Here is a 111,934-nt window from a genome sequence, read left to right as displayed (position 1 = left end):
AAGGCAAACACCAGGGTGTAAATCCAAATCGCCACCGGCACCAGGATCACAAAGGCGGCGGCAAACAGCGCACCCGAGGCCCAGATGACGCTGGGGGCCGCGCCCAGGTAGCCGGTCAACACGCCGATGCCCAGCAGGGCCCCGCGGTGGCGGCGCATCAGTTCGCGCCGCTCGTCGGCACTGGCGTGTTCGGCCAGCGCGTCAAAGGCCATTACCCGGTAGGTCAGCCAGCCCCAGATCAGTGGCGGCAGGATCAGAATCAGTGGCGGCACCAGCCACAGCGGCATGGACACCACCAGGGCCACCACCGCCAGCAGCGTGGAGCCCAGTGACCAGACCAGACTGACCAGCACCGAGCCGCCGCGCTTGCGCGCCAGCAGGGGGAAGCGGCGCTCGGCCACCATGCTGACCAGCGTGGGCGTCATCAGCACCGCCACCACCAGCAGCGACAGCACGACGATGGCCGGCGTCACCGAGAAGATCACCACCAGCGGGGCCAGCACGGTTTTCAAATTGGTCAGGCCCATGTTCTGCAGCCAGCTGAGCAGTGTGCCCAGCAGCGCGGAATCGTCCAGGCCTTCGCGCACCCAGGCGGTCGACGGTTCCCAGAAAAAGTAGCCCAGGCCCAGCGCCAGACCGGCGGTCAGCAGCAGTGGCAGGAAAGACAGCGCGATCACCCGGGGGTGCAGGCAGTACGCCGTCGCCCGCCAGAAGGAATCAAAGATCAAAGCCATGGGCCAAAGCATAACCGGCCCGGGTAAAGCCCTTGGTGCGCCGATGGCGCCCGCCGCAGCAGCGGAAAATCAGGCCCAGCCACCCAGCCGCTTCAGGCCCAGCCACTGCTGGGACCAGAAGCCCTGGCCGTAGTCGCGGCCCTGCTCCACCTGGTCGCGCACGCCGGTGGCGTCGAAGCGCTGCTCGAAGTTGGCGGTGCCGAACAGCATGTCCCACCAGGGCAGCAAGACCCCAAAATTGCACCCGCCCAGGGTGTTCTTGCCGGCCGACTCGTGGCCGATGCCGATGGCGTGGTGCAGCCGGTGGAAGCGCGGACTGATCCACAGCCGCTCGCCCAGCCAGCCAAACGACAGCCGCAGGTTGGCGTGCTGGAAGCTTTCGCTGAGCTGGGTAAAGGCCACCAACGCCACAAACTGGCCCGGACCCACACCCACCATCTGGGCCACGACGACCACGATGACACTGCGGATCAGGTCGTCCAGCAGGTGGTTGCGGTTGTCGCTCCACATCGTCATCTGGCGCTGGGAATGGTGCAGCGCGTGCAGCGACCACCACCAGTTGAACTGGTGCTGGGCCCGGTGCACCCAGTAGTCGAAGAAATCAAACACCACCAGGTAAATCACAAAAGCCACCAGCGCGATGTCGGTCACACCGGGCCACAGCTGCTCCAGGTGGAAAGTGCCCAGGCCCAGGGTGCGCAAATGGCCCAGCGCCTCGTCGGCCACCGGGTCCAGCGTGAAAAACAGGGCCAGCCGGAACAGGCCCAGCCGGTGCACGATGGTGTAGACCATGTCGGTGCGGATGGCCACGCGGTCCACCACCGCGTCCACCGGCCGCCAGCGCTGCAGCGGCCCCACCACCGCCAGCAGCACCGCGATCTGCAGCAGGCCCACCAGCAGCCAGCCGGTGCCGTCGTAGGCCTCTTCCAGGCGGCCGCCCTCCCCCATCGCAAACACCAGCGGCTGCACCACCGCCTCAAACAGGTGCTGCTGGGCGTTTGCAAACAGATCGATCAGAAAGTCCATGGCGAAAAATCAGTGGGAAGGGGTGGCGCTGGCATGGGTCAACAGCCAGGGCCGCAACTGTGGGTGCTCGCGCAGCGTGGCAAAACAAAAACCCTTGGCCTTCAGGCCCTGGATCAGCGGCTCCAGCACCGCCGGCGCCCAGGGGTCCTGGCGCGACCAGATGCCCAGGTGGGCCACCAGGATGTCGCCCGCCCGGATGTCTCGCAAGGCCCGCGCCAGCAGCGCCGCATTGGGGAATTTGTCGCTAGGCAGCTCGTCGCCCAGGAAACCGGCCGGCGCCCAGGCCACATGCTTGAAGCCACAGGTTTCCACCGCCTGCAGCAGCGCGGGCGAGGCCTTGCCGCCGGGCGCGCGGAACAGGGGCAGCATGTCGGTGCCGGTCATGGCTTTCAGACGCTCGGCCGGGCGCCGCAGTTCCGCACAGTACTGGGCGGTGGTCCAGGTTTGGGGCTTGCCCGCGTCGGGGCCAAAGGTCGGCCGGACGCGGAAACGGGGCTCACCGGCCACCGCCGGCAGATCGGCCAGCCAGTAACCGTGGTCCCAGGTGTGGGAGCCGAAGGCATGGCCCTCGACGGCGCGGGCTTTCCACCAGGGTGCCCATTGGTCGTCCAGCGAGCGGCCGCCGCTCTGGGTGGGCTCGTTGGCGATGAAGAAGGTGACCTTGACGTCCTGCCGTTGCAGCACCTCGGCGACCAGCGGGGCCACGCCCATGTGGCCGGTGTCCAGCGTCAGGTAGACCGGCTGCGGGCAGGAGGCGGCCCAGCCCAGCGGGGTGACCAGGGCCAGCAGGCCCACCAGCCCGCGCCGCAGGTTGGACGGCGCCTCACTGGCGCGGTGCGTGGTCAAGGGTCCAGACCCCGTGTGGCGACCGGCCCACCACCACCTGGCGGCTGATCTTGCGGCTGTCCAGGTCGACCAGCGTGAGCTTGCGGGCCCAACGCGAGGTGACCAGCAGGGTCTTGCCGTCGGCCGACACGTCCATGCAGTCGGGGCCGCCGGGCACCTTGTAGCTCTCGACCACGCTGAGCGTCTGGTGGTCGATCTTGCTCACCGTGTTGGCCACCCGGTTGCTGACGAACACATGGCGGCGGTCGCCGGCACTGCGGAAGGCATGGGCACCTTCGCCGGTCTTGATCTTGCGCAGCAGCGCCGGGGCCTTGCCCGACACGTCATAGACCTCCACGCCGTCGCCACCGGTCAGGCCGACCAGCAGCAGCTTGTCATCGGGCGTGCCGAAGATGTCGGCCGGCATCGGGCCGGTGGGGACGCGCCATTTGATGGACTGGGTGGCCAGGTCGATCGCCACCAACTCGTCGCTGTCCTGCATGGTCGAGTAAATGGTGCGGCTGGTGCTGTCTATCCACAAGTGGCTGGGGGTCTTGGCGGTGGACACCCGCTTGGCCAGGCTCAGCGACTGGCCGTCCCAGCGGTAGATGTCGATGTGGTTGAGCCGGTTGGCGGCGGTGACAAACCACTTCATGTCGGGTGAAAAACGCAGCTGGTAGGGGTCCAGCACGCCGCGCACCACCCGCTGCACCTCGGCCGTGCGGGGGTCGACAAAGGTCAGCGAGTCGCCCAGCGCATTCGCCACCACCAGCGACTTCTCGTCCGGCGTCAGGTAGATGTGGTGCGGCTCTTTGCCGGTGGGGATGCGGTGGGTTTCCTGCCAGGTGACGGGGTCGATCACGCTGACCGACGCGTCCAGCGAGTTCAACACAAACACCGGGTGGGCCTGGGCCAAGGGCGCAACCAGCAGGCTGGCCAGCACGGTGGCCGCGGCCAGGGCCGCGCGGGGGAGAGAAAGGTTCACAGCAAACGCCTGTTGGTCTAGCCTGGAAGTGTAGCCTTGGCCACCCTGCACCGGCCTGACGCAGCCCGGGCCGGACCGGGTATTTCGCACGCCCTGAACCCGCCCGGCAGCCTCAGCCAGCGATCGCGGCCAGATCGGCTGGCCGCAGCCAACGCCAGCCGCCCGGCGGCAGGTCGGCCGGCAGCGCCAAACCGCCGATGCGGGAGCGGTGCAGGCCCTCGACCCGGTTGCCCACCGCGGCCAGCATGCGCTTGACCTGGTGGTACTTGCCCTCGGTCAATGTGAGCTGCAGGTGGTGCTCGGCCAGCGCCACGGCGGCAGCGGCACGCACCGGCTTGGGGTCGTCGTCCAGCACCACACCGTCCAGCAGGCGCTGCACCTGGCGCTCGTCCAGCGGGTGTTTGGTGGTGACCTCGTAGACCTTGGGCACATGGTGTTTGGGTGAGCTCATCCGGTGGATGAACTTGCCGTCGTCGGTCAACAGCAGCAGGCCGGTGGTGTCCTGGTCGAGCCGACCCACCGCCTGCACGCCCTGCACCGGGCCCTTTTGCGGCCGCATGCGCAGCGGCGACGGCAGCAAGGTGTAGATGCTGGGGTAGGTGGACGGCTTTTGCGAGCACTCGGTGCCGGCCGGCTTGTGCAGCAATACGTAGGCCGGTTGGTGGTACTCCCAGGCCACACCCTGGACGCTGAAGGCCAGCCCAGTCGCTTCAAACTCCATGGCCGCGTCGTCCACCACGGCACCAGCCACCGTCACCAAGCCCTGCTGCACCAGGCCGGCACAGACGCGCCGGGTGCCGAAGCCCTGGCTGTAAAGAATCTCTTGCAGTTGCATCGCGTCAGTGTATCGGGGGCCTGCTGCCGTCAGCCGGGCGGGCAACCCAATAAAACCTAAAGCAAAAGATTCAATTTAATTGAAAGTTCATTGATTTTTATAAGTTTTCAATGTTTTCTCGCAACGCCTCTGCGCGCGCGGCAAAGGCCGCCTTGGCCGCAGGGTCCATCTTCTTTAACTGGCGATACACCATGGCCAGCCGGAAGTTGCCGCCCAAGTGGGGGGTGTTGCGCTCGAAGAAGTCCCAGTACAGCGCGTTGAACGGGCAGGCCGTCTCCCCCACCCGCTGCTTCTTGTCGTAATGGCAGCCCTTGCACAGGTCGCCCATGCGGTCGATGTAGGCGGCGCTGGACACATAGGGCTTGGTGGCCAGCAGGCCGCCATCGGCGAACTGGCTCATGCCCAGGGTGTTGGGCATTTCCACCCACTCGAAAGCGTCGATGTACACACCCAAATACCAGCGGTGCACCGCATCGGGGTCCAGCCCGGCCAACAAGGCAAAGTTGCCGATCACCATCAGCCGCTGGATGTGGTGGGCATGGGCGTGGTCCAGCGAATGGCCAATGGCCTGGGCCAGGCAGCGCATCCGGGTCTGGCCGGTCCAGAACCACTCGGGCAGCGGCCGCTGGTGGCCAAAGTGGTTGTGCTGGCCGTAGTGCGGCATGTGGGCCCAGTAGACCCCGCGCACATACTCCCGCCAGCCCAGGATCTGCCGGATGAAGCCCTCGGCCGCCGCCAGCGGCACCTGGCCAGCGCGCCAGGCCGCCTCCACCCGGTCGACCACTTCGCGCGGGTCCAGCATCTTGACGTTGAGGGCGAACGACAGCAGCGAGTGGAACAAGCGCGTGGCCTTGCTGCTCAGCGCGTCCTGGAAATCGCCGAAATGCGGCAGCGCGTGGGCCACAAAGGCGTCGAGCTGGGCCAGCGCCTCGCCGCGGTGCAGCGGCCAGGCCAGGCGGTCGGCCTGCGGGTCGCCAAAACTCTGCACACCGGCCTGCTGGATGGCGGCCCACAGCACACGGTGGTCATGCCTCGGCCGCCGATCGGCCGGCTCGGCTGGCAGGCCCGGCCAGGGCTTGCGGTTCTCGGCGTCGAAATTCCACTGTCCGCCCTCGGGCTGGCCATCGGCCGCCAGCAGCACCCGGTGGCGGGTCCGCATCTGGCGGTAGAAATGCTCCATCAGCCACTGTTTGCGGCCGGCGAACAGCTGCAAAGCCTCCTTGCGGCCAGTGTAGAAATGCTCGGTGTCCACCATCTGCACCGGCACGGCCAGCCGGCGGCCATGGTCTTGCAGCTGGCTGTCGAGCCGCCACTCGTCCGGCGCCTGGTACTCGAAGGCCACCGCGTCGTGGGCGGCCAGCACCGCGTCGAGGTTGGCGGTCAACGAGGGCTGGTTGGCCGGGTCGTCGATGGCCAGGTAGTGCACGCGGTGGCCAGCCTGGGCCAGCCGGACAGCGAAATCGCGCATCGCGGCAAAAATGGCCAGGATTTTCTGTGCGTGGTGCAGCACGTAGTCGGTCTCCTGCCGCACCTCCATCATCAGGTAAAGCACATCGCTGCGCACCTCGCGGAACCAGCTGTGTTGTGGGTTCAACTGGTCGCCCAGCACCAGCCGGACGGTGGTGCCGGCCGTCATGCGGCCGTCCGTTCGCGCTTGCAACGCTCGGAGCAGTACTTCACCTCGTCCCAGACCTTTTCCCACTTTTTGCGCCAGGCAAAGGGGCGGCCGCAGGTGAGGCAGGGCTTGCTGGGCAGGTCAGCTTTTTTTCGCATGCGCATGGGGCGACCAAGGGGGAAGCTGAAGAAGGCGGCGATTTTTCCACAGCGGCCGCTGACGCGCCCATGGCGGGTGCCAAGCCCCTGGACGCGGGCTGGCCGGGGGCCGGGCCACCCCTGAACCGCCACAATCTGTCCCACCAGCCTGGCCTCCCCATGACCGCCATCCCACCGACACCAACCGAACCCCAGGCGCAGCTGCACCTGGGGCCAGACAGCGGCTGGGTGCGGCTGGACACCGCCCAGGGCCAACAAACCCTGCCGCTGGCCCTGGGCACCGATGGCCTGGCCCGGCGTTTCTTTCCGGGCCACCGCCTCGGCCCGCTGGCGGTGGAACAGGCCATCGCCGCGGTGGAAGACGTGGTGATGCCGATGCGGACCCAGCTGCCCAGCCCGCTGCACTGGGTGACCACCGACCCCGCACTGCACGCGCTGGCGCTGCTGGCCGGTGCCGACCCTGGGCCGGGCACCCGGCTCGGCCTGGAGGCAATGGAGGGGTTGTTCAACCGCTGGGTGGCGCTCGTGGAGGGCCGGCCCGCCATCCAGGACGCGCTGCCCACCAGCGCCGAATTCGCCGCCACCCTGCTGGTGCTGCGCGAATGCATGCACCACCTGCCCATCACCTCCATCGCCCTGCAACGCGACAGCGCACTGGGCTCCGCTCGCACTGTTACCTCGCAGACACACTTTGGCCCTTGAGATCGGCCCGCACGGCATCACCTCGCGGGAACAGGGCATCGGGCCCTGCTGACAACCACGACGGAACCGCAAACAACATGATTCAGCGACTTTTTCAATGGATTTTGGTAGCCAGCCTGATGGGCACCGGCTTGGCCATGGCCCAGGCCGAACCCAGCCTGCACGAGGTCTATGCCACCGCCAAGGCCGGCCAGCTGGACCAGGCCCAGGTGATGATGCAGCAGGTGCTGGTGTCCCACCCCAACAGTGGCAAGGCCCACTTTGTGCAAAGCGAGTTGTTCGCCCGCCAGGGCAAGCTGCCACAGGCGCGCGAGGCACTGGCCCGGGCTGAAAAGCTGGCCCCTGGCCTGCCCTTTGCGAAGCCAGAGGCGGTGCAGGCGCTGCGGGCCCAGCTGGCCGCCCGCAGCAACCCACCGGCCGTCAGCCTGTCGCCCACCGGCCAGGCCACGCACCAAACCAGCCCGGCCGCACCCCTGTCCTGGGGCCTGCCGCTGCTGCTGGCCGGGGGCGTCATCGGCCTGGGGTATTGGCTGTTCCGCCGCCGCCCCCCGGCGGCCGTGCCGGCCTATGACAACGGTCAAGGCGGTTCGGGCGGGCTGTCAGGGCCGCAGAGCTTCGGTCAGCCCGGTTATGCCAACCCGGCCTACGGCGCCAGCCCGGCGGCAGGTGCTGGCCTGGGGGGCAAGGTCATGGGGGGGCTGGCCACCGGCCTGGCGGTGGGAGCGGGCGTGGTGGCCGCCGAGGCCATCGGTCGCCGGCTGATGGGCGACCACAACACCACCCCACAGGCCACCGACCATGCAGCGCGGGACGGCTTCCAGCCGGTGGCCACCAACACCGACATGGGCGGTGAGGACTTCGGCCTGCGCGACGCCGGCTCCTGGGACGACGGTGGCGGCTCGGCCGACGCTGGCGGCGGTGACTGGGACAGCTGAGCGCCTCAGCCCGCCGGTGACAGGGGCATCCGCAGGTCGTCCAGGTAGTCGCGGGCGATGTTGATGCTGCAGCTGTGGCCCACCGCGCCCAGCTTGTGCGCCAGCCAGTGTTTGGCCGAGGCTCGGCCCAGATCGCGCAGCCGATGCAGCAGCGCGGCGCCGGTGTCGGCCTTGGTTGAGGCCGCAAACGCCTCCAGCGCCTCGCCGCCATCGATGCGGTGCATCAGCACATCCTTGTAGCGTGCCGGGTCCAGCCGGCCCTCGGCCAGCAGGCGTTTGACAAAGTCAATGGCCCGCATCTCGGCAATCAGCGCCGAATTGAAGGTGATTTCATTCAGCCGGTCCAGGATGTCGGCCGCCGAGGTGGGCAGGCGGTCGCGCCGCAGCGGGTTGATCTGCACCAGCACCACGTCGCGGCTGTGGCACTGGTAAATCAAGGGATGGATGGCCGGGTTGCCGGCATAGCCGCCGTCCCAGTAACGCTCGCCCTCCACCTCCACCGCCTGGAACACCGTGGGCAGACAGGCCGAGGCCATCACCGCGTTGGCCGTCAAACGCTTGCCGGTGAAGATTTCCGCCTTGCCGGTGCTGACCTTGGTGGCCACCACAAACACCTTCAGCGGGCTGTGCGCGCCCAGCCGCTCGAAATCGATCTGCTGTTCGAGAAAGCGCTTCAGCGGGTTGATGTCGAACGGGTTGCTCTGGTAGGGCGACACCGCACTGGCCCAGAAGCTGGTCAAGGCGTCGGTGATCATCTGGCCCGGTGAGCCCTGGCCAGCCAACGCCGACAGCCCGCCGAACAGCAGGTCGAACGGGGCCCGCTGGGCCGTGGCCAGGCTGGAGGTCAGCGCCCCCATGGCGATCACGCCCTCCCAGAAATCCGCCAGCGAGGCCCTCGCCCGCTCGCGCGCCGCCGCGGCCGGTTGCCCCTCGGCCTGGGCAAAACCATGGGCCAGCGCCACCGCGTTCATGGCCCCGGCACTGGTGCCGCTGATGCCCTCGAAGTCCAGCCGCCCGTCTTCCAGCAAGGCGTCCAGCACCCCCCAGGTGAAGGCCCCGTGCGAGCCGCCGCCCTGCAGGGCGAGGTTGACCGGTCGTGGCGCGTCCGGGTGGACCGGGGGTGAATGCGGTGGGGTCGGCAGGTTCATGGTCACAGCCTAACGCGGTCGGCGCGTCCGCAAGCTGACACCCAGCGATGCCCCGGGGTATATGGGTGCCTTGACAATGATTGCATAGGCAACTATTATCCCAACCATGCGCAAAACCCAGCCCGCATCCGGCCCCGACACCACCGCCCCCGGCCAGGCCCGCTACCAGCCCGAGCATTACTGCGCCGACGAGTCGGTGGGCTACCTGGTGCGGGTGCTGCACCAGTCGCTGCAGCGCCACATCGACGTCTGCATGCAACCCCAGGACCTGACCGCCATGCAATGGGGGCCGCTGTTCCTGATGGCCCAGGGCAAGGGCGACACCGCCGCCCTGCTGGCCCGCGAGGCCGGCACCGACGCCGGCGCCATGACCCGCATGCTGGACCGGCTGGAGGCCAAGGGCCTGGTGCGCCGCATCCGCAGCGAACAAGACCGCCGGGTGGTGCACCTGGCACTCACCGCCGACGGCCAGCGCGCCGCCCAACAGATTCCCCAGGGCCTGTGCAGCGTGCTCAACCACCACCTGCAAGGCATCAGCCCCCGCGAGCTGGACCAGCTCAAAGACCTGCTGCGCCGCATGATCCGCAACGGCCAGCAAAGCCCCTGCGCCCCGAGCGCTTCCGAAGGCAACCCGCCATGAACTTTTTCCCCATTCCCGTCCGGCGCCTGGCGCCGCTGGTGGCGGCGCTGGCCCTGGCCGGTTGCGCCAATTTTTCAGGCATCACGCCACAGGCACGCGAACTGCCCGCCACCGCCCTGGGCGCCAGCGCCGCCTTCGCCGACTGGCCACAGACCGACTGGTGGACACGGTACAACGATGCGGTGCTGAACGGCCTGATCGAGCAGGCCTTGGGCCAGAACCTGAGCCTGCAGCTGGCCCAGACCCGTTTGCAGAAGGCCCAGGCCGCTGCCGGCCTGGCCGACGCCGCGCGCCAGCCTCAGCTGGGCCTGGCGGTGGACAGCACCCGCCAGCGCTTCACCGCCAACGGCCTGTACCCGCCACCGCTGGCCGGCGCCATGCAGACCAGCAGCCAGGCCCTTCTGAGCGCCAGTTACGAGGTCGATTTCTGGGACAAAAACCGCTCGGCGCTGCAAGCCGCGCTGAGCCAGGTGCGGGCCGCCGAGGCCGAGCAGCAGGCGGCCCGGGTGCTGGTGTCGGCCGCGGTGGCCCGCGGCTATTTCCAACTGGCGCGGCTGGTCGAGCTGCGTGAACTGGCCCAGGCCAGCCTGCAGCAGCGCAGTCAGACCCTGGCCCTGGTGCAGCAGCGTTTGCAGGCCGGGCTGGACACCCAGGTGGAATTGCGCCAGGCCGAGGGCAACCTGCCGCTGGCCCGGGGCGAGGCGGCACAAATCGACGAGCAGATAGCGCTCAGCCGCCATGCCCTGGCCGCGCTGCTGGGCCAGGGCCCCGACGCCACCGCCAATCTGTCGCCCCGGCTGAGTCCGGTGGCCACGCCCGTGTGGCCCGACGCCCTGCCCGCCGACCTGTTGGCCCACCGCGCCGACATCAGCGCCGCCAAGGCCCGCGTGCAGGCCGCACTGGGCCAGGTGGCGGTGGCCAAGGCGCAGTTCTACCCCAACATCAACCTGAACGCCTTCGCCGGTTTTGCCAGCCTGGGCCTGTCGCGCTGGCTGGACGCCGGCAGCCAGACCTATGGCGTGGGCCCGGCCTTGCACCTGCCCATCTTCGAGGGCGGCCGCCTGCGGGCCGCCCTGAGCGCCAGCACCGCCGATGCCGACGAGGCGGTGCAAAGCTACAACCAGGCTTTGCTGGACGCCGCCCGCGACGTGGCCGACCAGGTGGCCTCGCTGCGTTCGCTGCAAGACCAGGCCCGCGAACAGCAGGCCGCCCATGCCGCCGCCGACGCGGCCTATGCGCTGGCACTGCAGCGCTACCAGGCCGGCCTGTCCACCTATTTGACGGTGCTGACCGCTGAAAACGCGGTGCTGGCCCAGCGCCGCGCCGCCACCGACCTGAAGGCCCGCGCCCTCGACCTGAGCGTGGCACTGAACCGAGCCCTGGGCGGCGGCTTTGCCGAGCCCCCCAGCGCGCTGGCGCAGACCCGCTGACCGCCCTCCCCTTGCCAGGAACACCGCCATGACCGCTTCCGCCGCTTCCATTTCCAACGCCCCCAACGCCCGCCGCAAGCCCCTGCTGCTAGCCCTGAGCGCGGTGTTCGCGCTCGGCGCCATCGGCTATGGCGCCTACTGGGCAACCCACGGCCACATCGAGAGCACCGACAACGCCTACGTGCAAGGCAATGTGGTGCAGATCACGCCGCAGATTGCCGGCACCGTGCTGGCCGTGCTGGCGCAGGACACCGACTTCGTCAAGGCCGGTCAGGCGCTGGTGCAGCTCGACCCGGCCGACGCCCAGGTGGCGCTCGACCAGGCCGAGGCCCAGCTGGCCCAGACGGTGCGTGAGGTGCGCACGCTGTACGCCAACAACGCCACGCTGGCCTCGACCGTGGCGCTGCGCCAGGCCGAGCTGGCCCGCAGCAGTGCCGAGGTGGCCCGGGCCCAGGACGACCTGGCCCGCCGCGAGCCGCTGGTGGCCAACGGCGCGGTGTCGGGCGAGGAGTTGAACCACAGCCGCACCGCGCTGGCGGCCGCCCGCAGCGCCCAGGGCTCGGCCCAGGCGGCGGTGGCGGCCGCGCAGGAGTCGCTGGCCTCCAACAAGGCCCTGACCGAAGGCGTGGCGGTGCCAGACCACCCCAGCGTGCAACGGGCCGCCGCCCGGGTGCGCGAGGCCATGCTGGCCACCCAGCGGGCCGCGCTGGTGGCACCGGTGGGGGGCCTGGTGGCCCGCCGCAGCGTGCAGGTGGGCCAGCGCATCGCGCCCGGCGCGCCGCTGATGGCCATCGTGCCGCTCGACCAGGTCTGGGTCGACGCCAATTTCAAGGAAGTGCAGTTGCGTGGCATGCGCATCGGCCAGCCGGTCACGCTGAGCGCCGATGTCTACGGCAACAAGGTCAGCTACCACGGCACGGTGGCCGGCCTGGGTGCTGGCACCGGCGCGGCCTTTGCGCTGCTGCCGGCACAAAACGCCACCGGCAACTGGATCAAGGTGGTGCAACGGGTGCCGGTACGCATCGCGCTGGACGCCAAAGAGCTGGCCGAACACCCGCTGCGCATCGGCCTGTCGATGGAGGCCGAGGTCGACGTGCAAGACCAGTCGGGCAAGCTGCTGGCCGATGCCGGCAGCCCCGCCACGGCCAGCACCACCGAAGCCCATGCCGCCGGTGATGCCGGCGCCGAGGCCAGGGTGCAGCACATCATCGCGGCCAACCTGGGGCACGCGCCCGCCCACGAGGCCGCGCATGCCGCGCACAAGGCCACGGCCAAGCGCGTGGCCATGGTGGCCCAGCCCGGCGCCTGAGCATGGCCACCGACACCCTGCCGGCCGCGCCAGGCCAGAGCCCGGCCGACCGCCCCGCCGGCGCGCCGGTGGAACACGCGCCACTGCAAGGCGCCACGCTGGTGCTGGGCACGGTGGCGTTGTCGCTGGCCACCTTCATGAACGTGCTGGACTCGTCGATCGCCAACGTGTCCATCCCTGCCATCTCGGGCGACCTGGGGGTCAGCCCGGGCCAAGGCACCTGGGTCATCACCTCGTTCGCGGTGGCCAACGCCATCTCGGTGCCGTTGACCGGCTGGCTGACCCAGCGCTTCGGCCAGGTGCGGCTGTTCACCGCCAGCGTGCTGCTGTTCATCGTGGCCTCCTGGCTGTGTGGCCTGGCGCCCAGCATCGAGGCGCTGATTTTTTTCCGCATCGTGCAGGGCGCGGTGGCCGGGCCCATGATCCCGCTGTCGCAAACCCTGCTGCTGGCCAGCTACCCCAAGGCCAAGGCCGGCATGGCGCTGGCGCTGTGGGGCATGACCACGCTGGTGGCGCCGGTGATGGGCCCGCTGCTGGGGGGCTGGATCACCGACCACATCAGCTGGCCCTGGATCTTCTACATCAACATCCCGGTCGGCCTGGTGGCCGCGCTGTGCACCTGGCGCATCTACGCCCAGCGTGAATCCACCATCCGCATCCTGCCCATCGACAAGGTGGGCCTGGCGCTGCTGGTGCTGTGGGTGGGCGCGCTGCAGGTCATGCTGGACAAGGGCAAGGAGCTGGACTGGTTTGCCTCGGGGCAGATCGTGCTGCTGGCGGTGGTGGCGGTGGTGGGTTTCGCCTTCTTCCTGGTGTGGGAGCTGACCGACGCCCACCCGGTGGTGGACCTGCGGCTGTTCGTCCGCCGCAACTTCTGGACCGGCGTGCTCGCCACCTCGCTGGGCTATGGCGTGTTTTTTGGCAACGTGGTGCTGCTGCCGCTGTGGCTGCAGCAGTACATGGGCTACACCGCCACCCAGGCCGGCATGGTGCTGGCGCCGGTGGGCATTCTGGCCATCGTGCTGTCGCCGGTGGTGGGCAAGCTGGTGGGAAGCACCGACCCGCGGCGGCTGGCCACGGTGGCTTTTCTGACCTTTGCGCTGGTGCTGTGGCTGCGTTCACAGTTCAACACCCAGGCCGACTTCAACACCATCTTGCTGCCCACCATCGTGCAAGGCGTTGCGATGGCGTTTTTCTTCATCCCGCTGGTCAGCCTGACGCTGTCGGGCTTGACGCCAGACCGCATTCCGGCCGCCTCGGGCCTGTCGAACTTCGTGCGCATCACCGCCGGCGGCTTTGGCACCTCGATCGCCACCACGCTGTGGGACGACCGCGCCGCCATGCACCACGCCCACCTGGCCGAGAACATGACATTGGCCAACCCCAACGCCACCCAGGCCCTGAATGGCCTGCAGGCCCAGGGCCTGAGCCTGGACCAGGCCCATGCCTTGGTCAACCGGCTGATCGACCAGCAGGCCTTCATGCTCAGCGCCAACGACATCTTTTACGCCTCGGCCTTCATTTTTCTGTTGCTGATCGGCGTGGTCTGGCTGGCCCGGCCGGTGAAATCGGCCGGGGCCGCCAGCGCCGACGCCATGGCCGCCCACTGAGCGGCCAGCGCGCCCGGCGGCCAGGCCGGATAATCGGTCCATGAGTTTCACCAACGCCGACCCGGCCGAACTGGCCAAATTTTCCGACCTGGCCCACCGCTGGTGGGACCCGCAAAGCGAGTTCAAGCCGCTGCACCAGATCAACCCGCTGCGCTTGGACTGGATCGCGTCCATGGCACCGCTGCAAGGCCAGAAGGTGGTCGACATCGGCTGCGGCGGCGGCATCCTGTCAGATTCCATGGCCCGGCGCGGCGCCGAGGTGCTGGGCATCGACCTCGCCACCAAGGCCCTGAAAGTGGCCCAGCTGCATGCGCTGGAGGCGCAAACACCCAATGTGCGCTACCGCGAAGCCAGCGCCGAGGCGCTGGCCGCCGAAATGCCTGGCCAGTTTGACGTAGTGACCTGCATGGAAATGCTGGAGCATGTGCCCGACCCGGCCTCGGTGGTGCAGGCCTGCGCCACGCTGGTCAAGCCTGGCGGCTGGGTGTTTTTCTCCACCATCAACCGCAACCCCAAGTCGTTTCTGTTCGCCATCGTCGGCGCCGAGTACGTGCTCAACATGCTGCCGCGTGGCACCCACGAGTACGCCAAATTCATCCGCCCCAGCGAACTGGCCCGCGATGTGCGCAACGCCGGCCTGACGCTCACCGACACCCGCGGCCTGCAATACAACCCCTTCACCCAGCGCTACTGGCTGGACGGCGACGCCAGCGTGAACTATTTGTTCGCCACCCGCAAGCCATGAGCGGCCCGTTTGAAGGCGTGCAGGCGGTGCTGTTCGACCTGGACGGCACGCTGGTCGACAGCGCGCCCGACCTGGCCGCTGCCGCCGACAAGCTGCGCACCGACCGCGGCCTGCCCTCGCTGCCCTACGAGGCCTACCGGCCCATGGCCGGCGCCGGCGCCCGTGGCATGGTGGGTGTGGCCTTTGGCCTGACGCCGGAAGACGCCGAGTTTCTGCCGCTGCGCGACGAGTTCCTGGCCAACTACGAACGCTGCCTGACCGAGCGCACCTTTGCCTTTGACGGCGTGGCCGAGATGCTGGCCCGCCTGCAGGCCATGGCCCTGCCCTGGGGCGTGGTGACCAACAAGGCGATGCGCTTCACCGCGCCGCTGACCCGCGCCATGCCGCTGTTTGCCCATGCCGCGGCCATCGTCGGTGGCGACACCACGCCCCACGCCAAACCCCACCCGGAGCCGCTGTTCGAGGCGGCACGGCGCATGCAGGTCGCCCCGGAGCACTGCGTCTACGTGGGTGACGACGAACGCGACATCGTGGCCGGCCTGGCCGCCGGCATGCGCACCGTGGCTGCCACCTACGGCTACCTGGGCGCCCGGTCCGATGTGGACCAGTGGGGCGCCCATGCGCAGATTAATTCTCCCCACGCGCTCTTGCAATTGCTGCCCAGCGCCTAAAATGGGGGTTGAGGGGCTGCATTGGTTTCGACGTGGGTACGGAATCGCTGTGGTGCATGTCGAGCTGAATGCGCTCGTAAAACAGATTCAAACAAACTAACTGCAAACGACGAACGTTTCGCACTCGCTGCTTAAACACCAGTGAGCCTCACAACAGCAGGCCGATGGGCTGGGCAAGGGGTGTCAGCGCAAGTTGATGCTCCCGGCTGTGAGGTTATTCACATCGGCTGGCTTTGGACCGGGTGCCTTGGTTCGAAGCGAGACAATAGGGCACTGGCGTTCTGTGTAGCGTGCGACTGCGCGACCCAGAAGGCGAGACTCAAATCAGACCGCTAAACATGTAGATCTGCTCGAGGATGGCTTGCGGACGGGGGTTCAAATCCCCCCAGCTCCACCACCACACTGTTTAAAGGCCGCCAGGAATAACCATCTGGCGGCCTTTTTCTTTGTCCTCTCGCCTGCGCTCCATCAGCGCTCGCGGTACTGGCCCGGCGTCAGGCCGGTCCAGCGCTTGAAGGCCCGGTTGAAGCTGCTGGCATCGGCAAAGCCCAGCAAATAGGCCACCTCGCCCAGGCTGTAGCGCCGGTCGGCCAGGTGGGACAGGGCCAGCTCGCGCCGGGTGGCGGTCAGCAGGTCCTCGTAGCTCGTGCCTTCCTCGGCCAGCCGGCGCTGCAGGCTGCGCAGCGACAGGTGCAGCAGCGCCGCCAGCTTGGCGGCCGAGGGCTCTCCCAGCGGCAATTGCTCGATGAGTGCGGCGCGCAGCCGGACGTTGAGGTTGTCGCGGTCAAAACGGGCCAGGTGGCGCAGCGCCACCTCGTCGTTGAGCCGGGCCAGCTCGGGGTTGGCGCTTTCCAGCCGGCGTTCGAAGGCCTCGGCAGGAAACCACAGCTCACTCTGGGCGCAGCCAAACACCAGCGGCGCACGAAACACCGCCGCAAAGCCTTCCAGACCTGGGGCCTCGGGTGCGGGGCGGGCCAGCCGCACCTGCAGCGGCGAAAAATCCCGGCCCAGCATGGCCCGGCAAAAACGCACGAACAAGGCCACAAAGGCATCGATGGCCTCGTCGGCCGGCGGCTCCGGGCCCAGGCGGGGCCGGATGACAAAACGGTAGTGGTCGGCCTCGCGGGTGAATGCCAAATCGGCGGCGTCGGTCACCAGCCGGAAATAGCGCACGATGCGCTCGAAGGCTTCCTGCAAGGTGGTGCTGGCGCTCAGCGAGTAGCCCAGCGCATGGAAGGTGGTCTGCGTGACCTCACCCGCCACCGCCAGCCCGAAGCAGGGGTTGCCGGTGGCCTGGCTGGCCAGCCGCCACAAGCGGGTGGTGGCGGCCAGCGGGTAGCGGGCATTGGGGTCGTCCAGCGCCGCCATGTCCAGCCCGGCGGCGGCAAACAGCGCGGCGCTGTCGCAGCCGCTGCGGTCAAGTGCCCGCCGCACGGCGCGGGACCAGCTGGTCAGGACGGTGGCGGAAGGCATTGGCGTGCTCGGTCTAGCGATTGGCGTGTTGGGACAGTGGGTTTGGGGCCGCCGCTTCTTACGATGCGGGCATGACAAAAACAAGCCGGAGTATGACGTGACCCCTCCCCCCCACGCGAGCACCGAGATGACAGACGCCCAGAAGGCCGCCCGCATCAAGCAGGTGATCGAGCAGGCCGGCCAGGCCCTGAAGGCCCGCCATTCGGTGCTGCAGCACCAGGATGCCATTGGCGCCACCATCATGGCGCTGTCGCTGGCCGGCATGGTGGGCACCGGCCTGGCCTATGGCCAGGGCCTGATCGCCTGGTGGCTGTGCATTCCGCTGGTGGCCATCTTCGCGTCCTTCATCCACGAGCTGGAACATGACCTGATCCACCTGATGTATTTCCGCGAGCGGCCGGCCATCAACCGGCTGCTGCTGATCCTGGGCTGGATCGCCCGCCCCAGCACCATCAACCCGCTGGTGCGCCGCAAGCTGCATTTCCACCACCACAAGCATTCGGGCTCCGAGTCCGACCTGGAGGAGCGTGGCATCACCAACGGCGAGCGCTGGGGCCTGCGCCGCCTGCTGATGACGGGCGACAACATGCTGGCGGTCTACCTGCGGCCCTTGGCCACCCACCAGATGCTGAAGCGCTACATTGCCGCGCAAAAACCGCGCGACGCAGCCGAAAAAGCGGCCCTGTTGCGCGAGCAGCGGCTGGGCTATTTCCCGCTGGCCGTGCTGCACTACACGGCCTGGCATGGCTTCATCGTGTTCCACGCGGTGGACGGCCTGGCCCGTTTGCTGGGCCAGCCGCTGGCCTGGCCGCCCGCGGTGCTGTCGGCCGCTTCGGTGCTGGACCTGCTGGCGGTGGTGTGGCTGGCGCCCAGTGCGCTGCGCACCTTTTGCCTGCACTTCATCAGCAGCAACATGCATTACTTCGGCGACATCGAAAGCCGCAACGTGATGCAGCAATGCCAGGTGCTCAACGCCTGGTGGCTGGCGCCGCTGCAGCTGTTCTGCTGCAACTTCGGCAGCACCCACGCCATCCACCATTTTGTGGTGTCGCAGCCCTTCTACATCCGCCAGCTGGTGGCTGGGCCAGCCCACGCGGTGATGCGGCAAATGGGCGTGCGCTTCAACGACCTGGGCAGTTTCCGGCGCGCCAACCGCTGGCATGGGGCCCCGGTGGCCCGGGCCTGAGCCCTGCCCCGGCATCCCTTGAAAGCCTCACGGCCCATGCCGTGGGGCTTTTTTCTTGCGCGCATGGCCTGCACTTTGTCTCGCCCATGCGACAGCGAATGAACAAAGCGTTCAAGAACCGGCATGCCCAGCCGAAAAACCGAGAGAGCCGGGGGTGCGCCCCCTACAGTTGAAAACTTTTGTACTGTTCACGGAGACCGCATGACCCATCGATCCGCCATCGCCATGATTCTGGCCTTGCCGCTGAGCTTCTCGCTTGCCTCCCTGGCCCAAGCCCAGAGCTCGCCGACCGTTCGCAGCACCAGCGTGATTCCCGACCGCTACGTGGTGGTCTTCAAGGACAGCGTGGGTGACCCCGAGCAAGCCGCCGACGCGACCATGAAGGGCAATGGCGGACAAATCCACTTCAAGTACAAGAACGCCATCAAGGGCTTTGCGGCCACCATCCCGGCCAAGGCCCTGAACGGGGTTCGTAACAACCCGAATGTGGCGTCCATCGAGTACGACCAAACCGTTTTCTCCGACCAAGCGCTGACCACCCAGAGCAATGCCACCTGGGGCCTGGACCGCATCAACCAGCGCAACATGCCGCTGGACGGCACCTACTCCTACGCTACCACCGGTGCCGGCGTCACCGCCTATGTGATCGACACCGGCATTCTGGCCAGCCACCAGGAATTCACCGGCCGTGTCGGTACCGGCTACACCGCGATTGCTGATGGCAAAGGCACCACCGACTGCAACGGCCACGGCACCCATGTGGCCGGCACCGTGGGCGGCAGCACCTATGGCGTGGCCAAGGGCGTGAGCCTGGTGCCGGTGCGGGTGCTGGACTGCGCCGGTTCGGGCAGTTCCAGCGGCGTGATTGCCGGCATCGACTGGATGGTCAGCGTGGCCACGGCGGGCTCGGTGGCCAACATGTCCCTGGGGGGCGGTTCGTCGTCCGCGCTGAACGCGGCGGTGGCCAACGCGGTCAGCAAAGGCATCACCGTGGTGGTGGCAGCCGGCAACAGCAGTGCCAATGCCTGCAACTCGTCGCCAGCGAGCGAGCCCAGCGCCATCACCGTGGGCGCCACCACCAGCAGCGACGCGATGGCCAGTTACTCCAATTACGGCACCTGTGTGGACCTGTTTGCGCCTGGCAGTTCCATCACCTCGTCCTGGTACACCAGCAGCACCGCCACCGCGGTGCTCAGCGGCACCTCCATGGCCTCGCCCCATGTCGCCGGCATGGCGGCCCTGGTGATGGCGGCCAACCCGGGTTTCACACCGGCGCAGGTGGCCAGCACCGTCACCCAGAACGCCACCCCAGGCAAGGTCACCGGCCTGGGCACCGGCTCGCCCAACCTGCTGGCCTACTCACTGCCGGCCACCACCGCCCCAGCGCCAAACGTCACGGTGGCCGTCAAGTCCATCACCGGCAGCAGCGTCAAGACCGGCAACGGCTGGAGCGCCAAGGCCACCACCACCGTCTATGACCCGGCCACCGGCAGCAGCAGCCTGCCCAATGCCACGGTCAGCGGCCGCTTCGGCAACGGGGCCACCGGCTCCTGCCTGACCGGCAGCACGGGCGCCTGTCTGATCAGCGGCCCCAAGCTCAACAACAGCACTGCGTCGACCACCTTCACCGTCACCGGTGTGGCGGGTTCGAGCTACACCTACAACGCGGCGGCAAACGCGGTGAACCAAATCACCATCGCCAAGCCCTGAGCGCCTCCGCCCTCACCCACCCAGCCCGCTGCGCCCCAGCGGGCTTTTTTGTGTGCGCATGCAAGCAAAGGGACCGCCAAAGGCAGCTTGTTACAAATGCGGCGAGGCCACGCGCGGATGGCGCCCATACTCGTCGCTCGGCCCTGCACGCTTCCTGCGCTCCCGGGGTCGATGTCTCCTTGGAGGAACCATGACACCCTTGAACACACTGAAATTGGCCGTGCCCGCGGCCGCACTGGCGACCCTGGTCGCCTGCGGCGGGGGCGGTGGCGGCGCCGCCACCGGCTCGCTGAAGGTGGCAATGACCGATGCGCCAGCCTGCGGCTATGACAAGGTGAACGTCACCGTGCAAAAAGTGCGGGTCCACCAAAGCGGCACCGCCAATGACAACGACGCCGGCTGGTCTGAAATTGTGCTGGCCACACCGAAAAAGATCGACCTGCTGGGCCTGACCAACGGCGTGCTGGAAGAACTGGGCCAAACCGCCTTGCCGGTGGGCACCTACAGCCAGATGCGATTGATTCTGGCCGACAGCACCAACAGCGCACCGTTCACCAACTCGGTGATCCCCACCGGCGGCAGCGAGGTGGCATTGAAAACCCCCAGTGGCCAGCAGTCGGGCGTGAAGGCCAACATCAACATCAGCATCGCGGCCAACCAGCTGGCCGACTTCGTGGTGGACTTTGACGCCTGCAAGTCGGTGGTGCTGGCCGGCGCCTCAGGCAACTACCTGCTCAAGCCGGTGGTGTCGGTGATTCCGCGCTACGTCTCGGGCGTGGTGGGGTATGTCGATCCCACGCTGGCTGGCCAGGCCACGGTGTCGTTGCAGCAAAGTGGTGTGGTGGTCAAAGCCTCGACGCCAGACAGCACCGGCAAGGTGACGCTGCAACCTGTCGCTCCCGGTACCTACACGCTGGTGTTCACCGCGCCGGGCCGCACCACCCAGGTGGTGACTGGCGTGACCGTGGCCGCCAACCTGGTGACCCCGCTGAACGCCAGCACCACCCCGCTGCTGCCACCGGTGTCCACTACTGGCGTGCTGTCGGGCACCGCCACCGACCTGAACACCCTGGTGCGGGCGCTGCAGCCGCTGACCAGCGGCAGCGTGGAAATCACTGGCCGCTTTGTCGACGGTGTCACCGGCGGCTACAGCTTCACGCTGCCCACCGCGGCACCGCTGGTGGCGCCGTACGCGGTGGCCCCATCGCCACTGGTGTTCAGTGCCGACACCGCCGCGGCAGGCAAGTACACACTGCAGGCCACGGTGAATGGCGTCAGCACCGCCAAGACCCCCGCCACGCTGACGACCGGTGCCAACATCGTGACCAACTTCCCCTGAGCCAGGCCGGCCAGCGGACAGCAAAAGGCCCGCAGTTGCGGGCCTTTTTTTTCGCCAGGGCCAAGGCCCAGCGTCAAAAATCGTCAGAGCTCGAGGCCAGGCTTTCGAACTTGGTCAGCGGCTTGATGAAAGCCAGCTTGACGGTGCCAGTGGGGCCATTGCGCTGCTTGCTGATGATGACCTCGGCCACCCCCGGCTCCTTGCAGGCTTCCTTGGTGTAGTACTCGTCCCGGTAGATGAACATGATGATGTCGGCGTCCTGCTCGATGGCGCCAGACTCACGCAGGTCGCTCATCATGGGCCGCTTGTCGGTGCGCGACTCCACGCCCCGGCTGAGCTGCGACAGCGCAATCACCGGGCACTGCAATTCTTTGGCCAGCATCTTCAGGCCACGCGAGATTTCGCCCACCGCGGTGGCACGGTTCTCGTCGTTCATGCTGCTGGACACGCCCATCAGCTGCAAATAGTCGACCACGATCAAGCCCAGCTTGCCGCATTGCCGCGCCAGCCGGCGGGCGTTGGCCCGCAGCTCACTCACCGTGAGACCGGCCGACTCGTCGATGTGCAGCGACACGTCGCGCAGCTTCTCAATGGTTTCCGACAGGCGCGACCATTCCTCGTCGGTCAGCTTGCCGGTGCGCAAATGCGACTGGTCGATGCGGCCGATTGAGCCCACCACCCGCACCGCCAGCTGCGAGGCGCCCATTTCCATGGAAAACACCGCCACCGGCAGGCCCTCGTGCAGCGCCACATGCTCGGCGATGTTGATGGCCAGCGCGGTTTTGCCCATGGACGGTCGGGCCGCCAGGATCACCAGGTCACCGGCCTGGAAACCCGAGGTCATGCGGTCCAGGTCATGGAAGCCGGTGGGCACGCCGGTGATGTCGTTGGGGTTCTCAGCCATCTCCTGGACCCGGTCCAGCAGGTCCACCACCAGCGTGTCCAGGCCTTGGAAGCCCTGCTTCATCCGCGAGCCTTCCTCGCCGATGTTGAAGATCTTCTGTTCGGCCTCGTCGAGGATTTTGTCGACCGCCTTGCCCTGGGGGTTGAAGGCGGTGGTGGCGATTTCGTCGCTGGCCGACACCAGCTTGCGCAGGATGGAGCGCTCGCGCACGATCTCGGCGTAGCGGCGGATGTTGCTGGCGCTGGGCACGTACTGGGCCAACGCGTTCAAATAGGCCAGCCCACCCACCTCCTCGGCCCGGCCCTGGTTCTGCAGCTGCTCAAAGACGGTGATCACATCGGCCGGCTTGCTGGCGTTGACCAGCTCGCCAATGGCAGCGTAGATCAACCGGTGCTCGTAGCGGTAGAAATTGCCGTCGGTCAGCAGGTCACCGACCCGGTCCCAGGCGCCGTTGTCCAGCAACAGGCCGCCCAGCACGCTGGATTCGGCCTCGATGGAATGGGGCGGAATGCGCAACTGGGTGACCTGTGGGTCCACCGGAAAACCGTCACTGAGACCGGAGAAAACTGCTGACATGAAGCTCCTTGTAGCCAACCATCGTAGCGAGACAACTGTGGATATCTCTGTGGAAAATCCGTGCAGTTACAAATTCAAGCTGTGGATTGCCGTGTGATTCACTGTGGAAAACAAAAAGCCGCCCGAAGGCGGCTTTTCTGAACCAGCGCGGGGGCTCAGGCGGTTTCGCCGTAGACCGTCACGTTGATCTCCACCACCACGTCGGTGTGCAGGGCCACGCTGACCGCGCTGTCGCCGACGGTCTTGATCGGACCGTTGGGCATGCGGATCTGGGCCTTGGCGACCTTGAAGCCTTGCTTGGTCACTTCTTCAGCGATGTCGGCGTTGGTCACCGAGCCGAACAGACGACCGTCCACGCCGGCCTTCTGGGTCAGCTTGATGGTCTTGCCAGCCAGCTTCTCGCCCTGAGCTTGGCACTCGGCCAGCTTGGCGGCAGCGGCCTTTTCCAGTTCGGCGCGCTTGGCTTCGAATTCGGCCTTGGCCGATTCGGTGGCACGGCGGGCACGGCCGGACGGGATCAGGAAGTTGCGGGCGTAGCCGTCCTTGACCTTGACGATTTCGCCGAGGTTGCCGAGGTTCACGACCTTGTCGAGCAGAATGATTTGCATGGTCGGCTCCTTAGATGCGGTGCTGGTCGCTGTACGGCACCATGGCCAGGAAGCGGGCACGCTTGATGGCGGTGTTCAGCTGGCGCTGGTAAATGGCGCGGGTGCCGGTCAGGCGGGCGGGGATGATCTTGCCGTTTTCAGCGATGAAATCGCGCAGCGTGTCGACGTCCTTATAGTCGATTTCTTCGACATGGGCGACGGTGAAGCGGCAGAAGCGCTTGCGCTTGAACAGCAGCGATTGGGTGTTGCGCTTGGGGCGCTTGTCTTTGTTGAAACGTTTTGGTCCGGGCATGGTGGACTCCTGAAATTAAATCGGTTGAAACTCTTGAAGCTGCAAGACCGGGTGTTTGCCGTTCATCGGGGTGGCCAGAAAGCCTTTAAACCGCCATGAACTGCCCACCGGCTGAACCGCCAGTCGCTCGGCCAGTGCACCAAAACCGGTGGCTTTGATGACCAGCTTGACCTGCCTCGTCTGGTTGTTCTGCTGGACTTCCGAAGCATGTTCCAGCATCAAGTCCAGCGCGGGCAACCCGGCGGGGGTGTATCGCAGCGCTTTTTGCTCCACGACACAGGCGGTCAGCACGACCTGGTTCATGCCTTGCGGCACGTCTTTGTCAGTTGTTGGCGAACTCGGCCTGTTGGGCCTTGCGCGCTTCTTCGCGCTCCACGGTGCGCATCATCACCGACGGGCCGGTCTCGGCCTTCTTGCGCAGCACGGTGAGTTGGCGCAGCACGGCGTCGTTGAACTTGAACGCATGCTCGAGTTCCTGCATCACGGCCTGTTCGGCTTCGATGTTGATGCACAGGTAGTGGGCCTTGCCGAGTTTGTTGATCTGGTACGCCAGTTGACGGCGGCCCCAGTCTTCCACACGGTGGATCTTGCCACCGCCAGCGGTGATCATGCCCTTGTAACGCTCCAGCATGGCGGGAACTTGTTCGCTCTGATCCGGGTGGATCAACAGCACGATTTCATAATGACGCATAGGCACTCCTTACGGGTTGAAGCTGCCCACCGCGTCGGTGGTGGTGCAGCAAGGGAACCCGGCATTATACCTATTCGATGGGGTGCAGTCTGGCCTTCGGCGACGTGGAGCTCAACCAGCTCACCACAGCGGTCACCGCCAGCCCTGCCGGCACGCCGAACACGCCGGCTGAAATCGGCTGTATGCCCCACCACAGGCCGCTGCCTGTCAGACCCAGGTGGGCGCGCAGCGCCGGCACATTGACCACCATGTAGTACAGCGCCAGCCCCAGGCCAGCCAGCATGCCGGCCATGGCGCCTGGGCCATTGGCCCGACCCCAAAAAATGCCCAGCACCAGCGCCGGCACAAAGGCCGAGGCGGCCAGCGAGAACGACGACGACACCAGGTAGAGAATGCCGGCCGGCTTCTGCGCCGCCACATAGGCGGCGGCCAACGCCACCAGCAGCAGGATGAATTTGGACAGCATCACCCGCCGCAAGGCCGCCGCCCCCGGGTTGATGGAACGGAAATAGATGTCGTGCGACAAGGCGTTGCCAATCGTCAGCAGCAGCCCGTCGGCGGTGGACAGCGCCGCCGCCAGCCCGCCGGCGGCCACCAGGCCAGACACCACATAGGGCAAGCCGCCCAGCTCGGCCACCGCCAGCATGACGATGTCGGCGCCCAGCCGCAACTCACCCAGCTGCAGCGTGCGGTCGCCATTGACATCGGCCACCGCCAGCAGCGAGGTGTCGACCTTGGCCCATTGGCTCAGCCAGGACGGCAGGCTGTCGAAACTGCTGCCCACCAGGTTGTGCAGCACCTCGTACTTGACCATCACCGCCAGCGCCGGGGCACTGACGTACAGCAGGCCGATGAAGACCAGCGACCAGGCCACCGAGTTGCGGGTTTCGGCCACGCTGGCGGTGGTGTAGAAGCGGGTCAGCAAATGCGGCAGGCCGGCCGTTCCCACCATCAGGCAAAACATCAGCGCCAGAAAGTTCAGCCGCGAGGTGTCGAACGCCGCCTGCTCGGCCGCACTGCCCTCGGGGTTGCCGGCAAAGGCCTGGGCATGGGGCGGCATGGCCGCCAGTGGCTTGGCCCGCTCCTGGTTGTCGGTCATGGCCCGGGCCCACTTGTCACGCGCCGAACGTTCGTCGCGTGGCAGATTGGCCAGGTCGCGGTTGACCGCAAAAATCTCCACCGGGTCGGCCGGCTGCGCATTCAGCGCCCGCTGGCGGGCAATCAGCGCTTTCTTGTCCTTGGTCAGCGCGGCGTCCACGTTCTCCAGCTTGTGTTCGTAGCTGCGGGCCCGGCGCTCGTACTCCGCAATCACCGCCTGCTCGGCGCGGGACTCGGTGAGTTCCTTCTCCAGCGCGGTGATCTTCGGGATCTGCTGGCCATAGACCAGCGGCGCCAGCGGGTTGCCGAGCTGCTTGTAGGCCATCCAGGACACCGGCACCAGAAAGGCCAGCATGATGATCAGGTACTGCGCCACCTGGGTCCAGGTGACGGCCCGCATGCCACCCAAAAAGGAGCAGACCAGCACCCCGCCCAGGCCCAGCAGAATGCCGATCTCGAAACGCACGCCGGTCAGCCAGGAGGTGATCAGCCCGACGCCGTAGATCTGCGCCACCAAATACATGAAAGAGCACAGCACCGCGGCACCGGCGGCAATCAGGCGTGGCCAGCGGCCGCCGAAACGGTGACCGAAATAGTCGGGCACGGTGTACAGGTCCAGCTTGCGCAGGTTCGGCGCCACCAGCAGCGCCACCAGGCAAAAACCACCGGTCCAGCCCAGGATGTAGGCCAGGCCGCCCGGCTGGTTGGGCGTGCCAGAAAAGCCCTGCAGGTAAAGCCCGCCGGCCAGGCTGATGAAGGAGGCCGCGCTCATCCAGTCGGCGGCGGTGGCCATGCCGTTGTAGATGGCCGGCACACGCCGGCCAGCCACGTAGTACTCGGCCGGGTCGGTGGTGCGGTTGTAGATGCCGATGGCGGCGTACATCACCACCGTGGCAAACAAAAAGATCGCCCCCAGCCACTGGCGCGACAGGCCCAGCCGCTCGGCCACCGCCAGCAGGGCAATGAAGCCACACAGCCCGAGCGCGTACAGCGCAAACACCCGGTGCAGGCGCCGCGACTGCCGGCCCAGGCTGGCCACGAAGGCCGGCGACGGCGGGCTGTCGCTGCGATTGCCCACCCAGGCGCTGAGCACCACGATGGCGACAAACAGCACCAGGCAGCCCTGGGCAGCGAACCAGAAATTCACCGGCCAGCCGGCCACCGTCCAGGAAAGGTCCCGCGCACCGTACATCAGCCCGAAGGTCGGCAGCGCCCACAGCAGCAGCAAGGCCAGCGTGAACTTGCCGTGGTGGCGGGCCAGGCCATCGGCCAGCCAGGACAGGGCGGTGCCGATCGCGTTCATGCGCCGACGGTGCGCCTCAGGCGCCCGCGGCCAGCCGCTGCCAGGTGGCGATCACTGAATCGGGGTTCAGCGAGATCGACGCGATGCCCAGGCCGGCCAGCCACAGCGCAAAGTCCGGGTGGTCGCTGGGGCCCTGGCCACAAATGCCCACGTACTTGCCCTGGGCCTGGCAGGCGGCAATGGCCTTGGCCAGCAGCGCCTTGACGGCCGGGTCACGTTCGTCGAAATCATGTGCCAGCAACTCCAGGCCGGAGTCGCGGTCCAGGCCCAGCGTGAGCTGGGTCAGGTCGTTGGAGCCGATGGAGAAACCGTCGAAGAACTGCAGGAAGTCGTCGGCCAGGATGGCGTTGCTGGGCACCTCGCACATCATGATGACCTTGAGCTCCTTCTCGCCGCGCTTCAGGCCATGCTGGGCCAGCAGCCGGGTGACCTGCTCGGCCTGGCCCAACGTGCGCACAAAAGGCACCATCACCTGCACGTTGGTCAGGCCCATGTCGTCGCGCACCCGGCGCAGCGCCTGGCATTCCATCGCAAAGGCTTCGCCGAAATCGGCGCTCAGGTAACGTGCCGCGCCGCGGAAACCCAGCATGGGGTTTTCTTCTTCCGGCTCGTAGCGGGAGCCGCCGATCAGCTTGCGGTACTCGTTGCTCTTGAAGTCCGACAGCCGCACAATCACCGGCTTGGGCCAGAAGGCCGCCGCGATGGTGGCCACGCCCTCGGCGATCTTGTCGACATAGAAGGCACGCGGCGAGGCATGGCCACGGGCCACCGACTCCACCGCCTTTTTCAGATCGGCGTCGACGTTGGGGTAGTCGAGGATGGCCTTGGGGTGCACGCCGATGTTGTTGTTGATGATGAACTCCAGCCGCGCCAGGCCCACGCCGTGGTTGGGCAGCTGGCAGAAGTCGAAGGCCAGCTGGGGGTTGCCGACGTTCATCATGATCTTGGTCTTGATCTCGGGCATCTCGCCGCGCTGGACCTCGGTGACCTCGGTCTCCAGCAGGCCGTCGTAGATGCGGCCGGTGTCGCCCTCGGCGCAGCTCACCGTGACCAGCGTGCCGTCTTTCAGCCGCTCGGTGGCGTCACCGCAGCCCACCACGGCCGGAATGCCCAGCTCGCGGGCAATGATGGCGGCGTGGCAGGTGCGGCCACCGCGGTTGGTGACGATGGCGCTGGCCCGCTTCATCACCGGCTCCCAGTTGGGGTCGGTCATGTCGGTCACCAGCACATCACCGGGCTGAACCTGGTCCATCTCGCTGATGTTGTGCACCAGGCGCACCGGCCCGGTGCCGATCTTCTGGCCAATGGCGCGGCCCTCGGACAACACCGAGCCCTTGCCGATCAGCTTGTAGCGCTGCTCGGGCATGCCTTTGGCTTGGCTCTTCACGGTTTCGGGACGGGCCTGCAGGATGTAAAGCTGGCCATCAATGCCGTCCTTGCCCCACTCGATGTCCATCGGACGGCCATAGTGCTGTTCAATCACCAGCGCGTAGCGGGCCAGCTGCTCCACCTCGGCGTCGGTCAGCGAGTAGCGGTTGCGCTGCTCGGTGGGCACCTCGGTGGTCTTGACCAGCTTGCCGCTGGCGGCCTTCTCGGCCGCTGTGCTGAATTGCATCTGCAGCAGCTTGCTGCCCAGGTTGCGCCGGATCACCGCGCGTTTGCCGGCCTGCAGCATGGGCTTGTGCACGTAGAACTCGTCGGGATTCACCGCGCCCTGAACCACCGTTTCGCCCAGGCCGTAGCTGGAGGTGATGAAGACCACGTCCTCGAAACCCGACTCGGTGTCGATGGTGAACATCACGCCGGCCGAGCCCAGGTCGGAGCGCACCATGCGCTGCACGCCGGCCGACAAGGCCACCTCGGCATGGGCAAAGCCCTTGTGCACCCGGTAGCTGATGGCGCGGTCGTTGTACAGCGAGGCAAACACCTCTTTCATCTTGTGCAGCACCTCGTCGATGCCCACCACGTTGAGGAAGGTTTCCTGCTGGCCGGCAAACGAGGCGTCGGGCAGGTCTTCGGCGGTGGCCGAGGAGCGCACCGCGAACGAAGCCTCGGGCACGCCCGCGCTCAGCACCGCAAAGGCCTCGGTGATGGCTTGCTGCAGGTCGGCGGGGAAAGGCTGGGCCTCGACCATGGCGCGAATTTCGGCACCGGCGGCGGCCAGCGCACGCACGTCTTCGGTGTCGAGTGCGTCCAGGCGGGCGTTGATGCGCTCACTCAGGCCATCGAACTGGAGGAACTGGCGGAAGGCGTGGGCGGTGGTGGCAAAACCGGTCGGAACCCGCACGCCGGTGGGCAGCTGCGAGATCATCTCGCCCAGGCTGGCGTTCTTGCCACCCACCACCTCCACATCGGCCATTCTCAGTTGTTCAAAGGCAACCACCAGCGCGTCGGCCGGAAAACGTTGAGACATCGTGACACTCCAAAAGTTAAACCGGTCAGTGCCCGCGATGGCGGGGCGCTGGCGCAGATCGGTGGCCCATGTTGTTGTGCTTGTGGGGACGCCGCCGCGGCTGAATCTCTGGGCAATTTAAAGGCAATTGCCGACTGCAAGCCATTTTAGGCCGCGCCCGGGACGCGGCAGGGCCCGTTCTACACTGGCGGCCTGTCTGACATCCAAGCGTTCACCATGTCCAACCGCACCGTGTTTTTCGTCTCCGATGGCACCGGCATCACCGCCGAGACCTTTGGCAACGCCATCCTGGCGCAGTTCGAGATGAAGCCGCGCCATGTGCGGCTGCCTTTCATCGACACCATCGACAAAGCCCACCAGGCGGTGCGGCAGATCAACCACACCGGTGTCGTCGAGGGCAAAAAGCCCATCGTCTTCACCACGCTGGTCAACACCGAAATCCTGCAAGTCATCCAGGAAAGCTGCCAGGGCATGCTGCTGGACATGTTCAGCACCTTTGTGCGGCCGCTGGAAAGCGAGCTGGGTCTGACCTCCAACCACCGCGTGGGCCGCTTCAGCGACGCCAGCAAGAGCAAGGAATACCACGACCGCATCGAGGCCATCAACTTCAGCCTGGCCCACGACGACGGCCAGTCCAACCGCGACCTCGAGGGCGCCGACGTCATCCTGGTCGGTGTCAGCCGCAGCGGCAAAACCCCCACCTCGCTCTACCTGGCCATGCAGTACGGGCTGAAAGCGGCCAACTACCCGCTGATTCCGGAAGACTTCGAGCGCCGCCAACTGCCGCCGGCGCTGCTGCCCCACCGCAAAAAGATTTTCGGCCTGACCATCCAGCCCGAGCGCCTGAGCGAGATCCGCAACGAGCGCCGGCCCAACTCGCGCTATGCCAGCCTGGAATGCTGCCGCGCCGAGGTCAGCGAGGCCGAGGCCATGATGCGCCGCTCCGGCATCCGCTGGCTGTCCACCACCACCAAAAGCATCGAAGAGATCGCCACCACCATCCTGCAGGAAATCCGGCCCGAGCGGCTGGTCTACTGAGGCGCCCCCGGCCCATGCCACCCGGGCGACAAGGACACCCGGCCACAGCGCAGCAATTGAGAATCATTCTCACTACAATGCCGCATGGCCGCCGCTCCCACCTCTGCCCTTCCCCCCATTCCCACCAGCCTGGCGCAGTGCGCGGCCACCAGCCCGGCCGACTGGGCGGCGCTGCTGGCGGCCGAGCCCCGTCAGGCCGTGCGGTGGATGAGGGCGGCCGCCGAGCTGGGCCACAGCGGGGCGCAGGCCACGCTGGGCCAGTGGCTGCTGGACGGCCATGGCCTGGCGCGCAACCCGGCCGAGGCGCTGGCCCGCTTCATCAAGGCCGCCCGGTTGGGCCACCCCATGGGCATGAACATGGCCGGGCGCTGCTGCGAAATGGGCTGGGGCACCGGCCAGGATTTTGAAACCGCCGGCCACTGGTACCGCCAGGCCGCACACAAAGGCCTGCCGGCCGCGATGTACAACCTGGCCAACCTGCTGGCCGCTGGCAAGGGCCTGGCCCAAGACCCTGCCGCCGCGCTGGCCTGGTACCGCCAGGCGGCCGATCGGGGGTATGCCAAGGCCATGACCAAAATCGGCCGCTATTACGAAGACGGGCTGGTGGTGGAACAAAACCCCGAGGCGGCCTTCTTCTGCTACCGAGAAGGCGCCGAGGGCGGTGATTTCCGTGGCCAGTTCTGCTACGCCGGCATGCTGGCCGCCCGTGGCGACCTGGCCCAGGCGCTGGAATGGCTGCGCAAGGTGCCCGAAACCGCCACCCCCGCCTACCTGCAACAGGCCGGCCAACAGCTGCTTGCCTCGCCGCACCCGGCTTTCCGCGCCATCGGCACGGACATGCTGGCCCGGCAGGCCAGGCCGGCGGCCGTGCGGGCTTGACCCGGCGAGGTCGACGCCGCGACCCCACCGCCCCCGAGGACGGTCGGAACCGATAGAATCCAATACAAATGATAGTGATTCCCATCCAAGGTTTGCCAGCCACACCCAGGTGCCACCGTGAGTGACAGCACGCTGCTGGGCCTGCCGGCCATGCAATCCGCCACCGTGCTGCAATTGCAGCTTCCCGGCGGCCAGACGGCCGAGCCGGGCATGCTGGCCCGCCTGGCCGAGCTGGGTTTTCTGCCGGGCGAAACCCTCACCGTGCTGCGCCGTGGCCCCGGCGGCCGGGAGCCGATTGCGGTACAGATTGGCGACACCGTGTTCGCACTGCGCGCCATCGAGGCAGGTTGTGTTCAGGTGACCGCGGGAGCCATCGCATGAGAGAAGCCAGCCTGAACCACGGCCGGCTGCCCTGCATTGCGCTGGTGGGCAACCCCAACTGCGGCAAAACCGCCCTCTTCAACCTGCTGACCGGGGCCCGCCAGAAGGTGGCCAACTACGCCGGCGTGACGGTCGAACGCAAGGAAGGCCGGACCCAGCTGCCCGATGGCCGGCAAGTGTCGGTGATGGATTTGCCAGGCGCCTACAGCCTGAACCCCACCACGGCCGACGAGCTGGTGATGCACGACATGGTGATGGGCCTGCGTGACGGTGAGCGCCGGCCCGACGGCATCATCGCGGTGGTGGACGCCACCAACCTGCGCATGAACCTGCGCCTGGTGCTGCAACTGCGCGCGCTGGGCATGCCCATGCTGGTGGCCCTGAACATGATGGACGTGGCTCGGGCCCGCGGCCTGCAGATTGACGTGGCGCAGCTGTCGGCCGAGCTGGGCCTGCCGGTGGTGGAAACCGTGGCGGTGCACAACAACCGCTTCAGCGCCTGGCTGGGCCAGGCCACCGACAACGGCCGTGCCGAGTTGCTGCAAACCGCCCAGGGCCTGCTCAACGCCCCCCATCCTGCGCCCGGCCCCTTGCCGGCCGCGGTGCAAACCCCGGCCACCGGCCCCAGCACCGAACAGATGCTGACCCTGCAGGCCGAGGTCCGCCGCATCCTGGCGGTGGCCGTGCCCAATGGCGCCCAGGTCAAACGTTTCAACCACCGCATCGACACCGTGGTCATGCACCCGGTGTGGGGCCTGGCGCTGCTGGGGGTGCTGCTGTTCCTCATTTTCCAGGCGGTGTTTTCCTGGGCCAACGTGCCCATGGACCTGATCAAGGAAGCCGTGGCCAGCGTGGCCGAGTTCGCCAAGGCGCAACTGCCCGAGGGCCTGCTGCGCAGCCTGCTGATCGACGGCATCATTGCCGGCGTGGGCAGCGTGCTGGTGTTTCTGCCGCAGATCCTGATCTTGTTCTTCTTCATCCTGCTGCTGGAAGACTCGGGCTACCTGCCCCGCGCCGCCTTTTTGCTCGACACGCTGATGGGCAAGGTGGGCCTGTCGGGCCGGGCCTTCATTCCGCTGCTGTCCAGCTTTGCCTGTGCCATTCCCGGCATCATGGCCACCCGCACCATCCCCAACTGGCGCGACCGGCTGGCCACCATCATGATCGCCCCGCTGATGACCTGCTCGGCCCGCCTGCCGCTGTACGCGCTGCTGATCGCCGCCTTTGTGCCGGAGCGCACGGTGGGCTTCGTCAGCCTGCAGGGCCTGACGCTGTTTGCGCTCTATGTGGCCGGCATCCTGTCGGCGATGGCGGTGGCCTGGGTCTTCAAACGCACCTGGATCAAAAGCAACTACCAGCCGCTGATGCTGGAGCTGCCGCCCTACCGCCTGCCCAACCTCAACAACTTGGTGCTGGGTCTGTGGCAGCGGGTGCAGATCTTTTTGTCGCGTGTGGGCACCATCATCTTTTCGCTGATGGTGGTGTTGTGGTTTTTGGCCACCTTCCCCGGCCCGCCCGATGGCGCGCTGGGCCCGGCCATCCAGTACAGCTTTGCCGGCATGCTGGGCCAATGGCTGGAAGTGGTGTTTGCGCCCATCGGCTTCAACTGGCAGATCAGCATCGCGCTGGTGCCTGGCATGGCCGCACGCGAGGTGGCGGTGGGGGCCTTGGGCACGGTGTACGCGCTGTCGGCCAGCGGCGAGGAAACCGCCGCCGCGCTGGGGCCATTGATCTCGCACGGCTGGTCACTGGCCACCGCTTACTCGCTGCTGGCCTGGTATGTGTTTGCACCGCAGTGCATCTCCACGCTGGCGGTGGTCAAGCGCGAAACCAATTCCTGGCGCTACCCGCTGCTGATGGCCGGTTACCTGTTTGCACTGGCCTACCTGGCGTCCTTCATCACCTACCGCGTGGCGCTTGCGCTCACCGCCTGACACCCATGCCCACCTGGCTGCAACCGCTGATCGTCTACACGCTGGTGAGCGCCTGTGCGCTCTACAGCGCGGCCACGCTGCTGCCCCGCGGCGCCCGGGTCGGCATCGCCACCGCGCTGGCCCGTCTGTTGCGCCAGCCCGGCCCGAGCCCCCGCCTGCTCACCGGACTGCGCGGCGCGCTGGAAGCCTATGCCCGCCGGCATGGGGCTGCCGGGGCTTGTGGCGGCTGTGGCAGCTGTGCCTCCTCCCAACCCCGCCCCCTGGCCAGCGGCCAGCCCACCGCCGTCCAGACGGTGCACTGGCAGGTTCGCAAACCCCGCTGAGCGCCCCGGCACGGCCGGCCTGAAAGGCCACCCGCCGCCCCTGCCTGTGACCCGCGGCAGAAAGCAAATATAAATGAGATGGATTCGCATTTGCGATATACTTGCTGCCTGAACAGTTCAGGCAAGCCAACTTCTGCACCCCGCCCCGGGGTCTGCCCAGCCAGCCTCTGACAACAACCAAGACCCGAACCGGGTCTTCTTTTGGAGGTTTCCACCTTGGCTCATCACCGCGCTCTTTCCAAGCGGCGTCGCTCCGGCGCACACACCGGTTCCGCCACCAAGCCGTCCCTGCTGCCGCTGGCCGCACTGATGCTGGCGGCGTCCGCCTCCGGCTGGGCACGAGAAAACACCCCGTCCATCGCCAACGACGCCGACGCGGTAACCGACAGCCAGCGCGCCCAGCCCGAGGCACCGCTGATGCTGGCCGAGGCCGGCCCCGCTGTCACCAGCGAAGGCAAAACCCTGCAGCAGGTGACGGTGACCGACAAGCGGGAGGAACTGCGGGGCAAGGACTCGGTCCGCGCCGAGACCAGCAGCATCGGCAAAGGCAAGCAGCAATTGCGCGACATCCCGCAGTCCATCACCGTGGTGACCGAGAAGCTGATTGCCGACCGCAACATTGACACATTGAAGGAAGCCCTGCACAACACCGGTGGTGTGTCCTTCCTGGCCGCCGAGGGCGGCGAAGAAGACATCCGCCTGCGCGGTTTCTCGCTGGCCACCACGGGCGACATCTTTGTCGACGGTGTGCGCGACCCGGCCTTCTACGACCGCGACACCTTCAGCCTGGACCGCATCGAGCTGCTGCGCGGCTCGGCCTCCATGCTGTTCGGCCGCGGCTCCACCGGCGGCGTGGCCAACCAGGCCACCAAGCTGCCCCAGCTGGCCGACGAAAGCGAAATCACCACCACCGTGGGCAACCACAACTACGCCCGCCTGGTGGGCGACTTCAACATCCGCACCGGTGAGGAATCGGCCCTGCGCCTCAATGCCATGAAAACCGAGGCCGAGAACAACGGCAGCGGCTCCAGCATCAACAAACAGGGCTTTTCCGCCGGCTACAGCGTGGGCATCGGTACGGCCAACGAGTTCTACGCCGGCCTGTATTACCTCGACAACAAGAACGGTATCAATTACGGCCTGCCGTGGATTCGCCGCTCCAGCACCGACACCAGGTCGACCATTCTCCCGGTCGACCCGGCCAACTACTACGGGGCAGGCAGCGACCGCAACTATGGCGGCGCCAAATTCCTGACCCTGGGCCACACCCACCGCTTTGACGGCGGCAGCGAGCTCAAGACCGTGGTGCGCAAGGGCTACTACGACCGCGACCTGCGGCCCAGCACCATCCGTTTTGCCGGCACCACCGCCACCGCAACCAACCCCTTAACCAACCCGGCCGCCGTCACCTTGGCCAACCTGAACGGTAACACGGTACTCAACCGGGGCACCAACCAAGCCAAGATCCAGGACCTCGACACGCTGTACGCGCAGAGCGATTTCAGTGGCAAGTTCAAGGGCTGGGGCGGCACCCATGCCATCCTGGCCGGTGTGGACCTGGCGCACGAGCAGTTCAACAACTACGGCGCCACCCCGCTGACCAAGCCACAAACCTGGCTGGGCACACCCAACGACGGCGGCAGCGCCAACGAGGACAGCCGCACACTGACGCTGCAGCGCAACTTCGACGCCAAAAACATCGGCCTCTACGGCCAGGACCTGCTGCAATTTGCCCCGGCCTGGAAATTCCTCGCCGGTCTGCGTTACGACAACTTCCGTGGCCAGTACCTGTCGCCCACCGGCACCGCCACCGCGGCGGCCTACAACAGCCGCAGCGACTCGCTGTGGAGCAAACGCACCGGCCTGCTGTACCAGCCCAACGACCTGCACTCCTACCACGTCTCCTACGGCACCTCGTTCAACACCTCGGGCGACACCTACCAGTACGACAACCAGACCGCCAACACCCCGCCGGAGAGCAGCGAGAACTTCGAGATCGGGGCCAAGCTGGACTCGGCCGACAAACGCTTCACCACCCGGCTGGCACTGTTCCACTCGGTCAAGAAGAACGAGCGCAACCGCGACCCGGATTCCGCGGCCGTGGCCAACCTGCTGTCGGGCAAGCGCCATGCTTCCGGTTTCGAGATCGACCTGTCCGGCCGCCTGACGCCAGCCTGGGAAATGTTCGCCTCCTATGCCTGGATTCCGGTGGCCAAAATCGATGTCGGCGCGCCCGGCTCGGTGGCCGGTGTCGGCGAAGGCGCGGGCACCCGCTCGTCGCTGACCCCCAAACACAGCGGCACGGTGTTCAGCACCTACCAGATCACGCCGCAAATCCGCGTCGGTGGCGGCCTCAACTTCCGCAGCGAGCAAACGCCCAACCGCAACCCGGCCGGCATCGTGGCCGACAGCTTCGTCACCGCCGACCTGCTGGCCGAGTACAAGTTCAGCCCGGACATGGCCTTGAAGTTCAACGTGACCAACGTCACCAACAAGCTGTACGCCGACGGCCTGTACTCCGGCCATTACACGCCGGGCACCGGCCGCCTGGTCCAGCTGTCTCTGAACACCAAGTTCTGAGTTGCTTGGGGGCCCGCCATGATCCTGCACATCCCCGGTGTCCTGAGCGGTGAGCTGCTGGGCCAGGTCCAGCAGCAGCTGAGCGACGCCAGCTGGCAGGACGGCAAGGGCACGGCCGGGCCCCAGGCGGCCCAGGTGAAGAACAACCAGCAGCTGGCGTTTGCCAGCGACACCGCCCGCCAGCTGCGCCCGGTGGTGATGCAGGCGCTGGACCGCCAGCCGTTGCTGTTTTCGGCCACCCTGCCCAAGCGGGTCTACCCGCCCGGCTTCAACCGCTACAGCGGCGACACCAACACCTATGGCAGCCATGTCGACAACGCGGTTCGCCATGTGCCCGAATCGGGCCAGCGGGTGCGCACCGACCTGTCCTGCACGCTGTTCCTGTCCGACCCGACCGATTACGACGGCGGCGAACTGGTCATCGAGGACGGGCCGCAGGCGCACAGCCTCAAGCTGGCCGCCGGCGACCTGGTCTGCTACCCCGGCAGCCATGTGCACCGCGTCAACCCGGTGACCCGGGGTGCCCGCCTGGCCAGCTTTTTTTGGATCGAAAGCCTGGTGCGCAGCGGCGAGCAGCGCCGGCTGCTGTTCGAGATGGACCAGGCCCTGCTGCGCCTGCGCGAAAAACACGGCGAAAGCGCCGAAGCCGTGGCCCTGACCGGCGTTTACCACAACCTGTTGCGCCAGTGGGCCGACACCTGATTCCAACCACCCCCAGAAAGGACCTGACATGACCCCCCGTTCCCTGCTGCTGACCCTGGGCCTGGCGCTGAGCGCCCTGGCCCATGCCGGCCCCCACGACAACATCCGGTGCAGCGTGCCCAAGGCCGAATGGCAATCCCAGATGGCGCTGAAGGACAAGCTCACCAGCGAAGGCTGGAAAGTGCGCCGCATCAAGGTCGAAAACGGCTGCTACGAGGTCTATGGCTTTGACGCCAAGGGCGCCCGCGCCGAGGTCTTCTTCAACCCCAAAACCTTCGAGAAAATCGCTGAGGTCGCGCAGTGAGCGCGGGCGGGCACCCTGCTGGCGGCGTTCCCCGCCTCGAGCAGGTGCCCGCCGGTGTGGTCACGCTGGACGATCATGCGGCCTGCGCCCGCCAGCGGCTGGACGACCGCGCCTGGGCCTACCTCAGCGGCGGCGCCGCTGACGAACTGACGCTGCAAGCCAACCGCCAGGCCTGGGGCCGGCTGCCGCTGTGGCCCCGCGTGTTGCGGCCGCTGGCGGGCGGCCACACCCGGGTGCGCTTGCTGGGCCGCACCCTGCGCCACCCGGTGATGCTGGCGCCGGTGGCCTACCAGCGCCTGGCCCACCCCGACGGCGAGCTGGCCAGCGCCCACGCGGCCGCCGCGCTGCAGGCCGGCCTGGTGCTGAGCACCTTGTCCAGCACGCCCATGGAGGCCGTGGCCCAGGCGGTGCGCAGCGAACCCAACCACGGCCCGCTGTGGTTTCAGCTTTACTGGCAGCTTGACCGCGGCGCCACATTGGCGCTGGTGCAGCGCGCCGAGGCCGCCGGCTTCGAGGCCCTGGTGCTCACAGTGGACGCACCCACACAGGGCGCCCGCGACCGCGAGCGCCGCGCCGGTTTCACGCTGCCGGCCGGGGTGTCGGCCGTGCACCTGCAAGGCCTGCCTCGGCCCGGCGCCCTGCCCGCCGGCCGCGACCAGAGCGCCCTGTTCGACGGCCTGATGTGCCAGGCCCCGACCTGGGACGACGTGGCCTGGCTGCAGACGCAGACCCGGCTGCCGGTGCTGCTCAAAGGCATTCTTCACCCGCTGGACGCCCAACAGGCGGCGTCGCTGGGGGTGGTCGGGCTGATCGTCTCCAACCACGGTGGCCGCACGCTGGACACCACGCCGGCCACCGCATCGGTGCTGCCGCGCATCGCCGACGCGGTGGGCGAGCAACTGCCTTTGCTGGTGGACGGTGGCATCCGCCGTGGCACCGACGTGCTCAAAGCCGTGGCCCTGGGCGCGCGGGCGGTGCTGGTGGGTCAGCCTGCGGTGCACGGCCTGGCCTGCGCCGGCGCGGCCGGCGTGGCCCATGTGCTGCGCCTGTTGCGTGACGAGCTGGAAATCGCCATGGCCCTGAGTGGCATCGCCACGCTGGACCAGGCCGACCGCACGCTGCTGGCCGAGCCCTAGGGCGCAGCCTCAGCCGGCCAGGCCCACGTAAACCGCCTGCACGTCGTCGTTGCCGTCGATGGCAGCCAGAAAGGCTTCCACCTCCTCCAGGTGCTCAGGCGCCAGGCTGGCCGGGTCGATCGGGTTCTTGGGCCGGTAGGCCAGCTTGGCCGACAACACGGTGAAGCCCTGCGCCGGCAACGCCCGGCTCACCAGGTCGAGGTCGGTGGCGTCGGTGATGAAGGTGGTGGCACCGTCCTCGCCGGGCTCGAAGTCCTGCGCACCGGCCTCGATGGCCGCCAGCTCCGGGTCGGCCCCGGCGGCGGCCGGCTCGGCCTCGATCAGGCCCACATGGTCAAAGTCCCAGGCCACCGAGCCCGAAGTGCCCAGCTGGCCCTTGCGGAACAGCACCCGCATCTCGGGCGCGGTGCGGTTCACGTTGTCGGTCAGGCATTCCACCATCACCGCCACCTGGTGCGGCGCAAAGCCCTCGTACATCACACGCTCGAAATGCACGGTCTCGCCGGTCAGGCCCGCGCCCTTTTTGATGGCGCGGTCCAGCGTGTCCTTGGGCATGGACACCTTACGGGCCTGCTCGACCACCAGCCGCAGGCGCGAATTCAGCGCCGGGTCGGCGCCGCTGCGCGCAGCCACCATGATGTCCTTGGCCAGGCGGCCAAACAGCTTGCCGCGGGCGTCGGCCGCCTGCGCTTTTCCTTTTGCTTTCCACTGTGCGCCCATGTCGCGTCTCCTGTGTGCTGGGCGCTGGCGCCCCGGTCGGGTTGAGGTGCGGGAGTATCACACGGGACGGCGGCGATCTGGCATTCCGGTGTAGGCTAGCGGAGCCATGGAAGACACCGCTTCTCCCCGCAGCGAACCCTCGCCCCCACTGAGCCTGCGCCGGGTGGCCATCGACACCTACCGCGAGAACGTGGCCTACCTGAACCGCAACTGCAGTGTCTACCGGGCCGAGGGCTTTCAGGCCTTGGCCAAGGTCGAGGTGCGGGCCAACGGCCGGCGCATCCTGGCCACGCTGAACGTGGTCGATGACCCGGCCATCGTGGCCTGCGGTGAGCTGGGCCTGTCGGAAGACGCGTTTGCCCAGCTCGACCTGCCCGCCCGGCACGCGGTGACGGTGGCACAGGCCGAGCCGCCAGCCTCCATTGGCGCGCTGTTCCGCAAAATGGCCGGCGAGCGGCTGAGCCAGGATGACTTTTCCGCCATCGTGGGCGACATCGCCAGCCACCGCTACTCCAAGATCGAGCTGACCGCCTTTGTCGTGGCCACCAGCCGCGGCGAGCTGGACCGCGAGGAGGTGTATTTCCTCACCGAGGCCATGGTGGCCAGCGGCCGCCGGCTCGACTGGCAGCAGCCGTTGGTGGTGGACAAGCACTGCATCGGCGGCATTCCCGGCAATCGCACCTCCATGCTGGTGATTCCCATCGTCGCCGCCCATGGCCTGTGGTGCCCCAAAACCTCGTCGCGCGCCATCACCTCACCGGCCGGCACCGCCGACACCATGGAGGTGCTGGCCCGGGTGGAATTGCCCGAAGCCCAGCTGCTGGACATCGTGCGCCAGCAACACGCCTGCCTGGCCTGGGGCGGCACGGCCGGGCTGTCGCCGGCCGACGACGTGCTGATCTCGGTCGAACGGCCGCTGTCGCTGGACTCGCCGGCCCAGATGGTGGCCTCCATCCTGTCCAAGAAAATCTCGGCCGGCGCCACCCATCTGGTGCTGGACATCCCCATCGGGCCCACCGCCAAGGTGACCTCCATGGCCCAGGCCCAGCGCCTGCGCCGGCTGTTCGAGTACGTGGCGGGGCGCCTGCATTTGTCGCTGGACGTGGTCATCACCGACGGCCGCCAGCCCATCGGTTTTGGCATCGGCCCGGTGCTGGAGGCCCGCGACGTGATGCGGGTGCTGGAACGCGACCCGCGGGCGCCCCAGGACCTGCGCGAGAAATCGCTGCGCCTGGCCGGCCGGCTGCTGGAATGCAGCCCTCAGGTGCGCGGCGGCGACGGCCACGCGCTGGCCCGCGACATCCTCGACTCGGGCCGCGCCCTGGCCCAGATGAACGCCATCGTCCAGGCCCAGGGCAGCCAGGGGTTCGACCCCAACCACCCGGCCCTGGGGCCGCTGACATTCGAGGTGCTGGCCGAGGCCGACGGGGTGGTCACCGCCATCGACAACCAACACACCGCCCGGGTGGCCCGGGTGGCGGGCGCGCCCAAGGTGCAGGGCGCCGGCATCGACCTGCTGCGCAAGCTGGGTGACGCGGTGGTTCGCGGCCAGCCGCTGTACCGGGTCCATGCGGCCTTCCCGGCCGACCTGGCGTTTGCCCGGCAGCTCTGCGCCAAGGCCAGCGGCTACCGCCTTGGCGGGCCTGGCGACCTGCCCCAGGTGCCGGTGGAGTTCTGACCGTGTCGGCCCCCCTGTCCAGCCCGGTGCTGCTGCACTTTGACGACGAGGCCGAGGCCGCCCAACGGCTGGCCCAGGCCACCGGTCTGGTACCGCAAGCCATCGCGCTGCACCGCTTCCCCGACGGCGAACACAAGCTGCGCCTGCCCGCCCAGCTGCCGCCCCAGGTGGTGCTGCTGCGCAGCCTGACCGACCCCAACCAGCGGCTGCTGCAGCTGCTGCTGGCGGCCCGCACCGCCCGCCAGCTGGGCGCGCGCCAGCTGACACTGGTGGCGCCCTACCTGGCCTACATGCGGCAAGACATCGCCTTCCACCCCGGTGAGGCGGTCAGCCAGACCATCGTCGGCGACTTTTTGGCCGGGTTATTTGATGCAGTGGCCACGGTGGACCCGCACCTGCACCGGGTGGCCACGCTGGCCGAGGTGGTGCCCGGGCGCCATGCGATGGTGGTCAGTGGCGCGCCGCTGCTGGGCCACTGGGTGGCCACACGCCGGCCGGGTGCGCTGCTGCTGGGGCCCGACAGCGAATCGGCCCAGTGGGTGGCTCAGGCCGCCGCCGCGACCGGGCTGGACTTTGGCGTCTGCAGCAAAACCCGCCATGGCGACCGTCAGGTGAGCATCGCCCTGCCGCCTCTGGCCGTGCGGGGCCGGTCGGTGGTGCTGCTGGACGACATGGCCAGCAGCGGCCACACGCTGGCCCGCGCCGCCGAGTTGCTGCGCGCCGCCGGTGCGGCCTCGGTGGACGTGGCGGTGACCCATGCGCTGTTTGGCGGCGACGCGCTGGCGGTGGTCAAGGCCGCCGGCGTGGGCGAGGTCTGGAGCACCGACTGCGTGCCCCACCCCAGCAATGCGATGGCCATCGCCCCGGTGCTGGCGCCGCCGCTGCGGGACTGGCTGTCCCGACCGTTCTGAGGCCGTCCTTTGGCCCTGGGGTCCAATGCCCCCAATCCATGGTGAAAATTTTGCGCACTTTCATATTGCAAATGAAAGCGATTCGCATTTATACTGCACCCACTGCAACGTTCCACAGCCCACGCCATGATTGTTTGTGTCTGCCGCCGTGTTTCCGACCGGGACATCCTTCGCGAAGTCCGGGCCGGTCTGGGCTTTGACGACATCCAGTTCACACTGGGTGTGGCCACGCAGTGCGGCCGCTGCGAAGGCTGCGCCCGTGACCTGGTGAGCCAGGGCAGCGTGAGCCACCCGATGGCGGCGCTGCGCCACGAGGGCGTGGAGGCCGCCGCAGCCACCCATCCGGTGGTGCTGGACCGGCGCCTGCGCGAAAGCCAGGCATGGGCCTGACCGCGATGCTGCTGGGCAGCCTCGCGGTGGTGCTGCTGTCGGCCTGGTGGGTCCTGCGCCGCTGAACCGTTTGCCTTCGATCGGGCGCGGCCTCCCGCGCTTCGCCAGGTTTTTCCCATGTCCTTGTCTTCCTACCTTTCCGCCATGCCGCTGCCACGCCGCAACCTGCTGATCGCCAGCAGCGTGGTGCTGCTGCATGTGCTGGCCATCTGGGGCCTGCAAACCGGTCTGCTGCGCCGTATGGTGGAAGTGGTGGTGCCGGTGTCGGTGCTGAGCGAGTTCATAGCCCCGCCGACCCCCAAAACCGAACCGCCCCCGCCGGTGCCCACGCCGCCCCGGCCGCAGCCCAAAACCCCCAGCCCTCCCCCACCCCCGCAGCTGGCGGCCGTGGCCGACCCGACGCCGGCGCCGGCCGCGCCCACCGGCGTGGTCAACCCCGAACCGCCAGCGCCCATCCTGGCCCCGGTGGCCGCCGCCCCCACGCCCGCCCCCCCGGCGCCGCCCTCACCACCCAGGATCGAGTTGCCTTCCAGCGACGCCGACTACCTGCAAAACCCCAAGCCCGCCTACCCGGGCCTGAGCAAGCGGCTGGGTGAACAGGGCAAGGTGCTGGTACGGGTCTACATCAGCGCCACCGGCACGGTGGACAAGGGCGAAATCAAACAGTCCAGCGGCTACGACCGGCTGGACCAGGCGGCGCTGACGGCGGTGCTGCGCTGGCGCTTTGTGCCCGGCAAACGGGCCGGTGTGCCCGAGGCCATGTGGCACACCATCCCGATCAATTTCGTTCTCGAATAACTTTTCTCTGGAGCCCCCATGGAGTCCCAACTCGGTCTGTTCAACGTCTGGAGCCAAGGCGACATCGTCACCAAAGCGGTGTTCCTGCTGCTGCTGACCATGTCACTGTCGTCGTGGATGGTCATCATCCTGAAAACCCTGGACCTGATGCGCTACAAGAAGCTGGCCGCCAGCGCCCGCAACTTCTGGCACAACGCCGACTTCGCCAGCGGCCTGAAGCAGCTGGGCCCGGACGACACCAACCCCTTCCACCAGCTGGCGGTGGAAGGCCGTGAAGCCACCAGCCACCACCGCGAAGCCCAGGCCCAGGCCCATTTGCACGACAGCCTGGACCTGAGCGACTGGGTGACCCGCTGCCTGCGCAACAGCCTGGACGAGTTCACCGCCAAGCTGCAGTCTGGCCTGGCCGTGCTGGCCTCGGTGGGTTCGACCGCGCCCTTCGTGGGCCTGTTCGGCACCGTCTGGGGCATTTACCACGCGCTGCTGGGCATTGGCGCGGCCGGCCAGGCCACCATCGACAAGGTGGCCGGGCCCATTGGCGAGTCGCTGATCATGACGGCCCTGGGTCTGGCCGTGGCCATTCCGGCGGTGCTGGGCTACAACGCGCTGGTGCGTGGCAACAAGGGCATCCTGGGCCAGCTGAACCGCTTCGCCCATGACCTGCACGCTTACTTCGTCACCGGCGCCCGGGTTGGCAATGCCGGCAGCGCCGTGCCGATGAAGAAAGGCGGCTGAGCATGGCCTTCGGCACCCAGGACGACACCGACGAGGTGATGAACGAGATCAACATGACGCCGCTGGTCGACGTCATGCTGGTGCTGTTGATCATCTTCATCATCACCGTGCCGGTGATGAAGCACGCGGTCAACATCGACCTGCCGCGCGCCACCAACCAGCCGCAGGACGCCAAGCCGCAAACCATTCTGCTCAGCGTGGACGCGCAAGGCGCCTATTTCTGGAACGAATCCGTGGTGCCCGACGAGCAACTGCCCGGCCGCCTGCAGGCCGCTGCCGCCCAGGAACCGCAGCCGGAACTGCACATCCGCGGCGACAAATCGGTGCGCTACGAGCGGGTGGCCCAGGCCATGGCCATGGCCCAGCGCGCCGGCGTGAAGAAAATCGGCTTTATCACCGAGCCGGCCCGGCCATGACGCGGCCGCCCGCAGCCGCCCTGCCCGCCACCGCCAGCCTGCTGCCCGAGGCCAACACCGGCCCGGGCCCCAAACCCCACCGTGGCCCGCCGGTGCCGGTGGTGCCCAGCGACCAGGTGCTGCGCGGCCTCAAAGAGGTCGACATCGCCCACAACGGCCGGCTCTACCGGCTGCAGGTGACCAAACAGGGCAAATTGATCCTGACCAAATGACCACGGCCCCGCACGGGGCCGTTTGCTCACCGGCCGTCAGCCCAGCGCGGCAATGCCGGCGCGCGCGATCTGCGCGTCTTCGGGCGACTTGACGCCGCTGACCCCCACCGCGCCGATGCACTGGCCGTCGCGCAGGATGGGCACCCCGCCTTCCAGCATGCCTTGCAGCGCCGGTGCGCTGAGGAAGGACATGCGGCCGCCGTTGATGACGTCCTCGTACACCTTGCTCTCGCGGCGGCCCAGTGCGGCCGTGTGGGCCTTGGCCGGCGCAATCTGCGCCGAAATGGCGGCAGCGCCGTCCAGCCGCTGCAGCCACAGCAAATGGCCACCGTCGTCGACGATGGCAATGCTCACCGCCCACTGGTTGGCCAGCGCCTCGGCCTCGGCGGCGGCGGCGATGCGTTTGACGTCGGAGAGTTCGAGCACGGCTTTGGTTTTCATGGTGTTCAAGGGCTGAGAAAAAAACAGAGCTCCATTGTGGCCTGAGCCGCCCTATGCCCTCACGGAGCGTGGGCACACCGACGCGCCCCCACCCCCCGCCCTACAATCGAGTCCACGGGCCGACCTCGGCCTTTCACAGGAGTTTTGCCATGAACGACCACGTCAACACCTTCGATGCTTCGACGGGCTACGGCGTTGCCACCTCGCCGCAAGAACGCAACCGCGTGCTGCGCAACACCTACTGGCTGCTGGCGCTGAGCCTGCTGCCCACGGTGCTGGGCGCCTGGGTCGGTGTGGCCACCGGCATCACCACCGCTTTGAGCGGCGGCCTGGGCCTGGTGGTGTTTCTGGGCGGCGCCTTCGGCTTCATGTTCGCCATCGAGAAAACCAAGAACTCGGCGGCTGGCGTGCCGGTGCTGCTGGCTTTCACCTTCTTCATGGGCCTGATGCTGTCGCGCCTGATCGCCATGGTGCTGGGCTTCAAGAACGGTTCCGAGCTGATCATGACGGCCTTTGGTGGCACGGCGGCGGTGTTCTTCGCCATGGCCAGCCTGTCCAGCGTCATCAAGCGCGACCTGTCCAGCATGGGCAAGTGGCTGTTTGTCGGTGCCATCGTGCTGATGGTGGGCAGCATCATCAACATCTTTGTCGGCTCCAGCGCCGGCATGCTGGCCATCTCGGTGGCCGCCATCGGCATCTTCAGCGCCTACATGCTGTACGACCTGAAGCGCATCATCGATGGTGGCGAGACCAACTACATCAGCGCCACGTTGGCCCTGTACCTGGACATCTACAACGTGTTCCAGAGCCTGTTGATGCTGCTGGGCATTGTGGGCGGTGAGCGGGATTAAGGACGAAAGCAGAACGCTTCGCTGATTTCAACAAGGGGGCCTCTGGCCCCCTTGTCCTTTGTGGGTTGTCAAGCCCGTTCAAACACCGCGATGCTTTCGACGTGGGCGGTGTGAGGGAACATGTTGACGATGCCGGCGGCGGTGCAGCGGTAGCCGCCCTGGTGCACCAGCAGGCCGGCGTCGCGGGCCAGCGTGGCCGGGTTGCAGCTCACGTACACAATGCGCTGCGGCGGCGTCCAGCCGGCTGGCCAGGGGGTGCCGGCAAGCTGGCTCTGGTGCAGGTCGGCCAGCGCCTTGGACAAGGCAAACGCGCCTTCACGTGGCGGGTCGATCAGCCAGCGGTGGGCATGGCCGTCGGCCACCAGCAGCTCAGGTGTCATCTCGAACAGGTTGCGCGCCACGAAAGCGGTGGGCGACAGCGGACGACCGGCCTGGTTGCGCGCCAGGTTGTCGCGCGAGCGGGCCACCAGGGCCTCGCTGCCTTCGATGCCCAGCACCTCGCCGGCCAGCGTGGCCAGCGGCAGCGTGAAGTTGCCCAGGCCACAAAACCAGTCGATCACCCGCTCATTCGGTTGCGGCTGCAGCAGGCCGAGGGCGCGCGACACCAGCACCCGGTTGATGTGGGGGTTGACCTGGGTGAAGTCGGTGGGCTTGAAGGGCATGGTGATGCCGAACTGCGGCAGCGCATAGGACAGCTCGGGGCCGCCCTGGTCAAGCAGCTTCACCGTGTCCGGCCCCTTGGACTGCAGCCACCACTGCAGGCCAGGACGCGCCGCGGCAAAGGCACGCAGCCTGGCCAGGTCGCCGGCGCTGAGCGGCTCCAGGTGGCGCAGCACCAGCGCGGTGACCTCGTCGCCGCAAGCCAGCTCGATCTGCGGGCAGGTCTCGATGGCGTCCATGGAGGCGATCAGCTCGCGCAACGGCACCAGCATGGCGTTCACATGGGGCGGCAGCACATGGCATTCGGCCATGTCGGCCACATAACGGCTCTTGCGCTCGTGGAAGCCCACCAGCACCGTCCCCTTCTTGTGCACATGGCGCACCGACAGCCGGGCCCGGTAGCGGTAGCCCCAGGCCGGGCCCTCGATGGGCCGCAGGATGTTGTCGGCCTTGACCTTGCCCAGATGCCACAGGTTGTCTTCCAGCACCCGCTGCTTCACCGCCACCTGCGCAGCAGGGTGCAGGTGCTGCATCTTGCAGCCGCCGCAGGCGCCGGCGTGCAGGCCGAAATGCGGGCACTGCGGCCGCACCCGCTGCGAGGACTCGCGGTGGATGGCGGTCAGCGTGCCCTGCTCCCAGTTGTTCTTGCTGCGGTTCAGGTTGACGCTGACCACCTCAAAGGGCAGCGCACCCTCGATGAACACCACCTTGCCGTCAGGCTTGCGGGCCACGCCCTGGGCGTCGATGTCGAGCGCGTCCACGCGCAAATGGCCCTCAGGCAAGGCAGGCAGCAGGGTTTCGGTCTGAATCTCGTCGGTCATGCACCGATTGTCTCAGGTGCGCACACCGCTTCCGGCCGCCAGCACCCTGGCACGCACCGCATCAACGCCAGGCGGCCAGGTACTCCTGCCAATGCGCCTCGTTGGGCGCGAGGTTGCCCAGCGTGCCCTTGACCAGCGCGATCTCCTGCTCGTACTCGGCCTCGGTGAAGCCGCCGCGCATTTTCTGGAAACGGCAGTACAGCAAATAGGTGTTCATCACGTCGGTTTCGCAGTAGCGGCGGATCTCGTCGAGCTGGCCGTTGAGGTAGCCAGCGTAGACCATGGAGCCGTCCATGCCCAGCTTGCCGGGAAAGCCGCAGAGCTTGGCCATGGCGTCCAGCGGCGCGTTGTTCTTGGGTTGGTACATGGCCAGCAGGTCCATCAAATCCAGGTGGCGCAGGTGGTAGCGGCTGATGTAGTTGTTCCACTTGAACTCGCGGTCGTCGTCGCCCATGTCCCAGTACTTGTCGGCCACCACGCCGTGCTGCAGGCCGCGGTAATGCAGCACCGGCAGATCGAAGCCGCCGCCGTTCCAGCTGACCAGCTGCGGCACGTGTTTTTCCAGGGTGTTGAAAAAGGTCTGGATGACCTTGCCTTCGCTGTGGCCGTCACGGTCCACAAAGGAATGGACCTTCAGCCCCTCGGCATTGCGGAACACGCAGCTGATGACCAGGATGCGCTGCAGGTGCAGCGGCGCAAAGTCGGTCTGGCCCTTCTCCTTGCGCTCGGCCACCCAGGCGGCGTAGACCTCGGCGTCGCTCTGCTCGGCCGGTGCACCGCGCAGCGCCCGCAGGCCCGCCACGTCGGGGATGGATTCAATGTCGAACACCAGAACAGGCCAGGCCATGCGGACTCCTTTTGCAGGCCGGCATTGTGACACCGGGGCCGGGGCGGCCCCGTGTCAGAGCACCGCGTCGCGGGTGATGCCGTGGCGCTGCAGGTGGCGCTTGAGTTTGACCAGGGCCTCGTTCTGGATTTGCCGCACCCGCTCGCGGGTCAGGCCCAGGCGTTCGCTGAGCACCTCCAGGGTTTCGGGCTCGTGGTTGTGCAGGCCGAAGCGGCCTTCCAGAATGGCCTGTTCGCGCGCCGACAAGCCCTCCAGCCAGCGCTCCAGCAATTGCTCGACCTCGTGGTTTTGCGTCACCTCGGTCGGGTCCAGCGTGACCTCGTCGGCCACCGAATCGCCGAGCGAGCGGTCGGCATCGACCTTGTCGGTGGCGGCGTCCAGCGAACGCGGGTTCTCGGCCAGCGCCAGCAGCTCGGCCACGTCCTGAACCTCGCGGCCCAGCAGCGCGGCGATGTCTTCCACCCGCACGCCCGATTCTTCGTGGCCGTTGCGCCGGCTGGCAAAGGCCGGGTCGCTCTCCAGCTGGCGGCGGGCCCGCAGCACCTGGCGGAGTTCGCGCACCACATGCACCGGCAGGCGAATCACCCGGCCCTGGTTCATCACCGCCCGCTCGACCGACTGGCGAATCCACCAGGTGGCGTAGGTGGAAAAACGGAAACCCCGCTCGGGCTCGAACTTGTCGATGGCGTGCATCAGGCCCAGGTTGCCCTCTTCGATCAGGTCGGCCAAGGGCACACCGCGGCCCAGAAAGCCCTTGGCGATGCTCACCACCAGCCGCAGGTTGTGCTCGATCATGGACTGGCGGGCGGCGAAGTCGCCGGCCCGGGCACGGGTGGCCATGTCGAATTCCTGTTCGGGGGTGAACAGCTCGGTGCGCCGCACATCGCGCAGGTAGAGTGTCAGCGCGTCGCTGGATTCGGCGGCCAGCTCGGGCAGCAGCCGGGTGTCTGCCGTGATCGGCAGCAAGGCATCGGGGGCATGCAGCGCGGCGGGGTCCAGACCGTTGGGGGGAGCCGTGCGCCGCGTTGTCATGCTCAGCGCCCTGGCAAGTACTTGGCCGGATCGACCGGTTTGCCCTGGCGCCGCACCTCAAAGTGCAGCTTGACCCGGTCGGCGTCGCTGTTGCCCATCTCGGCGATCTTCTGGCCGCGTCGCACCGTCTGGTCTTCCTTGACCAGCAACACCTGGTTGTGGGCGTAGGCGGTTAAATAGGTGTTGTTGTGCTTCAGGATCACCAGGTTGCCATAGCCACGCAGACCGGCACCGGCGTAAACCACCCGGCCATCGGCCGCGGCCAACACCGGGTCACCGGCGTTGCCGGCGAAGTCCAGGCCCTTGTTCTTGGCCTCGTCGAAACCGGCGATCACGTTGCCGCTGGACGGCCACAGCCAGGGCACGTCCTCGTCGTTGGTGGCCACGGGTGCCGAAGCGGCCGGCTCGGGGCTTGCAGCCACCGGCGGGGTGGCCGCGCCGCCGGCTGGCGGCGTCAACACCGGCGACGGCGGGGTGGGAATCAGCACCGCCTGGGGCGCCACCGGACGGGTTTGCGCCACCGCGCTGTCGGCGGCGGCTGCGGGCACCACCGGCGTGGCCGAGGGCGGCGTGATGCGCAGCACCTGGCCCACTTCCAGCACGTTGGGGTTGGCGAGGTTGCTCCAGCGGGCGATGTCGCGCGGGCTTTGGCCGTTGTCGAGCGCGATGCGGTTCAGGGTGTCGCCGGGCTTGACGGTGTAGTAGCCCGCCTTGCCCGCGTTTTCGGCACCGGGCGGCAGGCGCACGGTGTTGCCAGACCGGTCTTCCACCGGCGCACGGTTGGGGCTGCGGTTGAAGGAACAGGCCGACAGTGTCAGCACCAGGCTGGACACGAGCAACACATGCAAGGGACGAGATACCACGCAATGACCTCCGTTATGCCAAGCCCGATTTTAGGGGCACAAAATGCACAGCCTCCAGCGTGGTCTGCTGGAAGCCCTGGGGCGTTCTGTCCACCACCACCAGGGCCTGGGTGCCACCGGCCGTGACCACCGGCGCCACCAGCCGCCCACCCACCGCCAACTGCTCCAGCCAGGGCGGGGGCAAGGCCTCGCCACCGGCGGCCGCAATGACGGCCGCATAGGGCGCGCCCTTGGCATAGCCCAGCATGCCGTCGCCCAGCAACAAATGCAGGTTGGGCAAACGGAAAGGCCGCAGGTTCTCGCGCGCCTTGTCGTGCAGGCCGCGCAGCCGCTCAATGCTGTAGACCTCGGTGGCCAGCTGGCTCAGCACCGCCGCCTGGTAGCCGCAGCCGGTGCCGATCTCCAGCACCCGGCCCAGCCGGCCGGGTTGACCTTTCAGCGGGCCGCGCAGCAGCTCGGCCATCCGCGCCACCACATTGGGTTTGGAGATGGTCTGGCCCAGGCCGATGGGCAGGCTGGTGTCTTCATAGGCCTGGTTGGCCAGCGCGGTGTCGACAAAGCGGTGGCGCTCCACCGACCCCATGGCCGCCAGCACCTGGCGGTCGCTGATGCCCTGCTGGGCCAGTTTTTCCACCATGCGGGCCCGCACCGCGCCGGAGTCCAGCCCCAGGCCGCGCTGGGGTGGAGGCACCAGGCTCACCTTGGCCGCCGTCCTGGTGGCCGGGGCGGTGGTCTTTTTGGCGGCAGAGGGCGCCCCTGAAAGGGTGGGCAGCTGGGCCGGGAACCGCGGGCGCTGGGCGCTCATGGCGTGGCCGGGCTGGCGAGCTGGGCCACGGTCTGGGCCCAGTAACGCAGGTGGTCGTGGTCGGTCAGGTCGACCTTCAGCGGCGTCATGGCCACATGGCCCTGGAAGGTGGCGTGGAAGTCCGTGCCCTCGGCGTCGTCCTTGGCCGGGCCGGCCGCGCCGATCCAGTACATGGTGTCGCCGCGCGGGTTGGTCTGGGTGATGACCTGCTCGGCCGCATGGCGCCGGCCCAGGCGGCAGACCTTCATGGGCTTGAGTTCGGCCAGCGGCTTGTTGGGGATGTTGACGTTGAGCAGCCAGGCACCGGCGCCGATCAGCTGCTGCTGGCGCATCTGCAAGACCAGCTCGCGCGCTTTGGCCGCCGCGGCGTCCAGGTGGGCCCAGCCTTTTTCGGTCTGCGAGAAGGCGATCGCCGGCACGCCGAACAAATAGCCCTCCATGGCCGCGCCCACGGTGCCGGAGTAAATGGTGTCGTCGCCCATGTTGGCGCCGTTGTTGATGCCACTCACCACCAGGTCGGGCCGGTAGCCCAGCAGGCCGGTGAGCGCGATGTGCACACAGTCGGCCGGCGTGCCGTTCACATAGCGAAAGCCGTTGGCCGCGCGGGTCACGTAGAGCGGGGAATGCAGCGTCAGCGCATTGGACTTGGCGCTGTTGTTGTGCTCCGGCGCCACCACCTCCACATCACCCAGGTCTTTGAGCGCGTCGTGCAGGGCGACGATGCCCGGCGCCTGGAAGCCGTCGTCGTTGGAAATGAGAATTTTCATGGGGCGGGGGGAAGTGGCGCGATTGTAGGTCGCAGCGATGACAGGCCGGGGCTGCGGCGCCCTCCTATCATCGCGGCTGAACGTGAATTTGCCCTTGAACCCTGGAGACCGTATGCACGCCTGGCTTTGCGAAACCCCCACCGGTGTCGATGCCCTGAACTGGAAGGAACTGCCCACCCCCGAGCCTGGCCCCGGCGAGGTGCGCATTGCCATCCAGGCGGCCAGCCTGAACTTTCCCGACTTGCTGATCGTGCAGAACAAGTACCAGATGAAGCCCGCCCTGCCCTTTGTGCCAGGCTCGGAGTTCGCCGGTGTGGTCGACGCGGTGGGTGCCGGCGTGACCCACTTGCAGGTGGGCCAGCCGGTGGCCTGCATGCCGGGCACCGGCGGCTTTGGCAGCCACGCCATCGCGCCGGCCGCGCTGTGTTTGCCGCTGCCGGCCGGCTTCCCGATGGTGGACGCGGCAGCCTTCATCCTGGTCTATGGCACCTCGCACCATGCGCTGATCGACCGCGCCCAGCTCAAGGCCGGCGAGACGGTGCTGGTGTTGGGTGCGGCCGGTGGCGTGGGCACCTCGGCCATCCAGATCGCCAAGGCGGTGGGCGCGCGGGTGATTGCCGCGGCCTCCACCGACGAGAAATGCGCGCTGTGTGCATCCATCGGCGCCGACGTGACCATCAACTACAGCACCCACGGCCTGCCCAGCGCCTTCCGCGACGCGGTGAAGGCCGCCACCAACGGCAAGGGCCCGGACGTGATTTACGACCCGGTGGGCGGCGACTTTGCCGAGCCGGCCTTCCGCTCGATTGCCTGGCGCGGCCGCTACCTGGTGGTGGGTTTTGCCAGCGGCCCCATCCCCGCACTGCCGCTGAACCTGATGCTGCTCAAGGGCGCCTCGCTGGTGGGCGTGTTCTGGGGCGACTTCGCCAAACGCGAGGCCCAGGCCAACAACGCCGCGCTGGCCGAACTGGCCCAGTGGTATGCGCAGGGCAAGGTCAAGCCGGTGATCGACAGCACCGTGCCCATGGCCGATCTGAAAGCCGCCTACGCCCACATGGGCTCGCGCGGCGTCAAGGGCAAGCTGGTGCTGGTGAACTGAGGTCGGCCGCGGCCTACAGCCTGGCCTTGGCGGCGGCCAGCTGCGCTTCGAGCTGCGCCACTAGCGCCCTCGCCTCGTCGCCCTGCGGGATGGGCCGGCCGCTGTCGCGCCACTCCACCGCGGCCTTGAAACCCTCGGCCTCGGCATAGCGGCGGAACCACAAGCCTTCGGGGTTGTGGCGGGTGATGCCGTCGAAAATGGTGGCAAACATCTGGCTCTGCTCCAGGCCCATGGAATGCCAGACCTGGTTCACCACCAGCTTGTGCATGGCCAGGTGGGACTGCGGCACGCCGCTGATGCGCAGCGCCAGCTTCTGCGTGGCGGCGTCCAGTTCTTCGGCCGGCACCGCCAGGTTGGCCAGGCCCCAGTCGGCGGCTTTTTTGCCATCAATGGTGTCGCCGGTGAACATCAGCTGCTTGGCGCGGATGGCGCCCAGCCGATAGGTCCACATCGCGGTCGTGGGGCAGCCCCAGACCCGGGTCGGCATGTAGCCGATGCGGGCGTCGTCGGCCATCACCAGCAGGTCGCAGCACAGCGCGATGTCGCTGCCGCCGGCCACCGCATAGCCGTGCACCTTGGCGATGGTGGGCTTGCGGCAGCGCCACAGCGACATGAAGTCCTCGGTGTGGCCCTTCATCGCGGCGTAGTCCACCATCGGGTCCCAGGGCGTTTTTTCCTGCCGGCAGGGGTGGTCGCCCAGCACACCGTCGGCCACCTTGCCCTCGGCGTACTCGCTGAGGTCGTAGCCGGCGCAGAAAGCCCGGCCGGCACCTTCCACAATGATCACATGCACCTTCTCCTCGGCCTCGGCCCATTGCACCGCCTGGCGGATGTCGCCCGGCGTGCCGTTGCCAATCGGGTTCAACCGCTCGGGCCGGTTCAGCAGCAGCCGGGCGATGCGCGGCTCGGTGGGGTCATGGTCGATGCGGACGGTGCCGAAGCTGGGCATAGAGGTCTCCTGGGGTGGGGTGGGTCAGCGAGCAAGGCTCCGCGCCCCGGCCAGTCTAAGCAGGCCCCGCCCTGGCGACTGTTGCCTGCATGACAGCCGGCCCCTGTGGAAACTACGGCATCGCTTGGACGCACCCCGACTGAGAATGCGGGGGCGTTGCCCGCCATTCCGCAGGCAGCGCCACACCCCCAGGGAGACTTTCCATGTTTGCACGCCGCTGCCTCGTTGCCAGTGCCTTCGCACTGAGCGCCTTCACCGCCGCCGCCCAGGCCCGCCTGCCCACCATCGCGCCGGCCGACTACACCGCCGAGCAAAAGCAGGCCGCTGCCGATTTCGAGGCCAGCCGCAAGGTGCCGGTGTTTGGCCCCTTCGAGCCGCTGATGCACAGCCCACAGGTGATGAGCCAGGCCAGGGCCATGGGCGACTACCTGCGCTACAAATCGGCCATCGGCACCACGCTGAGCGAGCTGGCGATTCTGATCACCGCCCGCGAATGGACCCAGGACTACGAGTGGTATGTGCACCACCCCATCGCGCTGAAGGCCGGCATCAAGCCGGCCATCGCCGACGCGATTGCCGATGGCCGGCGCCCCGAGGGCATGAGCAACGACGAGGACATCGTCTACGCCTTCTGCACCGAGCTGCACCGCACCAAGCGGGTCTCTGACACCACCTTCGCCCGCGCCGAGGCCCGTTTTGGCAAACAGGGCGTGGTGGACTTGAACGGCATCAACGGCTATTACACGCTGCTGGCCATGCAGCTCAATGCCGCCGAATACCCCATCCCCAAAGACGGCAAGCCGCTGCCCCGTCTTCCCAAATGAGCGTCAGCGCGCAAGGCCAGCCGGTGTCACATCCAGCCGCCAGCGCCTGAGGCCGGTGGTGACGGTCACGCCGATCGCCCGCTGTGGCGGTCGGTGTTGGCTTGATGGGTTTTCGGGTGCCAGAAAACCAAAAAACCCCAAGCAGATCAACTGCCTGGGGTTTTGGTTTGGCGGAAACGGAGGGATTCGAACCCTCGATGAGGCTCTACACCCCATACTCCCTTAGCAGGGGAGCACCTTCGGCCACTCGGTCACGTTTCCAATGCCCACATTATGCCATCAAGCAGGTGTCGAAATTTCCTGCTGCCACCGGTTTTGCCCGGCGAGGCCGTCGCCCCAGCCGGCCAAACTGGCCTCCAAACACAAGGCTTTTTCGGCCATGGTCTTGTCTGCCAAGCCCTATCGTCGAGGCTCCATCCTCTTTTGGCAGGACCTCCGTCATGAACCGGTTCACCCGCATCCCTCTTTTCGTGCTCTGCGCACTCGCGGCCACCGCGGCCCTGGCCGCCACGGTCACGGGCAACCTGCTGGTGTCGGCCACCGTGCTGAGCACCTGCATCGTGACCACCACACCGGTGGCCTTTGGCAACTACAGCGCCACCTCGGGCTCGCCCACCACCACCACCGGCGGTGTGCTGGTGACCTGCACCCCCGGCACCGTTTACTCGATCGCGCTCGACGCCGGCGCCAACCCCTCGACCGCCGGCAACGTCACCACCCGGCGCCTGGCCGGGCCCAGCGCCAACTACCTGAGCTACGACCTGTTCACCACCAGCGGCTACGCCACCACCTGGGGCGACGGCGCCAACGGCTCCACCGTGAACCCCACCGCCGGCACCGGCACCGGCCTGCCCATCACCACCACCGCCTATGGCCGCATTCCGGCCGGTCAGTACGCCACCGCCGGTGCCTACACCGACACGGTGGTGGCCACCGTCACCTACAACTGAGGACCGACCATGACCCAACGCCTGTGGCCCACCGCCCTGCTGGCGGCCGCGCTCACCGCCTGGCTGGGCAGCCCGCTGGCGGCCAGCGCCGCCGACATCTCGGTGATGCCGGTCGGTCTGGCCCTCACCGCGCAGCAAGACCGTTCCACCATCACCGTCACCAACCAGGGCAAAGAGCGGGTCGCGCTGCAGGTCGACACCGTGGCCTGGACCCAGTCCAACGGCGCCGACCAGTACAGCCCCAGCCGTGACCTGATCGTCAACCCACCGCTGTTCACGCTGGCCCCTGGCCAGTCGCAAACCCTGAGGGTAGGCCTGCGCCAGCCCGCGGCCCGGGCCCAGGAAACCGCTTACCGCCTGTTCATGCGCCAGGTGCCGGCCCCGGCCGATGCCGCTGCGCCCAGCGCCGGTGTCAACGCGGTGCAGGTGCTGCTGGAGTTGCGCCTGCCGGTCTACCTGCCGCCCAGTCTGGAGACCCGGCAGTCCGAGTGGCGCGGCTGGCGCACCGCCGATGGGCAGGTGGCGCTGGAACTGCACAACGCCGGCAACGTGCACCAAACCGTGACCGGCCTGACGCTGCGCCAGACCCCCGGCGCCACCGACGCGCTGGGCCAGCTGCAGGCCGGCAACGCCGTGCTGGCCGGCCAGCGCAGGCGCTGGACCGTGCCGGTGGCGCAGGCCGTGGGCGCCGACCAGCGCCTGACCCTGGACGTGGCCACCGACAAAGGCCCGGAGCGCGTCGCCCTGCAACTGGGACAGCCCTGACACGCCGTGGTCGGGCCTTGCAATGCGCGCCATGGCCCGGCTTGGTGTGGTGTGCCAGCGGCCGCTGGCCCCACTGATCACCGGTCTCGCGCTGGCCACCGGCCTGCAGGCCACCGCCGCCCCCGGCCTGCGACCCACCCCGCCTGACCAGGCCTTGCTGGCGGTGCGCATCAACGGTGTGGACACCGGTGACGTCGTGCCCGTGGCCCTGCTGGGCCCCGACGCGGTGGCCGTGCCCGCCGAGCAGTTGCAGCAATGGCGGCTGCGTCCCCCCATCCCGTCGGCCACTGCCGTCGCCCCCCCCTGGGTGGCCTTGAGCGACATTCCCGGCCTGCAGCAACACATCGACAGCGCCAGCCAGACGCTGGAGTTGCAGGTGCCCGGTGCGGCGTTTGCCCATTCGGTGCTGCGCGCGCCCGGCGCCGCGGGTGAACCGGCGCTGAGCACCACCGCCACCCACGGCGGCTTTTTCAATTACGACCTGCAGGCCCAGCACAGCCAGGGCCTGAGCAGCCATGGCCGCAGCCTGGGTGGCCTGCTGGAGGGTGGCTATTTCAACGACAGCGGCACCGGTGTGGCCAGCGCGCTGTGGAACAGCGCCAACCCGGCCAGCCCGCGCTGGGTGCGGCTGGACACCCAGTGGACAGTGGACCGCCCGGCCCAGCAGCAAAGCCTGCGCTGGGGCGACAGCCTCAGCCAGCCCGGCAGTTGGGCGCGCAGCGTGCGCTTTGGTGGCTTCCAATGGGCGACCAACTTTGCCACCCAGCCCGGCGCCATTCCGTTTGTGTTGCCTTCGGTACGGGGCGAGGCGGTGTTGCCGTCCACGCTGGACCTGTATGTGAACAACGTGCGGCAGTTCCAGACCCAGGTGCCGGCCGGCCCGTTTGACCTGCCCGGCGTGCCCGCGCTGACCGGCCAGGGCCAGGTGCAGTTGGTGCTGCGTGATGCGCTGGGCCGGCAGCAGACGCTGGTCCAGCCCTATTTCGTCAGCCCGCGCCTGCTGCAGCCCGGGGTGCGCGATTTTTCCTGGGACATCGGCGCCATCCGTGAAGACTATGGCCTGGCCAGTGCCCGTTACGGTCGGGGCCTGCTGGCCTACACCGAGCGGCTGGGCGTCAGCCCCACCTTCACCCGCGAGTGGCGGCTGGCCTTGCAACGCAGCCAGCGCACCGCCGGCCTGGGCGGCGTGTGGCGCCTGCCCGAGGCAGTGGCCACCGCCAGCACGGTGAGCCTGAACGCCGCCGTCAGCCAAGCCCCCCAGGGCAGCGGACAACAACTCAGCGCCGCCTCGGAGCACTGGCTGGGCCAGGCCACCGTGACGCTGCGCTGGCAGCAGTCCAGCCGCGACTTTGCTGAGGTGGGCCGTTTGGAGGGCAACACGCCGCGGCAGTCGGCCAGCGTGGCGCTGAACCTGCCGGTGCGGGGCAACCCCCTGGGCCTGAGCCTGATTCGCCAAACCACCTGGGAAGGCGCAGACACCCGTTTGCTGAGTGCCAACTACGCCATCCGTGTCGGCCAGGGCGGGCAGCTCGGCGCCTACCTGCTGAAAGACCTGAGCGGCAAAACCGGTTTGACGGTGGGCGCGGTGCTGAGCCACGCCCTCGACGCCACCACCCACCTGAGCGCCGAGGTGGCGCGCCAGGGCGGCCGCAGCAACACCACGCTGCAGGCGCTGGGCAACCCGCCGGCTGGCGACGGCGTGGGCTACCGGCTGCTGGTGGGCCAGGGCGAGCTGAATCGCCAACTGGCCGGTGGCCAGTGGCAAACGCCACGCGGCCTGCTGACCGGCGAGGTGGCCCGCCTGGGCACCGACACCGCCTACCGGATGGGCTTCAGCGGCGGCGTGGCCATGGCCGGCGGCGAGTGGTTTGTCACCCGCCGCATCGACGACAGCTTTGCGGTGGTGCAGGTCGGCCAATTGGAGGGCGTGCGGGTCTACCGCGACAACCAGGAGGTGGCCCGCACCGGCCCGCATGGCATGGCGCTGGTGACCCGGCTGCGGGCCTACCAGGACAACCCCGTCAGCATCGAGCCGGCCGACCTGCCGCTGGACGCCGACGTGGGCAGCCTGGCCTTGCGCCTGAGTCCGCGGCTGCGCAGCGGTGTCATGGCCCGTTTTGCGGTGCGCAGCGGCCGGGCGGTGGAATTGCGGGTGGTGGACGAGGCCGGCCAGCCCCTGGCCGCCGGCAGCGTGTTGCGCCTGGCCAGCCAGGACCGGGCCTTTCTGGTCGGCCATGGCGGCCGGTCTTTCCTGAGCGGGCTGGGCGACACCGACCGCTTGACCGGCCAACGCGCCGACGGCCGGCCCTGCCAGGCCGCATTGAGTCTGCCCCCCACAGCCGAGCCCGTGCCCGACCTCGGCACCCTTGTTTGCAGGAGTTCCCCATGAAGATGCCCCACCCTCAACGGCCCACTGCGCCGGCGTCCTTGCTGTTGGGACTGCTGCTGTGGGCCATGGCACCGGCCGCTCAAGCCGCCTGCGTGCTGGCTTGCTTTTGCACCACCGCCACCACCTCGGTGGCTTTTGGCACCTACGCGCCGCTGTCAGGCTCGTCGCTGGACGGCGTGGGCAATGTCAGTGTGACTTGTGGGGGGGTGCTGAGCCTGGGGGTGTCGTACAGCATCGCGCTGGGCACTGGCGCCAACAGCGCCCAGTTCAGCCCGCGCAAGATGGCCAGCCTGGCCAACCGGCTCAATTACGGCCTGTACGCCGACGCGGCGCGCACCCTGGTCTGGGGCGACGGCAGCGCCGGCACCCAGACGGTAGCGGGCAATTTGACGATTTTGCTGCTGGCCGGCACCAGCCAGAACAACCCGGTCTATGGCCGCATTCCAGCCAGCCAGACCACCACCCCGCTGGGCGTTTACGGCGACTCGGTGGTGGTGACGGTGACCTACAACTGAGGCCCGGCCGAGAGGCCGGACTCAGCGCCGGAACATCAGGCGGCCTGGTCCAGGCCAAAGGCCTTGTGCAGCGCGCGCACGGCGAGTTCCATGTACTTCTCGTCCAGCACCACCGAGGTCTTGATTTCGCTGGTGGAAATCATCTTGATGTTGATGCCTTCTTCGCTCAGCACGCGGAACATGGTGCTGGCCACGCCCACATGGCTGCGCATGCCGATGCCGACGATGCTGACCTTGCAGATCTTGGCATCGCCGATCACCTCGGGCGCGCCCAGGGCCGGCAGCACCTGGTCTTTCAGCAGGTCCATGGTGCGGGCAAAGTCATTGCGGTGCACGGTGAAGCTGAAGTCGGTCTTGCCGTCCTTGCTGACGTTTTGGATGATCACATCCACCTCGATGTTGGCCGCCGCCACCGCACCGAGAATCTGGTAAGCGATGCCGGGCTTGTCGGGCACGCCGAGCACCGAGATCTTGGCCTCGTCGCGGTTGAAGGCAATGCCCGAGACAATCGCTTGTTCCATTTTTTCGTCTTCCTCAAAAGTGATCAGGGTGCCCGACTTGGCTTCCTCGTTCAGGTCGATGTCCCAGGGGGTGAAGCTGCTCAGCACCCGCAGTGGCACCTTGTACTTGCCGGCAAATTCCACCGAGCGGATCTGCAGCACCTTGGAGCCCATCGAGGCCATTTCCAGCATCTCTTCAAAGCTCACCGTCTGCAGGCGGCGTGCTTCGGGTACCACCCGGGGGTCGGTGGTGTAGACCCCGTCCACATCGGTGTAGATCAGGCATTCGTCGGCCTTCATGGCCGCCGCCACGGCCACGGCCGAGGTGTCGGAGCCGCCACGGCCCAGCGTGGTGATGTTGCCGGCCTCGTCCATGCCCTGGAAACCGGTGACGATGACCACCTTGCCGGCGGCCAGGTCGGCCCGCACGCGCACGTCGTCAATGCTTTCGATGCGGGCCTTGGTGTAGGAGCTGTCGGTGCGGATGGGCACCTGCCAGCCGGCGTAGCTCACCGAGCCCATGCCCTCGGCCTGCAGCGCAATCGCCAGCAGCGCAGAAGACGCCTGCTCGCCGGTCGAGGCCAGCATGTCGAGTTCGCGGTGGTATTCGCTGGAGGCCTGTGAGGGCGCCAGCTCTTTGGCCAGGCCCAGCAGGCGGTTGGTTTCACCGCTCATGGCGCTGGGCACCACCACCATCTGGTGGCCGGCACGGGCCCATTTGGCCACGCGCTTGGCCACGTTGCGGATGCGCTCGGTGGAGCCCATCGACGTGCCGCCGTATTTGTGAACGATCAAAGCCATTGGAATTGGATGTGAGTGGCGAAAGCACCAGGCCGCGCCGTGGAAAACCTAAAATTATAGCGACCGCTCACCCGGGGTCCGGCTGAACTGCAGGTGCTCGCCCTGCCGCAAGACCCAGCCGTCGGCCACCTTCAGGTGAATCTGGTGGCCGCGCGTGCGGCAGGCCGCCAGCACCCGTTGCAGCTCGGCCAGTTGCAGCGCGCTGGGGCTGGCCTGGTGGGCTGACTTGAGCCAGAAACGCAGCGCGTTGGCCTGCCGGTCGGCGGGCAGTTGCTGCAGCGCGTGGATGGCCGGCGGCTGATCCGCTGACCCGAGGTCGATCACGGCCAACGCCTCCAGCAGGCCCTGCGCCTGGGCGGCGTGGCGGGCCGAACGGGCAAAGGTCTGGCGGAACTGCGGAAACACCGCTGCCAGCGCAGGCAGCAGCTGCAGCCGCACCCGGTTGCGGGTGAAGGCGGTGTTCTGGTTGCTCGGGTCGTCCACATGGCTTGCGCCCTGCTCGGCCAGCCAGGCCCGCAACTCGGCCCCGGGCTGCTCCAGCCAGGGCCGGTGGAAACGCATGCCGCCGCGCACAAAGCGGGCAGGCATCGCGGCCAGGCCCGGCAGGCCGGCGCCGCGGCCGAGGGCGATCAGCAGCGTCTCCACCTGGTCGTCGGCATGCTGGGCCAGCAGCATGTCGTGCAGTCCCAGCGCCAGCCCCTCCTGGGCCAGCGCGGCGTAGCGGGCCTTGCGGGCGGCGTCTTCCGGGCTTTCGCCAGGCGCAGCATGCGCCTGCACATGGGCCACCCGCAGCAGCACGCCCAAGGCCTGGCACACCTGCCGGCCATGGCGCTCGAAATCGTCGGCCGCGGCCTGCAGGCCATGGTGCACATGCAAGGCCACCACCTGGCCGGGCCACAAGGCCGCGCTGGCGCGCAGCAGCGCGCTGGAATCGGCGCCACCGCTGTAGGCCACGCCCACCGGAAAGGCCAGCGCTGCGCCGGCCGCATGGGCCTGAAGGGTGTCGAGCAGGGTCATGGAACGGCCCGCACAGTGGCCGCGGCCGGCTTACTTGGCCTCGGCCTTGGTGTCGGTGAAGCGGCCGTAGCTTTGCAGCCGCTCGTAGCGCCGGTCCAGCAACTCCTTAAGCTTGAGGTCGCTGACCTGGCGGTAGGCGTCGTTCAGCGCGCGCTTCAGGAAAGCGGCCATCTGCTTGTGGTCGCGGTGGGCGCCGCCCACCGGCTCGTTGACGATCTTGTCCACCAGGCCCAGCGCCTTCAGGCGGTGGGCAGTGATGCCCAGCGCATCGGCCGCTTCCTGGGCCTTGTCGCTGGTTTTCCACAGGATGGAGGCGCAGCCTTCCGGGCTGATGACGGAATAGATGGAGTACTGCAGCATCACCAGCTGGTCACCCACCGAAATCGCCAGCGCGCCGCCGGAGCCGCCCTCGCCGATGATGGTGACGATGATGGGCACCTCGAGCTGCGCCATCTCGAAGATGTTGCGGCCGATGGCCTCCGACTGGCCACGCTCTTCGGCGTCGATGCCAGGGTAGGCGCCGGGGGTGTCGACAAAGGTGAACACCGGCAGCTTGAATTTTTCGGCCGTCTTCATCAGCCGCAAGGCCTTGCGGTAGCCCTCGGGCTTGCTCATGCCGAAGTTGCGCAGCGCCCGCTCCTTGGTGTCGCGGCCCTTCTGGTGGCCGATGACCATGCAGGGCACGCCATTGAAGCGGGCCAGGCCACCGACGATGCTGAGGTCGTCGGCGAAATGGCGGTCGCCATGCAGTTCAACGAAATCGGTGAAGATTTCGTTCACATAGTCCAGCGTGTAGGGACGCTCGGCGTGGCGAGCGATCTTGGTGATCTGCCAGGGCGACAACTCGCTGTAAATCGTCTTGGTGAGCTGCAGGCTTTTTTTGCTGAGCTGGTCGATTTCTTCGGAAATGTCGACCGCCGATTCGGTCTGCACATAGCGCAGCTCTTCAATCTTGCTTTCGAGTTCGGCAATCGGTTGCTCGAAGTCGAGGAATGTTCTTTTGGCCACGTCGTTCTCCTGAAAGTGGGCCCCCGGCTTGCCCGGGGTTAGTAGGCCACGGGCACCGGGTCCAATGACCGCCAAATATACCAAGTCGCCACGCTGCAATAAGGGGCCCAGGCGGCGGCCACCTCGCGGGCGTCGCTGCGGCTGACCGACTCGCCCGAAAAGTAGTTGCGGCTGATGCCGTTGATCAGGCCCACGTCGTCCAGCGGCAGCACATTGGGCCGCATCAGGTGGAAGATCAGAAACATCTCGGCCGTCCAGCGGCCGATGCCGCGGATGGCCACCAGCTCGGTGATGATGGCCTCGTCGTCCATGTCGGCCCAGGCATGGGTGTGGACGGCGCCGGAGTCGAAATGCAAGGCCAGATCAACCAGATACTCGACCTTGCGGGCCGACAGGCCGGCCGCCCGCATGTCGTCGACCTTGAGCTTGAGCACATTGGCCGGCGTCAGCGTGCGTGGCAGCAGCACAAAGCGGTCCCACACCGTTTGCGCCGCCTTGACCGAGATCTGCTGGCCGACGATGCTGCGCGCCAGCGTGGTGAAGGCGTCGCCGCGCGACTCCAGCCGGGCATCGCCAAACTGCGGGATCAGCCGCTTCATCACCCGGTCCTTGCGGGACAGGTGTTTGCAGGCCTCGGCCCAGTAGTCGGGCGTGGCGATCACCGGCACCATGGCCGCTTTCCTAGTGGCCATGGGCACCCCGGCGCCGGCCAGCGGCTGAACACATCGGGCGACGCATCACGAAGCGGCCTCCCAGGTGGTTCCGGTGGGGCTGTCTTTCAGCACCACACCTTGGTCTAGCAAGGCCTTGCGGATGCGGTCGGCCTCGGCGAAGTTTTTGGCCGCCTTGGCCGCCGCGCGTTCGGCAATCAGGCCGGCGATGGCCGCTGCGTCATGCCCGGCGTCGCTGCCGCCCTGCAAAAAGGCCTGGGGGTCGCCCTGCAGCAGGCCCAGGCAGCCGCCCAAGGCCTTCAACAGGCCGGCCAGCGCGCTGGAACGGGTTTTGTTGACCTCGGAGGCCAGCTCGAACAGCACCGCCAGCGCCTCGGGCGTGCCGAAGTCCTCGTCCATCGCCGCCTGAAAGCGGGCGGCGAAGGGGTCGGTCCAGTCGATGGCCGCCGGCAGGGTGGGCGCGACCGCGTCCAGTGCGGTGTACAGGCGCTTGAGGGCGCCACGGGCGTCGTCAAGGTGGGCGTCGCTGTAGTTCAGCGCGCTGCGGTAATGGGCGCGGACGATGAAGAAGCGCACCGTCTCGGCGTCGTACTGCTGAAGCACCTCGCGGATGGTGAAGAAGTTGCCCAGGCTCTTGGACATCTTCTCGTTGTCCACCCGCACAAAGCCGTTGTGCACCCAAAAGCGGGCCAGCGGCCGGCCGGTCGCGCCCTCGCTCTGGGCGATCTCGTTCTCGTGGTGGGGGAACTGCAGGTCGGCGCCGCCGCCATGGATGTCAAAGCTTTCGCCCAGCAAAGCACAGCTCATGGCCGAGCATTCGATGTGCCAGCCCGGCCGGCCCAGGCCGTAGTCATGGCCCTCGCTGGTGCCCGGCCATTTGGCGTCGTCGGGCTCGCTGGGCTTGGCCGATTTCCACAACACAAAGTCCAGCGGGTCGTCCTTGCCGTCCAGCACAGCCACCCGCTCGCCGGCCCGCAGCTCGTCGAGCGACTTGCCGGACAGCTTGCCGTAGCCTGCGAACTTGCGCACCGCGTAGTTCACGTCGCCGTTGGGCGCGCGGTAGGCCAGGCCCTTGGCCTCCAGCTGTCCAATCAGCGACAGCATGCCGGGCACATGGTCGGTGGCCCGCGGCTCGTGGGTGGGGCGGTCTATGCCCAGCGCGTCGGCGTCCTGGTGCAGCGCGGCAATCATCCGGTCGGTCAGGCCGCGGATGGACTCGCCGTTCTCCAGCGCACGGCGGATGATCTTGTCGTCGATGTCGGTGACGTTGCGCACATAGGTGACACGGTAGCCGCTGGCCCGGAGCCAGCGCTGCACCACATCAAAGGCCACCATGGACCGGGCATGGCCCAGATGGCAGAGGTCATAAACCGTCATGCCACACACATACATGCGCGCGTGGCCGGGTTCCAGCGTCGAAAACGCCTCCATCGCACGCGACAGCGTGTTGTAGATACGCAAACTCATCGGTTGTTCAGGGTCAGCAGGGCTCTGCCGTTCCGGCGGCTCGGCGGAGCCCGGAGAACAGCGTTTCTATCAGGTGATCGGGGGTGCGGCGCAGCCCTGGGGCGGCATTCCCCTCGGCTACAATCCGCGTCAGTATAGCCCTGCGTTTTGGGCTGGCACCGTGCATCACCAAGAGGCTTTATGCAATTCGCCCTGACCCGTGTTTCCCGCGCCCTCCAACTCGCCGCCCTCGCGACCACCCTGTCGTTCGCCGTGGCCCATGCCGACGAGTACAGCGATGTGAACCAGCTGCTGCGCTCCGGCAAGACGGCCGAAGCCTCGGCCAAGGCCGACCAGTACCTGGCTGGCAAGCCGCGTGACCCGCAGATGCGCTTCCTCAAGGGCGTGATCCAGAGCGAGTCGGGCAAAACCTCTGAGGCCATCAACACCTTCAGCAAGCTGACCGAAGACTTCCCCGAGCTGCCCGAGCCCTACAACAATCTGGCCGTGCTGTACGCCGGCCAGAGCCAGTTCGACAAGGCCCGCACCGCGCTGGAAATGGCCATCCGCACCAACCCCAGCTACGCCACCGCCCACGAGAACCTGGGCGATGTCTATGCCAAGCTGGCCAGCCAGGCTTACAGCAAGGCCTTGCAACTTGACGGCAGCAACACCGCAGTGCAGCCCAAGCTGGCCCTGATCCGCGACCTGTTCTCGCCCGCGGGCAAGGGCCAGAAGGCCGCCGCGGCAGTGGCGCCGGCCAAGGCCCCGGTGACCGTGGCGACCGGCCCGACCACCACCACCGCCCCCACCGCCGCCGTGGCGACACCGGTGGCTCCACCCACCGAACCCAGCGCCGCACCGGCCGCCGCCGAAGGTGACGCCGAGGTGGAAGCCGCGGTGCGCGCCTGGGCCGCCGCCTGGGCAGCCAAGGACATGAACGCCTACCTCGCCGCCTACAGCAAGGACTTCACCCCCCCCAACGGCCAGGGCCGCAAGGCCTGGGAAGAAGAGCGCCGCGCCCGCATCGTCGGCAAATCCACCATCACGGTGAAGATCGACAAGCTCAGCATCGCCGCCAAAGGCAACACCGCCACCGCACGCTTCACCCAGGACTACAAGGCCGACGCGCTGGCCATTGCCGGCCGCAAGACCCTGAGCCTGGTCAAGGCCGGTGACCGCTGGGTGATCGTCAAGGAAGTTTCGGGCGGTTGATGGGGTTTCGTGGTACCTCTGTCGCCCCCAGGGCCGCACGCCTCGCCCGCTGGTCCCGGCACCTGATCGGCGCCGGCGCATTGGCTGGCGTGGCGTTGCTGTTGGCCAGCACCCCAGCCCAGGCCACAGCCAAGAAAAAACACCCGCGCGCCGAGGCCCTGGCGGCCCAGCGCAACATGGACGCAGACGGCGTGGCCGAGGCCCGGCTGATCGGCATTTACAAACTCATCGGCCAGGGCAAGCAACGCCAGGCCCTGGCCGAAGCCCAGTCGCTGGTGGCCAGCAACCCCACGTTCCAGCTGGCCCAGCTGGTTTATGGCGACCTGCTGAGCAGCCAAGTGCGGCCGGTGCGCCACCTCGGCGACGCGCCCGACACCATGGTGGCCGCCGCCGGCCCGGTGCTCAACGAGCTGCGTGAAGAATCGGCGCTGCGCATCAAGGCGCTGCGCGAGCGCCCGCCGGTCGGCACCGTGCCATCGCAGCTGCTGGCGCTGTCGCAGCGCAACAAGCACGTGATCGCCGTCGACGCCTCGCGGGCCCGGCTTTATTTGTTCGAGAACACCCCCACCCAGGGCCTGAAGCTGGTGGCCGATTACTACATCTCGGTCGGCAAGTCGGGCATCGAAAAGGCCGCCGAGGGCGATCTGCGCACCCCGCTGGGCGTGTACTTCATCACCAGCCACCTGAACCGCAAGTCGCTGAAAGACTTCTACGGCTCAGGCGCGCTGCCCATCAACTACCCCAACCCCTACGACACCATCCGCGGCAAGACCGGCAGCGGCATCTGGTTGCATGGCACGCCGTCCAACCAGTTCTCGCGCCCGCCCAAGGCCACCGACGGCTGTGTGGTGCTGGCCAATCCCGACCTGGAGCACCTGATCCGCACAGTGGAGGTGCGCTCCACCCCGGTGGTGATTGCGCCCCAGCTGCAGTGGGTGTCGCCGCCAGCGCTGAAAACCCAGCGCAGCGCGTTCGAGCAAACCCTGGCCGCCTGGCAGGCCGCCCGCACCAGCGGCAACCTGGCCAAGGTGGCGGCCTACTACACCAGCGATTTCAGCAGCAACGGCAAGAGCTTCGATCAGTGGCTGCCGACGCTGGAGCGCGAGGTCGCGGCCACCACCGGCCGCACGCTGCAGACCAAGGATTTGTCCATGCTGCACTGGAAGGACATAGCCGAGACCATGGTGGTGACCTTTGCCGAGCTGCCCGCCAACGCCCGCACCGGCCCGACCCGGCGCCAGTACTGGATCAAGGTCAATGGCCAATGGAAAATTTTCTTTGAAGGAGTGATCGGCTGATGTGGTCTGTCTTCACCCCCGGCCGCCGCGCGGCCTTGGCCCTGCTGGCCACCGCCCTGGCCCTGCCGGCTTTGGCGGCCGACGCCCCGCCCCGCGTCAAGCTGGCCACCAGCGCCGGCGACATTGTGTTGGAGCTCTACCCCGACAAGGCGCCCAAGACGGTGGCCAACTTCCTGCAGTACGTCAAAGACAAGCACTACGACGGCCTGATCTTCCACCGCGTGATCGACAACTTCATGGCCCAGGGTGGCGGCTTCACCGCCGACATGCAGCAAAAAGCCACCCGCGGCCCCATTCCGCTGGAAGCCGGCAGCGGCCTGAAAAACGACCGCGGCACCATCGCGATGGCCCGCACCGGCAACCCGGATTCAGCCACCGCGCAGTTCTTCATCAACGTCAGAGACAACGCCAACCTGAACGCGCCCCTGCCCGACGGCCATGGCTACGCGGTGTTCGGCAAGGTGGTGACTGGCATGGACGTGGTCGACAAGATCCGCGCCACCGCCACCACCAACAAGGGCCCGCACCAGAACGTCCCCGTCACCCCCATCACCATCCTCTCGGCCACCCTGGCCAAATAACACCATGAGCAATCCCCAAGTCGAACTCCACATTGCCGGCCACGGCGTCATCACCCTCGAACTCGACGCCGACAAGGCGCCCAAGTCGGCGGCCAACTTCCTGGCCTATGTGGCCAGCGGCCACTACAACAACACCGTGTTCCACCGCGTCATCCCCGGCTTCATGGTGCAGGGCGGCGGCTTCGAGCCGGGCATGAAACAAAAGCCCACCAGCGCCCCCATCGAGAACGAGGCCAACAACGGCCTGAAGAACACCAACTACACCGTGGCCATGGCCCGCACCAGCGACCCGCATTCGGCCACCGCGCAGTTCTTCATCAACGTGGCCGACAACGGCTTCCTGAACCACACCGCCCCCTCGGCCCAGGGCTGGGGCTATGCGGTGTTCGGCAAGGTGGTGGCCGGCGCCGATGTGGTCGACAAGATCAAGGCGGTGAAGACCGGCCGCAAGGGCTACCACGACGACGTGCCCAACGACGACGTGGTGATTGAAAAAGCCGTCGCGCTGTAAAGCCTGCAGGGCGTCCGTTCACCGGCATGCCCTGTCCTCTGCTTTCCCTCTGTGTCCACACCACCACTGACGCCCGCCCCGCTGCCGCCAGTGGCCCACCTGCATGCCCCCGCCGCCTGGCAGCAGGTGGACCTGATCTCCGATTTGCACCTGCTGGCCTCCGAGCCCGCCACCTTTGATGCCTGGCAACGCCACATGGCGACCACGCCGGCCGACGCGGTCTTCATCCTCGGTGACCTGTTCGAGGTCTGGGTCGGCGACGACACGCTGGACCAACCCGGCAGTTTCGAGGCCTGCTGTGCCGAGGTGTTGCGCAACGCCGCCCGCCGCTGCGCCTTGTTCTTCATGCGCGGCAACCGCGACTTTCTGGTGGGCGCCCATTTCGCCCAGCATTGCCAAATCCAGCTGCTGGACGACCCCACGCTGTTGCTGATGCACGGCCAGCGCTGGCTGCTCAGCCATGGCGACGCCCTGTGCCTGGACGATACCGCCTACCTGGCCTTCCGCGACCAGGTGCGCCAGCCAGCCTGGCAAACCGATTTTCTGGCCAAGCCGCTGGCCGAGCGCGAGGCGCTGGCACGGCACATCCGCAGCGAAAGCGAAGCGCAGAAACAGCGCGCCACGGTCTGGGCCGATGTCGACCGCACCGAGGCCTTGCGCTGGTTGCGGGCGGCCGAGGCGTCCACGCTGATCCACGGCCACACCCACCGCCCGGCCGAGCATCACCTGGACGATGGCGGCGCCCGCCGCGTGGTGCTCAGCGACTGGGACCTGGGCGCCCAGCCGCCCCGAGCCGAGGTGCTGCGCCTGGGGCCGCAAGGCCTGAAGCGCCTGCCGGTGGCTTGAGCATGGCCATCTGGGCCTGGCTTGCCCAGCGGCTGCGCGCCCCCCGCCCGCAGACCGCGCCCGTCATTCCTGACGCCCTGTGGGCCGCCACCCTGGCCCAGTACCCTTTTCTGGCCGCCCGTCCCGCCACCGCAGTGCGGGCCCTGCGCCAGCTGAGCCAGGCCTTTTTGCAGCAAAAGGAGTTCTTCGGTGCCAACGGCCTGGTGATCACCGACGCCATGGCGGTGGCCATCGCCGCCCAGGCCTGTTTGCCGGTGCTGCACCTGCGCCATGGCGGCGCGCCGTTGGACTGGTACGCCGACTTCGTGGGCATCGTGGTGCATCCTGGTGAGGTGGTCGCACAGCGCGTGGTCACCGACGAATCCGGGGTGGTCCATCACTACAACGAGGTGCTGAGTGGCGAGGCCATGCACCGCGGACCGGTGATGCTGAGCTGGCGCGACGTGGCGCGCAGCGGCGCCACCGCCAGCGAGGGCTACAACGTGGTGGTGCACGAGTTCGCCCACAAGATCGACATGCGCGACGGGCGGGACGACGGCTGCCCGCCGTTGCCGCCCGGCTTCATGGGCCACGCCAGCGCCACAGCGGCCCGCACGGCCTGGTTGGGTGCCTGGCAGCAGGCCTTTGAGCGCTTTCGCGAACAGCACATCGTGGCCGAACGCTTCGGCGGCGCCCTGCCCTGGCTGGACGCCTACGGCGCCGAGTCTTTGACCGAGTTTTTTGCGGTGGCCTGCGAGGGCTATTTCGTCAACCGCGCCCGCTTCGCCGCCAACTTCCCCGACCTGCTGCCCTGGCTGGACGCCTTTTTCACGCCGGTGCTGGACTGATCCAGCAGCCCGGCAAGCCAAGGACTCAGCGCTTCAGCAAGACCTTCAGCGCGTTCTGCACCCGGCGCGCCTTGTCACCGTCAAAACCGCCAGCCAGCACCTGGGCCATGTCCTGGCCCCAGGTTTGGGCCGGTGGCGGGTCGTTGCGGCGGGTCAGCAATTGCAGTTGCAAGGCCCGGCGGGCGTCCAGCTGGGCGGCTGGCGTGGGCAGCTCGGCCGCCATTTCCAGCCGCAGCACAGCGGTGGATGCATCGCCTTGGGGGGCGCTGGCCAGGGCTTGGCCCCAGGCACTGCGCACCGCCGGTGCCACCCGCCCGCCCAGTTCCTGGGCTGGCGGCAGTTGGTCGGCATCACGCTGCTCCCAGGCCGCCATCAAGCGGCTCAGCGACTCGCCATGGGCCTGGGCGGCCAGCTTGCGCAAGGCCATCTCGGCATGCTCCAGCGCGTCGCGCTGGGCCCGGAAGGCCGTGTCACCCAGGCGGGGACCGCGGTCTTCAAAGGCCGGGCGGTCGCCACGGCCAGGGCGGTCACCCCAGGGCTTGTCGTCGCGGCCACGGCCGGGACCGCCGCGCGGGCCATCCTTGCGGTCGCCAAACTTGCCGCCGCGGCCGGCAGGCTCCGGCTCGGCCTTCTTCATGCCGGGGCGGTCATCGCCACGCACGGCCACCACTGGCTTGGCGGGTTTGACCAGCGCGGCCGGCTTGGCAGGCGCGTCGGCCACCGCGTCGGCGCCGTCGCCAGTGGCGGCGGTTTCTTCGCCCGTGGCGCCGTCGGTCGGTTCAGCGGCCGCCACCGGTTCTTGGGACGTGTCGGTCGGCGTGACCGCGGCGTCGGTGGCTGCGGCTTTTGCCTGCGCCTGGCCACGCAGGGCGGCGTTGAGCCCGGCCATGGCGGCACGGATCTTCTGCGCGTCACCGGTGGCGTTGGCCGCCTCCAGCGCCTTGGCGGCGTCCAGCACCAAACGGTCATGGCCGCTCAGGGCGGTGGCGGCGTTTTCGCGTTCGGCGGTCTTGCGGTTGAAGGCCTCGTCGATGGGCTTGCGGAAGGCGTCCCACAGCTTTTGTTCGTGTTTGCGGTCCAGCGGCACGGTCTGGGCCTCGGCCTGCCAGCGCTGCTGCAAGGCTTTCACCGCGTCGATGCGCAGCATGGGCGCCGCGCCCAGCGTGACGGCCTCTTCGATCATGGCCTGGCGCCGGGCCAGGCTGTCCTTCTGGGCCGCTTCCAGCGGCAGCGCGGCGGTGTGGATGGCGTCTTTCCACAGCGGCTGCAGCTCGGCAAAGGCCTTCTCACCCAGGTGGCCGGCGTTGCGCCAACGCTCGGAGAACTGGTGCACGATGCGGGCAAAGCCCTTCCAGTCGTTGTCCTTGGCGACCGGGTTGTCGGCCGCCCAGGCCTTGACCTCGTCGATCAGCGCCAGCCGCTGGCCGCGGTGCTCGGCCGCCTCGGCCTTGATTTTTTCCAGCCAGGCCTCGACCACCTTGTGGGCCTCGTTGCAGGCCTCATCGAAGCGCTTCCACAAGCCGTGGTTGGGCACACCGCCCTGGTCGGTGGCTTTCCACTGCTCGCGCAAGCTGCGCAGGGTTTCCTGCATCTTGCGGCCGCCGATGGCCTGGCCTTCGGGCCGGTTCAGCAAGGCCTCGGCCTTGCCCACCAGTTCCTCGCGCAGCTGGTCGGCACGCCAGCGTTGCCAGCCTTCGAGTTCACCGGCCGCACCCAGCGCCGCATGGACCCGGGCCTCCAGGTCGGCGGCCAGGTGCTTGCCATGCTCTTTCAGGGCGGCGCGCAGCGCAGCGGCCACGCCGGCGCTGGTTTTGCCGTGGCCTTCGGTGGTTTCCTGTTCCAGCCGGGCCAGCACCTCGCCCACCGCGCTGGCGGCCTTGGCACGCAATTCCTTCAGCACCTCGGGGTCCATCTTCGGACGGCCGGGTTTGACCGCGGCGTCCGCGGCCGCTTCCAGCGGCTGGCCGCGCAGCGCACGCAGTTCGTTGGCCCACATCGGCACCGGTGGCAGCGGCGCGGCCGCGTCGGCAGCGGCGGCTTCGGCCTGGGCCAGCGCGGCCTGGAAAGCCTCCCACACCACAAACAGCTGGGCCTTGGAGGCCTCCAGCTGCGGCGGAAACTTGGTGTCGACGCTGGACCAGTTGGCGTCGTTCAGCAGTTCGCCGGCCTGGGTCTGCCAGTGGTCCACGTCCTTGTGCAAAGCGGCCAACGCCGCCTGGGCGTCTTTCCAGCCCTTGGTGGACAAGACCTCGATGCGCTGGGCCAGCAGCACCGCGGCCTCGCGTTGCACCTGGACCCGGTGCTGCAGGTCTTCGATGATGCGCACCCGGTCGGCCAGCTGCTGCTTCAGGCCGGCCAGCGGCTCGCGGCTCAGCGGCGCGCCGGCCTTGGCGGCATCGCGCTGCCAGGCCAGGGCATCGGCGATGTTGAGTTTGGGTTGGGCCAGCAGGGCCTGGCCCTTGTCGGCCCATTCGGCGGCAATCACTTCCTGGCCTTTGGCGCGCTTGATCTCGTCGAGCTTTTCACGCAGCGGTTTGGCCGCGCCCTTGTCGCGGGCGCTGAGTTCGCGGAACACGTCCTGCAGCTGCTCCACCGAAGGGTTGCTGGCCAGCCACTCGCGCACCCGGGCGGTGCGCTCGCCCGAGGTGGGGGCGGAGAAGGCGCCGCCGGTAAGCGCGTCCAGCGCTGGCGTGTCGTGGGTCTTGGGTGCGTGCGTCATGTCAGGAGCTTCGGTTGCAGGGTTCGGGGCGGCAGCTGCCACGGCGTGGCCAAGCCACCGCCCAACCCGGTATTGTCGCCGCAGTCGCCCCTGGCCGTGCGCCGTGAGCAGCGCAAAGGCCGGGGGTCAGCGCATCTCCAGGGCCAGGTCGGCGCGCGGCTTGAAGCCGGCCTCGGCCGGCAGCACCCGGGCAGCACCCAGAAACAGACGCTCGCTGGGCAGCTGCTTGCCGATCAGGTAGTCGCGCACCACCAGGCTGCGCTGCTGCGCCAGCTCGCGCATCGCGTCGTCAGTGACCGGGGTGTTGGCCAGCAGCAGCGCCTCCATCTCGGCCGGCGGCAGGTCTTTGGCCAGCCCGACCAGGTTGCGGGGCTTGGGGAAATCCGCCCGCCCGTACACCGCCTTCAGCAGGGCCGGGGTCTCCGTCGCGTTGACGGTGTTCACCGTCTGCGGGTTGCCACCGGCCGAAATGGTGGCGCGGCGCTTCTCGGCCAGCAGCATCTGGTACAGGCGCTCGCGGCGCAGGCCGTCGCGCTCCGCCGCCAGGCTGGCCGTGCCGGTCACGGTGAGCTTGAGGGCCTGGCGCTCGGTCAGGGCCTTGGCCACCTTGTCCAAGCCGGCCCGGGCGTCACTGGACAACAAGGCACTGCCGGGCAGGAAAGCGACCACGCCCAGCTCGTCGCCGCCGCCGCCCAAGGCGCTGGCCAGCAGGCTGAAGGGCGAGGTGACCGCCTTGACGATCAGGTTGACGATGAGCTTGAAGACGATGGGGCCGATGCTGAACTGCGGGTCGTTCAGCGAGCCGCTGATGGGCAGGTTGATGTCGATCACGCCGTTGCGGTCGGCCAGAAGGGCCACAGCCAGCTTGACCGGCAGGCTGTTGGGTGCCCCCTCCACCTTGTCGCCAAAGCTGAGCTGGTTGAGCACGAACTTGTTGCTGGCGGTCAGCAGGCCGTTGGGCTGGACGGCGTAGTTCACATCCAGACTGAGCTTGCCGCGCTCGATGCCGTAGCCGGCGTACTTGACCGCGTAAGGCGACAGCGGCGGCAGCTCCAGGTCCCGCACCTTGCCGGTGATGTCCAGCGCCAGCGGTTTGACCAGCGGGTTGAGCTTGCCGGTGACGTCCAGCGAGGCCGTGCCCTCGGCCCGGCCCTTCAACTCCAGGTCGGCCAGTTGCAAGGGCTCGCCCGGGGCGGCGGCTTGCGACGAGAACGCACTGAGCTTGCCGGTCAGCTCGGTCAGGTTGGCCGAGTAGTTGGGTTTGATGAAGCGGTCGGAGAAATACACCTCGCCGTTGACCAGGCTCACCGGGCCGACCCGGATCACCGGCTCGGGGCCGGCAGCGGTGGCACCCCCCGCCGCGCTGGCCGCCTGGGCCGGCGGCGCGGTAGGGGCCGACGCCGCAGCCACCGGGGCCGCAGGCGCCTCGGCCGACCGGCTCAGGTCTTGCAGGTTGATGCGGCCGGTTTCGTTGACCACGATGCGGGCGAAGAAATCGCTCAAGGCAGTTTCTGCCACGCTCACGCTGGTGGCGGTGCCAGGGGCCAGCGCCAGGTCCAGGCCGCGCACAGCCAGCGTTTTCCAGCGCAGGATGTCCTCGTTCTGCTGCAACCCCTTGTCGCTGGCCGCGCCGGGTGGCGGGGCACCGATGGCCCGCAACTCGTCCAGCGCCACATCGCCGCTGAGCTTGACGCTGGGCCCGGCAGCCGCGTCGGCGTAGCGCACCTGGCCCTTGAAGCTGGCGTCGGCGCGCAGCAACTCGATGTTCAGCGCATCACCGAAATAAGGCTCGAAAGCCTGCAGCGGCAGGCGCTGGGCCAGCACCGTGGCCTGCACCGCCAGCGGCGCCATCACCAGACTGCCTTTGACGTCGATCAGGCCGGCCTCGCTGCGTGGGCTCGCACCGATGCGCGCGGACAGCGCGATGGGTGCGGGTTTCTTGCCGTCGGGCGAGAAGTTTTTCAGCGACAGCCGCAGCGCCGACACGTCAAACGCCACCGGCTTGCGGCCGGCGTTGTCCTGGAAGTTCACCAGGCCGCCGTCAACCGACAAGTCCCCCACCACCACCGCCCAGGGTTTGGCGGCCGGGCTGGCCGCGCGGGGCGGCCCGGCCGGGCTGGCCTTGGCCGGTTTGAGCCAACGCTCCACCATCCAGTGACCCTGGGCATCGCGGGCCACCGCCGCCCGGGGCTGGGTCAGGCTGACTTGTCCCAGGCTGAGCGACTGGCCGGCCAGGTCGATGCGGCTGTCGGCCAGCGACAGCTTTTTGGCACTGGCCAGCGGGGTTTTGCCCTCCGTCAGCGCGAGCTCGGTCAATGCCAGCTGGGGCAGCAGCACGGTCAATTGCTGGGCCGCCCATTGCAGCTGCAGATCGGCCGTCAGCGTGCCGCTGAGCTGCGGCGTCAGAAACGCCGCCAGGTAGGGCTTGGCCTGGGCCAGTGGCCAGGCCGCCAGCGACACCGTCGCGGTGGCGGCATCGGCCGTGCCGCTGCCCGAAAACTTCAGGCTGGCCTTGTCCAGCGCGGCAGAGCCGGTGACGGTGGCGGGCTGGGTCAGTGGCCAGGCGATGGCCTTGGCCTGCAGCGCCAGCTCGGTCAGCGGCAGGCGGGCAGCCGGTTGTGTGCTGTCGTCGGCCCACAGCACCGCCCCGCGCTGCACGGTGAACTCGGCCACCTGCAACTGCCAGTCGGTGGCGGCCGGCACGGGTGACTTGGCACCGGAGGCGGCACTGGCCGACGCGGAAGCGGTCTTTTGGGGCTGCTTCTGTGTCTTAACCTTTGCCAAATCAGGGGCGGTCGCTCCTTTTTTGGAAGCATCTGCGAGCGGTTTGGCCAACGCATCGAACTGGCCCTGGGCGTCGCGGTGCAGCGTCAGGCGGGGAGCATCCCAGCGAATGGCCGACAGCTTGACCACCCGGGCCAGCGGCTGCACGTCGGCCAGGTCCACCGCCAACGATTGAAAGGTCAGCAGGTCCCGCCCCCGGGCATCACCCACCTTGGCCTGGCTGGCCGAGACCTTGCCAGACAGCTTGACCGCGGTTTGCGGCAATTGCTCGAACGACAGCTTCAGATCGGCGTCGACCACGCCGGCCAACACCGTCACCGGCAGGCCGGCTGGCAAATAGCGCAGGTAAGGCGCCAGGTCCAGCCCGGTGAGCTTGAAAGAGGCGTCGGTTTTGCGGGTCTGGGCAAAGGGCGTGGCCTCGGCGGCCGAGTCAAAGGCACTGCCGTTCAGCGTGAAGGCCAGGTGAGGGGCCACCTTGACATCGCGCTTCGAGTCCAGGTTGCTGAGGAAAGGCACACTGAGGCTCAGATCGCGCACGGTGTGGGTTTTGTCCTTGGGGCCGTCGGCATAGTCCACCGCGCCGCCGCTGAGCGACAGGTTGTACAGCGCAAAGCGCAGCGGGTCGCCACTGGGCGGCGCGCCGGGCGCGGGCTGCAGTTTGGCCAGGATGTCGTCGATGTCGTACTGGCCTGCGGCCCGGTGCGCCAGCCGCAGCCGCGGCGCCTCCACCGTGACCGCGTCCACCACCGGCGCCAGCCGCAGCAGCGACTGCAATTCACCATCTATATAAAGACGCCCAACCTGCAGCTGCGGGGTTTGGACCGGGTCGTCGGTGGCCGCCGCCACCGCCAGGTCACTGACCGTGAGTTCCAGGGTCCAGGGCAGGAAGTCGATGCGGCCGATGGTGACCACACGGCCGAGCGCCTCGCTGGCCATTTTTTGGGCAAAGTGTTTGGCCAGCGGCGGCACCGCCAGCCAGGCCACCAGCCACACCAGGGCCAGCACACCCGCCCCCACCGCGGCACGCCGCACCCATGGCTTGTTTTTGCTTTGTGTCCAGAACGTCATGCGGGGATTTTGCGTGAGAAATGCCGGCCTGCAAGCACCCGCCGCGGCCGGCCATGGCTTTTTCCCAGGGGCAACCCGGAGCGAACCCGCCAAAAGAAAGCCCGGTGGGCGGCCTTCAGCCAATCCACCGGGCTTGGCGGGGAGCGCGAGCGCCTTTCCGCCTGGGGTCGCAGGGTGGAGTTGAACGTCCACCCGTGCGGTGAAAGCAAGAGATTGCTTTCATAAAGTGCCGGGCTTTGGGCCTGGCAGAGCACCTGTCACAGACAGGTGAATGAACGATAGTCGCCGCCCGGTGGCATTGCAAATCGGCGTTTTTATAAAAGCCGGCGGGCTGATTGTGAAAATTGGCTTGACAGCGGCACGCGCAACGGGGTGGGGATGCCACTCTAAGTTAGGCGGCCCAAACAGCCCTCTACCACCATGAAAGTGCATGATTAACGCATTTGATATACTTGACCCGATATTTGAATCCTTTCAAAATCAAAAAACGCTCAAGTTTTTGAGTCCGTTGAGAATTCGCCGCCTGTCCCAGGCCCTGTCGAGTCACTGCAGGCAAAGCAGTAGTTTGATGGCGTACCCACCCAGACGGCGGTCTCCGTTTGCACCTGCTGCAAGCACCGAGACCGCCGCGAGATGAGGAATTGCTATGACCGCTTTCGCACAATTCGCCGATGGCCTGCGGGCCATCACCGCCAACACCGTGAACGCCTTTTTCAAGGTCAGCCACAACGGGTTTGCCCTGATCGGCCTCGCCATGGCCTTCACCGGCATCACCTTGGCCACGCAACCCGAGCTGCGCCAGAGCCTGGAACTGCGTGTCACCGCCTGGTTGCAAGAGCGCCAGTACGACCTGCTGGGCATGGAAGCCCGGCCGGATGCGGTGGAACGCGCCACCGCGCTGGACCCCAAGGCCCTGCCCAAACCGCAGGCCTCGGTGGCCTACTGGCTGAGCCAGAAGTACCGCGTCGCCCCCGAGCCCCTGGGCGCACTGGTGGCCGAGGCCTACCAGATCGGGGTCAAGGTCAAGGTCGAGCCCACGCTGCTGCTGGCCATCATGGCCATCGAGTCGGGTTTCAACCCGTTTGCCCAGAGCCCGGTGGGCGCCCAGGGCTTGATGCAGGTCATGACCCGGGTGCACAGCGACAAATACGACAACTTCGGCGGCGTGCACGCCGCTTTTGACCCGGTCACCAACCTGCGGGTCGGTGCCAAGGTGCTGCAGGACTGCATTGCCCGGGCCGGCTCGGTCGAAGGCGGTCTGCGGCAGTACGTGGGTGCCGGCGCCAACGGCGATGGCGGCTATGTGGCCAAGGTGATGTCCGAATTCGGGCGACTGCAGCAGGTCGCGTCGGGCCGGTCGGTGCCGATTGCGGCACCGCAGCAAGTGGCCGTGGTCGCCCTGCCCGCACCGGCTGCCGCCGCGCAAAGCGTTCATGCGATCGATCCCACCCTGGCGGAGACCGAGCCCAAGGCCGTTCCGGTGGCCCCGGCCCGCCCAGTGGTGGGCGCCCCGGCCAAGCCGGTGGCGGTCAACAAGACCCTGACCCCGCCCAAAGCGCTGCCCCAGGCCGCGCCAGACACCGCCATCGCCGCCTCCTGAGCCACCGCAAAGCCCCGGCTTCTGAGCAGAGGGCAGGCGCTCGGCTACACTTCAGGGGCACGCAACTGGCGATAGGCGCAACACCCGCACGGGCCGTTGGCGCTGACGTGGGGCCACCACTGGGAAGCGTGCCGTCGGCCACCGCCATGCGGGCCGGCGATCAGCCGTTCGCCTGGGCAGCCCTTGTTTCATGCAAGGACCACGTTCTGCAGGACTGCCGTCATGTTTCAACGCAACATTCTCATTGAGCAAACCGATCCCCAGCTGTGGGCCGCCATCCAGGCCGAGCACGCCCGCCAAGAACACCACATCGAGCTGATTGCCAGCGAAAACTACGCCTCGCCGGCCGTCATGGCCGCCCAGGGCACCCAGCTCACCAACAAATACGCCGAAGGCTACCCCGGCAAGCGCTACTACGGTGGTTGCGAGCATGTGGACGTGGCCGAGCAGCTGGCGATCGACCGCGTCAAGCAGTTGTTTGGCGCCGACGCGGCCAACGTGCAGCCGCATTGCGGCGCCTCGGCCAACGAAGCCATCTTCCTCGCCTTCCTGAAGCCCGGTGACACCATCATGGGCATGAGCCTGGCCGAAGGCGGCCACCTCACGCACGGCATGCCGCTGAACATGAGCGGCAAATGGTTCAACGTGGTCAGCTACGGCCTGAACGACAAAGAAGAAATCGACTACGACGCGATGGAGCGCAAGGCCCACGAGTCCAAGCCCAAATTGATCGTGGCCGGCGCCTCGGCCTACAGCCTGCGCATCGACTTCGAGCGCTTTGCCAAGGTGGCCAAGGACGTCGGCGCCATTTTCATGGTCGACATGGCCCACTACGCCGGCCTGATCGCTGCTGGCGTCTACCCCAACCCGGTGCCGTTTGCCGACGTGGTGACCTCCACCACCCACAAAAGCCTGCGCGGCCCGCGCGGCGGCATCATCCTGATGAAGGCCCAGCACGAGAAGGCCGTCAACAGCGCCATCTTCCCCGGCCTGCAGGGCGGCCCGCTGATGCACGTGATCGCCGCCAAGGCCGTGGCCTTCAAGGAAGCGCTGGACCCGTCGTTCAAGGTGTACCAGCAGCAGGTGCTGAAGAACGCCCAAATCGTGGCCGAGACGCTGACCCAGCGTGGCCTGCGCATCGTCAGCGGCCGCACCGAGAGCCACGTGATGCTGGTGGATTTGCGCGCCAAGGGCATCACCGGCAAGGAAGCCGAGGCCGTGTTGGGCAGTGCCCACATGACCATCAACAAGAACGCCATCCCCAACGACCCCGAAAAGCCCATGGTCACCAGCGGCGTGCGCATCGGCACCCCGGCCATGACCACCCGCGGCTTCAAGGACGAGGAAGCGCGTTTGACGGCCAACCTGATCGCCGACGTGCTGGACAACCCCCGCGACGAAGCCAACATCGCCGCGGTGCGTGCCAAGGTCAATGCCTTGACCGCCCGCTTCCCGGTTTACGGCTGAGCCTCCCGATGCGCTGCCCCTTCTGTAGCCACGCGGAAACCCAGGTGGTCGAGACGCGGGTGGCGGAAGACGGTGACTTCATTCGCAGGCGGCGCCAGTGCGGCGCCTGCGACAAGCGCTTCACCACCTACGAGCGGCCGGAAGTCAACTTTCCGGCCATCGTCAAAAAAGACGGCCGGCGCATCGACTACGAGCGCGTCAAGCTGCTGGCCTCGATGAACCTGGCGCTGCGCAAGCGGCCGGTCAGCACCGAGCAGGTCGACGGCGCCATCGAGCGCATCGAAGAAAAGCTGCTCAACCTGGGGCTGCGCGAGATCGCCTCCAGCCGGCTGGGCGAGCTGGTGATGCGCGAGCTGAAAAAGCTCGACAAGGTGGCCTACGTGCGCTTTGCCTCGGTGTACCGCAGCTTCGAGGACATCGACGAGTTCCGCACGCTGGTCGACGAGGTCAGCAAGTAGCCTCTGGCCGGGCGGTCAGCCAGTGCTGCAAGGCGTGGCACCGCTGCCAGCCCCCGGGTCGCAAAGGCGGGGCCGTCCCACCCGGCTGACGATGATGGCCCGCTCCCGCGGCACCATGCCATTGCTGGCCAGGGTTGTCAGCCACAGGCTGCCGTTGGGCGTGGTCGCACCGGCCTCGCGGCCCGGGTAGACCTTGGCAAAACCCAGCGGGCTGTACGAAAAATACGGTTTGGCAATGGCGAAAGGCCCCGAGGTCTTGCCGCTGCCGCTGACCACTGCCACCAGGCCACGCAAATCCGGCTGGGCCGCACAGCCAACCAGGGTGGCGCTGCCGCTGTACTGGCCCGAGTTGTCGTTGTCGACAAACACACACCAACCGTCGAGCCAGCTGAAGCGGGTGGCGGACGGGCCCTGGATTTCCTGCCAGGGCACCACCAGCACCGGCTTGCCCAGGCGCATGGCCTCCGACCGGGCCTGCAGCAGGGTGGACAGGAAATCGCTGGCCGCGGTGCTCAGCCGCTGGTTCAGCACCCAACTGCGGTAAGACGGCACGGCCAGCCGGATCAGCACCACCAGAATGGCCACCACAACCATCAACTCCACCAACGTGACCCCACGCCGACGGCCCCGCAGGTGAGACGGCGCCCTCATTTCCAGCATTTCTCCGGGTGGCTGCCCGAGCAGCCCTTCGCGCCGTCGCTTCGCAGGTGGATCGCCCCCACCTCGGTGTCGGTGTGCTGGGGGCTGCCGGTCACCGTCACACACACCGACAAAGCCAGCGCGCCGCTGCAGGGCCCGGCCGAGAGGGTGCAGGCGCTGCCGGCGGGCGTGTCACCGGAAAAGGTTTTCAGGTTCACCGCGGCGCTGCTGGCATAGGCCAGGTAGCTGTTGTGCTGGGTGTAGTGGCGCTCCTGCTGTTGCATGGCCTGCATCACCGCGCTGCGGCATTCGATGCGCTTGGCCCGCAGCACATGGCCCACATAGCTCGGGTAGGCCAGCTGGGCCAGCAAGGCCACCACTGCCACGGTGACCATCACCTCGACCAGCGTGAATCCACAGGGCTTCATGGCGGTGGTCAAGGGGTGGGACATGGTGGGGCTGAAGGCTATTGGAATTGGCTGATCTCGCGCCAGCTCATCCGCCCGCCCAGCTTGCTGACCGGGGTCCGGGTCAGCACCACGCCGCCGGCACCGGCGCTGACGGTGGTGACGGTGTCCGTGACCACATACCGTCCGGTGGCATCGCGGCTGGACCAGGCGGCCGTGCCCTCCATCAGCCCCACCGCAGCGCCCACATGGCCCAGCCCACCGTCGCCCGCGGCGCGGGTCAGCACCGTGGTGGCCAGCGACTGGCCCGACAGCGGGTTCAGCCGGTAGGTGTTGAAACGGCCCGTGGCCGCGCAGAGGTCGCCGCCGGGAAGGCTGGAATTCAGTGCCACCACCCCACCCAGGGCACTGGGATCGACCGTCAGGCGCTCTGCGCTGCCAGGGAAATCGGCATACCACCCACGGGCCTCGGCGGTGGACCGGCCGTAGTGGAAATCCGCCCCGCTGAGCGTGGCGGCCAGCCCCGCCGATACGGCCGGTGTGATGCGGCGGGCCACCAGGCCGTTCACGCCGGCCGTGCCGCTGCCGCTGGCGGCCCGCCTCAGTGTCTGGCCGTCGGCAGCGTCCCAGACGCCGTAGAGGCTTTGCGCGCCCGTGACCCAGGCGTCGCGGGACTCCAGCCACTGGCCGGTGCCAAACACCAGCTGGTGGCCGCCCTGCGGGTGCGGGCCGACCCAGGGTGCGACGGTGATGGGCTGGCGGCCGCCACCGCTGTCGGTGGCGACAAACAGCACCGAAGCCACCGCAGAACCGGTCCAGTTGGTAGACGGGCTGGACAGGTCGAACTTCCACAGGTTGCCTTGCAAATCGCCGGCGTAGGCGGCCAGGGCATTGCCCTTGGGGCCCAGCGCAATGCCGGGCATGGCCAGGCCCTTGGCCGCGGTGGGGGAGGTGAACGTGCTGTCGTTGGCAATCAACTTGAAGTAGTTGCCGTTCAGCACCCAGGCCTCGGTGGGTGATTTTTCCAGCGACAGCAGGAACAGCACCTGCCGGCCGGTGTCGCTGGCGTGGCTGTCGCTGGCGTAGTTGTTGTAGCCCGACGAGGCCAGCACAAACCACCGGAGCGCCGGTGCCGTGGCCGCCGCGCCGGCGGTGGCCAGCTGCACGATGCGGGGCGCCGCCACCAGGTTGCCCATGTCGGGGTCGTCGGCGTCGGTGAACTCCCACAGCACATGGGCCGCGCCAAAACGGTCGGGCTCTGTCACGTCCAGCGCGTACAGCCCTTGCGCGCCGCCACCCATGCCACCGGCCAGCACCGTGGCCCAGCCCACGGCACCGGTGCTGGGGCGGTGCACCCTGGCCTCGTCCACCGTCAGGCCGCCATCGACCAACGCGGTTTTCACGTAGGCCGGGTCGGTCAGCCGGTTGAGCTTGCCGGACACGGCCCGCGGCACATAGGCAAACAGCTCGCGGCCGTTGGTGGCATCCGACGCGTCGTCGGCGGCACGAAAGGCGTGCAGCATGCCGTCGTTGGCGCCGACGTAGAGCGTGGGCACGCGGGCGCTGTGGGCGGCCATGAACGCCGCGTAGCCGGTGTCGCTCACCAAGGGACTGGGCGGCCCCTTGAGCCGCAGGGAGGCCGGGGCCATGTCGCCCAGCACGCTGGTGCGCGGCCGGAACAGGTTGGCCTCCTGGCTGCGATCCCCGCGCAGGTAGTTCAGCCGCTGCTGCCCCAGGGTGTCGGACTCCACCACGCCGGTGGCCGGGTGGGTTTTCAGCGCGGTCTGCACCGCCGCATCGAGGTGGTCCCAGGCAAAGGCCACACCGGCCGAGGCGCTGCGGCTGTGGGTGAAGATCTTGCGGTTGGCAGCGGTGGGCACCGGCGCCAGAGTGGGGGTGTGGGGCTGGAGGCCGGTCAGGATCTGGCCTGCATCCCAGGTGGGCAGGGTGCTGGCCTCGGTCTGCTGGGTGTCGGTGTTGTGGCGGAGCTCGTTGCGCACCACCGTGCCAGAGGCCTCGGCCAGGTTGGAGAAGGTCCGGTACACCGCCGCGCTGCTGTGGCTGGCGTTCAAGCGGGGGGCGCTGACGGCCACCCCCGCCGCCAGGCCATTGGCCTGGCTGGCGGCGGCAAACACCTTTTGGATGGCCATCAGCAAGCGCTCGGGCTGGCCCACCAGGGCATAGCCACTGGGGGCAGTGGACGCATCGGCGGCCAGCCACTCGCGGTCGGTGGCGCTCAGTCCCCCAACCAGGTGGGCCTGGAAGGGGTTGCCCTCGCCGCTGTGGAAACGGCCATCGGCGCCCGCATCGGCAAAGCCGCCGTACTTGCCAGTCAGGTAGAGCGCGCGTGAACGCACCAGGCTGCCGTTGCCACCCTCGTCGGCATCGAGCACCCAGGTGCGAACCCGGGCCTGTGGCCTGTCGGGCCGGATGGCCTGGGTGTTGGCCCAATAGGCCAGGCCCGCCTGCAGGTAGCTGGCACCGTCACCGAAGGTGCTGCTTTCCAGCGCGTTGTAGGGCGACCCGCTCTGCACGCCGGTGGCGCCGGCGCTGGCGTTGCCATTGGCCGCGCGCGTCACGCCCTGGGCATCGGTGTAGCTCACCGTGCCGTTGGTTTCGAAACTCGACACCACCCGGGTCCAGGTGTCGGCGTTCAGCGTGACACTCTGGCCGCCCACCGTCCAGGTGTCGGCCGCCCGGCTTTGGCCGCCGATGCGGCTGCCCGGCAAGGCAGCGTCCCTGGACGGGTTGGCACCCCCGACCAGCACCGCGTGGTTGCGCTGGCAGCCGGTCTGCATCGGGTCGGTCCAGGCGGTGTAGGCCGGGTAACCGCCCAGCAGGCTGGGTGTGAGGTCGGCCACCGCGTCGGCCGAGGGCCCGGTCTGGCCCTGGAAATAGCGGATGGCCTCGTAGAGCAACTCACCCACCGGCTGGCGCCGCTTATAGAGGTCGGGGTCGGCCGTCAGTCGCCCGAGCCGGTTGATGTAGTGGATCACCCCGCTGTGGGGCTGGCCCGCCTCGCTGGCGGTGTCCAGGGGCTTGGCGACCAGCACCCCGGTGGTGGCATCCCATTCGCTGTGCGCGTTGGCCGACACCGCGCCGCTGACCGAGGTCAGCCGGGGCCCGGTGAACTTCATCGGTGCCCGCAGCACCCCGCCGTGCCGGCTGCCCTCGCCCGCGGTCTGCCAGTCGGCCGCATCGTTGAGGTAGGCAAACACCGCCAGGCGCAGCCGGTCGGCGTGTTTCTGGACCGCGCCCACCGGCTTGTGCTGGCCATTGGCCTGCTTCTGGCACAGTTCGGGCCGGCGCGGGCCTTCGGTGGGGCTGCACACCAGCACCCTGGCTTTGAAGCGGCCGGTGACCGTGGTGGACGGCGACAGCGTGCTGGCCACCGCGAGGTTGGCATTGGCCCCGGGTGCGGCACAGCTGCCCGTGTCGGTGTCACCAAAGTAAATCTCGTCCTTGCAGGCCTTTACCACCACCGGTGTGCGGTTGTCGAAGGGCGTGACCCGTGGCGTCAGCGGGCTGCCGGCCGGCAGCACGAATTTTTCCCACAGCCTGGCGCCGGTGTCGTAGCCGCTGTCGCCGTCATAAAAATTGGTGTTGCGGGCCCCGCTGGTGTCGGACGGCAACACGGCCCGCTGCAGCACCGTGCGAGGGGTGGCCGCGTCGGCTGGTGCTTCATCGATGACGCGGTCACCACCGGTCAGGCCCAGCCGCAGGATGTCCAGCCAGGCGGTGTTGACGAAATTCAGGAAGTTGCCGCTGAAGCCCTGCCCGGTGCCCGGCAGGTTGCAGGCATGCTCGGCGTCGGTGTCGCCGCTGGGCTCGAAGTAACCGTCGCTGGACGTCCCGTGGTAGCCATAGCAGCTGTTCGCATGGTGGTAGCCCAGGTAGGTGGTGGCCGGGTCGTAGCCGGCCGAACGGTTGCGGTAGGCCGCGCCGGCGCTGGTGAAGTCCAGTGCCAGCAGCAGTGCCAGGTTGGACACCTCGGTGCCATTCGGCTGCGGCCCACCCTGCAGGTCCAGCGTGACCCGGCTCGATTGCGCCACCGAACCGGTGACCAGACACACCCAGCAGACCAGGGCCGGCCACGCCACCAGGCCCCGCATGTCAGCAGCCCGAACCCGGCCGGTGGGCCGGCTTGTAGACCAGGGTCTGCAACAGCACCTGGGTCTCCGGACGGCTGCCAAAGCCCATGGCGGTGACCAGGTAGGCGTCGTCGGTGCCCACCGGCACCCGGGCAGGCCCCAGCACGGTGGCCGTGACCCGCTCCACGGTGTAACGCGGCAGCTTGGCCGGCAGCCCGCTGCGGCCGGACGGCAGGCTTCGGCCGGTGAACTGCCCGTACTGCACGGTCTGGTTGGCCGCCGCCGTGCCGACATCGGCCAGGTAGCGGGCCTTGACATCGCGCCAGGCCTCGCCCGGCAAGCCCAGGGCGGTGCACAGGCCGACCTGTTGGCCCTGGCCACAGCCGGGCACAAAGTCCAGGGCGCTCGGGGCAATGGAGGCCACCGACCGGGGCAGGAAGCCGCAGGTGCGGCTGGCCGGATGGGTGTTGGGCCCCAGGGTGTCGAGTTCGGCATCGAGCAGGGCCGCCTCGGCGCTCTGGAAAGCGATCTGCCGGTCCTGGTCATTGCGGGCAGAACGCTCGCCGTGCAGCGACAACCGGACCGACAACAGCCCCACGGTGAACACCACCGACAACACCACCATCACGACCACCAGGCTGGCACCGCGCGCCGCCTTCCACCCCGCGGACACGCTGGGCCGAGCAGGCAAGCGGGGGCCGGCAGCGGTGGTCACAACGGGTTGCGCAGGCTGACGGTGAAGGTCACCACGCGCCGCAAGCGGCCGTCGTTGCCCACGCTGAATGTGGCGCCCGGGTCGGTCGCCGCGGCCAGCGTGAACAGCCCGCCCAGCGGCTGGTGGGTGGCGGTGGTGTCGGCCACCGCCACACGCTGGGGCGAACGCAGCACCAGACCCACCCGCACCACACGCACCGCCGACCAGGCCAGCACCGGGTTGGGGTGAAGCGCGTCGACCTGCTGGGCCGTCAGCCACTGGTCGGCCACCGTGTCGCCGTTGGTGTCGGTGCCGTACAGCAGTTGTAAGACCTCCACCCCACGCACCATCACCTCGCTGGCGAAACCACCGGCGCTGGTTTGGTACTTGCAGCGCAACTCGGGCTCGCTGGTGGCGGAAGTCCGGCGCACATCGAACACGCTGTAAGCCCGGTCGTTTGCCACCGTGGTGGCGGCCTGCGGGCGGCCCAGACAGTCCACCATGCTGCCATCGGCACCCATGGCGTTGCTGGCGCCCTGAAAGCGCACCACCAGGGTGTCGCTGTGGTTGACACGGTTGCTGGCGCGGTCATGCTGGCCATGGTCCAGGTCGCTCCCGGTGGCCGAGTTGTTGTGGCCACGCAGGTCGGGCTCGCCGTCGATGGACCCAGCGGCCAGACCCTCGCGAACCAGGCTTTGCTTCAGCGGGTCGGGCGTCCATTGGTAATTCTGGTAGCCGGCCTGCTGCAGGCTCTTGGTCAGGACCTCGGTGAGAAAACGCCCACTGTCCTGCAGCTGGACCATGGCCTCCTGGGTGTCGCGGCTGCGGCCTACTCCGAGGTACAGCGACATGGCGGCAATGACGGTGGTGCTGGCCACCACCACCGCCACCAGCAGCTCCACCAGGGTCAGCCCGGCCTGCCGCGCCGTCACTCGGCCGCCCCCATGACACCGACCAGCACCAGCTGCGGCCGCGCGGCCAACGCCGTCAGCGCCAGCCCGCCACGCTCCTCCAGGTCACGCCGGTCGGTCCAGCCGAGCTTGATGGCCAGCCCCTCGCCGCCGCCGTCGCAGGCCCAGCGGGCCTGGCCATCGGCCTCTCGCGGGCTGGCGTCATGGCAGGTCACGGCCCGGCCCGCCGGCAGCTGCGCTTTCACCCGGGCCACCCAGTCCGCCACCTGCAGCGCCGCCATCTGCGCGCCGTTGCAGGCCGTGACCCGGCAATCCACCGCCGGCAGGCCGACGTAGCTCGCCGGGTCGTCGGAGTCGAACAGATAGGGATTGCTCACCATGCCAGCGGCCCCGGGGTTGGCCCGCACCAGTTCACCAAAGTCCCGGGCCAGCGTGGTGGCGGCAGAGGCATGGGCCGACAGCTGGTTGCTGCGCTGGCTGGCCAGTTGCAGGCTGCCCATGGCCAGCAGGCCGAGGGCCAGCAGTGCGATGGCCACCATCACCTCGATCAGCGAGAATCCGCGCAGCGGTTGCCTTGTCGCCCGGAAAGATGCCTTTGTACCCATTGCCAAAGCCTAGAAAAATGCCCGCCCTTCACGCAAGCAGCGCCCGCGTCAGCGGTCCATCGGGATCGACAGGCGGTGCCGCGCCAAACCACGGCCCGCGCCAATGAGCGGCACCGACAACGCCCTGCCCTGGGCCATGGCCGAGGCCTTGGAACAGGCCTGTCAGGCGCGTCTTTTGTGCCCGCCCAACCCGGCCGTGGGCGCGCTGCTGGTGGGGGCCGATGGCCAGGTGCTGGGCCGTGGCCACACCCAGCGTCGGGGCGAGGCCCATGCCGAAATCATGGCCTTGCGCGACGCCGCGACCCAAGGTCACAGCCCACGGGGCGCGACGCTGTACGTGACGCTGGAGCCCTGCGCCCACCACGGCCGCACCCCACCCTGCTGCGACGCGGTGGTGGCCGCTGGCGTGGCCCGGGTGGTGGCGGCGATGGCCGACCCCAATCCGCTGGTGGCCGGCCAGGGCCTGGCGCGATTGCAAGCCGCTGGCATCGCGGTGGAAGTGGGCCCGGGCGCGGCCGAGGCCCGCGAACTGAACATCGGGTTTTTCTCGCGCATGGTGCGCGGCCTGCCCTGGGTGCGGATGAAGTTGGCAGCCTCGCTGGACGGCACCACCGCGCTGGCCAACGGCGTCAGCCAGTGGATCACCGCCGAGCCGGCGCGCGCCGACGGCCATGCCTGGCGGGCCCGGGCCTGCGCGGTGCTGACCGGTGTGGGCACGGTGCTGGAAGACAACCCCTTGCTCGATGTGCGGCTGCACCCCACACCGCGCCAGCCCGACCTGGTGATGGTCGACAGCCGGCTGGAAACCCCGCCCGACGCCCGGCTGTTCGGCCCGGCACGCCGGGTGCTGATTTACGCCGCCGTGCCCGACGCGGCCCGCCAGCAGGCGCTGGAGGCCCGAGGTGCCACTGTGGTCTACCGGCCGGGTGCCAACGACAAGGTCGACCTGGCCGCCCTGCTGCGCGACCTGGCGGCGCGCGAGGTCAATGAACTGCATGTGGAAGCCGGCCACAAACTCAATGGCTCGCTGCTCAAGGCCGGGCTGGTGGACGAGTTGCTGGTCTACCTGGCGCCCAAGCTGCTGGGCCCCGGCCTGGGCCTGGCCGCCCTGCCCGCCTTGAACACGTTGGACGGCGCCTTGCCGCTGGTTTTCCACTCGGTCGAAACCGTGGGCAGCGACCTGCGGGTGCTGGCCCGGGTGGCTGGGCGCCAGGCTTTTTAGGGCCTCCCCCCGGCCAGGGGCCGGATTCCCTGCGAAAATGCCGCATGTTCACCGGAATCATCACCGGCGTGGGGCGCATCGCCGCCGTCCACGACCTTGGAAGCTCTTCACAACACGGCAAACGCCTGACCATCGTCACACCGGCGGGTTACCTGGACGACGTCGGCCTGGGCGACAGCATCGCGCTCAACGGCGCCTGCATGACGGTCACCTCGCTGGACCTGCCGCAATCGCAGTTCACCGTGGACATCTCGGCCGAGTCGCTGGACAAAACCACCGGCCTGGCCCAGACCGCCCGCATCAACCTCGAAAAAGCCCTGCGCGCCCACGACCGGCTGGGTGGCCACATCGTCTCCGGCCATGTGGACGGCATCGGCCAGGTGGCCTTTTTCGCGCCGCTGGGCGAGAGCTGGGAACTCCGCATCCTGGCGCCCACCGCGCTGGGCAAGTACCTGGCCTACAAGGGCTCCATCACCGTCAACGGCGTCAGCCTCACCGTCAACCGTATCGCCGACAGTGCCCAGGGCACCGAGGTCAGCATCAACCTGATTCCCCACACGGTGGAAAACACCGCGCTGGGCGAATTGAAGGCGGGCAGCCAGGTCAACCTCGAGATTGACCTGATCGCACGCTACGTCGAACGCATGCTCAAGGATTTGAAATGAACACCCCCACCCTGACCGGCATCTCGCCGGTGGAAGAGATCGTGGCCGACATGAAGGCCGGCCGCATGGTGATCCTGGTCGATGAAGAAGACCGCGAGAACGAAGGCGACCTGGTGCTGGCCGCCGAGCATGTCACGCCCGAAGCCATCAACTTCATGGCCCGCTTCGGACGCGGCCTGATCTGTCTGACGCTGACCCGCGAGCGTTGCGAGCTGCTGAAGCTGCCGCCCATGGTGGCGCGCAACGGCACGAAGATGGGCACGGCCTTCACCGTCTCCATCGAGGCCGCCGAAGGCGTGACCACCGGCATCTCGGCCGCCGACCGGGCCCGCACCGTGCAGGCCGCGGTGGCGCCGCAGGCCCTGGCCAGCGATCTGGTGCAGCCCGGCCACATCTTCCCGCTGCAGGCGGTGGACGGCGGCGTGCTGATGCGCGCCGGCCACACCGAGGCCGGCTGCGACCTGGCCGCCATGGCTGGCTGCGCACCGTCGGCGGTGATCTGCGAGATCATGAAGGACGACGGCACCATGGCCCGGCTGCCCGACCTGCAGGTCTTTGCCGCCGAGCATGGCCTGAAAATCGGCACCATCGCCGATTTGATCCAGCACCGCAGCCGCAACGAAACCCTGGTGGAAAAAGTGGGCAGCCGGCCCGTCCACACCGCCTTTGGTGACTTCACCGCCCACGCCTTCACCGACAAGGCCAGCAACTCGGTGCACCTGGCTCTGGTCAAGGGCGAATGGGCCCCCAGCGACGCGGTGGTGGTGCGGGTGCACGAGCCGATGTCGGTGTTCGACGCGCTGGAGGTCGGCCGGCCCATGCACTCCTGGAGCCTGGACGCCAGCCTGCAACGCATCGCCCAGGAGGGCAAGGGCGTGGCCGTGCTGCTGAACTGCGGCGAGTCCACCGAGCAGCTGCTGGCCCAGTTTGCCGGCACCGCCCGCGCCAGCCAGGCGCCCGAGCGCGGCCGGGTGGATTTGCGCACCTATGGCGTGGGCGCGCAAATCCTGCGCGACTGCGGCGTGCAGCGCATGACGCTGCTGGGCAACCCGCGGCGCATGCCCAGCATGGCTGGCTACGGCCTCGAAATCACCGGCTACCTCAGCCACTGAAACCAGGAAACCCCATGTTTGGCGCAGACAAAGGCACGGCTGACCGCACCGACGGCAGCAAACTCTGGGTGGGCATCGTCCAGGCCCGCTTCAACGAAGGCATCACCAACGCGCTGGCCGAGGCCTGCAAGGCCGAGCTGCTGGCGCTGGGCGTGAGCGACAAACACATCGTCCATGTGCGGGTGCCTGGTGCGCTGGAGGTGCCGGTGGCGCTGCAGGCCATGGCCGAACAGAACCGCTTTGACGCGCTGATCGCGCTGGGCTGCATCATCCGCGGCGAAACCTACCATTTCGAGCTGGTGGCCAACGAGTCCGGCGCCGGCGTCAGCCGCGTGTCACTCGACTACCAGCTGCCGGTGGCCAATGCCATCCTCACCACCGAAGACCTGCCCCAGGCCATCGCCCGCCAGACCGACAAGGGCCGCGACGCGGCCCGGGTGGCGGTGGAGATGGCCAATTTGCTGACCGAGCTTGCATGACCGACACCCCCTCTTCCCCCACCCCGCCGCGCCCGCCGGCCCAGAAACGCACCGGGCTGACCAGCACCGGCGCGCGCAAGGCCTCGGCCAAACCGGCCCGCAGCCGGGCCCGCGAGTTTGCGCTGCAGGGCCTGTACCAGTTCCTGGTGGGCCGCAACGCCGCCAGCGACATCGACACCTTCACCCGCGACCTGGCCGGCTTCCACAAGGCCGACTCGGCCCATTACGACGCCCTGCTGCACGGCTGCATTGAGCAGGCCGAGGCGCTGGACGCCTTGATCGTGCCGCTGCTCGACCGCACGCTGGCCGAGATCTCGCCCATCGAACACGCGGTGATGTGGATGGGCGCCTACGAGCTGCAGCATTGCCTGGACGTGCCCTGGCGCGCCGTGCTCAACGAGTGCATCGAGCTGGCCAAGGAATTCGGTGGCACCGACGGCCACAAGTACGTCAACGGCGTGCTGAACAAGCTGGCCCCCCGCCTGCGCAGCGCCGAGGTGGCGGCCGAGCCCCAGCGATGAGGATTTCCGCGCGGGCCCAGCGCGTCCAGCCCTTCTATGTGATGGAAGTGGCCAAGGCGGCGGCCGCGCTGTCGGCCCAGGCCGGGGGCCAGGGCCGGCCGATGATTCACCTGAACATGGGCGAGCCCGATTTCTCGGCCCCGCCCTTGGTGCAGGAGGCTGCCATCCGGGCCGTGCGCGACGGCCGCACCCGCTACACCGACGCCACCGGCCTGGGGCCGTTGCGCGAACGCATCAGCGACTGGTACCGCAGCCGCTTCGGCGTGGCGGTGCCGGCCAGCCGCATCGTCGTCACCGCCGGCGCCTCGGCCGCGCTGCAGCTGGCCTGCCTGGCCTTGATCGAGGCTGGCGACGAGGTGCTGATGCCCGACCCCAGCTACCCCTGCAACCGCCAGTTCGTCAGTGCCGCCGAAGGTCAGGCCAAGCTGCTGCCGGTGGGCGCAGCCCAGCGCTTCCAGCTCAGCGCCGACCTGGTGGCCGAGCACTGGACGCCGGGCCGCACCCGCGGCGTGCTGCTGGCCTCGCCGTCCAACCCCACCGGCACCTCCATCGAGCCTGACGAGCTGCGCCGCATCCACCAGGCGGTGGGCCAGCGCGGCGGCGTGACCCTGATCGACGAGATCTACCTGGGCCTGAGCCACGACCCACGCTTCGGCCAGACTGCGCTGGCCATCGACGACCAGGTCATCAGCATCAACAGCTTCAGCAAGTACTTCAACATGACCGGCTGGCGGCTGGGCTGGCTGGTGGTGCCCGAGGTGTTGGTGCCGGTGATCGAGCGGCTCGCGCAAAACCTGTTCATCTGCCCCAGCACCGTGTCCCAGCACGCGGCCCTGGCCTGCTTCGAGCCCGCCAGCCTGGCCGAGTACGAGCGCCGCCGCGCCGAGTTCAAGGCCCGACGCGACTTCTTCATCCCGGCCCTGCAGTCGCTGGGCCTGGACGTGCCGGTGGTGCCCGACGGCGCCTTCTACGCCTGGGCCGACTGCCGGGCCATCTGCGCCCGCCTGGGCGTGGCCGACAGCTGGGAACTGGCCTTTGCGCTGCTGGAACGGGCCCAGGTGGCGGTGGCCCCGGGGCGTGATTTCGGCCAGGCCGACACCGGCCACTTCATCCGCTTCTCCACCGCCAGCGCGATGGACCAGCTGCAAACCGCAGTGGAGCGCCTGCGTGCCTTGCTGGACCAGGGGCCACTTACCCCGGGGACAGGCCATGGCGTTTGAGTTCCCAGTCCGGGTGTATTGGGAAGACACCGATGCCGGTGGCATCGTCTTCTACGCCAACTACCTGAAGTTTTTCGAGCGCGCCCGCACCGAGTGGCTGCGCTCGCTGGGCCTGGAGCAGCAGCGGCTGCGCGAGCAGACCGGCGGCATGTTTGTGGTCAGCGACACCACGGTGCGCTACCTGCACCCAGCCCGGCTGGACGACCGCCTGAGTGTCAGCGCCGAGCTGGTGGAGAAAGGCCGCGCCTCGCTGGTGATTGCCCAGCGCGCGCTCCTGAATCCGGAGCAGGGCGATGCGATAATGGTGAGTGAAGGCCGCATCCGCATTGGGTGGGTCGACGCGGCCACCCTGCGGCCAGCAAGAATACCGAGCATCATTTTGGAAGCGTTGCAATGAACCAAGACATGTCCATCATCACCCTGATCGTCCACGCCAGCTGGGTGGTGCAGGCCGTCATGCTGTTGCTGGCGGTGGTGTCCATCGCCAGCTGGGCGGCCATTTTCACCAAGGTGTTTTCGCTCAAGCGCATCCGCGCCCGCAACGCCGATTTCGAGCGCAATTTCTGGTCGGGCACCAGCCTCAACGATTTGTTCACCGCCGCCGCCCAGGCCGGCCGCGACGCCAGCCCGATGGAACGCATTTTTGCCAGCGGCATGCGCGAGTACCAAAAGCTGCGTGAGCGCCGCATCACCGACGCCTCGGCACTGCTCGAAGGCGCCCGCCGCGCCATGCGCGCCAGCTACCAGCGCGAGATGGATGTGGCCGAAACCAGCCTGCCCTTCCTCGCCACGGTGGGTTCGGTGTCGCCTTACGTCGGCCTGTTCGGCACGGTGTGGGGGATCATGCACGCCTTCACCGGCCTGGCCGCGCTGGAATCGGTGACGCTGTCGGCCGTGGCACCCGGCATTGCCGAAGCCCTGGTGGCCACCGCCATCGGCCTGTTCGCCGCCATCCCCGCGGTGGTGGCCTACAACCGCTTCTCGCACGATGTCGACCGCGTCTCCAACGCGCTGGAGACCTTCATGGAAGAGTTCTCCAACATCCTGCACCGCAACCTCGGCGGCCAGCAGGCACCGTTGGCGCACTGACCCTCACCCAAGGACGATAGCCATGCCCGCAGTCGCATCCCGAGGCCGTGGAAGACGCGCCGTCAGTGAAATCAACATGGTGCCCTTCATCGACGTGATGCTGGTGCTGTTGATCATCTTCATGGTCACCGCGCCGCTAATCACGCCCAGCCTGATTGACCTGCCCAGCGTGGGCAAGGCCAACAAGCAGCCCGACACCGTCATCCAGATCATCATCAACAAGGACGAGTCCCTGGAGATGCGCATCAAGGAGAAGTCGACCTCGCTGGGCGCGGCCGACATCGCAGCCTCGGTGCGCAGCGCCCAGGGCGGCAACCCGGCCACGCCGGTGGTCATCAGCGCCGACCGCGGGGTGAAGTACGAGAACGTGGTCAAGGTCATGGACACCTTGCAGCGCGCCGGCATCCAGCGCGTGGGCCTGTCGGTCAAGCTGAGCAAATAAGGCCGCTGCATGTCCGCTGCCGCTGTCGCTGACCGCTTCGATTTTTTCCCGCCGGCTGAACACCGCACCCCGCGCAGCTATTTGCTGGCGCTGATTGCCCACGCCTTGCTGCTGGCGGCGCTGACCTGGGGCGTTCACTGGAAGACCCAACCGCAGACCATCGCGGTCGAGGCCGAGCTGTGGTCCAACGTGGTTCAGGAAGCCGCGCCCAAATTGGTGGAGCCGCCACCGCCGCCCCCTCCTCCGCCACCGCAGCCCCAGCCCAAGCCGGTGCCGCAACCGGTGGCCGCCAAGCCCGAACCGGTCGCGCCCGACCCGCAGATCGCCATCGAGAAGGAGCGCAAGCGCCTGGAAAAACTCGAGCGCGAGGAGCAAAAAAAGGTCGAGCTGGCCGAGAAGAAGCGCGTCGAGCAGGAGAAGAAGGAACAGGAGCGGCTCGAGCGCGAGGAGAAAAAACGCCTGGAAGCGATTGAAAAAGAACGCCAGCGCCAGGAAGCCGAGGCCAAGGAAAAAGCCCGCCAGGAGGCCATCAAGGCCGCCGAACGGGCGGCCGAGCGCGCCGCCAACCTGCAGCGCATGGCCGGCCTGGCCGGCGCCTCCGGTGGCCCCACCGCAGTGGGCTCGGCGCTGCAGTCGTCCGGCCCCTCGGCCGGCTACGGCGCCAAGATCCGTGCGCTGCTGCGGCCCAAGATCGTGTTTCCGGACAACCTGCCCGGCAACCCGCAGGCCGAGGTCGAGGTGCGCACCGCGCCCGACGGCAGCGTCGTCAGCCGCCGCCTGACCCGCTCCAGCGGTGTGCCGGCCTGGGACGACGCGGTGCTCAAAGCCATCGACAAGACCGACCGCTTCCCGCCCGATACCGACGGCGACGGCAAGGTGCCACCGCTGCTGCAACTGACCTTCCGGCCCAAGGACTTCTGAGTCCCGGGAAGGCAGGCGCCACCCGGCCTCGCCTGCCCCTCAGCGCCTCCTCCCCAAACCCTCCATCCGGAGGGTTTTTTCATGGTGGAAAAACCATCGGCGTTCGTGACTTGCGTCACAGTGCCCGCGGCCTGGCCCCACTTCCCGCCATCAGGACACCCTCCCACCCAGCCGATAACAAGGGCAACGGGTTGACCTTTGGCGCCCCTGATCCCATGGCACCACCGACCGTTCCCCTCTCCATAGACACCCGGCGCTGGGCCCGTCTGACGCTGCAGATGTTCGCGGCCTTGCTGGCCCTCGTGGTGCTGCTGGCTTGGCCGCTGGAGCAGCAATTCAATGCCCGGCAGCGCAGCATGCTGATGGAGCACCAGCGTTCCCACCTGGCGGCAGCCTCGGCCCAGCTCGAGCGTGAGATCGCTGGCGCGCAGGCCGACCTGGGTGTGCTGCTCGACTCGACTGCGCTGCAGAATTACCTGTCCCATCCCACCGCGGCCCATCTGCAACACCTGCAGAACCGCTTTTTCACCACCGCCAGGGGCTATCAGCGCTACGGCAAGATCAGCCTGATCGACGCGCAGGGGCAGGAGCGGGTCAGGGTCGACCACAACGAGGGCGGCACGGCCGCGGTGCCCGCCACCGCGCTGCAGAACAAAGCCGCCGAGCCGTTTTTCGCCGCCGCGATGCGGCTGCACCGCGGGGACATGTACCTCTCGTCCATCGACCTCAACCGCGAGCGGGGGCGGGTCGAGGTGCCGATCAAGCCGGTGCTGCGCGTGGCCGCACCGGTCTTCAGCCCTGGAGGTGAGCAGGCCGGCGTCCTGGTGATGAACCTGCTGGCCGAGCTGCTGCGCACCAGCCTGGCCCGCCTGCCCAGCGGCGGCCAGCAAGGCCTCCCCATGGTGGTCACGCAGGAGGGGCAATGGGTCAGCCACCCCGACGCCACGCGGGAATTTGGCCAGGCGTTGGAAGGAACTGCCGGCCCGAGTTTTTCCCAGGCCTACCCGGAGGAATGGGCGCGCATGGCCGACGCACCGGCAGGGGTGGTGCACACCGCCAAAGGCCTGTTCAACTACCAGGTGGTGGACCCGCTGCCATCGCAGGCCACCGGCTTGGCGCCCGGCGCGGGCACGCAGAGCGACGCCAGGGTTTACCTGCTGTTTCAGCTGACGCCCGAGATGCTGGCCGCGCAGACCCTGCATGCGCAGCCCTGGGCCTGGGCGCTGGCCCTGCTGGTCGTTGCACTGATGCTGCTGGCAGCCATCACCTTGGGCTTTTGGGTGGTCTTCCGCGCCGCCCAGCTGACGCAGGCGAAAACGATTGCTCATCAGATGACCCAAGCCGCCTACACCGACGAACTCACCGGTGTGTGCAACCGCCGCCATTTCCGCGAACTGGCCCAGCGCGAACTGCGTCGTGTGCAACGCATGCCTCAGCCGCTGGTGCTGCTGATGCTGGACATCGACCACTTTAAACGCATCAACGACAGGCATGGTCACGACGTCGGCGACAGGGCACTGCAGCAATTCAGCCAGACCTGCCAACAACGGCTGCGCAGCACCGACATCTTTGCCCGGCTGGGCGGCGAGGAGTTTGCCGTGCTGATGCCGGACACGTCGCTGGAGGCCGCAGCAGTGGTGGCCGAACACCTGCGTGCCGCGGTGGAGGGCATGACGCTCACCACGGCGTCCGACCTGCGTGTGCCTGTCACCGTGTCGATCGGCATGGCCCCGCTGACCCAGACCACCCAGGACCTGGACGCGCTGCTGCAACAGGCTGACACTGCGCTCTATGACGCCAAGCACCAGGGGCGCAACCGGGTGGCGGCGTTCGCTGCGCTGCGGGCCGTGGCCGGCACCGGCCCGATGGCAGCCGCCGCGTCGACCGGCGCACCCGAACTCGGGCGTGTGTGGAGGGCGCCACCGTCCCTGCCCATCGCCGGACCGACCAGATCAGGCGCCACCGACACGCCGCTCAACACCGACTGGAGCCAGCTCGCATGATCACTGTCCTCAAACTCGGTCTGCGCGCGGCGCTGATGGGCGAAAGCTCGGTGCTGACCACCCGGGCGACCTCGCTGCGCGTGTGGCTGTACCTGCTGGTGCTGGTGGTGGCCGTGCCCATTGCCGGTTTTTCCGCCTATGCGCTGCTCGACCTGGAACAGGAACAGCAACGGCTGATGCGGGATGACCTGCGTCACAGAACCCGCGATGCCGCCAGCCTGGTCGATCTCAAAATCCGCAAACAACTCTCGGTGCTGCGGACCCTGACCGATGGCCCCGAATTCTCCACCAACGATTTGCAGGCCGCCTACGAGCAGGCCAAGGAGGTCACCCAGCATGAACCGGCGATCCGGTCCATCACCCTGATAGACCGCAACGACCGCATGCTGTTCCTGACGGCATTGCCCTATGGGAGCCCGACCATCCCAGTGAGTCAACTGGCCTCGGTGCACCGGGTGTTCGAGACCGGCCAGCCGGCAGTGTCGGGGGCCTTCTTCGCCGCCACGCCGACCGCGCCCACGGTGGTGGCGGTGTCGGCCCCGGTGTTCCAGGGCGGCCGCGTGACCCACGTCATCCGAGCCATCGTCAGCGTGGAAGTGTTCGAGAAACTGCTGAACGAGCTGAATCTGGGCCCAGGGCGGGTGGCGGGCATCACCGATACGGCCGGCAACATCGTGACCCGCACCGCCGCCGCCGCGCATTTCATCGGCAAACCAGCCTCACCGAAATTCCTCGCGGCTGTGCGCCGCGGGGAGCAGGACACGTTCGAGAACACCACGGTCGATGGCATCACCGGCACAGCGGCCATCGCGCCCATCTTCGACGGCCAGTGGCACCTGGGCATTGGCGTGTCCGACACGGTGTTCCTGGCACCGTTGAAGGCCAAGATGCTGCGTTTGGCACTGTGGGGCATTCTCTGTCTGGTGGTGGGCCTGCTGCTGGCAAGGCTGCTGGCCGACCACCTGATGGCGCAGACCCGAAGGCTTTTGCGTGACATTCAGGTGCCCACCGGCCCCCTACAGGCCACCACCGTCACCGAGTTTCGGCAGTTGCTGAAAGAGTTTCACACCCACCGCTCTGTCGACGCAGACCGGCCCTCCTAGTCGTACACCACCGCCGCCTGCCCCTGGTCGGCCTGGGCGGTCCAGCTGGCCAACGCGGCGTCGCTGGGAAAGAAGCGGGCCTCCTCGCCGAGCTGGATCTCGGCCGCCACCGCCTCGCGGCGCACCGCCAGCCGCACCGTCAGGCCACGCACCAGCTCGCCATGCTCGGTGGCCTCGCGGCGGGCCGGGAAATCGCGCAGCAGGCGGGGAATGTCGGGCGCCTTGCCGTTCACCGCCACCCGAAGGAACTTGCCGAAGCGGCAGCGGGCGCTGGCCAGGTCCCAGACCTGGGCCACGTTGAGGCGGAAGCCGCCAGAGAAGCGGTCGGGCTGCAGCTTGCCCTGGATGATGACCAGTTCGTCGTCTTTCAGCAGGCCACGGTGGGCGTTGAACACCGCCTCGTCGGCCGCCGCCTCGATGACACCGGATTTGTCGTCCAGCTTGAACAGCGCCAGCTTGCCACGCTGGCCGTTGATGACCCGGAAATCGCTCACGATGCCGGCCAGCAGCTGCGGCTCGCGGGTGTCGATCAGGTCGTCGATGGCGCGCTTGGCAAACTGCCGCACCTCGCGCGCCACCTCGTCGAACAAATGGCCCGACAGGTAGAAACCCACGGCGGTTTTCTCATACGTCAGTCGCTCTTTCACACCCCAGGGCATGGCGGCCACCAGCTCGGGCTCAGCGGTGCTGGCGGCGTGCGAGTCCACCAGGTCGAACAGGCCGCCCTGGTTGACGTTGGCGGCCGCGGCAATGGCGAAATCAAAGGCCCGGTCCACCGAGGCCAGCAGGGCCGCGCGGTTGAGCTGCAAGGCATCGAAAGCGCCGGCCTTGATCAAGGCCTCGACCGTGCGCTTGTTGAGCTTGCTGCGGTCGACCCGCACACAGAAATCGAACAGGCTGCTGAAGGGCCCGCCCTCGCTGCGCGCGGCCACGATGGCGTCGATGGCCTGCTGGCCCGTGCCCTTGACCGCCCCCAGGCCGTAGCGGATGACCTTGTCTGACACCGGCTCGAAGCGGTAGGCGCCGCGGTTGACGTCGGGCGGCTCGAAGGCCATGCCCATCTTGATGGCGTCCTCGAACAACACCTTGAGCTTGTCGGTGTTGTCCATTTCCACCGTCATGTTGGCGCAGAAGAACTCGGCGGTGTAGTGCACCTTGAGCCAGGCCGTGTGGTAGGCCAGCAGCGAGTAGGCGGCGGCGTGCGACTTGTTGAAGCCGTAGCCGGCGAACTTCTCCATCAAATCGAAGATTTCGTCGGCCTTGTCCTGCTCAATGCCGTTTTTGGACGCACCGGCGCGGAAGATTTCGCGGTGCTGGGCCATCTCCTCGGCCTTCTTCTTGCCCATGGCGCGACGCAGCAAATCCGCGCCACCGAGCGAATAGCCGCCCAGGATCTGCGCGGTCTGCATCACCTGCTCCTGGTAGACCATGATGCCGTAGGTCTCGCTGAGCATGTCGGCCACCAGCGGGTGCGGGTACTCCACCGGCTCGCGGCCGTGTTTGCGCGCCACAAAGCTGGGGATCAGGTCCATGGGCCCCGGGCGGTACAGCGCGTTCAGGGCGATCAGGTCTTCGAGCCGGGTGGGCTTGGCGTCGCGCAGCATGCCCTGCATGCCGCGGCTTTCAAACTGGAACACCGCCTCGGTCTTGCCGTCGGCAAACAGCTTGTAGGTGTGCGGGTCGTTCAGCGGCAGGTTCTCGAAAGCAAAATCCTGCTGGCCGCTGTGGCGGGCGCGGATGAAGTCCTTGGCGATCTCCAGAATCGTCAGCGTGGCCAGGCCCAAGAAGTCGAACTTCACCAGGCCGATGGCCTCCACGTCGTCCTTGTCGTACTGGCTCACCGCCGAGTCGCTGCCGGGCTGCTGGTACAGCGGGCAGAAATCGGTCAGCTTGCCGGGCGCGATCAGCACGCCGCCGGCGTGCATGCCCACGTTGCGGGTCAGGCCCTCGAGCTTTTGCGCCAGCGCCAGCAGGGTCTTGACGTCTTCTTCCTTCTCCAGCCGCTCGGCCAGCAGCGGCTCGACCTTGAGCGCGCCCTCGATGGTGATGTGCTGGCCCGGCTTGTTGGGGATGAGCTTGCTGATGCCGTCGCAAAAGGTGTAGCTCATGTCCAGCACCCGGCCCACGTCGCGGATGGCGGCGCGCGCGGCCATGGTGCCGAAGGTGACGATCTGGCTGACCGCCTCCTTGCCGTACTTCTGCTTCACGTAGTCGATGACGCGGTCGCGGTTGCCCTGGCAGAAGTCGATGTCGAAGTCGGGCATGGACACCCGCTCCGGGTTCAAAAAGCGCTCGAACAGCAGCTTGTATTCCAGCGGGTCGAGGTCGGTGATCTTCAGCGCATAGGCCACCAGCGAGCCGGCGCCCGAACCGCGGCCCGGGCCTACCGGGCAGCGGTTGTTCTTGGCCCAGTTGATGAAGTCACCCACGATCAAGAAGTAGCCCGGGAAACCCATCTTCAGGATGGTGGCGATCTCGAACTCCAGCCGCTCCAGGTAGCGTGGCCGCTGGGCCTCGCGCTGGGCCGCGTCGGGGTAGAGGTGCAGCAGCCGCTCCTCCAGGCCCTCATGCGAGGCGTGGCGGAAATACTCTTCCGGCGTGAGCTTGCGGCCATCGACCTCGGGGGTGGGAAAGTCGGGCAGCATGGGCTTGCCCAGCGTCAGCGTGAGGTTGCAGCGGCGGGCAATCTCCAGCGTGTTGGCCACTGCCGAGGGCACATCGGCAAACAGCGCCGCCATCTCGGCGGCCGGCTTGAAATACTGCTCGCGGGTGAAGCGCCGCACCCGGCGCTGGTTGCCCAGGATCTCGCCTTCGGCAATACACACCCGGGCCTCGTGGGCCTCGTGGTCGTCGGGGCCGGTGAACTGCACTGGGTGGGTGGCCACCACCGGCAGGCCCAGCCGGGCCGCCAGCTGCACCGCGGCCACCACATGGGCCTCGTCGTCGGGCCGGCCGGCCCGCTGCAACTCGATGTAGAAGCGGTGCGGGAACAGCGCCGCCAGCTGCAGCGCCAGCTCGCTGGCGCGGGCGTCGTCGCCCTGCACCAGGGCCTGGCCCACCGCACCGGCCTGGGCGCCGCTCAACAGCAGCAGGCCCTCGGCCAGCTCCTGCAGCCAGGCCAGCTTGACCGCGCCCTGGGCCTTGACCGGGTTCTGGGTCCAGGCCCGGGCCAGCATTTCCGACAGGTTGAGGTAGCCCTGCTGGTTTTGCACCAGCACCACCATGCGCGACAGCGCCGCGCCGTCCTTGCCCAGGCCTTCGACAAAAATCTCGGCACCGATCAGCGGCTTGACGCCGGCGCTGCGCGCCGCTTTGTAGAACTTGACCGCACCAAACAGGTTGTTCAGGTCGGTGATGGCCAGCGCCGGCTGCCGGTCGGCGGCGGCGGCGGCCACCACCTCGTCGATGCGGTTGGTGCCGTCAACGACGGAGAACTCGGTGTGCAGGCGGAGGTGAACAAACATCGAACCATTGTAGAAAGCCGGGCCGTCCGCCAGGGCCTGAAGCCAGAGCTTTCTAAAATCAGTGCTGTGAACGCCATCCTCAACATCTCCGCCTACAAATTCGTCCCGATTGCCGACACCGAGGCGCTGCGCGAGCGGCTGCAGGACCGGGCCGACGCCGCCGACCTCAAGGGCACGGTGCTGCTGGCCGAGGAAGGCATCAACCTGTTTCTGGCCGGCGCCACCGAGGCGGTGCGCGGTTTTGTGAAGGCCCTGCAGGCCGACGCCCGCTTTGCCGACCTGGCGCCCAAGGAAAGCTGGTCAGAGCGCCAGCCCTTTCGCAAGATGCGGGTCAAGGTCAAGCGCGAGATCATCCGCATGAACCACCCCGCCATCCAGCCGGCCAGTGGCCGGGCCCCGGCGGTGGACGCGCCCACGCTGAAACGCTGGCTGGACCAGGGCCATGACGACGCCGGCCAGCCGGTGGTGATGCTGGACACCCGCAACGCCTTCGAGGTGGACTGCGGCACGTTTGACGCGGCAGTGGACTGGCGGCTGGCCAAGTTCAGCGATTTCCCGGCCGCGCTCGACGCCCACCAGGCCGAGCTGCAGGGCCGCACAGTGGTGAGCTTTTGCACCGGCGGCATCCGCTGCGAAAAAGCCGCGCTGCTGATGCGCGAGGCCGGCCTTCCCGCGGTCTACCAGCTCGAAGGCGGCATCCTCAAGTACTTCGAGCAAACCGATGGCAGCCACTACAGCGGCCGCTGCTTTGTGTTCGACGAACGCGAGGCGCTGGACGAGCGGCTGGCGGCAGCCAAGGCCTGAGCTGCCGCCCTGCCCGCTCAGGTCGGCAGTTTTTGCGTCGGCAAGGGGATGAACTCGGTCTCGCCGGCGATCTGGCCCATGCGCTGGGCCTGCCAGTCGGCCGCCGCCTCGGCCACCCGCTCGGCGCGGCTGGCGACAAAGTTCCACCACAGGTGGCGTGGCCCGTCGAGCGCCTCGCCGCCCAGCACCACCACCCGTACCGCCTCCATCGCAGTGAGCGTCACCGCCTGACCGGGTGGCAGCAAGGCCAGCGCGCTGGCCGCCACCGCCTCGCCGTCCACAGCGAGCGCGCCGTCAATCGGCAGCAGCGCCATCTCGGCCACCAGCGCCGGCAGCGTCAGCGACGCGCCAGCGGCCAGCTGGATGTCCAGCGCCAGCGTGGGCGAAGCAGCCCGCACCGGCGAGGTCAGGCCAAAGGCCTGGCCCACCAGCACCCGCACCTGGACATCGCCCACGCGATGCACAGGAATGTCGGTGGCCGCCACATGCTGGAAGGCCGGCTCGCAGGCCTCCAGCGCGGCCGGCAAGGCCAGCCACAGCTGCAGGCCATGGTTGACCTGGGTGCTGTCGCGCAGCGCCTCGGGGCGGCGCTCGGAGTGCACGATGCCGCGGCCAGCGGTCATCCAGTTGATGGCACCCGGGGTGATCAGCTGCTCGGTGCCCAGGCTGTCGCGGTGCATGATGGCGCCGTCAAACAAATAGGTGAAGGTGGCCAGACCGATGTGGGGGTGTGGCCGCACATCGTGGGTCACACCGGGGTCCAGTGTGACCGGCCCGAAGTGGTCAAAGAACACAAAGGGCCCAACCGCCCGGCGCTGGGCGTCGGGCAGCAGACGGCGCACGGTGAAGCCGTCGCCCAGGTCCTTGGCATGACCGTGGAGAACCGTCAGGCCCATGGCGCTTCAGCCGCGGAACTGGGCGGTGACAGCGGCCACCCGCTGGCCGAACAGGCGCGCGGTTTCCAGGTCGCCGGCCGGCATTTCGGCCGGGCTGCTGTCGGACGGCGACTGGGCCATCGCACCGGAGAACGAGCCAACGTAGTTGATGTCGTCGCGCTTGGCCGCCTTGCTGTTGCTGGGCATCATGCCGGTGCCCACCCAGATGCCGCTGTGCTGCATGGCCAGGGTGAACAGGTAGTGCAGCGTGGACAGCTTGTCGCCATTCATCGTGGCGCTGTTGGTGAAGCCGGCAAAGACCTTGTCTTTCCAGGCCTGGGTGAACCAAGGCTTGCTGGTGGCGTCGGCGAATTTCTTGAACTGCCAGCTCACGGTGCCCATGTAGGTGGGCGAGCCCATCACGATGGCGTCGGCCGCGTTGAGCGTGTCCCAGCCACCCTCGGGCAGGTTGCCCTCGGCGTCAATGGGCACCAGCGTGGCACCGGCGCCATCGGCCACCGATTGGGCCATGCGCAGCGTGTGGCCGTAGCCGGAATGGAAAACAACAGCGATCTTGGTCATGGAAAAGCTCCTGGGTGTCGTGGTTGGGATGAGGGTAAGCGATCAGGCGTTGCGGCGGGCGTCCAGGCTGAAAGCCCCGGCACCCCAGGCGGCCACGGTCAGCAGGCCACCGACCACCGCGACGTTCTTGAAGAACAGCAGCTGCTGCATGAAGGCCTGCTCGGCCGGCGCGGCCCAGTAGGCATGGAAGAACACGCTGGCCGCGGCGGTGAAGACCGCCAGCACCAGGGCCGCGGCACGCGTGCCCAGGCCCAGCAGCAGCGCCAGGCCGCCCAGCACCTCGGCGGCAATGGCCAGCACCGCGCCCAGTTCGGGCAGCGGCAGGCCCACCGAGCCAATGTAGCCCACGGTGCCGGCAAAGCCGGTCAGCTTGCCGATGCCAGCCGGCAGGAACAGCGCGGCCAGCAGGGCACGGCCCGCCAGGGCCAGGGTGTTTTGTGAAGTGGTGGTCGTGGTCATGGCAATCTCCTGAAAAAAAGTGGAAAGAAATAAAGAGGTCAGGCGGCGAGGTCGAACACCAGCACCTCGGCGTCCTGGCCGCCGCTCAGGTGCAGCTGCGACTCACCCGCCAGCCGCAGCGCGTCGCCGGCCTGCAGCGGCTGGCCATTGACGGTCAGCGCCCCGCGCACCAGGTGCACATAGGCCTTGCGGGTCGGGTCCAGCGCCAGCGTGGCGGTCTCGCTGCCGTCGAACAGGCCGGCATACAGCCGGGCGTTGGCATGAATCGTCACCGCACCGTCGGCACCGCCCGGGGCGGCCACCAGGGCCAGCCGGCCGCGCTTGTCGGCCTCGGCGAAGGCCTTTTGCTCGTAGCCGGGGTCAATGCCCACCTGGTCGGGCTCGATCCAGATCTGCAAAAAGTGGGTGGTGTCCCGCAGCGCGTGGTTGAACTCGCTGTGCCGCACGCCACGGCCGGCGCTCATGCGCTGCACGTCACCGGGGCGGATCACGCCGTCGGCCCCCTGGCCGCCGCCGTTGCCCAGGCTGTCCTTGTGGGCCAGCTCGCCGCTCAGCACATAGCTGATGATTTCCATGTCGCGGTGGCCGTGGGCGCCAAAGCCGGTGCCGGGGGCGATGCGGTCTTCGTTGATCACCCGCAGGTTGCCCCAGCCCATGTGGGCGGGGTCGTGGTAGCCGGCGAACGAGAAGCTGTGAAAGGACTGCAGCCAGCCATGGTCGGCCTGGCCGCGGTCTTGGGATTTGCGAAGGGTGAGCATGGTGGGCCTCCTGGGATGGTGTGAACCTGCGATGACTGAACTTTAGGGTGCGATGCGGTGCTGGAAGTGCATCTGGATTGATGGCATCATTCAAATAATTTCAACGATAACCCCGGCCATGACCACTGCCCGTGATGTTTTGACCCCCGATGCGCTGGCCATGCTGCAACGGATTGCCCAGGCCGGCAGCTTTGCCGCCGCCGCCCGCGAGGCCGGCATGGTGCCCAGCGCGCTGACCTACCGGGTGCGCCAGATCGAGGACGCGCTGGACGTGCTGCTGTTTGACCGCAGCTCGCGCCAGGCCAGACTCACCGAGGCCGGTCAGGAGTTGCTGCGCGAGGGTGGCCGGCTGCTGCTGGACATCGACGCGGTGGCCAACCGGGTCAAGCGGGTGGCCACCGGCTGGGAGCCGCAGCTGACGCTGGCGCTCGACAGCATCGTCTCGCGCACCACGGTGATGGAGCTGTGCGAGGCCTTTTTTGCGCTGCAGCCGCCGACCCGGGTGCGGCTGCGCGATGAAACCCTCTCCGGCACGCTGGAGGCCCTGACCTCGGGCCAGGCCGACCTGGCCATCGGTGTGGTGCTGGAGCCCGGCACCCACACCGGCCTGCAGCACCAGGCGTTGGGCGCGGTGCGCTTTGTGTTCGCGGTGGCGCCCCACCACCCGCTGGCCCAGGCCGCCGAGCCGCTGAGCGACGCGGTGCTGCGCGCGCACCGGGCGGTGGCGGTGGCCGACTCGGTGCAGCGCGGCGGCGGCCTCACCGTGGGCCTGCTGGGCGGCCAGGACGTGTTCACCGTGGCCGACATGCAGGCCAAGCTGGAAGCCCAGCTGCGTGGCCTGGGCGCCGGCTTTCTGCCCGAGTTTCTGGCCCGGCCCTACATCGACAGCGGCCGGCTGGTGGCCAAGGCTGTGGCCCGGCCCAACCGCCAGGCCCGGGTCAGCTACGCCTGGCGCGCGACCCACGCCAGCGGCACCGGCCGCGCACTGGCCTGGTGGCTGGCGCAGCTCGAACGCCCGGCCACCCGCACCGCGTTGCTGGAACGCCAGCACGCGTTCTGAGGGCGCTCCAGGCACAGCGTGTACAGTGAACGCCTCTCACCTCGAATCCCCTCCATGACCCCCTCCACCGCAGCCCGCCGCCCCGCCCCTTCGCAACGCCACTACGCCGTCATCGGCGGTGGCATGGCCGGCGTGGCCTGCGCCCGCACCCTGGTCCAGGCCGGCCACCGCGTCACGCTGCTGGAGAAAAGTGCCGGCCTCGGCGGCCGCATGGCCACCCGCCGCAGCGACTTCGGCGGCTTCGACCATGGCAGCCAGTACTTCACCGTGCGCGACGACCGCTTCGCCCAGGCCATGGCCACCACGCCCGGCCTGTGCAAAGCCTGGAGCGCCAGCACCGTGCGGGTGCTGGACACCTTTGGCCGGGTGGCCGCCGCCGGCCTGCCCAACCGCGAACCGCATTGGGTGCCGGTGCCCGGCATGAACGCGCTGGTGCGCCGCTGGGGTGAGCCGCTGCAGGCCGAGCAAGGCGTGCGGCTGGACACCAAGGTCATCGCCATTGAGGCCGACAGCCTGAGCCCCAAACGCTGGCAGCTGCGCTGCGAAAGCAGTGGTGCCGCGCCCCAGGTGCTGGCCGGCTTTGATGCGGTGCTGCTGGCCCTGCCCAGCGTGCAGGCGCAGGACCTGCTGGCCCGCTCGCAGCTCGCACCCAAGCTGGTAGACGCCATGGCCAAGGTGGAGGTGGCGCCCTGCTGGACCTTGATGCTGGCCTTCCCCCAGGCGGTGCAGCCCAACCTGCCCCACCTGGGCCCGCAATGGAACGCCGCCCGCAGCACCCACCACCGCATCGCCTGGCTGGCCCGCGAGTCGTCCAAGCCCGGCCGCGGTGGCGTGGAACGCTGGACGGTGCAGGCCAGTGCCGCCTGGTCGCTGGAGCACCTGGAAGACGACGCACCGCGGGTGCAGGGCAAGCTGCTGAAGGCCTTTGCCGAAGTGACCGGCATCCGCGCCGAACCGCAGCACGCGGTGGTGCACCGCTGGCGCTACGCCCAAACCGTCAAGCCGCTGGGCAAAACCCATTTGTGGGACGCCAAAGCCCACCTGGGTGTGGCCGGCGACTGGTGTCTGGGCCACCGGGTCGAGGACGCGTTCGTGTCCGGCCTGGAACTGGCACTCGCAGCGCTGTGACCCCCACGGTCTCGCACTGCGTGTCGCTTCCTGCCCCCCGAGGGGGCCGCATTTTTCCTTGGGGCGGCCCGGCGGAAAAACAACGGACCCCCACCACGGTCGCCGGCGCTGCGGCGTGGTTCCACCACCCGCTCTGAGCCAAGCCATGGGTGGGCTCACCTACACCGGCCGTTTCGCCCCCTCGCCCACCGGCCCGCTGCATGCCGGCTCCTTGGTGGCGGCGCTGGCCAGCTGGCTGGACGCGCGGGCCCATGGCGGGCGCTGGCTGGTGCGGCTGGAAGACGTGGACACACCCCGCTGTGTGCCAGGCGCCGACCACACCATCCTGGCCCAACTCGCTGCGCTGGGCCTGCACCCCGACGCGCCGCCCACCTGGCAATCACAGCGCGGCGCGTTCTACCAGGCGGCGCTGGACGATCTGGTGGCCCGTGGCCTGGCCTACCCCTGCGCCTGCACCCGGCGCGAGATCGAACTGGCCTGGGTCGCGCGCGGCCTGGCCCCCGACCGCCACGCTGACACCGTCTACCCCGGCACCTGCCGCACTGGCCTGCAGGGCCGACCCGCCCGGGCCTGGCGGCTGCGCACCGACGCCACATCGGTGCACTGGACCGACCGGCGCCTGGGCGCTCTGAGCCAGAACGTCGAGGCGGCGGTGGGCGACTTCGTGCTCAAGCGCGCCGACGGCCTGTGGGCCTACCAGCTCGCGGTGGTGGTGGACGACGCGGCGCAGGGCGTGACCCATGTGGTGCGGGGCGACGACCTGACCGACAACACCGCCCGCCAGATCCTGCTGCAGCGCGCGCTCGGCCTGGCCACACCGACCTATCTGCACACCCCGCTGGTGCGCGGCGCCGATGGCGAAAAGCTCTCCAAGCAGCATGGCGCACCGGCGGTGGCCACTGGGGACGCCCCCGCCATCCACGCGGCCCTGAACACCGCCGCCGCGGTGCTGGGCTTGCCCGCGCACGCCGGGTCCACCACCGAAGCACTGGCGGCCTGGGTGGCCGCCTGGGGCGCTCTCTACAATCGCCTGGGTGAATCCCCCCATTCCTGACACCCCCCTGCCCACCGAGGCCGCGCCCGAAGGCGCCGCCGATCTGGCCCCGGCCCCGGCCTCGCCCGCACCGGCCGGCTGGCCAGCCGGTGTGACCCACCCCAAGACCATCAAGAGCTTTGTGCGCCGCGCCGGCCGCACCACCACCGGCCAGGCCAAAGCGCTCAGCGAACTGGGCCCGCAGTTCATCCGGCCCTACCGTGCCGGGCTGATCGATCTGGGCGAGTTCTTTGGCCGCAGCGCCCCCACGGTGCTGGAAATCGGTTTCGGCATGGGTGAAACCACCGCCCACATCGCCGGCCTGATGCCCGAGAAGAACTTCCTGTGCTGTGAGGTGCACGAGCCCGGCGTGGGTGCGCTGGTCAAGCGCATCGGCGAGCAAAACCTGACCAACATCCGCATCGTGTCGCATGACGCGGTGGAGGTCATTGACCACATGCTGCCGCTGGCCAGCCTGGACGGCGTGCACATATTTTTCCCCGACCCCTGGCACAAGACCAAACACAACAAGCGGCGGCTGGTGCAGCCGCCGCTGGTGGCCCGGCTGGCCGCCCGGCTCAAGCCCGGCGGCTACCTGCACTGCGCCACCGACTGGCAACACTACGCCGAGCAGATGCTGCAGGTGCTGGGTGCCGAGCCACTGCTGGCCAACACCACCGACGGCTACGCCACCAAGCCCGCCTACCGGCCCCTGACCAAGTTCGAGAACCGTGGCCTGAAGCTGGGCCACGGCGTCTGGGACCTGGTCTTCACCCGCGTCTGAGCCTGGCCATGGCCGGCACTGTGGCCCGCGTCGCGCCCCGGGTGCCGCCCAGCCGGGACGGCGTGGGGGCCAGCTGTGTGGGCCTGCCCAGCGGGCCCTGGGCCACCATGACCGACTTTCTGGTGCATCGCTTCCCCGGCGTGCCGCGCAGCACCTGGCTGGACCGCATGGCCGGCGGCAGCGTGGTCGACGAACATGGCCTGCCGGTGACGCCGGAGCGGCCCTACCAGAGCCCCTTGCGGCTCTACTATTACCGCAACCTGGCCAGCGAGCCCCGCATTCCCTTTGACGAAGCCGTGCTGCACCAGGACGCCCACCTGGTGGTGGCCGACAAGCCGCACTTTCTGCCGGTCACGCCAGGCGGCCGCTTTGTGCAGGAGACGCTGTTGGTGCGGCTCAAACGCCGGCTGGGCCTGGACGACCTGGTGCCACTGCACCGCATCGACCGCGAAACCGCCGGCCTGGTGCTGTTCTCGGTCAACCCGGCCTCGCGCAGTGCCTACGCCGCGCTGGTGCGCGCACAGGGGCTGGCCAAGACCTACGAGGCCATCGCCCCCTTGGGCGATCTGGCGCTGCCGCTGACCCGCGAAAGCCGCATCGTGGAAGACGAGCGTTTTTTCCGTCAACGCGAGGTGGCCGGCATCCCCAACGCCCAGACCCATGTGGCGCTGGCCCAGGCCGGCCGCCGCCACGGGCTGTACCGGCTGAGCCCGGTCAGCGGCCGCCAGCACCAGCTGCGGGTGCACATGGCCGCTTTGGGCCTGCCGCTGCTGGGCGACCAGTTCTACCCCGAGGTGCGCAACCTGGCCGACGACGATTTTTCGCAGCCGCTGCAGCTGCTGGCGCGCGGCCTGGCCTTCACCGACCCGCTGACTGGCGAGCAGCGGCACTTCGAAAGCCAGCGCCAGTTGCAGCTGGACTGGCTGGACCGCTGAGCCGACCCTGACCCACCGATGAGCCCTGTCAGCCTGCTCCCCCTGCCGCTGCTGTTCGGCCTGGCCTGCTTGGTGGTCTGGGCCCTGGACAAGCGTTTCCCGGTGCCACTGGGTGCCGGCCGGGTGCAGGCCATCGACGGCCTGCGCGGCTACCTGGCCTTTGCCGCGTTTTTGCACCATGCCTGCCTCTGGTACTACCTGCTGCACACCGGCGACTGGGGCCTGCCGCCGTCGCGGGTGTTTGTGCACCTGGGCCAGACCTCGGTGTCGCTGTTCTTCATGATCACCGGCCATTTGTTTTTCACCAAATTGCTGAGGGCCCGCGCCCAACCCATGGACTGGTTGCGGCTCTATGTGTCGCGCGGCCTGCGCATCCTGCCGGTGTACCTGCTGCTGATGCTGGTGGGTGGGGCGGTGATGCTGCTGATCCAGCAAGGCCAACTGGACGTTGGCAACCCGGCGCTGCTGGCCGACACCGCGCGCAAGCTGCTGGTCACCGCCGGTGTCACCTGGACGCTGCAATACGAATGGAACTTCTATTTCGCCCTGCCCTGGCTGGCGCTGCTGCTGGGTCGGCGCGTGCCCTGGTGGTGGCTGGTGCTGGGCGCGCTGTACCTGGCCCGCAGCAGCCTGCAGGAACTGACCAATGTGCACGCCGCCACCTTTCTGGGTGGCATGGCCTCGGCGGTGCTGGGCCAGCGGGCCGGGTTCGGGGCCTGGTGCCAGCGCCGCCGGGCCTCCGCGCTGGCCTTGGCGCTGTTGGGCACGGTGGTGATGCTGTTCGACGGCGCCTACCAGCCCTTGCCGCTGGCCTTGCTGGCGCTGGCGTTCAGCCTGATCGCCAACGGCGCCGACCTGTTTGGCCTGCTCAGCGCCCGCTTGTCGCGGGTCTTCGGCGAGCTGACCTACAGCCTTTATTTGCTGCACGGCCTGCTGCTGTTTGTGTGTTTCCGCTTCGTCGTGGGCCTGGACGCCGCCACCCGGCTGGACGGCGGCACCCACTGGCTGGTGGTGGCGGCGTTGACCCCGGTGCTGATGGCGGTGGCGTTTTTCTGCTTCCGCGGCATCGAGGCCCCGGCCATGCGACAGACCGAGCGGCTCACCGACTGGCTGCGCCGCACCGCCGCCCGGCGCAAGGCCGCATGAAAAACGGCGCCCGAAGGCGCCGCTGTGCACCGGCCGTGACCGCTCAGGCGCGGATTTCGCGGGCGCTGATCTGGTACTTGAAGTCGTCGGGTGCGTAGGAGTCCAGGCGCACACCGCCGGTTTCGGCCACCGGGTACATCAGAAAGCCCAGCTTGGGGCCGGCCGCACCGGGCAAGGCCAGGTCGTGGGCGGTGTTCCAGGCCATCCAGTTGCCCTCCCAGCCACCGAACAAGGCCTTGTTGACCGGCGCCACCACCGGGTGGTCCACCGACTTGATCCACTCCGGCGTTTCCTGGCGCATCACCTTGGCCACGTCGGCCGGGTCCATGGCCACCCAGCCATGGGCTTTGAGGAAGACCTCGGCGCGGCAGTGCTGGGCGCCCTTCAGGCTGGCCGGGTTGCCGCTCAGTTCCTTGTAGCCAAAGGCCGAGGGCGCCAGGCGGATGCCGTAGACGTCGCGGGCCGGCACACCGACCGAGCGGCACAGGCCCACAAACAGCGCGTTCAGGTCGGCGCATTTGCCACCCAGGTTGCCGGTTTCCAGCATGGTCTTGATGTCGCCTTCGCCACAGCCACGCACTTTGGGCTCGCGGTGGGCGTTGGTCAGCACCCAGTCGTACAACCGGCGCACCTTGTCTTCGTCGGTCTTGGCGCCCCGGGTCGCGTTCAGCGCGGTTTGGCGCACGATGCCGTCGGTGGGCAGCAGCTCGGTGGGCCGCAGGTAATAGGCCAGCGTGGCGGCGTCTTCCTTGACCCGGCCGGCCTGGGTCCAGTCGGTGGCCCGGTTCTGGGTCTGGATGCAGCTGGTGATTTCCACGAAGGGCTGGGCCACATCGGCGGCGAAGCTGACATGCAGGAACTTGGCGCCGTCGTGGTCGTTGTCGGCCATGCGGGCCTGGCCGTTGCTGCCATAACTGCTTTCCAGCGAACGCTGGTAGTCGCTGTTGACCGAGGGCACCGGCAGCCAGACCTGGGTCTGGCCCTTGGGTTGGGTGATGTCGACCCGGGTGGTCACCTCGAAGGTGCGCCATTCGCCGGGCTGGGGCGCAAAGCGGCGCTCCGGCATGGCGGTCTGGGCCCAGGCAGCGGGCAAGGCGGAGGCAGACAGCAAGGCACAGGCCTGCTGCAAAAAAGTGCGGCGTACGGTGGTCATCAAGCGATCTCCGGGTCGGTTGGAACGGATGTCGGCGCAGTGAAGATGCCCCGAGGTACCGGTGCCGCCGGCAAGCCCGGCAGCGGGGGTGATTATCGCCCGCCGGGCCCGCTCAAGCGCGTGGTGGCCCGGGGCG

The 111,934-nt window shown here is 68.1% G+C and carries 107 protein-coding genes, 1 tRNA gene, 1 other RNA gene and 1 riboswitch (2 of these 110 cut by a window edge); of the genes, 63 read left to right on the top strand and 46 right to left on the bottom strand.

Annotated elements, in window-relative coordinates; translation table 11 throughout:
* From AC4BAR_RS05480 to AC4BAR_RS05450, 7 genes are all read right to left on the bottom strand, one after another.
* Window positions 1-734 carry the 5' portion of an EI24 domain-containing protein gene (locus AC4BAR_RS05480; RefSeq protein WP_490626792.1) on the bottom strand. Its footprint begins 172 nt before the window's first position, so the window shows 734 of its 906 coding nt (coding positions 1-734); it begins with the start codon at window positions 732-734; its stop codon lies off the left edge, out of view.
* A gap of 69 nt (window positions 735-803) precedes the next feature.
* The gene (locus AC4BAR_RS05475; RefSeq protein ID WP_490626791.1) at window positions 804-1,760 is read right to left on the bottom strand and encodes a sterol desaturase family protein; all 957 of its coding nucleotides are present in this window, start codon (window positions 1,758-1,760) and stop codon (window positions 804-806) included.
* 9 nt (window positions 1,761-1,769) lie between these two features.
* On the bottom strand, window positions 1,770-2,570 hold the full coding sequence (locus tag AC4BAR_RS05470) for a polysaccharide deacetylase family protein (RefSeq protein ID WP_490627201.1): 801 nt from the start codon (window positions 2,568-2,570) through the stop codon (window positions 1,770-1,772).
* A gap of 13 nt (window positions 2,571-2,583) precedes the next feature.
* Window positions 2,584-3,570 (bottom strand): YVTN family beta-propeller repeat protein, encoded by a 987-nt coding sequence (locus AC4BAR_RS05465; protein ID WP_490626790.1) that lies wholly within the window; start codon window positions 3,568-3,570, stop codon window positions 2,584-2,586.
* A gap of 112 nt (window positions 3,571-3,682) precedes the next feature.
* On the bottom strand, window positions 3,683-4,405 hold the full coding sequence (locus AC4BAR_RS05460; protein WP_490626789.1) for a pseudouridine synthase: 723 nt from the start codon (window positions 4,403-4,405) through the stop codon (window positions 3,683-3,685).
* Window positions 4,406-4,502: 97 nt separating this feature from the next.
* A complete protein-coding gene (locus AC4BAR_RS05455; protein ID WP_490626788.1) occupies window positions 4,503-6,041 on the bottom strand; it encodes a cryptochrome/photolyase family protein in 1,539 nt (512 codons plus the stop codon).
* On the bottom strand, window positions 6,038-6,184 hold the full coding sequence (locus tag AC4BAR_RS05450) for a DUF2256 domain-containing protein (RefSeq protein WP_490626787.1): 147 nt from the start codon (window positions 6,182-6,184) through the stop codon (window positions 6,038-6,040). The genes AC4BAR_RS05455 and AC4BAR_RS05450 overlap by 4 nt, the downstream gene beginning before the upstream one ends.
* Before the next feature lie 153 nt (window positions 6,185-6,337).
* On the opposite strand from AC4BAR_RS05450, the gene AC4BAR_RS05445 reads away from it, so the two are divergent.
* The gene (locus AC4BAR_RS05445; RefSeq protein ID WP_490626786.1) at window positions 6,338-6,880 is read left to right on the top strand and encodes a hypothetical protein; all 543 of its coding nucleotides are present in this window, start codon (window positions 6,338-6,340) and stop codon (window positions 6,878-6,880) included.
* Window positions 6,881-6,999: 119 nt separating this feature from the next.
* Window positions 7,000-7,815 (top strand): tetratricopeptide repeat protein, encoded by an 816-nt coding sequence (locus AC4BAR_RS05440; RefSeq protein ID WP_490626785.1) that lies wholly within the window; start codon window positions 7,000-7,002, stop codon window positions 7,813-7,815.
* A 5-nt stretch (window positions 7,816-7,820) separates the two neighbouring features.
* Here the strand turns inward: AC4BAR_RS05440 and AC4BAR_RS05435 are convergent, their stop codons facing one another.
* Entirely contained in the window at window positions 7,821-8,963 is a 1,143-nt protein-coding gene (locus tag AC4BAR_RS05435) for a patatin-like phospholipase family protein (RefSeq protein ID WP_490626784.1), read from the bottom strand.
* Window positions 8,964-9,069: 106 nt separating this feature from the next.
* On the opposite strand from AC4BAR_RS05435, the gene AC4BAR_RS05430 reads away from it, so the two are divergent.
* From AC4BAR_RS05430 to ssrA, 7 genes are all read left to right on the top strand, one after another.
* Window positions 9,070-9,603, top strand: a complete 534-nt coding sequence (locus AC4BAR_RS05430) for a MarR family winged helix-turn-helix transcriptional regulator (RefSeq protein ID WP_490626783.1) — start codon at window positions 9,070-9,072, stop codon at window positions 9,601-9,603.
* Entirely contained in the window at window positions 9,600-11,033 is a 1,434-nt protein-coding gene (locus AC4BAR_RS05425; RefSeq protein ID WP_490626782.1) for an efflux transporter outer membrane subunit, read from the top strand. Before AC4BAR_RS05430 ends, AC4BAR_RS05425 begins: the two co-directional genes overlap by 4 nt.
* Window positions 11,034-11,061: 28 nt before the next feature.
* On the top strand, window positions 11,062-12,342 hold the full coding sequence (locus AC4BAR_RS05420) for an EmrA/EmrK family multidrug efflux transporter periplasmic adaptor subunit (protein ID WP_490626781.1): 1,281 nt from the start codon (window positions 11,062-11,064) through the stop codon (window positions 12,340-12,342).
* Between the two features lie 2 nt (window positions 12,343-12,344).
* Complete coding sequence (locus AC4BAR_RS05415; RefSeq protein WP_490626780.1) at window positions 12,345-13,952, top strand: DHA2 family efflux MFS transporter permease subunit; 1,608 nt, start codon at window positions 12,345-12,347, stop codon at window positions 13,950-13,952.
* Between the two features lie 40 nt (window positions 13,953-13,992).
* Window positions 13,993-14,697, top strand: a complete 705-nt coding sequence (ubiG, locus tag AC4BAR_RS05410) for a bifunctional 2-polyprenyl-6-hydroxyphenol methylase/3-demethylubiquinol 3-O-methyltransferase UbiG (protein WP_490626779.1) — start codon at window positions 13,993-13,995, stop codon at window positions 14,695-14,697.
* Window positions 14,694-15,368: a phosphoglycolate phosphatase gene (gph, locus tag AC4BAR_RS05405; protein ID WP_490626778.1), complete on the top strand. Its 675-nt coding sequence runs from the start codon at window positions 14,694-14,696 to the stop codon at window positions 15,366-15,368. Before ubiG ends, gph begins: the two co-directional genes overlap by 4 nt.
* Window positions 15,369-15,380: 12 nt before the next feature.
* Window positions 15,381-15,765: a transfer-messenger RNA gene (ssrA, locus tag AC4BAR_RS05400) on the top strand.
* Between the two features lie 71 nt (window positions 15,766-15,836).
* Here ssrA and AC4BAR_RS05395 read toward each other — a convergent pair.
* On the bottom strand, window positions 15,837-16,841 hold the full coding sequence (locus AC4BAR_RS05395; protein ID WP_490626777.1) for an AraC family transcriptional regulator: 1,005 nt from the start codon (window positions 16,839-16,841) through the stop codon (window positions 15,837-15,839).
* 127 nt (window positions 16,842-16,968) lie between these two features.
* On the opposite strand from AC4BAR_RS05395, the gene AC4BAR_RS05390 reads away from it, so the two are divergent.
* From AC4BAR_RS05390 to AC4BAR_RS05380, 3 genes are all read left to right on the top strand, one after another.
* On the top strand, window positions 16,969-18,027 hold the full coding sequence (locus AC4BAR_RS05390; RefSeq protein WP_490626776.1) for a fatty acid desaturase: 1,059 nt from the start codon (window positions 16,969-16,971) through the stop codon (window positions 18,025-18,027).
* A gap of 201 nt (window positions 18,028-18,228) precedes the next feature.
* Window positions 18,229-19,737: a S8 family peptidase gene (locus AC4BAR_RS05385; protein WP_490626775.1), complete on the top strand. Its 1,509-nt coding sequence runs from the start codon at window positions 18,229-18,231 to the stop codon at window positions 19,735-19,737.
* 190 nt (window positions 19,738-19,927) lie between these two features.
* Complete coding sequence (locus tag AC4BAR_RS05380; protein WP_490626774.1) at window positions 19,928-21,076, top strand: DUF4382 domain-containing protein; 1,149 nt, start codon at window positions 19,928-19,930, stop codon at window positions 21,074-21,076.
* Between the two features lie 73 nt (window positions 21,077-21,149).
* Here the strand turns inward: AC4BAR_RS05380 and dnaB are convergent, their stop codons facing one another.
* From dnaB to ppsA, 7 genes are all read right to left on the bottom strand, one after another.
* Window positions 21,150-22,556, bottom strand: a complete 1,407-nt coding sequence (dnaB, locus tag AC4BAR_RS05375) for a replicative DNA helicase (RefSeq protein ID WP_490626773.1) — start codon at window positions 22,554-22,556, stop codon at window positions 21,150-21,152.
* Window positions 22,557-22,711: 155 nt separating this feature from the next.
* Entirely contained in the window at window positions 22,712-23,164 is a 453-nt protein-coding gene (gene rplI / locus AC4BAR_RS05370) for a 50S ribosomal protein L9 (protein WP_490626772.1), read from the bottom strand.
* A 10-nt stretch (window positions 23,165-23,174) separates the two neighbouring features.
* Entirely contained in the window at window positions 23,175-23,456 is a 282-nt protein-coding gene (gene rpsR / locus AC4BAR_RS05365) for a 30S ribosomal protein S18 (protein WP_490626771.1), read from the bottom strand.
* A 15-nt stretch (window positions 23,457-23,471) separates the two neighbouring features.
* Window positions 23,472-23,759, bottom strand: coding sequence for a primosomal replication protein N (gene priB, locus AC4BAR_RS05360; RefSeq protein WP_490626770.1), 288 nt, complete (start codon window positions 23,757-23,759; stop codon window positions 23,472-23,474).
* A gap of 19 nt (window positions 23,760-23,778) precedes the next feature.
* Window positions 23,779-24,147 carry a 30S ribosomal protein S6 gene (rpsF, locus tag AC4BAR_RS05355; protein WP_490626769.1) on the bottom strand — a complete coding sequence of 123 codons (369 nt, stop codon included), beginning with the start codon at window positions 24,145-24,147 and terminating at the stop codon, window positions 23,779-23,781.
* A gap of 70 nt (window positions 24,148-24,217) precedes the next feature.
* Window positions 24,218-26,548, bottom strand: coding sequence for a VC_2705 family sodium/solute symporter (locus AC4BAR_RS05350; RefSeq protein WP_490626768.1), 2,331 nt, complete (start codon window positions 26,546-26,548; stop codon window positions 24,218-24,220).
* A gap of 16 nt (window positions 26,549-26,564) precedes the next feature.
* Entirely contained in the window at window positions 26,565-28,961 is a 2,397-nt protein-coding gene (gene ppsA, locus AC4BAR_RS05345; RefSeq protein ID WP_490626767.1) for a phosphoenolpyruvate synthase, read from the bottom strand.
* A gap of 216 nt (window positions 28,962-29,177) precedes the next feature.
* Between ppsA and ppsR the strand changes: the two genes are divergently transcribed.
* The 9 genes from ppsR to AC4BAR_RS05300 all read left to right on the top strand — a co-directional run bounded on the left by ppsR (window position 29,178) and on the right by AC4BAR_RS05300 (window position 38,238).
* A complete protein-coding gene (ppsR, locus tag AC4BAR_RS05340) occupies window positions 29,178-29,999 on the top strand; it encodes a posphoenolpyruvate synthetase regulatory kinase/phosphorylase PpsR (RefSeq protein WP_490626766.1) in 822 nt (273 codons plus the stop codon).
* Between the two features lie 84 nt (window positions 30,000-30,083).
* Complete coding sequence (locus tag AC4BAR_RS05335; protein ID WP_490626765.1) at window positions 30,084-30,878, top strand: tetratricopeptide repeat protein; 795 nt, start codon at window positions 30,084-30,086, stop codon at window positions 30,876-30,878.
* A gap of 117 nt (window positions 30,879-30,995) precedes the next feature.
* A complete protein-coding gene (locus AC4BAR_RS05330) occupies window positions 30,996-31,259 on the top strand; it encodes a FeoA family protein (protein WP_490626764.1) in 264 nt (87 codons plus the stop codon).
* Window positions 31,256-33,193, top strand: a complete 1,938-nt coding sequence (gene feoB / locus AC4BAR_RS05325; RefSeq protein ID WP_490626763.1) for a ferrous iron transporter B — start codon at window positions 31,256-31,258, stop codon at window positions 33,191-33,193. The genes AC4BAR_RS05330 and feoB overlap by 4 nt, the downstream gene beginning before the upstream one ends.
* 5 nt (window positions 33,194-33,198) lie before the next feature.
* Window positions 33,199-33,516 (top strand): DUF6587 family protein, encoded by a 318-nt coding sequence (locus AC4BAR_RS05320; protein WP_490626762.1) that lies wholly within the window; start codon window positions 33,199-33,201, stop codon window positions 33,514-33,516.
* 216 nt (window positions 33,517-33,732) lie between these two features.
* A complete protein-coding gene (locus tag AC4BAR_RS05315) occupies window positions 33,733-36,096 on the top strand; it encodes a TonB-dependent receptor (RefSeq protein ID WP_490626761.1) in 2,364 nt (787 codons plus the stop codon).
* A gap of 18 nt (window positions 36,097-36,114) precedes the next feature.
* Window positions 36,115-36,798, top strand: a complete 684-nt coding sequence (locus AC4BAR_RS05310) for a Fe2+-dependent dioxygenase (protein ID WP_490626760.1) — start codon at window positions 36,115-36,117, stop codon at window positions 36,796-36,798.
* Between the two features lie 28 nt (window positions 36,799-36,826).
* Window positions 36,827-37,102 (top strand): PepSY domain-containing protein, encoded by a 276-nt coding sequence (locus AC4BAR_RS05305; protein WP_490626759.1) that lies wholly within the window; start codon window positions 36,827-36,829, stop codon window positions 37,100-37,102.
* Complete coding sequence (locus tag AC4BAR_RS05300) at window positions 37,099-38,238, top strand: alpha-hydroxy acid oxidase (RefSeq protein ID WP_490626758.1); 1,140 nt, start codon at window positions 37,099-37,101, stop codon at window positions 38,236-38,238. Before AC4BAR_RS05305 ends, AC4BAR_RS05300 begins: the two co-directional genes overlap by 4 nt.
* Window positions 38,239-38,247: 9 nt before the next feature.
* Here the strand turns inward: AC4BAR_RS05300 and AC4BAR_RS05295 are convergent, their stop codons facing one another.
* The gene (locus tag AC4BAR_RS05295; RefSeq protein ID WP_490626757.1) at window positions 38,248-38,958 is read right to left on the bottom strand and encodes a YebC/PmpR family DNA-binding transcriptional regulator; all 711 of its coding nucleotides are present in this window, start codon (window positions 38,956-38,958) and stop codon (window positions 38,248-38,250) included.
* A 106-nt stretch (window positions 38,959-39,064) separates the two neighbouring features.
* Between AC4BAR_RS05295 and AC4BAR_RS05290 the strand changes: the two genes are divergently transcribed.
* The 7 genes from AC4BAR_RS05290 to hemP all read left to right on the top strand — a co-directional run bounded on the left by AC4BAR_RS05290 (window position 39,065) and on the right by hemP (window position 44,098).
* On the top strand, window positions 39,065-40,636 hold the full coding sequence (locus AC4BAR_RS05290) for a thymidine phosphorylase family protein (protein ID WP_490626756.1): 1,572 nt from the start codon (window positions 39,065-39,067) through the stop codon (window positions 40,634-40,636).
* Between the two features lie 2 nt (window positions 40,637-40,638).
* The gene (locus AC4BAR_RS05285) at window positions 40,639-41,547 is read left to right on the top strand and encodes a ribose-phosphate diphosphokinase (RefSeq protein ID WP_490626755.1); all 909 of its coding nucleotides are present in this window, start codon (window positions 40,639-40,641) and stop codon (window positions 41,545-41,547) included.
* A gap of 126 nt (window positions 41,548-41,673) precedes the next feature.
* The gene (locus tag AC4BAR_RS05280) at window positions 41,674-41,937 is read left to right on the top strand and encodes a (2Fe-2S)-binding protein (protein ID WP_490626754.1); all 264 of its coding nucleotides are present in this window, start codon (window positions 41,674-41,676) and stop codon (window positions 41,935-41,937) included.
* Between the two features lie 117 nt (window positions 41,938-42,054).
* Window positions 42,055-42,735, top strand: a complete 681-nt coding sequence (locus AC4BAR_RS05275; RefSeq protein WP_490626753.1) for an energy transducer TonB — start codon at window positions 42,055-42,057, stop codon at window positions 42,733-42,735.
* An 18-nt stretch (window positions 42,736-42,753) separates the two neighbouring features.
* The gene (locus AC4BAR_RS05270; protein WP_490626752.1) at window positions 42,754-43,470 is read left to right on the top strand and encodes a MotA/TolQ/ExbB proton channel family protein; all 717 of its coding nucleotides are present in this window, start codon (window positions 42,754-42,756) and stop codon (window positions 43,468-43,470) included.
* Between the two features lie 2 nt (window positions 43,471-43,472).
* Window positions 43,473-43,886 carry an ExbD/TolR family protein gene (locus tag AC4BAR_RS05265; RefSeq protein ID WP_490626751.1) on the top strand — a complete coding sequence of 138 codons (414 nt, stop codon included), beginning with the start codon at window positions 43,473-43,475 and terminating at the stop codon, window positions 43,884-43,886.
* Window positions 43,883-44,098, top strand: a complete 216-nt coding sequence (gene hemP, locus AC4BAR_RS05260) for a hemin uptake protein HemP (protein WP_490626750.1) — start codon at window positions 43,883-43,885, stop codon at window positions 44,096-44,098. The genes AC4BAR_RS05265 and hemP overlap by 4 nt, the downstream gene beginning before the upstream one ends.
* A gap of 36 nt (window positions 44,099-44,134) precedes the next feature.
* On the opposite strand, the gene AC4BAR_RS05255 is transcribed toward hemP, so the two are convergent.
* Window positions 44,135-44,539 carry a GlcG/HbpS family heme-binding protein gene (locus tag AC4BAR_RS05255; RefSeq protein ID WP_490626749.1) on the bottom strand — a complete coding sequence of 135 codons (405 nt, stop codon included), beginning with the start codon at window positions 44,537-44,539 and terminating at the stop codon, window positions 44,135-44,137.
* A 149-nt stretch (window positions 44,540-44,688) separates the two neighbouring features.
* Between AC4BAR_RS05255 and AC4BAR_RS05250 the strand changes: the two genes are divergently transcribed.
* The gene (locus AC4BAR_RS05250) at window positions 44,689-45,390 is read left to right on the top strand and encodes a Bax inhibitor-1/YccA family protein (RefSeq protein WP_490626748.1); all 702 of its coding nucleotides are present in this window, start codon (window positions 44,689-44,691) and stop codon (window positions 45,388-45,390) included.
* 68 nt (window positions 45,391-45,458) lie between these two features.
* Here the strand turns inward: AC4BAR_RS05250 and rlmD are convergent, their stop codons facing one another.
* The 6 genes from rlmD to surE form a co-directional block, all read right to left on the bottom strand.
* A complete protein-coding gene (rlmD, locus tag AC4BAR_RS05245; RefSeq protein WP_490626747.1) occupies window positions 45,459-46,871 on the bottom strand; it encodes a 23S rRNA (uracil(1939)-C(5))-methyltransferase RlmD in 1,413 nt (470 codons plus the stop codon).
* A gap of 61 nt (window positions 46,872-46,932) precedes the next feature.
* A complete protein-coding gene (locus AC4BAR_RS05240) occupies window positions 46,933-47,718 on the bottom strand; it encodes a 3'-5' exonuclease (RefSeq protein WP_490626746.1) in 786 nt (261 codons plus the stop codon).
* Window positions 47,719-47,772: 54 nt separating this feature from the next.
* Window positions 47,773-48,750, bottom strand: a complete 978-nt coding sequence (gene rpoS, locus AC4BAR_RS05235) for an RNA polymerase sigma factor RpoS (protein ID WP_490626745.1) — start codon at window positions 48,748-48,750, stop codon at window positions 47,773-47,775.
* A gap of 2 nt (window positions 48,751-48,752) precedes the next feature.
* Window positions 48,753-49,613 carry a peptidoglycan DD-metalloendopeptidase family protein gene (locus AC4BAR_RS05230; RefSeq protein WP_490626744.1) on the bottom strand — a complete coding sequence of 287 codons (861 nt, stop codon included), beginning with the start codon at window positions 49,611-49,613 and terminating at the stop codon, window positions 48,753-48,755.
* Between the two features lie 13 nt (window positions 49,614-49,626).
* On the bottom strand, window positions 49,627-50,418 hold the full coding sequence (locus AC4BAR_RS05225; protein ID WP_490626743.1) for a protein-L-isoaspartate(D-aspartate) O-methyltransferase: 792 nt from the start codon (window positions 50,416-50,418) through the stop codon (window positions 49,627-49,629).
* The gene (surE, locus tag AC4BAR_RS05220; RefSeq protein WP_490626742.1) at window positions 50,415-51,185 is read right to left on the bottom strand and encodes a 5'/3'-nucleotidase SurE; all 771 of its coding nucleotides are present in this window, start codon (window positions 51,183-51,185) and stop codon (window positions 50,415-50,417) included. Before surE ends, AC4BAR_RS05225 begins: the two co-directional genes overlap by 4 nt.
* A gap of 112 nt (window positions 51,186-51,297) precedes the next feature.
* Here surE and AC4BAR_RS05215 point away from each other — a divergent pair, with 112 nt between their 5' ends.
* On the top strand, window positions 51,298-52,284 hold the full coding sequence (locus tag AC4BAR_RS05215) for an NADPH:quinone oxidoreductase family protein (protein ID WP_490626741.1): 987 nt from the start codon (window positions 51,298-51,300) through the stop codon (window positions 52,282-52,284).
* Between the two features lie 13 nt (window positions 52,285-52,297).
* Here AC4BAR_RS05215 and AC4BAR_RS05210 read toward each other — a convergent pair whose 3' ends face one another.
* Window positions 52,298-53,233, bottom strand: coding sequence for a crotonase/enoyl-CoA hydratase family protein (locus AC4BAR_RS05210; RefSeq protein ID WP_490626740.1), 936 nt, complete (start codon window positions 53,231-53,233; stop codon window positions 52,298-52,300).
* A gap of 203 nt (window positions 53,234-53,436) precedes the next feature.
* Between AC4BAR_RS05210 and AC4BAR_RS05205 the strand changes: the two genes are divergently transcribed.
* Window positions 53,437-54,057: a carboxymuconolactone decarboxylase family protein gene (locus tag AC4BAR_RS05205; RefSeq protein WP_490626739.1), complete on the top strand. Its 621-nt coding sequence runs from the start codon at window positions 53,437-53,439 to the stop codon at window positions 54,055-54,057.
* 168 nt (window positions 54,058-54,225) lie between these two features.
* On the opposite strand, the gene AC4BAR_RS05200 is transcribed toward AC4BAR_RS05205, so the two are convergent.
* Window positions 54,226-54,318 (bottom strand) — tRNA-Ser (locus tag AC4BAR_RS05200).
* A gap of 179 nt (window positions 54,319-54,497) precedes the next feature.
* On the opposite strand from AC4BAR_RS05200, the gene AC4BAR_RS05195 reads away from it, so the two are divergent.
* Genes AC4BAR_RS05195 through AC4BAR_RS05180 form a run of 4 tightly spaced genes read left to right on the top strand, consistent with a single transcriptional unit; the run spans window position 54,498 to window position 58,676 of the window.
* Window positions 54,498-55,007, top strand: coding sequence for a Csu type fimbrial protein (locus AC4BAR_RS05195; protein ID WP_490626738.1), 510 nt, complete (start codon window positions 54,498-54,500; stop codon window positions 55,005-55,007).
* Between the two features lie 9 nt (window positions 55,008-55,016).
* Window positions 55,017-55,772 carry a fimbrial biogenesis chaperone gene (locus AC4BAR_RS05190; protein WP_490626737.1) on the top strand — a complete coding sequence of 252 codons (756 nt, stop codon included), beginning with the start codon at window positions 55,017-55,019 and terminating at the stop codon, window positions 55,770-55,772.
* Window positions 55,773-55,803: 31 nt separating this feature from the next.
* On the top strand, window positions 55,804-58,161 hold the full coding sequence (locus tag AC4BAR_RS05185) for a fimbria/pilus outer membrane usher protein (protein WP_490626736.1): 2,358 nt from the start codon (window positions 55,804-55,806) through the stop codon (window positions 58,159-58,161).
* On the top strand, window positions 58,158-58,676 hold the full coding sequence (locus AC4BAR_RS05180; protein WP_490626735.1) for a Csu type fimbrial protein: 519 nt from the start codon (window positions 58,158-58,160) through the stop codon (window positions 58,674-58,676). The genes AC4BAR_RS05185 and AC4BAR_RS05180 overlap by 4 nt, the downstream gene beginning before the upstream one ends.
* A 35-nt stretch (window positions 58,677-58,711) precedes the next feature.
* Here the strand turns inward: AC4BAR_RS05180 and AC4BAR_RS05175 are convergent, their stop codons facing one another.
* Genes AC4BAR_RS05175 through cysS form a run of 5 tightly spaced genes read right to left on the bottom strand, consistent with a single transcriptional unit; the run spans window position 58,712 to window position 64,140 of the window.
* A complete protein-coding gene (locus AC4BAR_RS05175; protein ID WP_490626734.1) occupies window positions 58,712-59,977 on the bottom strand; it encodes an aspartate kinase in 1,266 nt (421 codons plus the stop codon).
* A 54-nt stretch (window positions 59,978-60,031) separates the two neighbouring features.
* Window positions 60,032-60,994: a tRNA lysidine(34) synthetase TilS gene (gene tilS, locus AC4BAR_RS05170; protein WP_490626733.1), complete on the bottom strand. Its 963-nt coding sequence runs from the start codon at window positions 60,992-60,994 to the stop codon at window positions 60,032-60,034.
* A gap of 30 nt (window positions 60,995-61,024) precedes the next feature.
* The gene (locus AC4BAR_RS05165) at window positions 61,025-62,002 is read right to left on the bottom strand and encodes an acetyl-CoA carboxylase carboxyltransferase subunit alpha (RefSeq protein ID WP_490626732.1); all 978 of its coding nucleotides are present in this window, start codon (window positions 62,000-62,002) and stop codon (window positions 61,025-61,027) included.
* Window positions 62,003-62,040: 38 nt separating this feature from the next.
* On the bottom strand, window positions 62,041-62,694 hold the full coding sequence (locus AC4BAR_RS05160; protein ID WP_490626731.1) for a DNA-3-methyladenine glycosylase family protein: 654 nt from the start codon (window positions 62,692-62,694) through the stop codon (window positions 62,041-62,043).
* Window positions 62,695-62,739: 45 nt separating this feature from the next.
* Window positions 62,740-64,140, bottom strand: a complete 1,401-nt coding sequence (gene cysS / locus AC4BAR_RS05155) for a cysteine--tRNA ligase (protein ID WP_490626730.1) — start codon at window positions 64,138-64,140, stop codon at window positions 62,740-62,742.
* A 180-nt stretch (window positions 64,141-64,320) separates the two neighbouring features.
* Between cysS and AC4BAR_RS05150 the strand changes: the two genes are divergently transcribed.
* The 6 genes from AC4BAR_RS05150 to AC4BAR_RS05125 all read left to right on the top strand — a co-directional run bounded on the left by AC4BAR_RS05150 (window position 64,321) and on the right by AC4BAR_RS05125 (window position 69,397).
* Window positions 64,321-65,334: a L,D-transpeptidase Cds6 family protein gene (locus AC4BAR_RS05150; RefSeq protein WP_490626729.1), complete on the top strand. Its 1,014-nt coding sequence runs from the start codon at window positions 64,321-64,323 to the stop codon at window positions 65,332-65,334.
* 89 nt (window positions 65,335-65,423) lie between these two features.
* Window positions 65,424-66,632: a L,D-transpeptidase family protein gene (locus tag AC4BAR_RS05145; RefSeq protein WP_490626728.1), complete on the top strand. Its 1,209-nt coding sequence runs from the start codon at window positions 65,424-65,426 to the stop codon at window positions 66,630-66,632.
* Window positions 66,632-67,213 (top strand): peptidylprolyl isomerase, encoded by a 582-nt coding sequence (locus AC4BAR_RS05140; RefSeq protein WP_490626727.1) that lies wholly within the window; start codon window positions 66,632-66,634, stop codon window positions 67,211-67,213. The genes AC4BAR_RS05145 and AC4BAR_RS05140 overlap by 1 nt, the downstream gene beginning before the upstream one ends.
* 4 nt (window positions 67,214-67,217) lie before the next feature.
* The gene (locus AC4BAR_RS05135; protein WP_490626726.1) at window positions 67,218-67,724 is read left to right on the top strand and encodes a peptidylprolyl isomerase; all 507 of its coding nucleotides are present in this window, start codon (window positions 67,218-67,220) and stop codon (window positions 67,722-67,724) included.
* Between the two features lie 51 nt (window positions 67,725-67,775).
* On the top strand, window positions 67,776-68,570 hold the full coding sequence (locus AC4BAR_RS05130; RefSeq protein ID WP_490626725.1) for a UDP-2,3-diacylglucosamine diphosphatase: 795 nt from the start codon (window positions 67,776-67,778) through the stop codon (window positions 68,568-68,570).
* 2 nt (window positions 68,571-68,572) lie between these two features.
* On the top strand, window positions 68,573-69,397 hold the full coding sequence (locus tag AC4BAR_RS05125) for a M90 family metallopeptidase (protein ID WP_490626724.1): 825 nt from the start codon (window positions 68,573-68,575) through the stop codon (window positions 69,395-69,397).
* 25 nt (window positions 69,398-69,422) lie between these two features.
* Here AC4BAR_RS05125 and AC4BAR_RS05120 read toward each other — a convergent pair whose 3' ends face one another.
* Together AC4BAR_RS05120 and AC4BAR_RS05115 are read right to left on the bottom strand one after the other, a co-directional pair.
* Window positions 69,423-72,116 carry a DUF349 domain-containing protein gene (locus AC4BAR_RS05120; RefSeq protein ID WP_490626723.1) on the bottom strand — a complete coding sequence of 898 codons (2,694 nt, stop codon included), beginning with the start codon at window positions 72,114-72,116 and terminating at the stop codon, window positions 69,423-69,425.
* Window positions 72,117-72,242: 126 nt separating this feature from the next.
* Window positions 72,243-75,968 (bottom strand): DUF748 domain-containing protein, encoded by a 3,726-nt coding sequence (locus tag AC4BAR_RS05115; protein WP_490626722.1) that lies wholly within the window; start codon window positions 75,966-75,968, stop codon window positions 72,243-72,245.
* A 646-nt stretch (window positions 75,969-76,614) separates the two neighbouring features.
* Between AC4BAR_RS05115 and AC4BAR_RS05110 the strand changes: the two genes are divergently transcribed.
* The 3 genes from AC4BAR_RS05110 (at window position 76,615) to nrdR (ending at window position 79,493) form a co-directional block, all read left to right on the top strand.
* Window positions 76,615-77,568: a lytic transglycosylase domain-containing protein gene (locus AC4BAR_RS05110; protein ID WP_490626721.1), complete on the top strand. Its 954-nt coding sequence runs from the start codon at window positions 76,615-76,617 to the stop codon at window positions 77,566-77,568.
* A 51-nt stretch (window positions 77,569-77,619) separates the two neighbouring features.
* A riboswitch (ZMP/ZTP riboswitch) is annotated at window positions 77,620-77,753 on the top strand.
* A gap of 37 nt (window positions 77,754-77,790) precedes the next feature.
* Window positions 77,791-79,035 (top strand): serine hydroxymethyltransferase, encoded by a 1,245-nt coding sequence (glyA, locus tag AC4BAR_RS05105; RefSeq protein WP_490626720.1) that lies wholly within the window; start codon window positions 77,791-77,793, stop codon window positions 79,033-79,035.
* Between the two features lie 8 nt (window positions 79,036-79,043).
* A complete protein-coding gene (nrdR, locus tag AC4BAR_RS05100; RefSeq protein ID WP_490626719.1) occupies window positions 79,044-79,493 on the top strand; it encodes a transcriptional regulator NrdR in 450 nt (149 codons plus the stop codon).
* A 15-nt stretch (window positions 79,494-79,508) separates the two neighbouring features.
* Here nrdR and AC4BAR_RS05095 read toward each other — a convergent pair whose 3' ends face one another.
* From AC4BAR_RS05095 to pilV, 6 genes are read right to left on the bottom strand one after another with little or no spacing between them, the layout of a single operon-like run.
* Complete coding sequence (locus tag AC4BAR_RS05095; protein WP_490626718.1) at window positions 79,509-80,144, bottom strand: GspH/FimT family pseudopilin; 636 nt, start codon at window positions 80,142-80,144, stop codon at window positions 79,509-79,511.
* Window positions 80,141-80,584, bottom strand: coding sequence for a type IV pilin protein (locus tag AC4BAR_RS05090; RefSeq protein ID WP_490626717.1), 444 nt, complete (start codon window positions 80,582-80,584; stop codon window positions 80,141-80,143). Before AC4BAR_RS05090 ends, AC4BAR_RS05095 begins: the two co-directional genes overlap by 4 nt.
* Window positions 80,585-80,598: 14 nt before the next feature.
* A complete protein-coding gene (locus AC4BAR_RS05085) occupies window positions 80,599-84,651 on the bottom strand; it encodes a pilus assembly protein (protein WP_490626716.1) in 4,053 nt (1,350 codons plus the stop codon).
* A 1-nt stretch (window position 84,652) separates the two neighbouring features.
* The gene (locus tag AC4BAR_RS05080) at window positions 84,653-85,321 is read right to left on the bottom strand and encodes a pilus assembly PilX family protein (protein ID WP_490626715.1); all 669 of its coding nucleotides are present in this window, start codon (window positions 85,319-85,321) and stop codon (window positions 84,653-84,655) included.
* A gap of 20 nt (window positions 85,322-85,341) precedes the next feature.
* A complete protein-coding gene (locus tag AC4BAR_RS05075; RefSeq protein ID WP_490626714.1) occupies window positions 85,342-86,256 on the bottom strand; it encodes a PilW family protein in 915 nt (304 codons plus the stop codon).
* Complete coding sequence (gene pilV / locus AC4BAR_RS05070) at window positions 86,253-86,840, bottom strand: type IV pilus modification protein PilV (protein WP_490626713.1); 588 nt, start codon at window positions 86,838-86,840, stop codon at window positions 86,253-86,255. The genes AC4BAR_RS05075 and pilV overlap by 4 nt, the downstream gene beginning before the upstream one ends.
* A 103-nt stretch (window positions 86,841-86,943) precedes the next feature.
* Here pilV and ribD point away from each other — a divergent pair, with 103 nt between their 5' ends.
* From ribD to AC4BAR_RS05010, 12 genes are all read left to right on the top strand, one after another.
* On the top strand, window positions 86,944-88,062 hold the full coding sequence (gene ribD / locus AC4BAR_RS05065) for a bifunctional diaminohydroxyphosphoribosylaminopyrimidine deaminase/5-amino-6-(5-phosphoribosylamino)uracil reductase RibD (protein WP_490626712.1): 1,119 nt from the start codon (window positions 86,944-86,946) through the stop codon (window positions 88,060-88,062).
* A gap of 44 nt (window positions 88,063-88,106) precedes the next feature.
* The gene (locus AC4BAR_RS05060; RefSeq protein ID WP_490626711.1) at window positions 88,107-88,727 is read left to right on the top strand and encodes a riboflavin synthase; all 621 of its coding nucleotides are present in this window, start codon (window positions 88,107-88,109) and stop codon (window positions 88,725-88,727) included.
* Complete coding sequence (gene ribBA / locus AC4BAR_RS05055) at window positions 88,724-89,839, top strand: bifunctional 3,4-dihydroxy-2-butanone-4-phosphate synthase/GTP cyclohydrolase II (RefSeq protein WP_490626710.1); 1,116 nt, start codon at window positions 88,724-88,726, stop codon at window positions 89,837-89,839. The genes AC4BAR_RS05060 and ribBA overlap by 4 nt, the downstream gene beginning before the upstream one ends.
* Window positions 89,840-89,853: 14 nt before the next feature.
* Entirely contained in the window at window positions 89,854-90,318 is a 465-nt protein-coding gene (gene ribH / locus AC4BAR_RS05050) for a 6,7-dimethyl-8-ribityllumazine synthase (RefSeq protein ID WP_490626709.1), read from the top strand.
* Window positions 90,315-90,839, top strand: coding sequence for a transcription antitermination factor NusB (nusB, locus tag AC4BAR_RS05045; RefSeq protein ID WP_490626708.1), 525 nt, complete (start codon window positions 90,315-90,317; stop codon window positions 90,837-90,839). Before ribH ends, nusB begins: the two co-directional genes overlap by 4 nt.
* On the top strand, window positions 90,836-92,059 hold the full coding sequence (locus AC4BAR_RS05040; RefSeq protein WP_490626707.1) for a pyridoxal phosphate-dependent aminotransferase: 1,224 nt from the start codon (window positions 90,836-90,838) through the stop codon (window positions 92,057-92,059). The genes nusB and AC4BAR_RS05040 overlap by 4 nt, the downstream gene beginning before the upstream one ends.
* Window positions 92,049-92,456, top strand: coding sequence for a tol-pal system-associated acyl-CoA thioesterase (gene ybgC, locus AC4BAR_RS05035; RefSeq protein WP_490626706.1), 408 nt, complete (start codon window positions 92,049-92,051; stop codon window positions 92,454-92,456). The genes AC4BAR_RS05040 and ybgC overlap by 11 nt, the downstream gene beginning before the upstream one ends.
* Window positions 92,453-93,148, top strand: coding sequence for a protein TolQ (tolQ, locus tag AC4BAR_RS05030; RefSeq protein WP_490626705.1), 696 nt, complete (start codon window positions 92,453-92,455; stop codon window positions 93,146-93,148). The genes ybgC and tolQ overlap by 4 nt, the downstream gene beginning before the upstream one ends.
* A 22-nt stretch (window positions 93,149-93,170) precedes the next feature.
* A complete protein-coding gene (gene tolR, locus AC4BAR_RS05025; protein ID WP_490626704.1) occupies window positions 93,171-93,590 on the top strand; it encodes a protein TolR in 420 nt (139 codons plus the stop codon).
* A gap of 9 nt (window positions 93,591-93,599) precedes the next feature.
* The gene (tolA, locus tag AC4BAR_RS05020) at window positions 93,600-94,511 is read left to right on the top strand and encodes a cell envelope integrity protein TolA (RefSeq protein ID WP_490626703.1); all 912 of its coding nucleotides are present in this window, start codon (window positions 93,600-93,602) and stop codon (window positions 94,509-94,511) included.
* Between the two features lie 215 nt (window positions 94,512-94,726).
* Complete coding sequence (locus AC4BAR_RS05015; RefSeq protein ID WP_490626702.1) at window positions 94,727-96,514, top strand: diguanylate cyclase; 1,788 nt, start codon at window positions 94,727-94,729, stop codon at window positions 96,512-96,514.
* Window positions 96,511-97,617, top strand: a complete 1,107-nt coding sequence (locus tag AC4BAR_RS05010; protein ID WP_490626701.1) for a cache domain-containing protein — start codon at window positions 96,511-96,513, stop codon at window positions 97,615-97,617. Before AC4BAR_RS05015 ends, AC4BAR_RS05010 begins: the two co-directional genes overlap by 4 nt.
* Here AC4BAR_RS05010 and dnaE read toward each other — a convergent pair.
* Window positions 97,614-101,081 carry a DNA polymerase III subunit alpha gene (gene dnaE / locus AC4BAR_RS05005; RefSeq protein WP_490626700.1) on the bottom strand — a complete coding sequence of 1,156 codons (3,468 nt, stop codon included), beginning with the start codon at window positions 101,079-101,081 and terminating at the stop codon, window positions 97,614-97,616. The genes AC4BAR_RS05010 and dnaE overlap by 4 nt on opposite strands.
* 66 nt (window positions 101,082-101,147) lie before the next feature.
* Between dnaE and AC4BAR_RS05000 the strand changes: the two genes are divergently transcribed.
* Window positions 101,148-101,885, top strand: a complete 738-nt coding sequence (locus tag AC4BAR_RS05000) for a sulfurtransferase (protein ID WP_490626699.1) — start codon at window positions 101,148-101,150, stop codon at window positions 101,883-101,885.
* 17 nt (window positions 101,886-101,902) lie between these two features.
* Here the strand turns inward: AC4BAR_RS05000 and AC4BAR_RS04995 are convergent, their stop codons facing one another.
* The 4 genes from AC4BAR_RS04995 to AC4BAR_RS04980 are packed head-to-tail and all read right to left on the bottom strand — an operon-like array spanning window position 101,903 to window position 104,559.
* Window positions 101,903-102,781, bottom strand: a complete 879-nt coding sequence (locus tag AC4BAR_RS04995) for a pirin family protein (protein WP_490626698.1) — start codon at window positions 102,779-102,781, stop codon at window positions 101,903-101,905.
* A 6-nt stretch (window positions 102,782-102,787) separates the two neighbouring features.
* Window positions 102,788-103,342, bottom strand: coding sequence for a flavodoxin family protein (locus tag AC4BAR_RS04990; protein ID WP_490626697.1), 555 nt, complete (start codon window positions 103,340-103,342; stop codon window positions 102,788-102,790).
* A gap of 42 nt (window positions 103,343-103,384) precedes the next feature.
* Window positions 103,385-103,801: a DoxX family protein gene (locus AC4BAR_RS04985; protein ID WP_490626696.1), complete on the bottom strand. Its 417-nt coding sequence runs from the start codon at window positions 103,799-103,801 to the stop codon at window positions 103,385-103,387.
* A 38-nt stretch (window positions 103,802-103,839) separates the two neighbouring features.
* The gene (locus tag AC4BAR_RS04980; RefSeq protein WP_490626695.1) at window positions 103,840-104,559 is read right to left on the bottom strand and encodes a pirin family protein; all 720 of its coding nucleotides are present in this window, start codon (window positions 104,557-104,559) and stop codon (window positions 103,840-103,842) included.
* A 118-nt stretch (window positions 104,560-104,677) separates the two neighbouring features.
* Here AC4BAR_RS04980 and AC4BAR_RS04975 point away from each other — a divergent pair, with 118 nt between their 5' ends.
* From AC4BAR_RS04975 to AC4BAR_RS04950, 6 genes are all read left to right on the top strand, one after another.
* Window positions 104,678-105,619: a LysR family transcriptional regulator gene (locus tag AC4BAR_RS04975; RefSeq protein WP_490626694.1), complete on the top strand. Its 942-nt coding sequence runs from the start codon at window positions 104,678-104,680 to the stop codon at window positions 105,617-105,619.
* Window positions 105,620-105,673: 54 nt separating this feature from the next.
* A complete protein-coding gene (locus tag AC4BAR_RS04970) occupies window positions 105,674-106,747 on the top strand; it encodes an NAD(P)/FAD-dependent oxidoreductase (RefSeq protein WP_490626693.1) in 1,074 nt (357 codons plus the stop codon).
* A gap of 145 nt (window positions 106,748-106,892) precedes the next feature.
* On the top strand, window positions 106,893-107,801 hold the full coding sequence (gene gluQRS / locus AC4BAR_RS04965; protein WP_490626692.1) for a tRNA glutamyl-Q(34) synthetase GluQRS: 909 nt from the start codon (window positions 106,893-106,895) through the stop codon (window positions 107,799-107,801).
* Window positions 107,802-107,808: 7 nt separating this feature from the next.
* Window positions 107,809-108,564 (top strand): tRNA (guanosine(46)-N7)-methyltransferase TrmB, encoded by a 756-nt coding sequence (gene trmB / locus AC4BAR_RS04960; protein WP_490627200.1) that lies wholly within the window; start codon window positions 107,809-107,811, stop codon window positions 108,562-108,564.
* An 8-nt stretch (window positions 108,565-108,572) separates the two neighbouring features.
* A complete protein-coding gene (locus tag AC4BAR_RS04955) occupies window positions 108,573-109,499 on the top strand; it encodes a pseudouridine synthase (RefSeq protein WP_490626691.1) in 927 nt (308 codons plus the stop codon).
* Between the two features lie 18 nt (window positions 109,500-109,517).
* Window positions 109,518-110,645, top strand: a complete 1,128-nt coding sequence (locus AC4BAR_RS04950; protein ID WP_490626690.1) for an acyltransferase family protein — start codon at window positions 109,518-109,520, stop codon at window positions 110,643-110,645.
* A 43-nt stretch (window positions 110,646-110,688) separates the two neighbouring features.
* On the opposite strand, the gene AC4BAR_RS04945 is transcribed toward AC4BAR_RS04950, so the two are convergent.
* The gene (locus AC4BAR_RS04945; RefSeq protein ID WP_490626689.1) at window positions 110,689-111,798 is read right to left on the bottom strand and encodes a transglutaminase-like domain-containing protein; all 1,110 of its coding nucleotides are present in this window, start codon (window positions 111,796-111,798) and stop codon (window positions 110,689-110,691) included.
* Between the two features lie 112 nt (window positions 111,799-111,910).
* Window positions 111,911-111,934, bottom strand: partial view of a TlpA family protein disulfide reductase gene (locus AC4BAR_RS04940; RefSeq protein ID WP_490626688.1) — the 3' portion only. The gene runs 525 nt beyond the window's last position; 24 of the gene's 549 nt are visible here — the last part of the coding sequence; its start codon lies off the right edge, out of view; its stop codon occupies window positions 111,911-111,913.

It is taken from the genome of Rhodoferax sp. SPJ4 (assembly GCF_058216275.1).
This window is presented reverse-complemented; position numbering and strand designations above follow the sequence as displayed.

Coding starts and splice junctions, on each gene's coding strand:
- AC4BAR_RS05475 (WP_490626791.1), bottom strand. CDS start 1,760: ATGGACTTTCTGATCGATCTGTTTGCAAACGCCCAGCAGCACCTGTTT.
- AC4BAR_RS05460 (WP_490626789.1), bottom strand. CDS start 4,405: ATGCAACTGCAAGAGATTCTTTACAGCCAGGGCTTCGGCACCCGGCGC.
- AC4BAR_RS05455 (WP_490626788.1), bottom strand. CDS start 6,041: ATGACGGCCGGCACCACCGTCCGGCTGGTGCTGGGCGACCAGTTGAAC.
- AC4BAR_RS05450 (WP_490626787.1), bottom strand. CDS start 6,184: ATGCGCATGCGAAAAAAAGCTGACCTGCCCAGCAAGCCCTGCCTCACC.
- AC4BAR_RS05445 (WP_490626786.1), top strand. CDS start 6,338: ATGACCGCCATCCCACCGACACCAACCGAACCCCAGGCGCAGCTGCAC.
- AC4BAR_RS05440 (WP_490626785.1), top strand. CDS start 7,000: ATGGGCACCGGCTTGGCCATGGCCCAGGCCGAACCCAGCCTGCACGAG.
- AC4BAR_RS05435 (WP_490626784.1), bottom strand. CDS start 8,963: ATGAACCTGCCGACCCCACCGCATTCACCCCCGGTCCACCCGGACGCG.
- AC4BAR_RS05430 (WP_490626783.1), top strand. CDS start 9,070: ATGCGCAAAACCCAGCCCGCATCCGGCCCCGACACCACCGCCCCCGGC.
- AC4BAR_RS05425 (WP_490626782.1), top strand. CDS start 9,600: ATGAACTTTTTCCCCATTCCCGTCCGGCGCCTGGCGCCGCTGGTGGCG.
- AC4BAR_RS05420 (WP_490626781.1), top strand. CDS start 11,062: ATGACCGCTTCCGCCGCTTCCATTTCCAACGCCCCCAACGCCCGCCGC.
- AC4BAR_RS05415 (WP_490626780.1), top strand. CDS start 12,345: ATGGCCACCGACACCCTGCCGGCCGCGCCAGGCCAGAGCCCGGCCGAC.
- ubiG (WP_490626779.1), top strand. CDS start 13,993: ATGAGTTTCACCAACGCCGACCCGGCCGAACTGGCCAAATTTTCCGAC.
- gph (WP_490626778.1), top strand. CDS start 14,694: ATGAGCGGCCCGTTTGAAGGCGTGCAGGCGGTGCTGTTCGACCTGGAC.
- AC4BAR_RS05395 (WP_490626777.1), bottom strand. CDS start 16,841: ATGCCTTCCGCCACCGTCCTGACCAGCTGGTCCCGCGCCGTGCGGCGG.
- AC4BAR_RS05390 (WP_490626776.1), top strand. CDS start 16,969: ATGACAGACGCCCAGAAGGCCGCCCGCATCAAGCAGGTGATCGAGCAG.
- AC4BAR_RS05385 (WP_490626775.1), top strand. CDS start 18,229: ATGACCCATCGATCCGCCATCGCCATGATTCTGGCCTTGCCGCTGAGC.
- AC4BAR_RS05380 (WP_490626774.1), top strand. CDS start 19,928: ATGACACCCTTGAACACACTGAAATTGGCCGTGCCCGCGGCCGCACTG.
- dnaB (WP_490626773.1), bottom strand. CDS start 22,556: ATGTCAGCAGTTTTCTCCGGTCTCAGTGACGGTTTTCCGGTGGACCCA.
- rplI (WP_490626772.1), bottom strand. CDS start 23,164: ATGCAAATCATTCTGCTCGACAAGGTCGTGAACCTCGGCAACCTCGGC.
- rpsR (WP_490626771.1), bottom strand. CDS start 23,456: ATGCCCGGACCAAAACGTTTCAACAAAGACAAGCGCCCCAAGCGCAAC.
- priB (WP_490626770.1), bottom strand. CDS start 23,759: ATGAACCAGGTCGTGCTGACCGCCTGTGTCGTGGAGCAAAAAGCGCTG.
- rpsF (WP_490626769.1), bottom strand. CDS start 24,147: ATGCGTCATTATGAAATCGTGCTGTTGATCCACCCGGATCAGAGCGAA.
- AC4BAR_RS05350 (WP_490626768.1), bottom strand. CDS start 26,548: ATGAACGCGATCGGCACCGCCCTGTCCTGGCTGGCCGATGGCCTGGCC.
- ppsA (WP_490626767.1), bottom strand. CDS start 28,961: ATGTCTCAACGTTTTCCGGCCGACGCGCTGGTGGTTGCCTTTGAACAA.
- ppsR (WP_490626766.1), top strand. CDS start 29,178: ATGTCCAACCGCACCGTGTTTTTCGTCTCCGATGGCACCGGCATCACC.
- AC4BAR_RS05335 (WP_490626765.1), top strand. CDS start 30,084: ATGGCCGCCGCTCCCACCTCTGCCCTTCCCCCCATTCCCACCAGCCTG.
- feoB (WP_490626763.1), top strand. CDS start 31,256: ATGAGAGAAGCCAGCCTGAACCACGGCCGGCTGCCCTGCATTGCGCTG.
- AC4BAR_RS05320 (WP_490626762.1), top strand. CDS start 33,199: ATGCCCACCTGGCTGCAACCGCTGATCGTCTACACGCTGGTGAGCGCC.
- AC4BAR_RS05310 (WP_490626760.1), top strand. CDS start 36,115: ATGATCCTGCACATCCCCGGTGTCCTGAGCGGTGAGCTGCTGGGCCAG.
- AC4BAR_RS05305 (WP_490626759.1), top strand. CDS start 36,827: ATGACCCCCCGTTCCCTGCTGCTGACCCTGGGCCTGGCGCTGAGCGCC.
- AC4BAR_RS05295 (WP_490626757.1), bottom strand. CDS start 38,958: ATGGGCGCACAGTGGAAAGCAAAAGGAAAAGCGCAGGCGGCCGACGCC.
- AC4BAR_RS05290 (WP_490626756.1), top strand. CDS start 39,065: ATGGAAGACACCGCTTCTCCCCGCAGCGAACCCTCGCCCCCACTGAGC.
- AC4BAR_RS05280 (WP_490626754.1), top strand. CDS start 41,674: ATGATTGTTTGTGTCTGCCGCCGTGTTTCCGACCGGGACATCCTTCGC.
- AC4BAR_RS05275 (WP_490626753.1), top strand. CDS start 42,055: ATGTCCTTGTCTTCCTACCTTTCCGCCATGCCGCTGCCACGCCGCAAC.
- AC4BAR_RS05270 (WP_490626752.1), top strand. CDS start 42,754: ATGGAGTCCCAACTCGGTCTGTTCAACGTCTGGAGCCAAGGCGACATC.
- AC4BAR_RS05265 (WP_490626751.1), top strand. CDS start 43,473: ATGGCCTTCGGCACCCAGGACGACACCGACGAGGTGATGAACGAGATC.
- hemP (WP_490626750.1), top strand. CDS start 43,883: ATGACGCGGCCGCCCGCAGCCGCCCTGCCCGCCACCGCCAGCCTGCTG.
- AC4BAR_RS05255 (WP_490626749.1), bottom strand. CDS start 44,539: ATGAAAACCAAAGCCGTGCTCGAACTCTCCGACGTCAAACGCATCGCC.
- AC4BAR_RS05250 (WP_490626748.1), top strand. CDS start 44,689: ATGAACGACCACGTCAACACCTTCGATGCTTCGACGGGCTACGGCGTT.
- rlmD (WP_490626747.1), bottom strand. CDS start 46,871: ATGACCGACGAGATTCAGACCGAAACCCTGCTGCCTGCCTTGCCTGAG.
- AC4BAR_RS05240 (WP_490626746.1), bottom strand. CDS start 47,718: ATGGCCTGGCCTGTTCTGGTGTTCGACATTGAATCCATCCCCGACGTG.
- rpoS (WP_490626745.1), bottom strand. CDS start 48,750: ATGACAACGCGGCGCACGGCTCCCCCCAACGGTCTGGACCCCGCCGCG.
- AC4BAR_RS05225 (WP_490626743.1), bottom strand. CDS start 50,418: ATGAGCGCCCAGCGCCCGCGGTTCCCGGCCCAGCTGCCCACCCTTTCA.
- surE (WP_490626742.1), bottom strand. CDS start 51,185: ATGAAAATTCTCATTTCCAACGACGACGGCTTCCAGGCGCCGGGCATC.
- AC4BAR_RS05215 (WP_490626741.1), top strand. CDS start 51,298: ATGCACGCCTGGCTTTGCGAAACCCCCACCGGTGTCGATGCCCTGAAC.
- AC4BAR_RS05210 (WP_490626740.1), bottom strand. CDS start 53,233: ATGCCCAGCTTCGGCACCGTCCGCATCGACCATGACCCCACCGAGCCG.
- AC4BAR_RS05205 (WP_490626739.1), top strand. CDS start 53,437: ATGTTTGCACGCCGCTGCCTCGTTGCCAGTGCCTTCGCACTGAGCGCC.
- AC4BAR_RS05195 (WP_490626738.1), top strand. CDS start 54,498: ATGAACCGGTTCACCCGCATCCCTCTTTTCGTGCTCTGCGCACTCGCG.
- AC4BAR_RS05190 (WP_490626737.1), top strand. CDS start 55,017: ATGACCCAACGCCTGTGGCCCACCGCCCTGCTGGCGGCCGCGCTCACC.
- AC4BAR_RS05185 (WP_490626736.1), top strand. CDS start 55,804: ATGGCCCGGCTTGGTGTGGTGTGCCAGCGGCCGCTGGCCCCACTGATC.
- AC4BAR_RS05180 (WP_490626735.1), top strand. CDS start 58,158: ATGAAGATGCCCCACCCTCAACGGCCCACTGCGCCGGCGTCCTTGCTG.
- AC4BAR_RS05175 (WP_490626734.1), bottom strand. CDS start 59,977: ATGGCTTTGATCGTTCACAAATACGGCGGCACGTCGATGGGCTCCACC.
- tilS (WP_490626733.1), bottom strand. CDS start 60,994: ATGACCCTGCTCGACACCCTTCAGGCCCATGCGGCCGGCGCAGCGCTG.
- AC4BAR_RS05160 (WP_490626731.1), bottom strand. CDS start 62,694: ATGGCCACTAGGAAAGCGGCCATGGTGCCGGTGATCGCCACGCCCGAC.
- cysS (WP_490626730.1), bottom strand. CDS start 64,140: ATGAGTTTGCGTATCTACAACACGCTGTCGCGTGCGATGGAGGCGTTT.
- AC4BAR_RS05150 (WP_490626729.1), top strand. CDS start 64,321: ATGCAATTCGCCCTGACCCGTGTTTCCCGCGCCCTCCAACTCGCCGCC.
- AC4BAR_RS05140 (WP_490626727.1), top strand. CDS start 66,632: ATGTGGTCTGTCTTCACCCCCGGCCGCCGCGCGGCCTTGGCCCTGCTG.
- AC4BAR_RS05135 (WP_490626726.1), top strand. CDS start 67,218: ATGAGCAATCCCCAAGTCGAACTCCACATTGCCGGCCACGGCGTCATC.
- AC4BAR_RS05125 (WP_490626724.1), top strand. CDS start 68,573: ATGGCCATCTGGGCCTGGCTTGCCCAGCGGCTGCGCGCCCCCCGCCCG.
- AC4BAR_RS05120 (WP_490626723.1), bottom strand. CDS start 72,116: ATGACGCACGCACCCAAGACCCACGACACGCCAGCGCTGGACGCGCTT.
- AC4BAR_RS05115 (WP_490626722.1), bottom strand. CDS start 75,968: ATGACGTTCTGGACACAAAGCAAAAACAAGCCATGGGTGCGGCGTGCC.
- AC4BAR_RS05110 (WP_490626721.1), top strand. CDS start 76,615: ATGACCGCTTTCGCACAATTCGCCGATGGCCTGCGGGCCATCACCGCC.
- glyA (WP_490626720.1), top strand. CDS start 77,791: ATGTTTCAACGCAACATTCTCATTGAGCAAACCGATCCCCAGCTGTGG.
- nrdR (WP_490626719.1), top strand. CDS start 79,044: ATGCGCTGCCCCTTCTGTAGCCACGCGGAAACCCAGGTGGTCGAGACG.
- AC4BAR_RS05095 (WP_490626718.1), bottom strand. CDS start 80,144: ATGAGGGCGCCGTCTCACCTGCGGGGCCGTCGGCGTGGGGTCACGTTG.
- AC4BAR_RS05090 (WP_490626717.1), bottom strand. CDS start 80,584: ATGTCCCACCCCTTGACCACCGCCATGAAGCCCTGTGGATTCACGCTG.
- AC4BAR_RS05085 (WP_490626716.1), bottom strand. CDS start 84,651: ATGCGGGGCCTGGTGGCGTGGCCGGCCCTGGTCTGCTGGGTGTGTCTG.
- pilV (WP_490626713.1), bottom strand. CDS start 86,840: ATGGGTACAAAGGCATCTTTCCGGGCGACAAGGCAACCGCTGCGCGGA.
- ribD (WP_490626712.1), top strand. CDS start 86,944: ATGAGCGGCACCGACAACGCCCTGCCCTGGGCCATGGCCGAGGCCTTG.
- AC4BAR_RS05060 (WP_490626711.1), top strand. CDS start 88,107: ATGTTCACCGGAATCATCACCGGCGTGGGGCGCATCGCCGCCGTCCAC.
- ribBA (WP_490626710.1), top strand. CDS start 88,724: ATGAACACCCCCACCCTGACCGGCATCTCGCCGGTGGAAGAGATCGTG.
- ribH (WP_490626709.1), top strand. CDS start 89,854: ATGTTTGGCGCAGACAAAGGCACGGCTGACCGCACCGACGGCAGCAAA.
- nusB (WP_490626708.1), top strand. CDS start 90,315: ATGACCGACACCCCCTCTTCCCCCACCCCGCCGCGCCCGCCGGCCCAG.
- AC4BAR_RS05040 (WP_490626707.1), top strand. CDS start 90,836: ATGAGGATTTCCGCGCGGGCCCAGCGCGTCCAGCCCTTCTATGTGATG.
- ybgC (WP_490626706.1), top strand. CDS start 92,049: ATGGCGTTTGAGTTCCCAGTCCGGGTGTATTGGGAAGACACCGATGCC.
- tolQ (WP_490626705.1), top strand. CDS start 92,453: ATGAACCAAGACATGTCCATCATCACCCTGATCGTCCACGCCAGCTGG.
- tolR (WP_490626704.1), top strand. CDS start 93,171: ATGCCCGCAGTCGCATCCCGAGGCCGTGGAAGACGCGCCGTCAGTGAA.
- tolA (WP_490626703.1), top strand. CDS start 93,600: ATGTCCGCTGCCGCTGTCGCTGACCGCTTCGATTTTTTCCCGCCGGCT.
- AC4BAR_RS05015 (WP_490626702.1), top strand. CDS start 94,727: ATGGCACCACCGACCGTTCCCCTCTCCATAGACACCCGGCGCTGGGCC.
- AC4BAR_RS05010 (WP_490626701.1), top strand. CDS start 96,511: ATGATCACTGTCCTCAAACTCGGTCTGCGCGCGGCGCTGATGGGCGAA.
- dnaE (WP_490626700.1), bottom strand. CDS start 101,081: ATGTTTGTTCACCTCCGCCTGCACACCGAGTTCTCCGTCGTTGACGGC.
- AC4BAR_RS04995 (WP_490626698.1), bottom strand. CDS start 102,781: ATGGGCCTGACGGTTCTCCACGGTCATGCCAAGGACCTGGGCGACGGC.
- AC4BAR_RS04990 (WP_490626697.1), bottom strand. CDS start 103,342: ATGACCAAGATCGCTGTTGTTTTCCATTCCGGCTACGGCCACACGCTG.
- AC4BAR_RS04985 (WP_490626696.1), bottom strand. CDS start 103,801: ATGACCACGACCACCACTTCACAAAACACCCTGGCCCTGGCGGGCCGT.
- AC4BAR_RS04980 (WP_490626695.1), bottom strand. CDS start 104,559: ATGCTCACCCTTCGCAAATCCCAAGACCGCGGCCAGGCCGACCATGGC.
- AC4BAR_RS04975 (WP_490626694.1), top strand. CDS start 104,678: ATGACCACTGCCCGTGATGTTTTGACCCCCGATGCGCTGGCCATGCTG.
- AC4BAR_RS04970 (WP_490626693.1), top strand. CDS start 105,674: ATGACCCCCTCCACCGCAGCCCGCCGCCCCGCCCCTTCGCAACGCCAC.
- gluQRS (WP_490626692.1), top strand. CDS start 106,893: ATGGGTGGGCTCACCTACACCGGCCGTTTCGCCCCCTCGCCCACCGGC.
- AC4BAR_RS04955 (WP_490626691.1), top strand. CDS start 108,573: ATGGCCGGCACTGTGGCCCGCGTCGCGCCCCGGGTGCCGCCCAGCCGG.
- AC4BAR_RS04950 (WP_490626690.1), top strand. CDS start 109,518: ATGAGCCCTGTCAGCCTGCTCCCCCTGCCGCTGCTGTTCGGCCTGGCC.
- AC4BAR_RS04945 (WP_490626689.1), bottom strand. CDS start 111,798: ATGACCACCGTACGCCGCACTTTTTTGCAGCAGGCCTGTGCCTTGCTG.